At 62.6% G+C, this 88,743-nt stretch carries 76 protein-coding genes, 1 tRNA gene and 3 pseudogenes (1 of these 80 cut by a window edge); 31 read left to right on the forward strand and 49 right to left on the reverse strand.

All coding sequences use genetic code 11. The features are described from left to right. The 9 genes from CEG14_RS20330 to CEG14_RS26100 form a co-directional block, all read left to right on the forward strand. Window positions 1-763: the 3' portion of an ABC transporter ATP-binding protein gene (locus CEG14_RS20330; RefSeq protein WP_256985862.1), read on the forward strand. Its footprint begins 83 nt before the window's first position; 763 of the gene's 846 nt are visible here — the last part of the coding sequence; the start codon falls outside the window, past its left edge; it ends in the stop codon at window positions 761-763. Further along, window positions 760-1,494, forward strand: coding sequence for an ABC transporter ATP-binding protein (locus CEG14_RS20335; RefSeq protein ID WP_094828187.1), 735 nt, complete (start codon window positions 760-762; stop codon window positions 1,492-1,494). The genes CEG14_RS20330 and CEG14_RS20335 overlap by 4 nt, the downstream gene beginning before the upstream one ends. Then, window positions 1,491-2,363, forward strand: coding sequence for a branched-chain amino acid ABC transporter permease (locus CEG14_RS20340; protein ID WP_094828188.1), 873 nt, complete (start codon window positions 1,491-1,493; stop codon window positions 2,361-2,363). Before CEG14_RS20335 ends, CEG14_RS20340 begins: the two co-directional genes overlap by 4 nt. A gap of 1 nt (window position 2,364) precedes the next feature. Next, window positions 2,365-3,330, forward strand: a complete 966-nt coding sequence (locus CEG14_RS20345; protein WP_094828189.1) for a branched-chain amino acid ABC transporter permease — start codon at window positions 2,365-2,367, stop codon at window positions 3,328-3,330. Next, window positions 3,327-4,304: an amidohydrolase family protein gene (locus CEG14_RS20350; protein ID WP_094828190.1), complete on the forward strand. Its 978-nt coding sequence runs from the start codon at window positions 3,327-3,329 to the stop codon at window positions 4,302-4,304. The genes CEG14_RS20345 and CEG14_RS20350 overlap by 4 nt, the downstream gene beginning before the upstream one ends. A 95-nt stretch (window positions 4,305-4,399) precedes the next feature. Then, a complete protein-coding gene (locus CEG14_RS20355) occupies window positions 4,400-5,125 on the forward strand; it encodes an SDR family NAD(P)-dependent oxidoreductase (RefSeq protein ID WP_256985863.1) in 726 nt (241 codons plus the stop codon). A 22-nt stretch (window positions 5,126-5,147) separates the two neighbouring features. After that, window positions 5,148-6,497: an MmgE/PrpD family protein gene (locus tag CEG14_RS20360; protein ID WP_094828192.1), complete on the forward strand. Its 1,350-nt coding sequence runs from the start codon at window positions 5,148-5,150 to the stop codon at window positions 6,495-6,497. 20 nt (window positions 6,498-6,517) lie between these two features. Continuing rightward, window positions 6,518-7,279 (forward strand): IclR family transcriptional regulator, encoded by a 762-nt coding sequence (locus CEG14_RS20365; protein WP_094828193.1) that lies wholly within the window; start codon window positions 6,518-6,520, stop codon window positions 7,277-7,279. 139 nt (window positions 7,280-7,418) lie between these two features. Further along, the gene (locus CEG14_RS26100) at window positions 7,419-7,658 is read left to right on the forward strand and encodes a 3-hydroxyacyl-CoA dehydrogenase NAD-binding domain-containing protein (protein WP_143277250.1); all 240 of its coding nucleotides are present in this window, start codon (window positions 7,419-7,421) and stop codon (window positions 7,656-7,658) included. Window positions 7,659-7,755: 97 nt separating this feature from the next. Here CEG14_RS26100 and CEG14_RS20370 read toward each other — a convergent pair whose 3' ends face one another. Genes CEG14_RS20370 through CEG14_RS20385 form a run of 4 tightly spaced genes read right to left on the reverse strand, consistent with a single transcriptional unit; the run spans window position 7,756 to window position 10,647 of the window. Continuing rightward, window positions 7,756-8,685, reverse strand: a complete 930-nt coding sequence (locus CEG14_RS20370; RefSeq protein ID WP_094828194.1) for a LysR family transcriptional regulator — start codon at window positions 8,683-8,685, stop codon at window positions 7,756-7,758. Window positions 8,686-8,691: 6 nt separating this feature from the next. Next, window positions 8,692-9,090, reverse strand: coding sequence for a PaaI family thioesterase (locus CEG14_RS20375; RefSeq protein WP_094828195.1), 399 nt, complete (start codon window positions 9,088-9,090; stop codon window positions 8,692-8,694). Further along, window positions 9,087-9,539: a VOC family protein gene (locus CEG14_RS20380; RefSeq protein WP_094828196.1), complete on the reverse strand. Its 453-nt coding sequence runs from the start codon at window positions 9,537-9,539 to the stop codon at window positions 9,087-9,089. Before CEG14_RS20380 ends, CEG14_RS20375 begins: the two co-directional genes overlap by 4 nt. Next, entirely contained in the window at window positions 9,529-10,647 is a 1,119-nt protein-coding gene (locus CEG14_RS20385) for a CaiB/BaiF CoA transferase family protein (RefSeq protein ID WP_094828197.1), read from the reverse strand. The genes CEG14_RS20380 and CEG14_RS20385 overlap by 11 nt, the downstream gene beginning before the upstream one ends. Window positions 10,648-10,826: 179 nt before the next feature. Here CEG14_RS20385 and CEG14_RS20390 point away from each other — a divergent pair, with 179 nt between their 5' ends. Further along, window positions 10,827-11,798: a Bug family tripartite tricarboxylate transporter substrate binding protein gene (locus CEG14_RS20390; RefSeq protein WP_094828198.1), complete on the forward strand. Its 972-nt coding sequence runs from the start codon at window positions 10,827-10,829 to the stop codon at window positions 11,796-11,798. Further along, window positions 11,798-12,616: a 2-keto-4-pentenoate hydratase gene (locus CEG14_RS26105; RefSeq protein WP_143277251.1), complete on the forward strand. Its 819-nt coding sequence runs from the start codon at window positions 11,798-11,800 to the stop codon at window positions 12,614-12,616. Before CEG14_RS20390 ends, CEG14_RS26105 begins: the two co-directional genes overlap by 1 nt. Window positions 12,617-13,256: 640 nt before the next feature. Here the strand turns inward: CEG14_RS26105 and CEG14_RS20395 are convergent. From CEG14_RS20395 to CEG14_RS20455, 13 genes are all read right to left on the reverse strand, one after another. Beyond that, on the reverse strand, window positions 13,257-15,734 hold the full coding sequence (locus CEG14_RS20395; RefSeq protein WP_256985864.1) for a TonB-dependent siderophore receptor: 2,478 nt from the start codon (window positions 15,732-15,734) through the stop codon (window positions 13,257-13,259). A 120-nt stretch (window positions 15,735-15,854) separates the two neighbouring features. Next, complete coding sequence (locus CEG14_RS20400; RefSeq protein ID WP_094828200.1) at window positions 15,855-16,820, reverse strand: FecR domain-containing protein; 966 nt, start codon at window positions 16,818-16,820, stop codon at window positions 15,855-15,857. 11 nt (window positions 16,821-16,831) lie between these two features. Continuing rightward, complete coding sequence (locus CEG14_RS20405; protein WP_094828201.1) at window positions 16,832-17,335, reverse strand: sigma-70 family RNA polymerase sigma factor; 504 nt, start codon at window positions 17,333-17,335, stop codon at window positions 16,832-16,834. Between the two features lie 616 nt (window positions 17,336-17,951). Continuing rightward, window positions 17,952-18,881, reverse strand: coding sequence for an NADP-dependent oxidoreductase (locus tag CEG14_RS20410; RefSeq protein ID WP_179280645.1), 930 nt, complete (start codon window positions 18,879-18,881; stop codon window positions 17,952-17,954). A gap of 92 nt (window positions 18,882-18,973) precedes the next feature. Continuing rightward, window positions 18,974-19,840: an aldo/keto reductase gene (locus CEG14_RS20415; protein ID WP_094828308.1), complete on the reverse strand. Its 867-nt coding sequence runs from the start codon at window positions 19,838-19,840 to the stop codon at window positions 18,974-18,976. Window positions 19,841-19,895: 55 nt separating this feature from the next. Continuing rightward, the gene (locus tag CEG14_RS20420; RefSeq protein ID WP_094828203.1) at window positions 19,896-21,140 is read right to left on the reverse strand and encodes an alpha/beta hydrolase family protein; all 1,245 of its coding nucleotides are present in this window, start codon (window positions 21,138-21,140) and stop codon (window positions 19,896-19,898) included. A 148-nt stretch (window positions 21,141-21,288) separates the two neighbouring features. After that, window positions 21,289-22,389, reverse strand: coding sequence for an alpha/beta hydrolase (locus CEG14_RS20425; RefSeq protein ID WP_094828204.1), 1,101 nt, complete (start codon window positions 22,387-22,389; stop codon window positions 21,289-21,291). A gap of 151 nt (window positions 22,390-22,540) precedes the next feature. Then, on the reverse strand, window positions 22,541-23,494 hold the full coding sequence (locus CEG14_RS20430; protein ID WP_094828205.1) for an MBL fold metallo-hydrolase: 954 nt from the start codon (window positions 23,492-23,494) through the stop codon (window positions 22,541-22,543). A gap of 108 nt (window positions 23,495-23,602) precedes the next feature. Then, the gene (locus CEG14_RS20435) at window positions 23,603-24,436 is read right to left on the reverse strand and encodes a MipA/OmpV family protein (RefSeq protein WP_094828206.1); all 834 of its coding nucleotides are present in this window, start codon (window positions 24,434-24,436) and stop codon (window positions 23,603-23,605) included. Between the two features lie 182 nt (window positions 24,437-24,618). Further along, window positions 24,619-27,702 carry an efflux RND transporter permease subunit gene (locus CEG14_RS20440; RefSeq protein WP_094828207.1) on the reverse strand — a complete coding sequence of 1,028 codons (3,084 nt, stop codon included), beginning with the start codon at window positions 27,700-27,702 and terminating at the stop codon, window positions 24,619-24,621. After that, window positions 27,699-28,826, reverse strand: a complete 1,128-nt coding sequence (locus CEG14_RS20445; protein WP_094828208.1) for an efflux RND transporter periplasmic adaptor subunit — start codon at window positions 28,824-28,826, stop codon at window positions 27,699-27,701. The genes CEG14_RS20440 and CEG14_RS20445 overlap by 4 nt, the downstream gene beginning before the upstream one ends. Further along, window positions 28,823-30,325 (reverse strand): efflux transporter outer membrane subunit, encoded by a 1,503-nt coding sequence (locus CEG14_RS20450; protein WP_218831349.1) that lies wholly within the window; start codon window positions 30,323-30,325, stop codon window positions 28,823-28,825. Before CEG14_RS20450 ends, CEG14_RS20445 begins: the two co-directional genes overlap by 4 nt. A 530-nt stretch (window positions 30,326-30,855) precedes the next feature. Continuing rightward, a complete protein-coding gene (locus CEG14_RS20455; RefSeq protein WP_094828210.1) occupies window positions 30,856-31,158 on the reverse strand; it encodes a 4Fe-4S dicluster domain-containing protein in 303 nt (100 codons plus the stop codon). A gap of 126 nt (window positions 31,159-31,284) precedes the next feature. Here CEG14_RS20455 and CEG14_RS20460 point away from each other — a divergent pair, with 126 nt between their 5' ends. Continuing rightward, window positions 31,285-31,875 (forward strand): TetR family transcriptional regulator, encoded by a 591-nt coding sequence (locus CEG14_RS20460; RefSeq protein WP_094828211.1) that lies wholly within the window; start codon window positions 31,285-31,287, stop codon window positions 31,873-31,875. Between the two features lie 96 nt (window positions 31,876-31,971). Here CEG14_RS20460 and CEG14_RS26810 read toward each other — a convergent pair whose 3' ends face one another. Both CEG14_RS26810 and CEG14_RS26815 read right to left on the reverse strand, forming a co-directional pair. Further along, window positions 31,972-32,127, reverse strand: a complete 156-nt coding sequence (locus tag CEG14_RS26810; RefSeq protein ID WP_373454211.1) for an IS3 family transposase — start codon at window positions 32,125-32,127, stop codon at window positions 31,972-31,974. A 2-nt stretch (window positions 32,128-32,129) separates the two neighbouring features. Continuing rightward, window positions 32,130-32,474, reverse strand: a pseudogene (locus CEG14_RS26815) (DDE-type integrase/transposase/recombinase); the annotation flags it as partial. Window positions 32,475-32,602: 128 nt separating this feature from the next. Here CEG14_RS26815 and CEG14_RS20470 point away from each other — a divergent pair. Beyond that, window positions 32,603-33,667, forward strand: a pseudogene (locus tag CEG14_RS20470) (IS3 family transposase); the annotation flags it as partial. Here CEG14_RS20470 and CEG14_RS26690 read toward each other — a convergent pair. The 3 genes and pseudogenes from CEG14_RS26690 to CEG14_RS20485 all read right to left on the reverse strand — a co-directional run. Next, window positions 33,648-33,940, reverse strand: a pseudogene (locus CEG14_RS26690) (MmgE/PrpD family protein); the annotation flags it as partial. The pseudogenes CEG14_RS20470 and CEG14_RS26690 sit on opposite strands and share 20 nt — an antisense overlap. 820 nt (window positions 33,941-34,760) lie before the next feature. Continuing rightward, window positions 34,761-34,976 (reverse strand): hypothetical protein, encoded by a 216-nt coding sequence (locus CEG14_RS20480; protein ID WP_179280646.1) that lies wholly within the window; start codon window positions 34,974-34,976, stop codon window positions 34,761-34,763. A gap of 370 nt (window positions 34,977-35,346) precedes the next feature. Beyond that, window positions 35,347-35,724, reverse strand: a complete 378-nt coding sequence (locus CEG14_RS20485; protein WP_179280647.1) for a response regulator — start codon at window positions 35,722-35,724, stop codon at window positions 35,347-35,349. Between the two features lie 313 nt (window positions 35,725-36,037). Between CEG14_RS20485 and CEG14_RS26820 the strand changes: the two genes are divergently transcribed. Then, window positions 36,038-36,373 (forward strand): VOC family protein, encoded by a 336-nt coding sequence (locus CEG14_RS26820; protein ID WP_373454212.1) that lies wholly within the window; start codon window positions 36,038-36,040, stop codon window positions 36,371-36,373. Window positions 36,374-36,809: 436 nt separating this feature from the next. Here CEG14_RS26820 and CEG14_RS20495 read toward each other — a convergent pair whose 3' ends face one another. Then, a complete protein-coding gene (locus CEG14_RS20495; RefSeq protein ID WP_094828215.1) occupies window positions 36,810-37,832 on the reverse strand; it encodes a MerR family transcriptional regulator in 1,023 nt (340 codons plus the stop codon). 304 nt (window positions 37,833-38,136) lie between these two features. On the opposite strand from CEG14_RS20495, the gene CEG14_RS20500 reads away from it, so the two are divergent. From CEG14_RS20500 to arsH, 7 genes are read left to right on the forward strand one after another with little or no spacing between them, the layout of a single operon-like run. After that, a complete protein-coding gene (locus CEG14_RS20500; protein ID WP_094828216.1) occupies window positions 38,137-38,463 on the forward strand; it encodes an ArsR/SmtB family transcription factor in 327 nt (108 codons plus the stop codon). Window positions 38,464-38,476: 13 nt separating this feature from the next. Continuing rightward, window positions 38,477-38,971, forward strand: coding sequence for an ArsI/CadI family heavy metal resistance metalloenzyme (locus CEG14_RS20505; RefSeq protein ID WP_094828217.1), 495 nt, complete (start codon window positions 38,477-38,479; stop codon window positions 38,969-38,971). Window positions 38,972-38,979: 8 nt separating this feature from the next. Continuing rightward, window positions 38,980-39,480 carry an arsenate reductase ArsC gene (locus CEG14_RS20510; protein WP_094828218.1) on the forward strand — a complete coding sequence of 167 codons (501 nt, stop codon included), beginning with the start codon at window positions 38,980-38,982 and terminating at the stop codon, window positions 39,478-39,480. Between the two features lie 4 nt (window positions 39,481-39,484). Beyond that, entirely contained in the window at window positions 39,485-40,564 is a 1,080-nt protein-coding gene (gene arsB, locus CEG14_RS20515; protein WP_094828219.1) for an ACR3 family arsenite efflux transporter, read from the forward strand. A gap of 3 nt (window positions 40,565-40,567) precedes the next feature. Next, on the forward strand, window positions 40,568-41,758 hold the full coding sequence (locus tag CEG14_RS20520) for an MFS transporter (RefSeq protein WP_094828220.1): 1,191 nt from the start codon (window positions 40,568-40,570) through the stop codon (window positions 41,756-41,758). A gap of 31 nt (window positions 41,759-41,789) precedes the next feature. Continuing rightward, entirely contained in the window at window positions 41,790-42,212 is a 423-nt protein-coding gene (arsC, locus tag CEG14_RS20525) for an arsenate reductase (glutaredoxin) (RefSeq protein WP_094828221.1), read from the forward strand. Further along, entirely contained in the window at window positions 42,205-42,927 is a 723-nt protein-coding gene (arsH, locus tag CEG14_RS20530) for an arsenical resistance protein ArsH (RefSeq protein ID WP_094828222.1), read from the forward strand. Before arsC ends, arsH begins: the two co-directional genes overlap by 8 nt. A gap of 1,179 nt (window positions 42,928-44,106) precedes the next feature. Here the strand turns inward: arsH and CEG14_RS20535 are convergent. From CEG14_RS20535 to ppk1, 7 genes are all read right to left on the reverse strand, one after another. Beyond that, on the reverse strand, window positions 44,107-47,037 hold the full coding sequence (locus CEG14_RS20535; RefSeq protein ID WP_094828223.1) for a DEAD/DEAH box helicase: 2,931 nt from the start codon (window positions 47,035-47,037) through the stop codon (window positions 44,107-44,109). Window positions 47,038-49,237: 2,200 nt separating this feature from the next. Then, a tRNA-Pro gene (locus tag CEG14_RS20540) sits at window positions 49,238-49,314 on the reverse strand. 43 nt (window positions 49,315-49,357) lie between these two features. Then, a complete protein-coding gene (pstB, locus tag CEG14_RS20545; RefSeq protein WP_094828224.1) occupies window positions 49,358-50,134 on the reverse strand; it encodes a phosphate ABC transporter ATP-binding protein PstB in 777 nt (258 codons plus the stop codon). A gap of 57 nt (window positions 50,135-50,191) precedes the next feature. Further along, entirely contained in the window at window positions 50,192-51,046 is an 855-nt protein-coding gene (gene pstA / locus CEG14_RS20550) for a phosphate ABC transporter permease PstA (protein WP_094828225.1), read from the reverse strand. A gap of 26 nt (window positions 51,047-51,072) precedes the next feature. Then, window positions 51,073-52,086 carry a phosphate ABC transporter permease subunit PstC gene (gene pstC / locus CEG14_RS20555; RefSeq protein WP_094828226.1) on the reverse strand — a complete coding sequence of 338 codons (1,014 nt, stop codon included), beginning with the start codon at window positions 52,084-52,086 and terminating at the stop codon, window positions 51,073-51,075. A 148-nt stretch (window positions 52,087-52,234) separates the two neighbouring features. Beyond that, window positions 52,235-53,281, reverse strand: coding sequence for a phosphate ABC transporter substrate-binding protein PstS (gene pstS / locus CEG14_RS20560; protein WP_094828227.1), 1,047 nt, complete (start codon window positions 53,279-53,281; stop codon window positions 52,235-52,237). A gap of 257 nt (window positions 53,282-53,538) precedes the next feature. Continuing rightward, complete coding sequence (ppk1, locus tag CEG14_RS20565; RefSeq protein WP_094828228.1) at window positions 53,539-55,614, reverse strand: polyphosphate kinase 1; 2,076 nt, start codon at window positions 55,612-55,614, stop codon at window positions 53,539-53,541. A gap of 254 nt (window positions 55,615-55,868) precedes the next feature. Between ppk1 and ppx the strand changes: the two genes are divergently transcribed. Beyond that, entirely contained in the window at window positions 55,869-57,350 is a 1,482-nt protein-coding gene (gene ppx / locus CEG14_RS20570) for an exopolyphosphatase (protein WP_094828229.1), read from the forward strand. 65 nt (window positions 57,351-57,415) lie between these two features. Here ppx and CEG14_RS20575 read toward each other — a convergent pair whose 3' ends face one another. From CEG14_RS20575 to CEG14_RS20595, 5 genes are all read right to left on the reverse strand, one after another. Beyond that, complete coding sequence (locus CEG14_RS20575; protein ID WP_094828230.1) at window positions 57,416-58,231, reverse strand: GNAT family N-acetyltransferase; 816 nt, start codon at window positions 58,229-58,231, stop codon at window positions 57,416-57,418. A gap of 243 nt (window positions 58,232-58,474) precedes the next feature. Beyond that, window positions 58,475-59,821, reverse strand: a complete 1,347-nt coding sequence (gene glmM / locus CEG14_RS20580) for a phosphoglucosamine mutase (protein ID WP_094828231.1) — start codon at window positions 59,819-59,821, stop codon at window positions 58,475-58,477. Then, the gene (gene folP / locus CEG14_RS20585; RefSeq protein ID WP_094828232.1) at window positions 59,818-60,660 is read right to left on the reverse strand and encodes a dihydropteroate synthase; all 843 of its coding nucleotides are present in this window, start codon (window positions 60,658-60,660) and stop codon (window positions 59,818-59,820) included. Before folP ends, glmM begins: the two co-directional genes overlap by 4 nt. Window positions 60,661-60,699: 39 nt before the next feature. After that, complete coding sequence (gene ftsH / locus CEG14_RS20590) at window positions 60,700-62,586, reverse strand: ATP-dependent zinc metalloprotease FtsH (protein WP_094828233.1); 1,887 nt, start codon at window positions 62,584-62,586, stop codon at window positions 60,700-60,702. 202 nt (window positions 62,587-62,788) lie between these two features. Then, the gene (locus CEG14_RS20595; protein WP_094828234.1) at window positions 62,789-63,424 is read right to left on the reverse strand and encodes an RlmE family RNA methyltransferase; all 636 of its coding nucleotides are present in this window, start codon (window positions 63,422-63,424) and stop codon (window positions 62,789-62,791) included. An 18-nt stretch (window positions 63,425-63,442) separates the two neighbouring features. Here CEG14_RS20595 and CEG14_RS20600 point away from each other — a divergent pair, with 18 nt between their 5' ends. Continuing rightward, a complete protein-coding gene (locus CEG14_RS20600; protein WP_094828235.1) occupies window positions 63,443-64,069 on the forward strand; it encodes a YhbY family RNA-binding protein in 627 nt (208 codons plus the stop codon). A 407-nt stretch (window positions 64,070-64,476) separates the two neighbouring features. Here CEG14_RS20600 and greA read toward each other — a convergent pair whose 3' ends face one another. Both greA and CEG14_RS20610 read right to left on the reverse strand, forming a co-directional pair. Next, entirely contained in the window at window positions 64,477-64,953 is a 477-nt protein-coding gene (greA, locus tag CEG14_RS20605) for a transcription elongation factor GreA (protein WP_094802723.1), read from the reverse strand. A 506-nt stretch (window positions 64,954-65,459) separates the two neighbouring features. Continuing rightward, on the reverse strand, window positions 65,460-66,785 hold the full coding sequence (locus CEG14_RS20610) for a solute carrier family 23 protein (RefSeq protein WP_094828236.1): 1,326 nt from the start codon (window positions 66,783-66,785) through the stop codon (window positions 65,460-65,462). Window positions 66,786-66,940: 155 nt separating this feature from the next. On the opposite strand from CEG14_RS20610, the gene CEG14_RS20615 reads away from it, so the two are divergent. From CEG14_RS20615 to CEG14_RS20640, 6 genes are all read left to right on the forward strand, one after another. Continuing rightward, entirely contained in the window at window positions 66,941-67,234 is a 294-nt protein-coding gene (locus tag CEG14_RS20615) for a FlxA-like family protein (protein ID WP_094828237.1), read from the forward strand. Window positions 67,235-67,341: 107 nt separating this feature from the next. Continuing rightward, on the forward strand, window positions 67,342-68,664 hold the full coding sequence (locus tag CEG14_RS20620) for an ABC transporter substrate-binding protein (RefSeq protein ID WP_094828238.1): 1,323 nt from the start codon (window positions 67,342-67,344) through the stop codon (window positions 68,662-68,664). Between the two features lie 66 nt (window positions 68,665-68,730). Continuing rightward, window positions 68,731-70,440 (forward strand): ABC transporter permease, encoded by a 1,710-nt coding sequence (locus CEG14_RS20625; RefSeq protein WP_094828239.1) that lies wholly within the window; start codon window positions 68,731-68,733, stop codon window positions 70,438-70,440. After that, window positions 70,437-71,522: an ABC transporter ATP-binding protein gene (locus tag CEG14_RS20630; protein WP_094828240.1), complete on the forward strand. Its 1,086-nt coding sequence runs from the start codon at window positions 70,437-70,439 to the stop codon at window positions 71,520-71,522. Before CEG14_RS20625 ends, CEG14_RS20630 begins: the two co-directional genes overlap by 4 nt. Window positions 71,523-71,596: 74 nt before the next feature. Further along, window positions 71,597-72,514: a LysR family transcriptional regulator gene (locus CEG14_RS20635; protein WP_094828241.1), complete on the forward strand. Its 918-nt coding sequence runs from the start codon at window positions 71,597-71,599 to the stop codon at window positions 72,512-72,514. Next, the gene (locus CEG14_RS20640; RefSeq protein WP_094828242.1) at window positions 72,507-73,148 is read left to right on the forward strand and encodes a histidine phosphatase family protein; all 642 of its coding nucleotides are present in this window, start codon (window positions 72,507-72,509) and stop codon (window positions 73,146-73,148) included. Before CEG14_RS20635 ends, CEG14_RS20640 begins: the two co-directional genes overlap by 8 nt. Window positions 73,149-73,172: 24 nt before the next feature. Here CEG14_RS20640 and CEG14_RS20645 read toward each other — a convergent pair whose 3' ends face one another. The 4 genes from CEG14_RS20645 to carA all read right to left on the reverse strand — a co-directional run bounded on the left by CEG14_RS20645 (window position 73,173) and on the right by carA (window position 79,394). Further along, window positions 73,173-73,940, reverse strand: a complete 768-nt coding sequence (locus CEG14_RS20645) for an SDR family oxidoreductase (protein ID WP_094828309.1) — start codon at window positions 73,938-73,940, stop codon at window positions 73,173-73,175. Window positions 73,941-74,035: 95 nt separating this feature from the next. Next, window positions 74,036-74,932, reverse strand: a complete 897-nt coding sequence (gene lpxO / locus CEG14_RS20650) for a lipid A hydroxylase LpxO (protein WP_094828243.1) — start codon at window positions 74,930-74,932, stop codon at window positions 74,036-74,038. Between the two features lie 63 nt (window positions 74,933-74,995). Beyond that, window positions 74,996-78,229, reverse strand: coding sequence for a carbamoyl-phosphate synthase large subunit (carB, locus tag CEG14_RS20655; protein WP_094828244.1), 3,234 nt, complete (start codon window positions 78,227-78,229; stop codon window positions 74,996-74,998). Between the two features lie 10 nt (window positions 78,230-78,239). Next, on the reverse strand, window positions 78,240-79,394 hold the full coding sequence (gene carA, locus CEG14_RS20660; RefSeq protein ID WP_176461539.1) for a glutamine-hydrolyzing carbamoyl-phosphate synthase small subunit: 1,155 nt from the start codon (window positions 79,392-79,394) through the stop codon (window positions 78,240-78,242). 274 nt (window positions 79,395-79,668) lie between these two features. On the opposite strand from carA, the gene tal reads away from it, so the two are divergent. Next, entirely contained in the window at window positions 79,669-80,628 is a 960-nt protein-coding gene (gene tal, locus CEG14_RS20665; RefSeq protein WP_094828246.1) for a transaldolase, read from the forward strand. Window positions 80,629-80,656: 28 nt separating this feature from the next. Here the strand turns inward: tal and CEG14_RS20670 are convergent, their stop codons facing one another. Then, the gene (locus tag CEG14_RS20670; protein WP_094828247.1) at window positions 80,657-81,184 is read right to left on the reverse strand and encodes a carboxymuconolactone decarboxylase family protein; all 528 of its coding nucleotides are present in this window, start codon (window positions 81,182-81,184) and stop codon (window positions 80,657-80,659) included. 185 nt (window positions 81,185-81,369) lie between these two features. Here CEG14_RS20670 and CEG14_RS20675 point away from each other — a divergent pair, with 185 nt between their 5' ends. Then, on the forward strand, window positions 81,370-82,857 hold the full coding sequence (locus CEG14_RS20675; RefSeq protein ID WP_094828248.1) for an amino acid permease: 1,488 nt from the start codon (window positions 81,370-81,372) through the stop codon (window positions 82,855-82,857). 58 nt (window positions 82,858-82,915) lie between these two features. Here CEG14_RS20675 and CEG14_RS20680 read toward each other — a convergent pair whose 3' ends face one another. The 7 genes from CEG14_RS20680 to CEG14_RS20710 form a co-directional block, all read right to left on the reverse strand. Further along, the gene (locus CEG14_RS20680) at window positions 82,916-83,710 is read right to left on the reverse strand and encodes an ABC transporter permease (protein ID WP_094828249.1); all 795 of its coding nucleotides are present in this window, start codon (window positions 83,708-83,710) and stop codon (window positions 82,916-82,918) included. Between the two features lie 3 nt (window positions 83,711-83,713). Further along, window positions 83,714-84,523, reverse strand: coding sequence for an ABC transporter ATP-binding protein (locus CEG14_RS20685; RefSeq protein WP_094828250.1), 810 nt, complete (start codon window positions 84,521-84,523; stop codon window positions 83,714-83,716). Next, a complete protein-coding gene (locus tag CEG14_RS20690; protein ID WP_094828251.1) occupies window positions 84,516-85,556 on the reverse strand; it encodes an ABC transporter substrate-binding protein in 1,041 nt (346 codons plus the stop codon). Before CEG14_RS20690 ends, CEG14_RS20685 begins: the two co-directional genes overlap by 8 nt. 114 nt (window positions 85,557-85,670) lie before the next feature. Then, window positions 85,671-86,951: a CaiB/BaiF CoA transferase family protein gene (locus tag CEG14_RS20695; RefSeq protein WP_094828252.1), complete on the reverse strand. Its 1,281-nt coding sequence runs from the start codon at window positions 86,949-86,951 to the stop codon at window positions 85,671-85,673. A gap of 264 nt (window positions 86,952-87,215) precedes the next feature. Then, a complete protein-coding gene (gene recR / locus CEG14_RS20700; RefSeq protein ID WP_094828253.1) occupies window positions 87,216-87,830 on the reverse strand; it encodes a recombination mediator RecR in 615 nt (204 codons plus the stop codon). A 64-nt stretch (window positions 87,831-87,894) separates the two neighbouring features. Continuing rightward, entirely contained in the window at window positions 87,895-88,221 is a 327-nt protein-coding gene (locus CEG14_RS20705) for a YbaB/EbfC family nucleoid-associated protein (protein ID WP_094828254.1), read from the reverse strand. Window positions 88,222-88,259: 38 nt separating this feature from the next. Continuing rightward, on the reverse strand, window positions 88,260-88,743 hold a 484-nt coding region (locus CEG14_RS20710), incomplete at its 5' end, for a DNA polymerase III subunit gamma/tau C-terminal domain-containing protein (protein ID WP_306437042.1).

Here is an 88,743-nt window from a genome sequence, read left to right on the forward strand (position 1 = left end):
CATTCCGGCCATTGAGGTTGAAGGCTTGGTCGTTAACTACGGTGCCCTCAAAGCCTTGGACGGCGTCAGTTGGCGCGCGTATCCCGGAGAACTTCTGGGAATCATCGGACCTAATGGCGCAGGAAAGAGCACTTGCTTCGATGCTGTTACGTCGATGGTGCAGCGACGCGGATCCGTGCGACTGGACGGACAGGATATTTCCCACCTTTCGCCCGACCGCTTGGGTGGGGTAGGCGTCAAGCGCGCATTCCAACAGAACGCATTCTTTGATGAGCTGTCCGTTCTGGACAACATGCTTGCTGTGCTCGGCAAGGATGCCCAGCCCGGCCTGCTGCGATCCATCTTCGACCCCTTTTCGACTTCCCGCATGAAGCGCGAAGCAACCCCTAGGGCGTCGGAGACGCTCGAGCGATTCTCAATCCCTCTTGAATTGCACGATCTGAAACCGTCGCAATTGCCTTATGGGACCCAGCGGATGCTGTCCATCGCATTGGCGTATGGGTTGGGCGCCAAGGTTCTGCTGCTTGACGAGCCCGCGGCCGGCCTGGGAGGGAAAGATATGCAGGCGCTCAAGCAATTGATGCGATCTCTCCTTAACGAATCTGTGGCTATCGTGATGATCGAGCACCATATGGAGCTGGTTATGGAAACCGCCACCCGCATCGTGGTGCTGGACCTCGGAACGCAGATTGCGCAAGGTTCCCCATCGGAAATACAGAGGGACCACCGGGTAATCGAGGCATACCTGGGGAAAGCGCAATGAGTCCGTTGCTTCATGTCGATTCGTTATGTGTCTCTTACGTTGGAAATGAAGTCCTGAATATCGCGAACTTCTCCATCGACAGTGGAGAAATCGTCGGGATCGTGGGCGCCAACGGGGCGGGTAAGACCACCTTGGTGAATGCCATTGCGGGCTGGTCTCGCAGTTCGCCCCAAGTAAGGGCGCATATCCAGTTCGCAGGCGCCACCGTCAGCGAACTGGCTGCCCACGAACGTGCACGCCGGGGACTTCTTCTGGTGCCTGAAAGCAAGCTTGTTTACTCCTCTCTTTCAGTACAAGACAACCTGGCCAGCCCTTCTTTCGCCTTATCCACCGAAAACAAAGGCAGACGATACACGCGCGCCGAGGTTTATCAGCTGTTCCCGCGCTTGGAGGAACGGCGGTCGCACCTGGGCTCCGAATTGTCGGGCGGTGAAAGGCAAATGCTGGGAATAGGACGGGCCCTGATGCTCGGGCCACAGCTTCTCGTGGTTGACGAGCCGTCCATAGGGCTGTCGCCATTGCTGACGCAACAGGTCCTGGCAACCATGCGGCAGCTCGCTGACGAAGGGATCGCCGTCCTGGTGGCAGAGCAAAACGTACGCGCAGCGGTGCAAGTCGTGGACCGTATGGTTGTGCTGGAACGGGGCGCCATTGCCCTTCAGGGGCCAACCGAGGTGTTGCGCAACGATCCGCGCGTGGCGCAAGCATATCTTGGAGTCGAAGCGGCATGAACATCACCCAGCAAATAATCAACGGCCTAGTTCTGGGCCATGCCTATGCGTTGATCGCGGTCGGATGGACAGTGCTCGTCGGCGTAGCGCGTTCCGTTAATTTTGCTCATGGCCAAATCTATATGCTCGCCGCGTTCGTCGCGTGGGCGTGCACAGCCATCGTCGGCCTCCCCTACCCGCTCGCCATTCTTGTGTCCATTGTGGCGGGAGCGCTTATCGGGATCGCCATGCAACTGATCATGATGAAAGCCACACTCGAAAAGAATGTCGTTTCAATCATGATCATGACGCTCGGCTTCGGCTATGTTCTGCATGGCGCGGCAGCGCTGTTTTTTGGGTCGACAGCCAAGATGTTCGATACGCCCCTGTCTTTCAGGGATGTGGAGATATCCACCGTTATCCTAACCTGGCAGGACCTGGTTATCGTGATGGCGGCCATAGCCGTTTTCATCGGCCTAAAACTGGTCGTTGATCGCACGGCCCTCGGCCGAATCATCCGCATGGTAGCGGAAGACCCCCCACTAAGCATGCTCGCGGGAATCAACGTTCGTGCAGTCTACCTGCTGATCTTCGCGTTCGAAGGCGCCGCCGTCGCGCTGGCCGCGGGTCTGGTGGCTCCACGCACCCCGATCCTGACCTCCATGGGTTTCGAGGAGGTCATCATGACATTCGTGGTCGTTGTCCTGGGCGGAATGGGAAGCATCGTGGGCGGCTATGTCGCCGGATTGAGCCTTGGACTATTCACGGCTCTATTTGGCGCCTTCATATCTCCGGCCTACACCACCACGGCGGCATTCGTTGTTCTGGTCGCGATTCTGGTTCTGCGTCCAGGCGGCTTGGCCACGCACCAAGCGAAATCGGCTCACTGACATGAAACAACGCCTATCCTTTATCGCTGCTCTAGCAGCCATCGCATTCCTGCCGGGCTTTTTCGGCAGCAGCGATTCCCTCAACGGCACGCTCGTGACGATCGCAATCTTCGCCGTAATGGCGTACGGCCTGGACATGGTCGTTTCCGATCTGGGCGAAGTCAGCCTCGCGCACACGGTATTTTTCGCGGCGGGCGCTTATGCGACGGGCTACTTATCCACGAGCTTCGGCGCAGGTCCATTGACAACACTCGCCGCCGGCATCGCAATCTCCATATCGCTGGCCGCACTGGTCGGCTGGGCCACGTTGCACTTGCGGGAGTTCGTGTTCTCGCTAGTCACCTACGCAATGGCAATTGTCGCGCTGACGGTCGCACAGAACTGGACGTTGCTGGGAGGCTCAGACGGCCTGCGGGGGATTCCACCGCTGCAAGTCTCCCTCGGGGAGTGGTCATGGTCTGCCAGCGGGGACCGTGATCTTTGGCCGATCGCGTTCGGACTACTCGCGCTGACACTGTACGTGATCACCAAGTTTCGGGCCTCCTCGCTGGGGAAAGCGGCATTGATGAGCCACCAGAATCCTCGACTTGCGCTGATGAGCGGCATTCGCCCGGAGCGAGTTCGGATGCAGGTGTTCATTCTTTCCGCGCCAATAACGGCAAGCGCGGGATGGCTGTATGCCTACCAGCGCGCGTACGTCAGCGCAGATGTGCTGGACACCTACTTCCTGATCCTCATGTTGACTGCAGTCATCTTGTTCGGTCGGCGCCAATTGTTGGGGCCATTGATCGCCATTGGACTGATCCTGACGCAGGAGCGGGTGTTTTCCTTGGGCGCCTACTACGACAAGATTCTCCTTGGTGCCGTCATTGTCATCACGCTGGCGTTCTTTCCCGGCGGCATCCTCTCTGCCTTCTCGAAACTCTTTGCACGGCGCTCCCCCGCACCCAAAAGGTCTCTGACATGAATACGGAAGCTCAAGAGGAAATCATCGACCCTTCCAGGGAAATTATTGATTGTCATCATCATCTTTGGGACCGTCCAGGCTCACGGTACATGGTCGATGAATTCCTGGGTGACGCACAAGATGGGCACCGCGTCGTGCAATCCGTTTTTATACAGTGTCGCACGGGTTACAAGCACGGCACCCTGGACTCCCCCGCGCTGGAGACCACGGCCATCGCCCACGCAACGCACGCGAACCAGGGGCAAGCGTCTACCGTCCGGGTCGGCGCGGGCATCGTAGGCTACGCAGACATGCGCGGTGGCGCCGGAATCGCACCCCTGTTGGACGCCCATATCGCATCTGGCTGCGGCCGCTTCAAAGGGGTACGACACATTGTCTCCTGGGCAGACGGACCGGAGTTCCAGGTCGAAGGCTATCCGACCTCTCCCGGCATGATGAGTACCCCGGAGTTCGGAGCGGCGTTGCAACAATTGGCCGTTCGAGACCTGTCCTTTGAAGCCATGGTCTATCACACTCAGCTGGGCGAACTTGCGACGATCGCTAGAACGCATGATGACACGCGCTTTGTCCTGAATCACATCGGCCTTCCGCTGGGAATTGGCGCATTCTCGTCCCTGAAAGATCAGGCGTTCGCTGACTGGCGAGCGGGACTTCAAGCCGTCGCCGGGTGCGAAAACGTCTACATCAAGCTGGGAGGGATGGGCATGCACATGCTTGGCCTGCCGCTTGATTCCGAAACGGGGCCCCTCACATCCCAACGGATAGCAGAGGCGTATCGCCCATACGTTGACGAATGCGTCAGCGCCTTTGGTGCGGATCGCTGCATGTTCGAATCGAACTTTCCGGTCGACCGGCGCCGTTGCGACTATCGCACGCTCTGGAATGCGTTCAAGCGCATCGCTTCGTCCTACACCGAAGATGAGAAGGACATGCTGTTCTCCCAGACCGCTCGGCATTGCTATGGGTTGGAATGACCCGTTTTCGGATCTTGGCGTTTCCCACTGAGCAGATCGTGGCCGCCGTCTAGTACATAAGAGGTGATATCTTGGATTTTGGAATTAACGGACAAGTGGCATTGGTGACCGGTGCAGCCAATGGCATCGGCAAAGCAATTGCACGGGGTTTGGCCCAGGAGGGTTGCAGAGTCGCCGTACTGGACCGCGACGGCGCGTCAGCGGACGTGGCCGCGCTGGAAATTACGGATGGCGGCGGCCAGGCACTCGCCATCGCTGTGGACGTGACAAAGCCGGACAGCGTAGCGAAGTCTGCGGAGATTGCAGCCAGGGAACTCGGCGGCCTCCACATCGTGGTCAATTGCGCGGGATTCTCCAAGGACTCTCCCGTGTCCAGCATGACGGATGATCAATGGCAGAGCGTGCTGGACGTCACACTTAATGGCGCGTTCAACATGATACGTGCCGTCGCACCCATGCTCAGGGAACAGCGGTACGGCCGCATTATCAATATCACTTCACGAGCGCATTTCGGTGATGTCAACAAAGCCAATTACTCCTCCGCAAAGGCCGGACTTATCGGACTGACCAAAGCGCTTTCCCTCGAACTGGCTCCCGAAGGCATAACCGTCAATGCGGTCGCGCCGGGGATCATCGAGACCGAGCGCCTGCGCGCACTGCCCTATTTCAAGGGGATCGAAGAACGATCCAAAGCTGGCATGCCAATCAAGAGGTTCGGGACCGTCGAAGAGGTTGCGGCTTTGGTCGCGTTTCTGGCCTCGGCCCAAGCGGGCTTTATTTCTGGCGAGGTAGTTCATATCAGCGGCGGCCGTTACGGATAAGCCGCGGCTTAGGAATCGGACAATGACTCAACAACACTCGCTGGCCCGTGAGCTCTCCAACTGGGCTATGACACTGCGTTTCGATCAGGCACCCGCGGACACACGGCAGGCGATCGCTAATTGCCTGCTGTATAACCTGACCATGGGCCTTGCGGTGGACGACAGTAATGACCAGCTCGGGATGGTATTGCGCTCCATTGCCCACGCGGACGGTCCCGCGCGTTTATTCAGGGGTCGCGGGACCCGCAGTGCAGCAGATGCCGCCTTCATCAATGCCGGGCTTATCACGGCGCGCGGCCAGAACGACACCCATCCCCAAGTCGTCACGCACATCGGTTGCATCGTCATACCGGCAGTGCTTGCAGTAGCCGACATAGTCAAGGCTCCCCCGCGCCGCATACTAGACGCGGTCCTAGTGGGCTATGAGTCCATCCCCCGAATCGCGCAGGCGTTGTCGGCCGAGACCACTCGTCGAGGATTTCGCGCCTCGTCGCTGTATGGATCGCTGGGCGCCGCGCTGGCCTGTTCCTCGCTCCTCGGATTAACCGCCCGACAAGCACAGGCCTCCGTGTCCATTGCCACCAACATGGCGTCCGGCCTCTTGCAGACATGGATCGATGGTTCTGAGGAGTGGCGGCTGCAGATTGCCAAAACAAGCCGGGACGGCGTGCATGCCGCGTTGCTCGCGATGGAAGGCTTGAGCGGCGCCGAGTTCTGTCTTGAGGGGGCAAGCGGATTCGCCAGGGCCTACGCGGGTGTACCCCCTGCTCTCGACCTCTCCGGCTGGCGCACGCCGGAGATGGTGTTCAAACCCTATCCCGGCTGCGCCTTCAATCAGGCTCCGGTACAGGCACTGCGAGACCTTGTAATGGGCGTGACGATCAAGGTCCAGGACGTCCAACGCTTGGACATCTTCATGAATCCAACTGACGCTGGCTACCCAGGGGTAGCGCTCCACGGTCCGTTCGAAACGTCTGCAGGCGCCATCATGAGCGCACCATTCATGTTGGCTGCAACACTCGTCCACGGCAGACCTCGAATCTCGGACTTTCAGGAGCAGGCCCGGCGCGAAGAACTGCATCAACTTTCGCGCAAAATATGCGTTCGTCCAACGCCATCAATCGCCCCGTGGACGTGCGAGTTGGAGCTGGAGACCAGCGCCGGATACGTTCACCGCCAACGATTCGCGCCGGCGACTCCATTCCGGCTGGATTGGGGCGAAACGTGGCGCCTGACGTCTGAAGTGGCGCAGGAATGGAACTTACCTGCCGCGAATGAGAAGTTCGGCAGACTCGTGGCTTGCACCGAAAATGTCCCATCCGCCCACCTCGATTTGGAATCGCTCATACACGTGCTATATACCGACCATTAAGGTCGCGCAACGGAAATCAGATGAAGGGTCCCCAAACAGTCATTCGTGCTTTGACATTGCTCCGATACATTGCGGGCATTCACCCCCATGGCATAGCTATTGGCGCGCTGGCCGACATGGCGGAATTGGATAGGGCCACCGCGTATCGGCTCGTGTCGAGCCTGGTGGAGTTCGGCCTGGTCACGAGAGACCCGTCGAAGAACTACCGGCTTGGCATCGAGGCCATGCAGCTTGGACTAGCAGCCATGCGATCGGCTCCCATCATTGACCGGGTCAGGCCGGTTATGCAGCGGTTAGCTCGTCGAACGGACGACACGGTCTTTCTGGTTGTCCGAAATGGCGACTACGGCCATTGCGTTCATTGCGAAGAAGGCTCGTATCCCGTCAAGGCACTGGTCCTCCAGGTTGGCGGGATGCGTGTCCTGGGCATTGGAAGCGCGGGCGTAACGTTGCTGTCAACCCTGCCCGACAACGAGGTTGACGCGCTCTACCAGAGGCATCTGGAGGAATTCAAGCCCCGGGGACCTTCCGTTTCGAAATTAAAAAAGTTGCTGGAAGATACCAGGCGGCGTGGATATGCGGATACCAATGATTTGGTTACGGATGGCGTCAGCGGCGTGGGAATGCGCTTCGAGATTGCGACGGGCAGCCAAGCTGCCATCAGCGTTGCTGCGATTAAGGGGCGGATGACTTCCGAAAGGAAAATCTGGATAGCCCAGTTGATCGCAGAGGAGCTACGAGCGAGCGACTTTACCCCTACCCTACCCGCCGATCCAACTTGAATGTTGCCGGTTTTCAAGGGAGCGCCGTCAACCTCGGTGCCACGCGAGATTTGATCTCAGCCGGACACTGGAGGGCGGCCTGCACGTCTGGCTGCTGGAACGCGATGCAGATAACGCCAGTCGGGGTTGAAGGAGCGTCGTGCAAGTGTACGACAGGCTCGTTTCCAAGGCGCGCCTGACGAAGCCGCAAAGCTGGAAATTTTTCAGCGCTTTCCTGATTACTGATTACGCGGCGTTAACCAATGTCGATCTGGTCATCGAAGCGGTTTTCGAAGACATCGCAGAAAAGACGGCACCTGCGGATCTACTGGTCAGACTCGTCGCCCAAGGAAGGGACTTTAGCAACCTGAACTGCACAGCCCCTTATAGCGACGCTTAGGAATTCGGTGGTCCGGGCGCGCCTTTCCAGATCTCGTCCGTACGAAGCGTGTGGTGCATGAAGTCGCTAGTGGCCAGCCGGTGCGTGCGCCGATGCCCTAGACCGTAGCGATCGGCTCCAGGACTTGACCCGGGCTGATGTGCACACGTGCCAACTTCAGCATTTTCTCGCCAAGCTCGACATTGGCAAAGCGTGACATCACGCACTGAACACGCGAGTCGATTTTTGTGTCGATCTCGCGGAACGCAACGCCCTTGATGCCGGTATGCAGCAAACATTCCGGCACGATCGCAACACCCATGCCTATCGATACGCAGGAAACCGCAGTTAGCCATTGACTGACATGATGCTCTATGCGCGGAGAGAATCCGGCCTCTATGCACAGGGAGAGGATCGTATCGAAGTAGTATGGCGACGATTTCCGGTTAAAGATGATGAAATTCTCCTCCTGGAATTGGGCCAGTCGGACCGGACCGGCAGCCGCCCTGCCCTGATCGGGCATACACAGTAAGAATCGCTCCGAAAACAAGGTTGTACAGTGCGAAAGGCGATCATCGTTCGGTACGATGGAATGCGTGAATCCCACATCGATATCACCGCGCTGGATCGCGGCCAACTGATCCATTGAGGACATTTCGTGCAGCGACACACGCACATCCGGGTGAGCCTGACGGAACGCCGATACGAGGTTCCCCAGACCGCGGTAGATCATCGAGGCGTGAAAGCCAACGTTCAGTCGCGACCGGATTCGACTATCGTACGCGCGGATGTCGTCGATTGACTGGGCGGCTTGGCTGACCAAGACCAGGGCCCGGCGATAAAACTCCCTTCCCACTTCGGAGAGCTCGACACTGCGACTATTGCGCAGCACGAGCTGAAGTCCGAGAGCGGCTTCTAGTTGCTGAATCGCGACACTGAATGGAGGTTGGGACACATGGCAACGTGCTGCCGCCTTACCAAAGCTCAGTTCTTCAGCCAGCGCCACAAAATATCGAAGATGCCGCAGCTCGATCGCATCCTTGTGCATGATTCCTCATATCTTTGCCAGCTTGAATGACCCAGTCGCGATCGCCACCTTGATCCCCTGAGCATCGTAGACCACGCCGCTCGCGAAGGCCAGCGTTCGGCCCCTTGATTCACAGCGGCATTCGGCCATCAGTTGGCCGATGGCGGGTTTGAGAAATTTGATGGCCAAGTCTATCGTCCAAGCACGCAGGACTAGTGGATCGTGAGCGCGCACGGCAGCGGCAAGCGTGAAGTCCAGCAGCGCCATTACAGCAGGGCCGCTAATGGTGCCATGCGCGTTCAGGTTGGCCGGGGCCTCTGGAAGGATTGCGCACGCGGTATCGTCCACGAGAGAGTGCGGACGCAGCCCAAAATGCTCGATCACCGGCGCGCGAATTCCAAAGAAGGTGCCATCCTCCAAGTTCATCGTGCGGCAAGTCCGTAGTACGAGAGAATTTCGGCCGGCCTTTCGGGGCCGGGTTCAAATACCTCCAAGAGAACCCTGTCGGGGGCCTCCACCATGAAGTATCCTCCGCCGTCTGACGCACGTATCCCGTTCGGGATATGAAGGCCTGCAGCGCTCATACGTCCGTGAAGCTCTTCCAGGCCAACGACCTGAATTCCCAAGTGATGCACTGCATTGCGAGGGCTCGGATCGATAGCCTTTTCGTACATGTGAACCGCGCCAAGTCCTATCTTCAGAAAAACGTTTCGCGTTCCAGCATACAAACCATCCCAGATGACTTCGGCCTCAAACCAACGAGTATAGAAATCAACTGCGTGCGCAATGTCTCCACAGATCAGGTGCGGATGATGCATGTGGTAGCGCTTGTCCGAGCCGTATGGGTAGCGCGCGGTAGAGGGATCAAAGTCCATGTGCGCTCCCTGCGCGAAGTTCAGGCGGAGCAAGGCGATAACTGGCCGGGGTATCGCTCAAGCGAATCGGGGATGCAACTCCCCGATAGCCGCCAGGCAGGGTCACCTCCAGCCCCATGTGCGATGTATGTGGGTGGCCGAGCACCTCCGCGACGGAGCAGATCGGCGCGCAGGGGACGCCGAGTTTGACGAGGTCCTGAGCCAATTCGCGGCCGTCCGCCGGCGATAGCGCCTGTTCGAGAATTTCGCGCAGCGCCTGCCGATTTACGGAGCGAGAAGGGTTTGCGGAAAATCGTGGATCAAGCGCCACTGTTCCGATACCGAGTCGCTCGCAAAGCGCCACGAACTGGGTATCGTTTCCGACTGCAAGATAAATTGTGCCGTTCGCGGTCTGAAAGCTGTCATACGGATAGATGTTCGGGTGCGCGTTTCCTGTCCTTTCCGGATTCTTGCCGGTCGCATAATAGTTGCTGGCATGCGGATGCAGCAATGACACGGCATTCGCATACAGCGTGGTTTCCACCATCTGACCGCGCCCGGTGCGGTGGCGTGCCTGCAAAGCCAGCAGTACCGCGATGACGGCATTCAGCCCCGTGGTCATGTCAACAACGGGCAGCCCTACGCGTGTCGCATCCGCGCCGCCATTGACGCTCATCAGGCCGCATAGCGCCTGAACGGCAGTGTCATACGCCGGCAGTCCTCCGTAAGGTCCGTCCGAGCCAAAGCCCGAAACGCGACAATGAATAAGGCGTGGATTGACTTCGACGAAGCTATTTAGATTCCACCCCCATTTGCTCAAAGTGGACAGTTTGAAGTTCTCGATCAGCACATCAGCCTGGGCCACCTGCTCCATCAATGTCGCACGCCCTGACTCGGTACCAAGATTCAGCATGCGGCTGCGCTTGTTGCGGTTCGCTCCAGAAAAGTACGCCGACGTCTGTCCGAGATATGGCGGCCCCCAACTCCGCGTATCGTCGCCGTCCGGCCCCTCGATCTTGAGTACGTCGGCCCCATGGTCGCCCAAAACCTGACCGGCATATGGGCCGCCCAGTACCCGTGACACATCGAGCACCCGTACGCCTGCCAACGCTCCTTCGCTTGCTTCCATCGTTCGTATCCTGTCTGCGGCCCCCGGCTAGTCGGAAAGGGCATCGAGCAACAGCATATCGTTTAGCAATGAGGCATCTATTCGAAACGAGTATGGACGGATACTGAAATCCAATCGCCGCGCGATGTGGTGCTCCTAGAATTTGCCTCAAACAACAATTGCGACGAGGAGACAACCCCATGCATCGTGCCTTCAAGACAACCCTATTTGCAGTCAGCCTTTTGGCCAGCGCCGGTGCGAGCGCTAAGGAAAACTGGCCGCAGCGGCCAATCACGTTCGTGGTCCCTTACCCGCCGGGCGGCCCTGCAGATCTGATTGCCCGCAGCGTGGCAAGGAAAATGAGCGACTTTGCCAAGCAAAGCATCATCGTCGAAAACAAGGCCGGCGCCAGCGGCAACATTGCCGGCGAGTACATAGCGCGCGCGCCGAAGGATGGCTATACGCTACTTTTTGGGTCATCGCCAGTACTGGTGATTAATCCCGGGTTGTACCCGAAGCTCGGCTTTGATCCATTGCGCGATTTCCAGCCAATAGCGGATTTCGGCAGCCTGCCCAACGCGGTTCTGGTCAATGCCGCGCTTCCCGTTTCCTCAGTCCAAGACCTGATCGCGTATGCTCGTCGAGAGCCCGCTACGTTCGCGTCGGCAGGCAGCGGCGGCACCACGCATCTTGCCGGGTTGCTCTTTGCCCAGGCTGCGGGGCTCAAGGACGTGACGCACGTACCGTACAAGGGTTCGGCGCCGGCGCTGCAATCTCTGCTTGCCAACCAGGTGACAATGACCTTCACAGACGTATACACCGCCTATCCATTCCTGACTTCCGGAAAATTGAAGGTGCTGGGAATCACCTCGGCCCAGCGCTCTGCGCTGTTGCCAGACGTTCAGACCTTGCAACAACAGGGAATGCCCGGAATCGACGTCAGTGTTTTCTTTGCATTGTTGGGCCCGGCCGGCATGCCGCCATCTGTTGTCCAGCGCTTGAGCGCGCTTTCCCAGCAAGTACTGCAGGATCCTGAGATCCGAAGTCAGTTCAAAGAGCGTGGATTGGAGCTGCCAGCTGATGAAAGTCCGGACGCACTGCGCTCCCGCATGGAGCGAGAAACGGAGACGTGGGGACAGCTAATCAAATCGACGGGCGCGGCGGTCGACTGATGGAGACCAGTGCCAGCACACACCAACGCCTGGTCAACGCGTTGGTCGCCGCGCGGCGGGACGGGCATCAGATCGAAGACGTGACGCAGCTTGAACGAGTTGAGACCGAAGACGACGCCTACTCCGTAATGCTGCAGGTGGCGAAAACGTTAGGCTGGGCAACTGCCGGTTGGAAGATCGCCGCCACAAATGCCGACTTACAGCGACGGTTGCGAACTACTCAACCAGTCTGCGGTATCACGTATCTGCGCGACGTTCGCGAACACCCTGCCACGCTTTGCCACGATGAGTTGCTGGACCCCATTATCGAATGCGAGATTCTATTCATCCTTGGGAAATCCCTACCTCCGCGGACCGAATCGTATAGTGAAGACGAGGTAGCGATGGCCATAAGTAGTGCGCACATTGGAATTGAGGTAGCTCAGTGCCGCTTTCCTCGAAAGCGTCTGCCCGACCCACTCTACATACAGGCAGACGGCTTCGCCTCGGGCCACTACATACGCGGCGCGTCTATTCCAGATTGGCGAAGATCAATGCTCAACGGCATTGGCGTCGTATTGGAGCGGAATGGCGACTCAATTGCTCGAGGCTCGACGAATGACGTGATGGGTAACCCATTGCACGCAATAACTTGGCTGTCCAGGAGATTGAATCAACTTAAGCAAGGGCTGCGAGCAGGCGATCTTGTGGCTTCGGGCTCATGCAATATCTTAGTCCCAGGACTAGCTGGCGATGCATTCTGTGCTCGCTTTCACGGCGTTGGAGAGGTGAGGGTTAACTTGACTGGCATTCAACATCCCGCCAAGAAAGCCGTTTAGCCCAGTGCTTGAGCACCTCTAGGACTGTGACATTGAGGCGCTGGACCACGCAGCCGCAAGAGTCTGCCTGACGCCCCGGCGTGCGACGCATAACTTAAGTCTAGCTAGCCCGCGTTGGACGACGCAAATTGGTCTGAATGCAAATTACCGTAAAGTATTTACGCCCCAAACAGAGGGGGATACTGCGCCCAGCTCAACTTTTCTCATGCTGCTTCATGGGCGCGTCGGCTGCTTCCGAATACGAGGCTGGATGCTCATAGGTTATGAGCTTGCTCGCTGATGAAATACGTGCGTGAGTTTGAACTCTTCGTGATCACGCGGGCCGGGGCATTGAGTTCGTCTTAGAGCAGCGAACGGACCGCGTAGGCCAAACTCAGGCCGGCTATTCCTGCCTTGGCAATACGGCTACCTGTTTACCTGAGACTATGGCTCACTGTCGCGCAGCCTACATGACTACACTCGCACTGCGCGTGGCAGACTGGAGCAGCCAGATTACCGTCGCCTGGAGAATGAGCCTCGACATACCTCGTTGGCGAGGCCTCGCAGCGTGTTCAAGCCAGAAACAGCCGTTCGATGCACCTAGCGCGCTGAAGCATCGGCCGGCCGAGTTCCTTGTTCTCCGGCACGCGGTTCGGTGACATCACCAGCTATAGCTCAATGTCCCCACCACGGCGCGCCGGTTGCCGTAAAACACGGACTGATCGTAGAAGCCCGGGGTGAAATAGCGCTTATCAAAGAGGTTGGTCGCACTAATCGAAGCGCGCAAGCCCTTAAGATCTTGGCTCAACTGACCCAGGTCATATCGCACCACCGCATCAACCAGGGTGTACCCGCCGATCTTGATCGTATTGGCCGCGTTGTAGGACGATCCAACATACCGGACGCCGCTGCCCAGGCCCAGCCCGGCGAGCGGCCCGGTGCGCACGGTGTAGTCGACAAACAGGCCCGCCATGTGACGCGGCACCGACGCTGGGCGTAGGCCCTTCTTGCTAACGCCGGTGACGAGATTGGCATTGTCCTTGGTGATCTCGGCATCCAGATAGGTGTACGACGCCGCCACGTTTAGGCCAGCGGCCAGCGAGGTCTTCGCCTCCAACTCCAGGCCGCGCGAGCGCACCTCGCCGTCCTGCACCGAGTAGCCGGAGTAAACAGGGTCCGCGGTGGTGACGTTTTGCTGCGTCAACTGGAACAGGGACGCCGTGATCATGCTGTCGGAGCCCGGAGGCTGGTACTTGATGCCGACTTCGTACTGCTTGCCCTTGGTCGGATCGAAATTGCCGCCACCCCGTGCCGGCGCCAGCGTGCCCGAGGCGGGCTGGAACGACGTGGAGTAGCTGACGTACGGTGCGACGCCGTTGTCGAAAAGATAGGTTAGTCCGCTACGGCCAGTGAAGGCCTCAGCATTGACCTTGCTGGACGCATCGGACAGATAGTCGGATTCCTTGTTGGTGGCCCAGTCGTAGCGGCCGCCCAGCGTCAGGATCCAGCGCTCATAGCGCAGTTGGTCCTGCGCATACAACCCGGTCTGATAGACCTGGCTCTTGCCGTCCACCGATTTGAAGCTGTTCCACGTGGTGGTATTGGTGTAGACGGGATTGAAGATGTCCACCGTGCCGTTGGTGCCCCCGGTGCGGGACTCGCGGCCGGAATAGTACCCGTAGTCCAGGCCAGCCAAAACGGTGTGCTGCACGGCACCCGTCGAAACGCGGCCTTCGACATTGGTGTCGACCAGGAAGGTGTCGGTGCTTTTCGGGCGGTCCTGCATGCCGAACGTGTAGTAGCGTCCGTCGGTCAGTTGCGCGCTGTTGCGTGCGCCGCTGGACACGTAATCCACGTTGGCGTGCGTGTAGCGGGCTTTTTGACGCACGGTCCAGTTTTCCGTGGCGGCATGTTCGACTTCATAGCCGACCGAGGTGTTCTCGACCGTGTAGTGCGTCAGGTCGGGTTGCCCCAGAAAGACGTCCGACGGGAAGCGGCCGGCCGGGTTGTCAATGACTGTGCCGGTCAGTGGCAGGCTTTGTTCCGAACCGCCGCGCTTGGATTTCTGGTAGCTCGCGTAGACGGTGACGTTGGTCCGGTCGGTGGGACGCCATGTCAGCGACGGCGCCAGATAGAACCGGTCGTCGGGCGAATGGTCGACTTGGGTGCCACTGTCGCGCGCCACGCCGGTGATGCGGTAAAGCCACTTGCCCTCCTGGTCCATCGGACCTGCGAAGTCGAACGCAGCCTGTCGGCGGTCAAAATTCCCGCCCTGCAATTCGATTTCATGCAGCGGCGTTTCGGTCGGGCGCTTAGTCGTCATGTCGACCAGCCCGCCCGGGGCGATTTGCCCGTACAGCACGGACGACGGCCCCTTGATAACGTCGATCCGTTCCAGCCCGTAGGTCTCGATATCGATGTCGTACTGGTTAAACCCCGCGCGCAGGCCGTCCCGGAACGTCGAAAACAGGTTGAAGGCGCGGAAACCTCGAAGGTAGATGTCGGGCGCGCCTTGCCCGCCGGGGTAGTCGATGGCGCGAATGCCGGGTGTGTACGCCACTGCGGAATTGAAATTCTGCACGCCACGCTGATCCATCTCTTCGCGACTGACGACGCTGATAGCTTGGGGAATCTCGATTAGGGGCGTATTGGTCTTGGTGCCTGCCGACGAACGCAGCGCTACGAAGCCGTCGTCGGCTGGCCGCTCGGAAGAGGCGGTCACGGCGATGCTGGGGAGGGTGACCACGGATCCCGCTGCGGGCAAAGCCTGCAGCGTGTAAGCGCCCTGCGCGCCGCGGACGGCCTGCAATCCACTACCCGCCAGTGCAACCGCGAAGCCCGCATCCACCCCATACGCGCCATGCACGCCGGCAGAGGTCAAGCCGCGCGTTTGCGCGGCATCGAACGAGATGGCCACGCCGGCTGCGCTTGCATACTGGCTGATCACTTGGGCCAGCGGCCCGCCAGGGATGTCGAAGCGGCGGACGGTGGACTCGGAGGCCATGACGGCGCCTTGCGCATGCAGCATCGGCGAGGCAAGCAGGGCCGACGCCATGAACAATAGCGCCAAATGGGAAGGCAAGGCGCGCAGGCGCATGCCGCGGACGGAAATCGAGTGAACAGAGGGGTTGTACGACATGAAGTCTCTCAGGAAGGCGTGAAATAAAGGTTCTGCCTGAGAGGACGAACGAAACGGCCCGAAGACGCAAATTCTTCAAAAATAAATTTGGACGGTTCCTGAGCTCGGCGTCCGCACGCTTCAACGCGCGACAAGCCGGGTCCAATAGCCCAGCACCCGCTCGGTCTTGACCGGAAAGCCCTGCGTCAACGCGGCCAGGCCCTGATCGGTGTTGTCCAGCGGAAAAGAGCCCGACACCAGCAGTTGGGCAACATCGGCGTCGCACCCAAGACCGCCGCGCCGATATCTGCCCAGCTCGGCCGCCAGTTGGCCCAGCGGCATGTCCAACGCGACGAGGTTGCCACTAGTCCATGACGCAGTAGTGATGTCGTTTGGCTTGGCGGGTTCGACGGTGTCTCGGCTGAACCGCGCTTGCTGGCCAGCTTGCAGGACGACGGCCCCCTGCCCCTGTACGGGTTCAATGCGAACCGACTTTTCCAGGACGGCCACGCGCGTCCAGCCACCTTCGGTCTTGACCATGAAACGCGTGCCGAGCGCGGTGGCCGTGCCCTGGCGCGTTCGCACGAGGAAGGGGCGCGGCGTGGCGGCGGGGTCGGGATGCGTGGAGACCAGAATGGCGCCCGATCGCAGGTCCAGGATGCGGGCTTGCTCGTCGAACGAGACGTCGACGGCGGTATCCGTGTCCATCAGCATGGACGAGCCGTCGGCTAGCTGCATGTTGCGCCGTTCGCCGACGGCGCTGCGGTAGTCGGCAGTCCAGCTTTCCAAGGTCAGTGTGCGCCAACCCAGCCAGGAGGCGGCGCCGGCGCCCGCCACGAGGCCGAAACCACGTAGCACAGCGCGGCGCGACGCCTTGTCCGGCGCCAACGCGGGGCGGGCGATGCTGCCTGGCAGGCGGCCCATCTGGCGGCAGACCTGCTCGACCTTGCCCCACGCGGCGCGGTGGGCGGCGTCGCTGGCAAGCCAGTGGTTCCAGGCGTTGCGATCGTTGGCGGTGGCGGCTTCCGAATTCAGGCGCGCGTACCAGGTGGCGGCCTCCTTGACGGCGCGCAGGTCCCGCGCGCTGGGCGTCGTGTCTGTAGGCATCGGCGTGCCGCTCACGGCAAGAGCAAGCAGCAATGCGCCATGGCGCGCGCCAGATAATTATCCACGCTGCGACGCGATACCCCCAGACGGCGGGCAATCTCGCCATAGGGCAGGTCTTCGCACTGCGCCATCAAGAAGGCCTGCTTGACCTTCAATCCAAGCCCCTCGAGCATGGCGTCGATCTCGATCAAGGCGCTACGCAACACGGCCTGCGCTTCGAGCGAAGGCACCTCCTGCGGCGGGAGTGTGGCCAAGACCTCGAGATAGGTTCGCTCCAGCGTTTGGCGCCGGAAAAAATCGATCATCAGGCTTTTGGCGATGGTCGCCAGGTAAGCGCGCGGTTCCCGAATCTCAGCGACGGGGTCGGCGCTGGCTGCGCCGCATCGACCGGTATGCGTCTTCAACACCCTGACGAAGGTGTCCTGCATCAGATCCGCCGCGTCGAACGGATCGCCCACGCGACGGCGCAACCACCCCAACAGCCATCCATGGTTGTCGCTGTAAAGCGTATGCATCGCTGATACGGCATCGGGAGAAATGCTGGACACAAGGCGCTCCGGACTGAAAAATTAGTAATGAGAATTACTATCAATTTTCCTTCAAACCTGCAGATTTTGGCAAGCCGCGCCTAAGGGGCCTGTGTCGGCAGTTTTTGTCCGCTAACGGTCTCGGCTCAACCTTCTTGGTGGTGCAATTTGTCGTCCAACCGGTTCCGCTTTCGAAGAGACGTCGATAGTGACGACTGTCTGCGCACTTCCGGCGCACATCTCCACAACTAGCGGCGTGCCATGCCCCTTTTGATGTGAACCAGTTGGCTGTGACCCAATCTCCACCCCAGCTCTGGCCCGGTGACATTATGAGATTGAGGCGTCGCACGAGAACCCCGCTCAAACCTTTCACGCAAATCCCGGCGCGGCGCGCCAGCGCCTCAAAGTTAGGCAAGCGTTGAGTTGGAGCTCCCGTTAACCATCTATCGGAGCGCCTCTTCCCAAAGGGCATGCTTCGCAACCTGTGGCATTGGCAAACAGGGACGAAAGGTCTTGCGGTACCTAGTCCGTAAAACAGTCCTCGGAACGTCGACCTCAGTGGTTTGGCAAGACAGACCGAAGTACATACCCTTTTGCGTCTTTTTTATATGAGCAGCACAATCCGGCCGGGCGGGCGCCGGCCGAATTCTGCGTCCTCGATCAGGGACAGCGCGTCGGAAAACGGTGCTTCCAGGCCAATGAGCGGATGCAGCTTTCCGTCACCTGCCAACTTGGCGATATCATCTAGGTTTTTGAATCCACCAGTCGAAAACGCCATCCGGTAGCGCCCTGAAAACAGGCCGTGCAGCATCCGGGCCGGCGTTGGATTGATGTCGATAAGGCGGCCCTTGGGCTTGAGCAGCGCCAGCCCATCGGCCACGTCCAGCGTGCCAAGCGTGTCGAACACCGCGTCGTAGCGACCATCGGATGCGAACAATGCTTTGTCCGAGTACGAGAACGCCTGATTGACGCCGGCAGCCTTCGCGGCAGCGATCGAGGCATCACCGCACGCGCCGCAGACTTGCGCCCCATGCGCCCGCGCGAGCTGGACCGCGTAACTGCCAACCGCGCCACTGCAGCCGTGGATTAATATCCGCGAACCGCGGCCCGCGCGCGCGACGCCGACGATAGCCGCCCAGGCGGTCGCTGCCGGGATCGGAAGGCACGCGGCTTCGCTGAATGTAAGCGTGGCGGGTTTATGGGCAATGAGTTTGGCGCTCGCATCGACGACCTCCGCAAACGCCCCTTGCCTCCTGATCTCGGCCGTGCCGAGCACTTCGTCGCCCACGCGGAAATTGATGACATCGGCACCGATCTCTTCCACGACCCCAGCGAAGTCGGAGCCCATGCCCAGGGGAAACTTCCACCCGGTGACAAACTTCATGACACCGCGGCGCAATTTCCAATCCAGCGGATTAATCGCTGCTGCCTTTACGCGCACGCGCACCCGCTGGGTTTCAAGCGGGGGTAGCGTATGTTCCGCGAACGCCATCGCTTCGGGACCGCCGTAGTTGCTGAACTGCACTCTTTTCATGAGATTCTCTGGCTTTCGCCATTTTCTTGGGATGCCAATTGATACCCGCACGGTAAGCTCGGGCGGGCCGCGAGCTTACCGTGCGGCCGGATTCATGCCAGCTCGGTATAGTCGTCCACGGTGAGAGCAATGGCGCCTGCTGCGACGTTCTCCTGAAGGTGCTCAACGGTACCTGTGCCTGGGATCGCTAGCATCACCGGAGAGGATGCCAACAACCAGGCCAGCGCAATCTGGGATGGCGTAGCACCGTGCCGTCGAGCGACACGGGCCAAACGCCCATCCTCGATTTCCCTACCGCCGCCGAGCGGGAAGAAGGGGCAGAACGCGGTACCGGCATCCTCGCAAGCCTTCAGAAGACTCAGGTCTTCGCGCTTGGCGATATGGAAGTTGTTCTGGACAGCCGCGATCGGGGCGATGGCTCGGGCCTCGTTCAGGTGCCCGATATCGACGTTGCTGATTCCCAGATGCCGAATTAGGCCTTCTGCGCGCAGTGCGGCCAACGCTTCGAAGCGTTCGGCCAGCGACTCGCCGTGCGGCACCGTCATCTCGCCGATACGCAGGTACACCAGATCAAGACGATCCAGGCACAGGCTGGAGAGGTTATCTTCGACGAGCTTGCGCATGTCAGCGCCCGTGGCGTGTCGGTGGCTGCCATCCTCGTTAAAAACAACCCCGACCTTGGTCGCTATCACCAGGTTGGAGCGATAGGGATGAAGCGCCTCGCGGATCAGAGCATTGGCGCGCACAGAACCATCGGTGCTCTGATAGAACGCGGCCGTGTCGATGTGGTTGACGCCGAGTTCAACCGCCTGGCGTAGTACGGCTCGCCCGGTCTCCGGATCGCGCGGCGGGCCGCGAAAGCCGTTGCAAGGTAAACGCATGGCGCCGAAGCCAAGCCGCTTGATGAGCAGGTCTCCGCCCAGAAGAAACTCGTTCATATTTGAAAGCGAAGAACTCATGTCTTGCTCCTGTTGGAAATTGTGCAAGGTCGCAACGTCGAACGAGAAGCGCAGATCACGCGCATCCAAGCCGTTCGGCGATCCGGTCAAAGATGTATTCGGAGGCCGTCGCGTAGCCACCGATCTGGCAGTGAGACTGCGCCGTCGTGGTCTCGTCGAACAGCAGGTACTCTTTGGGCCCTTGCAAGGCGTCGTAGAATGGCTTGGCCCCGCGAAAAACCTCGCCCGTGCCATCTAGTACGAGCGTCTCGCAGGTCACTTTGTCCAAAATGGCCGAGTTGTCGTAACGATGGAGGGCGTGCACCACATCGTTGATCGTGGACGGCACGCCGTGCTTCCAGGCGTAGTCGCGCACCAGGTTGCGCATCTGCTCTGGAATCTCGTCCAGTGAATAGTCCGAAAAACGTTCTAGTTGCGCGACGATTTGGCGTCCCCAACTGATGTTGCCTGGATCGGTGATGCAGAGCTTGATACGTTTGTCGAACGCGGCCACACGCGGTACCAGATAGCCACCGAAGCTCAGGCCCATCAGTGCGACATTGGAAGCGTCGATCTCCGAGTATTTTTCCAGCGCGAAGTCGATCAGCGGGCTGACCACTCTCTCCCAATCCGGACGGAAGGTGAGATTGTTCAGCCGCAGCGCCAATCCCTGGCCCGGACCATCGTATGTCAGGCAGTGGATGCCTCTTTGCAGCGCGCCTTCGCAAACCCAACGGGTGTCTTCGGCCCACGTGTCCCGGCCAGGCGTGACGATGAGCAGCGGTGCCTTTGCGCTCGCATGCGGCGATCGGTAGAAATAGCCGGGAAGAAAGCCGTGCTCGTATGGAATATCGATGCGCTCACCGGGGTAGCCCGACAGCTTGATATAGCGCTCGTAGCATGAGGCGCTGGCGACTGCGTACTCCCTCATGCGCTTGTCGCCGAAATCGCTGAAGTACAGGAGCGCGCAACGCCAGTACGTAGAGGCTCGGAGATAGGCGCTGGACGCGGTGACGCGCTTGGAACTGCGGTCCGCCGCTTCTGCTCGGTCTTGCAGCCGGCTAGCCAATCGGGCCCACGCATCGACCCATGCTTCTTCATCGCTGCCATCAAGTTGGTGCACCACGTCCATGACCTCGCCAAAGTCGGTCATCCCGTAGGGCATGAGACTCAATATGTGCTTTAGGAGCGCATCGATCAGTAAATTGTCATTGAAGAATTTGGGTTGCGCCCAATGCACTCTCCACAACGAGCTAGTCGTCTGGTCGCCAACCTTGCCGCCCGCGAGATTGCGATATTCCTGCTCTTTCTGTCCACCCATTCTGTTCACACCTTTTCCTTGCATTGTTGATGGATTTGCCTCGCTCCCCGAGACTTCCTACCTATTTAGACCGAAGATGAGACAAGCACTTAGAACTGAGTAAAAAGGGCGCTGCCCCCGGGCAGGCCGTAAACCGCAGTTCGACACTTCACTCGGAAAAAACTGACATCATGACTTTCGTCTGCCACCTAAAATACGGGTTGAACGTCAGTCGCGCGTGTACTTTGCCCTCCTCGCTATATCCCCAGTCCGAGAACCAGGTCTCTGCTCCTCGCTCGCACGCCTCTCGCGCCTTTCGGTCCATACCATTCAAACAGATGCGAAGAGCTCCCTCGGCTCCGTAAAGCGGATTGCTCGGAGAGAACAACACGCCCATATGAGAAAACTGGCTAATTCGGAGATCAGGGAAGCGGTCCTGCCGTACTAGAATCCGCGCATCGGTAGCCAATTCATCTGAAGTAGTTCCGTACCAGATCAAGCGGCTTTGCGGATTGGTAAAGCGAGACTTGAAGACCTCAAGCAGGTAATCTGTATCCAGAACTGAATCGTGCTCAGCGACGACCATAAAAACGGGCTTGCTGTAGGGGCGCTCGAGTAGGCGCCTAGCAGTCACGCTGGTTCTATAGAACTGAGCGTAGCCGTTTAGCGGGACATTCATATAACGCACAGGGGTCTGCATAATCACACCTTCCCCCGGCGCGATAACCCACTGGCGCAACCTCGACGCAAGCGGCGCGAGCCAGTCCAAAGACATGCTTTTGAATCCAGGCGAAAACAACATGAGGCCCGCCACTTCTGAGTGGTGATAGGCATAGTCGAGCGCTAGGTTGGCTCCGGTGGAGAACCCCCCCAAGTAGATCGGACCATCTACATCCTGTTGCAATGTATGCGCTTGTTCGTAAACGACTCGTTGCCAGTCTTCCGCTGTGATATCCAACATGTCCGCAGGATCGGTTCCATGTCCCGGAAGCAGCACTGTGCGGACCAGATATCCGCGTGCAGCAAGTTCTGGCGCTACGTCATGAAAAGACCACGGGGAGTCGCCAAGTCCATGGATCAGAAGGACTCCCCTAGCAGGCTTTGCGTCCAGGGCGACACTCGAGGGGCGCCATTCCTGCGGCGAGTTCCAAAGCAATTCCGCCCGTTCATCAGTGAGTTGGAACTTGCGCTTGGCTTCGATTTTTTGAATCATCTCCCCGCGATAATCGGCAAAGACGACCGAGCGGATCGGCGCTTCGATCCGCTCCATCGGTGCACATCCTCCTAGCAACCCTCCGGCTAGCGACGCTACAAGGACGGCAGATAACAAGCAGGCTAGACTGCCAACCACCCGCCGCCCCAACGTCCGGCGATGTCCGCTGCACGGAAGACTAGGCGGGCCAACTAAGGACTCACTCATCCTATCCGCGCCTCACGACGGCACTTTCCCCTACAGCCAAAATGCGCTTTCTCAGCCTCGGAAGACCTAGGCGCTTCCATTCGGCCGTCAATCGAACCGGTGGTTCGTCCAGCGCTTCGTACGTCAGTTTGAAGGTGCCCCAGTGCATGGCAAAGAATTGCTTCGCGCCCAGGTCGATATAGGCATGCACCGCCTGTTCCGGATTCATATGCTGCCTGTTCATGAACCACTCTGGTTCATACGCACCTATTGGCAGGAGAGCAGCATCGATTTCCGGAAAGCGATAACCGATTTCCTTGAACCCTGCAAAGTATCCAGTGTCACCGGAGTGATAGACGCACGCCGATGGCCCCTCGACAACAAAGCCTCCCCAAAGTGTCTGGTTGCCGTCGGTGAGGCTTCGGCGGCTGTAATGTTGAGCGGGCACGAATGTCAGCTTGATCGGCCCCAGTTGCACTGATTTCCACCAGCCCAGTTCGCTAGCGTGCATTCCCCGCTTGGCGAAGTACGCCTTCAATCCCAACCCAGCAACGACGGGCGCACCTACGCGCTCTAGCGACGGGAGATCAAGGTGATCGTAATGGTTATGCGTGATGAGCACGGCGTCAATAGGGGGCAGGTGTTCGGGCAGTAGCCCGGGAGGCACATTACGCACTTTCGGACCTAGTCCAAGTTCGCCAAAAATTGGATCAATAAGAAGCGACTTTCCTTCCAGCTGCACAAGCCAGCTTGCGTGGCCGATCCAGGTGAGGCGCGCACCTTCGCCGGGCGCCGGTGGGGTCCCAATAGTTGCAAGATCGGGCAGGACGGTCGGCACGAAAGCGCGCCTGGATACGCCGCGTCCGCGTCCGGCCAGACCATCAACGACTAGCATTCGAAAGGCAGGCACGACCGTGCCCGGCGCTGTACTGCCATCAAGGTTCTTGAAGCGTCTCCGCCTTGCGAGAAGAGCCATAATTACTTCTTCCAAAAAATTGTTGCGGTGCGCCGGCGCAGTGTCCTGAGCGCCCCACCATTTGTGCATAGCGCACGCGCCCTTTCGCAGCAGACATGCGCTCAGAACTTAAAAGCGATACAGGTACCCCAGGCCGAAGCCCCACTGAGTGCTCTCGTCCACCAACGGACTGTTTCGAATAGCTGAACCCATTCGCGTTGCGCCCGCGTCAAGGTAAAGATTGTGTTGACGCACGGGCTCCCAGTCGATGCGAAGTCCAACCTCCGTATTGATTGCGGAGCCGGGGCTATATGCGGGCCGCCAACTGCGCGCCTCGCTTGGCCGGACACCGTAGTAGTAATCAACATAGTTGCCGTCTACCCATTCAGCGGCCAGCCGGGGCGTAAATCCGAATGCGCCTGCCGCAAACCGACGGTCGATTTGAAACTTGGCTCGTCTGCCGTCGCTATTGCTCATCACGTCAGTCAGTACTTCAGCCGAGAGGTTCACTAGGGCGGTGCGCCAAGTTACGATGCCTCCCACCCAGAAGCTCGAATTCCGATCCTGCATGCCAGAGAGGTATGGCGAGTCGCCGGAGTCGTAGTCTTCGCCGATGTATCGCCCGCGCAATCTGAAAGATACTGGCCCCAACGAAGGCAATTTGACGTCTAGACCCAAACCTATCAGCTGCACGTAGTCGTTCTCGAACGTCAGCAGGGGAAGCGCACGTACTCGGTCGTCAAAATCGCGGTACACGCGATAGTTGATTCCGGCTCCAATGCCGATCCCCCATTTTGAGTCTTCACGTTCCAGCGCCGTCGCTTGTCCGGGAGCGCTGGATATTGGGTCGAGGGATTGTGCAAAGGCTCGGGTTAGCGGAATTGAGACCGAAACGGCTAATGCCAGTGCGAGGGCACGCGGTTTGAGATCAGCCGTTATGGAGTATCGAAAAGGTGATGACATTGAGATCCCCAAATGAAAGTTGTGGTTGCCCCCCACGGGGTGCGCTTGATTACTGACCGCCGTCTAACTAAATGGACCTAGCGGTCTTCGACAGCAAGGGGCTAAATCTATGCTATTAGCGGTCCAGCTCTCCCATGTGGACGCGGTACTTCGATGTCCGCTTGGATCGCCTGACTTCCGCGTCATGACTCTTGCGCTGCATCAGATCCTCGAAAGAGAGGTTGCAGAATCCCCATGGACACAAGCCACGCCTCAAATCGATGGACGTAAAGGAACACCGTCGGCACGACGAGCAGGCTTAGCGCTGTAGAAGTGATCAAACCGCCAATAACGGCCATGGCCATCGGACGACGAAAGCTCGAATCCGCGCCCAGACCCAAGGCGATTGGCAACATTCCCGCAATCATTGCGACAGTAGTCATCACAATTGGGCGAGCGCGCTTGTGGCACGCATCCAGCAACGCATCATGTGCAGAGAGGCCTCGTGCGCGCATTCCCAGGACTGCGTATTCGACAAGCAGGATCGAATTCTTAGTTACGATCCCCATCAGCATCACAAGCCCAATCATTGAGGGAACGCTCAGCTCGCTGTCGGTCACCAGAAGCGCGAGAAACGCGCCGCCAATAGAAAGCGGGATAGCAGATAGAATCGTGATGGGCTGCAGAAAATCTCTAAACAACAGTACCAACACGCAGTAGATGCAAAGAACTCCGACAACTAGCGCCATACCAAACCCGGCGCCTAATTCGGCAATAATTTCAGCGTCGCCGGCTTGGACTACTTTGACGCCTGAGGGAAGATTCCTCATCGATGGCAGATTCGCGGCTGCCGCCTGCGCGGTTCCGAGCGCGGTGCCCCCCAGGTCGGCCGAGATGGTGACATTTCGGAGCCGGTCGTACCGATCGATCTGCAATGGGCCGCTCTCTACGCTAATGCTCGCGATGCTTCCCAACGGGACGGACCCTTGGCTGCCGGGTACGCGCATGTTGCGGATAGTTCCGATGTCTTGCCTGTCAGTGTCCGAGAGCCGCGCGCGGATGTAGACTTGTCGATTATCAAGATTCAGTCGCGCGACCTGAGAGTCAAAGTCCCCACTAGTCGCAATACGCACGATGTCTCCGATTGCATCGGCTGTCACGCCGCGCTCTGCAGCACGCTCCGCATCAGGGCGTATGATGATTTCTGGCCGCTCCAGACTCGCGGTAGAAGCGATGTTAAAGAGGCCCTTGACATCTCTTAGCTGTGACTCGACGGCGTTTGCGCTTGCCTTTAGTGCGTCAATGTTGTCGCCAGCCAGAATGATTGTGAGCTTTCCCCCCGGGCCACTCCCCCCCACCGCGAACCGAGCTCCCGGCACGTGACCCAAGCTTTCGCGGACCGAGTTTTCGATATCTTGTTGAGTCGGACGCTCGCCACGTGGCGAAAGAGTCAACGTGAGGGTCGCTCGGCGCACTTCGCCGGTCTTCGCCCCACCGGGACCGGAGCGCTGAGCATTGCCGACGGTGGTGAAGACATGCGCCACCCCGTGCACGGTGCGGATTGCCTCACGCGCAGACTCGGAAATCGCGAGCGTATCGTCGAGAGAGCTTGCTGGAGGTAGCTCAATGCTCACAGTCGTAGTTCCACTGTCGGAAGCCGGAATGAAGCCAGTTTCGATGAAGGGGACGAGCGCTAGCGACGCGGCGAGGAAAGCCACTGATCCCCCCAAGGTCGTCTTACGGTGCTTTAGACACCACCGCACCAACGTCATATACGTGCCCATGACCCTGCCGTCTTCTGGCTCGGGGATAGGCTCTGGCTTGAGAATGTAGGCGGCCATCATGGGCGTAAGAAGCCGGGCGACAAGCAGCGAGGCGAGTACGGCAATGACGGCGGTCCAGCCGAACTGTTTGAATACCATTCCACCGATCCCACTCATCATGGCCGTCGGCAGAAACACCACAACCAAGCTCATGGTGGTCGCCATGACCGCTAAGGCAATCTCTGATACGGCGTCCTCTGCTGCTTGTCGTATTGATTTACCCATGTGCCGATGTCGTTCGATATTCTCGATCTCGACGATTGCGTCGTCGACAAGAATTCCCACGACCACTGCCAACGCAAGCAAGGTAACCGTGTTGAGCGTGAAGCCCAACCATGCCATCGCGGCGAACGCCGGAAGGATGGACAAGGGCAAGGCCGTCGAGGCGATCAGCGTGGCGCGCCAGTCACGCAAGAAGACCCAGACGACGACCATCGCTAGAATGGCTCCCTCGTAGAGCATTGCCATCGAGCCGTCATATTGCTCGAGGGTCTGTCCGATAGATCCCGATATTTCCGTGAACGTGAGTTTGGGATCATCTTCTTGAAGCAGCCTCACGGCTTCTCGCACCCCTTGTGCGAGACGAACCTCGTCGTAGCCCCGAGCGCGGTATACGCTGAATCCGACAACGTGCTGACCGTCAAGCAGAGCGGCTTGGGACGCGTCGGTTTGGCCGTCAACAATCGACGCGATCTGACTTAGCCTGAAGTGGCTGCCATCTGGCAGAGCAACACGAAGATCCGCGAGCTCCGATGCCGTTCGAACCGTAGCAATCGTTCGGATGGACTGCTCTTTGCCGCCGAGTTGGCCGCGTCCTCCGGATGACTCCTGCTGTATCTGCCTGAACGCCCTCGAAACATCGGCAGCGGTCACCCCGAGGGCAGTCATGCGCAGCGGATCAACTTCAATTCTGACTTCGCGCTCAACCCCTCCTAGTCTCTCAAATCGGCCAACTCCGCGAACCCCTAGGACGGCCTTGCCAACGACATCATCGACGAACCACGAAAGCTGCTCCTCGTTAAGGCGACTGGACGCTATTGCGTACGTGAGAACAGCCGCTCCAACGCTGGACGATGCACTCACATTGGGTTGAAGCAGATCCGGCGGTAAATCTGAGCGAATGCTATCTACCGCATTCTTCGTCTCTATCAATGCGTCCGAGAGGTGCTTCTCCAGCACGAACTCGACTTGAATTGACACGACGCCGTCCGTGACAGACGTTCGCAGGTGGTTCAAGCCGCTTAGCGTCGCTAACGCGTTCTCGACCTTTCGCGCCACTTCGGTCTCAAGCTGAGCTGGCGCCGCACCCGGTTGCGTCAGTGTCACGGTGACCATTGGCAGCTCTAAGTCAGGAAGATCCTGTGTAGGAAGCTTTTGAAATCCCCATAGGCCCGCGAGCGTGAGCAACGCGAAAAGAAGAATCGACGGGATTGGATTACGGATCGACCAGGTGGCGAAATTCATGGCCGACCGCCCCTCTCGGGGATATCGTTTGCGAGCCGGACGACATCTCGATCCTTCAAGAAGCCTGCGCCTTGAACGACGACATGCTCTGCCTTTCGCAACCCTTGAATTATCTCTATCGCCCTTTCGTTCCTGCGACCAAGCGTCACGCCGCGCAGGGATACGTGGGGTGTCGGGCCTTCATCCGAAGGCGTAAAGACATAGCTTCGACCGTCTCGGATAACGACGCTTTCGGCGGGCACGACTAGGGCTTGACTCTGGCCCAGCGCGATCGCGCCAGGGGCGTACATGCCAGCCCGAGCGGAGCTGCCCTGCTTGATGTCCGCATAGATAATCCCTAGGCGGGACGCGTTATCGAGAGTTGGCGACGTTTGTCTAACCGTGGCCGTGGCGCTGCTGCCGTCGGGGAGGCTCAATACGACCTCCTGTCCCAACCTCACATGTGAGAGCTGCTCTGCCGTGAGCTCTCCCCGCCACTCCAAGCGACCCTGACGGATTATGCGAAACAGCTCTTGGCCAACGGGCACAACGGCACCCAGCGTCGCAGATCGAGCGCTGACGACACCATCGTCAGGCGCCCTGACTTCCGTATAGCGAAGACGCAGTTCATTCGCCGCAAGCGCGGCATTCGCAGTTTTGGACCGGGTTACAAACTGGAGTACATCCTGATCGCTCATCGCCCTGCTGCGCTGAAGGGACATCGCCCGGCTTCGATTTGCTGTAGCCTCGTCGGCGGTCGCCTTTAGCTGCGCATGCTCAGCCTGCAAAAGATCGGCGTCGAACTCGGCGATGACCTGCCCCTTTCGAACCACGTCGCCAACGTTAACAAACACCTGCACGAGCTGATATCCACCGATTTGGGCGCCGATAATTGCCTCCTCCCAAGGCGCAACAGATCCACTAGCCTTCAACTCGACAGGCCATAGAATCTCGCGAGAAGCCGCGCTGGTTACTGTGAGGGCCGGTGTGATGGCTCGGGCGGGTTCGTCCTGGACCGGTGGGCGACGCGTTTTTAGAAGGAGCACTACCGCGAAGATGAGTGCAAGCACGGCCACCACGTACAGAATGCGGCGCTTCCGTGAGCGGTCTGGAGCTGAGACGAAATTTTCGTGTTGTTTTGTCATTGGACACTGCGATCGCTGCGAAAATCGGTACTGACGGCCTTTGCGTCCCCCGACTGACCGGAGGGGTATGCATACATCGCTGGATTACCCGCGGCACGCACAAGCGAAATCCATGATCGAGCGCGGTCGGACGCAGCGGTTATTGCACTTTCCCTCGCGGCGTTGAGTCTTCGTCGAGAGCCTTCCAACTCAAACAGGCTGACTGCGCCGGCTCGATAGCTAGCCTCGTTTGCGTGAAATGCAACGAGCGCTGCGTCAACGGCTTTCGTTGACGTGTCGGCTCGTTGCTGTGAGGAAGAGAGCGCTGCGAGGGAGTCTTCAACGTCCCGCGTGGCCGTACGCAAGATTGCCTCGAGGTTTGCCAATGAAGCGCGGTAGCGTGCTTCCGCCGCTTCCACATTGGCGGATCCTAAGCCTCCGTCAAATATCGGTACGGCGAGAGCACCACCAATAGACCAGGTGTCGGAATGCGTCGTGGAACCCCATGCTCGAATCCACTGACCAGTTAGAAGCGCGGAGAGATCCACGCGCGGTAGCCGGTCGGCCCGAGCCACGCCGATTTCGGCGTAGCTCGCTGCAAGCTCGCGCTCTGCTGCTCTTACAGAAGGATGCTGGCGGAGCACCGTGGCGGGCATATCCAATAGAAAGGAAGGCGGGCTGGGGACTACGCTTGCAAAAGCGTTAATTCCACTGTCTTCGCTGGTAACGCCATTCCCGGCGTCCAGCAAAAATCGTGATGGCTGGGGTACGAGGCTTCGGATCGAATTTGCCTCTCGCCCACTAAGCGCGACAAGTGAATCAACCAACTCGGTGCAGAACTGTTCCTGACTCGAGCGATTCGTTTGCGCGATAAACAGATCGCTCGAAGCGCTAGCTTCGTCAACCGGTGATACGTTCCCGACGGAGAGACGTTGACGAATGAGCGACAGCTCAATTTCGCGCGAAGCGATGTCTTTGCTACGGACGGCGAGGGAATAGTTGCATGCTCGTAAGGCGACGACACTGTCGGCGATCTGCGCAATCAATGACAGCCGAGCATCTTCGGCATCAGCGCCTCGCGCATCGAGTCGACTGCGAGCAGCATCTTCGCTTGCGCGGGCTCGTCCCCAAAGATCCAGCTCCCACGACAAACTTGGCGCCAGTGAGGCCGAGGTTGCAATGACAGCAGCCGCGCTTCCTGACTGAGCTTGGGAAGCGCCACGCGACATAGATCCATTGGCGTTCAAGTGGGGTGCGCGTCGGGCTCGGCTGACGCCGACGGCGGCCCGCGCTTCATCGACTCGCGCGGCCGCTTGGGAAAGTGTCGGGTTGTCGAGTAATGCCGACTCGACGAGAGAATCAATGGCCGGATCATCAAATCGTGTCCACCAATCTTCTTGTCGCGCCATTGCCCCCCCAGATGCGCTTTCTGGAATGTTGCTCCACGCCCCTGGCATAGCGACCTCGGGAGTTTCGTAGCGCGGTTGGATTGCGCAGCCACTCAGCCAAAGGAACGTCATCAACAGCCCTCCGCCGCGCAGTCTTGTGGGAATTCTCAAAGGGCGAGTCGGACTAGACATGGCTGTGAGACCCTTCGCGACAGCATGCTGCTCTCAACCCGACGCCGCCGCATGGCCCGAGCGGGATGCCCCGGGCGGCGCCGCATCCCGCGCAGATGCCCATGGCCGCAGGCAAACGAAAATAGGTCTCAGTCATGCGCACATTTTGCCATAAGTGACACTAGGTGCCAATAGGGCATTTTATGCCACTTGGCGTTTAGTGACTGTAGGCGCGACTAGGCGATAGCGGCGAGAAGTACGCCGGGAATGCCTTAAACACGGGAGCAAGGGGGCTACTGAGCCCCCCTACCGGCTGGTGCAGGCCCCTAATCGGAAGAACACGAACCGGAAGTGGAGATACACCCCGGGCATGGCGACGCTCGCCCCGTTCACAACTGCGAATTCACCCGGCACAGGCAATGGAACAGACCGGTTGACACAGAACCGCTGCGCCCAGGCTGCGGAGATTTATTGAGCAACAACTCCTTGCATCACGACCGCGCCAGTGTAATTGCACGTTCGGGGCAAGCGGTTACGCATAGCCCACAGGCTTCACAGGCATCTGCGTTGGGAACGAAGGCTTGCTTCCACCCGTGCGCGAATCCCTTCACTTTACCTAGCCAAGTCAGGCCGACCCGCTCCTCGGCAGGAAGTACACCTGTTTCGAAGACGTTGTGAGGACAAACGGTGACGCAAGCACCTTTGCCCTCACAGCGGTTGCGATTGATCCGGGGCACAAATTTGCCCGGTGGATGCTTACACGAGGCGCCGGACTGCTCGACTGAATCATTCATGGGGCACCAGTAAATCCTGGCCTCCTACAGGAGGCGAAAGTGGCAACGCGGAAAATTATGGCACAACGTGCCATTTGTCTCAATGTGCTATCTTGTCACTTTTGAGAATTAGTCGCGGCGTCACAGATGATCGATAAGACTTCCACCCTCCGTGAAAGACAAAAGCACAGCACTAAGTCGGAACTGTCTAGGCTTGGGCTCGAACTCTTCCTGAAGCAAGGGTTCGCGAACACCACAATTGACCAGATCGTCGAGCCTCTGGGCATCGCCAGGCGCACCTTCTTCCGCTACTTCGCTACCAAAGAGGAGTTGGTGTTCGCTTGGCACGCTGACAAGACCGCCCAGCTAGTCGAGGAGCTGCGAGGACGGCCGTCCGAAGAGGGGCCGATTGATGCCGTCTGTGAAACGCTGGGCTCGACTCTGAACCTTTACGACGCGATGCCAGATATGGCCTTTGCTCTCGTACGCCTTTTAAAGGAGACCCCACCTCTACTTGCGAAGGAATGCGAGAAGCGGATGGAGCGAGAGAGAGCACTGTCCGAGGTTCTTGTTGAGCGATATGGTGCTAACGAGCTCAGTCTTCTCAAAGCGCGGATCATTGTGGGGGCCGTCACATCGGCCTGGACCGCTGGCTTGGACGAGTGGTACGGAGAGGGTGACCAAGCAGATTTGCGGCCAATCATGGCCAGAGCGTTCGCCGCGGTGCGCGACTTGTAGAAGCAGCCGCTCTTCAATTTTGAACTATCCAATTTGCGGGTGTTGTTTTGCACTGAAAGCTGACCCAGCAGAGGTGCGGACGTTTTCTTAGACTGGTTATGTTGCGATTTCCAGATGCTGCCGGTATTCCAAGGGACTCATGCCACCGAGTGAGATTTTGATCCGATGCCGGTTATACCTGTGGATATAGGAGTCCACCTGCCGCATGAAGCCCTCAAGCGTCGTATTGATCCAGTCGCGATGGTAATACATCTCGTTTTCAACCTTCCGAAGAAGCCCTCGCAGGCGGCGTTATCCGGTGAACACCCTTTGCGTGACATGGAACGCGCGCGGTGCGCCTTGTGCATTCGCGAGAGCCACCCAGGCCAGCGGTAATGGGCACCGCGGTCGAAGTGCACAATCGGTCGATCCGGACTGTCTGCGACTATTTCGATGGCAGCATCCAACATGGTGTTTACAAGCTCGGCGTCCGGACGCGTGCCCACGAACCAACTGACCACAAGCCCGTCGAAGCAGTCGATCATGGGCGACAGATATACCTTGCCCGCCGGCAAGTGGAATTCTGTGATATCGGTGAGCCATTTCTTGTTTGGCGCCACGGCCTGGAAATCACGATTGACCAAGTTCTCCGGAGCGACGTCCTGTGACGTGCCCCCGGAATGTCCGTACAGGTCAAAACTAGAGGTAAGGTTGCTTCTCAGCGCCCCGCGCGGGGCGAGGATGAGCCATGAAACGGTCGAGATTTACCGAAGAGCAAATCGCCTACGCGCTGCGACTGGCAGAGAGCGGTATGCCGGTGGTCGACGTATGTCGGCAGTTGGGCGTGTCGGAGGCGACTTTCTACACGTGGAAGAAGAAGTACGCCGATTTCGGGGTGAGTGAGCTGAGTAAGCTTCAGCAGCTGGAGGATGAGAACGCACGCCTGCGGCGCATCGTCGCTGATCTGACGCTGGACAAGCAGATCCTGCAGGAGGTGGTGCGAAAAAAATGTCTGAAGGCCGCCAAACGGCGCGAGCTGGCGGCATGGATTCACGAGCGCTTCCAGATCAGCGTACATCGCGCTTGCGCACTGGCGCTGCTGCAACGGTCGACCTGGTACGCCAAGAGCCATGCGCGAGACCAAAGCGCGCTGCGCCAGCGCATTCGCGACATCGCCCTGAGTCGTCCAAGGTTCGGCTACCGGCGTGTGTTAGTGACGCTGCAACGCGAGGGCTGAAACGTAGGCAAGAAACGCGTCTATCGTCTCTATAGCCTGGAAGGCCTGCAATTGCGGATGAAGGTCAAGCGTCGCAAACGCATTGCTCTATCGCGAGGCAAGCCGCCAGTGCCGACCGGGCCGAACCAGCACTGGAGCATGGACTTCGTTCATGGTCAGTTGCTAGACGGACGCAGCGTTCGCATCTCGACCGTCATTGATCAATGGAGTTGCGAGAGTGTCTGCCTAGAGGCCATCTTTCGGCAGACTGGCCGGGGCGTCGGTCAGGCGCTGGACCGGTCGGCGGTCCAGCGAGGCTTGCCCAGGGCGATCACCGTGGATGACGGAACGGAATTTACGTCTCGGGCGTTGGACGACTGGGCATACCGCCGCGGCATCAAACTTGATTACACACGCCCAGGCAAGCCGACGGATAATGGGCTGATCGAGTCGTTTAACGGGCGACTGCGTGATGAATTCCTTAACGTACATGAATTCATCACGTTGCACGATCTGCAGCAAAAACTGAGAGCTTGGCAGGACGATTACAACCATCATCGTCTCCACGGCTCACTCGGTCATCTGACCCCGCGTGAGCTTGGCCCAGCCCCCCTTTTCCGTCCAGCATGTCCCAAGCCCCCGTCAGCCCCCGCCACGCGGCCTTCGATGCGAGCACGCCGGCTTCTGCCGCCCGCGCAGCATGCAGAGGTTTTACATGGAGTCGGTGCGAAAAGCTTGCTGCAAACCCGCCGAAAAGGTGGCGGCGGTGCCAAGGGCATGGGCAAATTGCGCTTGACTTCAACCGTAGGCGGAACCGGCAGCAGCGGCTGCGCCAAACGCGCCCACAGTACCGGTGCTATGCCAGTACCGCTTAAAGAATTAAACCTAGTTCGCGTGTTGCCTGGTTGGGAGCTACCGCGTGCAATGTTGTATGCCCTGTTTGAGAGTCGAGTGCTATCCGCGCGTGCTATTGCATTCATCGATGTCTTCAAAGCGCACCTTCACGCGCACATGGGTGCTTCGGAGGCCGTATGCGATGGCAAGCCTACTGGGTCGGCTCCCATGATCGGCTGAAAAACATAGTAACCAGACTCCAACAAAGCGGGCAGATGATATCGTCTCCCTCGCGGAATGTTTCCAGAGCAGGCAACCATCTGCTAGTTCCTGAATAAGCAAGGGCCGCATCCGCGGCTCTTGAGATGCCTGGCACGTTCGATGGTCTCGAGCTACCTCGGCGGATAGTGGCAGGAATGCCAGAGATTGCGGTGCTGCTGACATCCGGACGCTATCTGCCGGTAACGGAGACACTGCCACCTTCGACGAGGTTCATGCCGAAGCCCTGGCAAGCCGGAGAAATCCTTCGGCATGTAGAAATCTTGTTCGCTTCATCGTAAATTGCGCCCGGGATCGCCACAAACTCCGAGGCCGAACGCCGCTCACAAAATAACCTTGGGGAAAATAGGGTGAATGTCGTGCCCTTGTTGGGAGCACTGGTCACATCGAGATAGCCGCCCGACTGGTTAACGTACCCGAACACCTGACTGAGTCCGAGGCCCGCCCCCTTGCCGGGGCGCTGTCGAGGTGGATGTCACAAAGCGAAAGGAAGACCGACAACCGGGCCGTCCGGCAATTCGAGCACGGTTACATGGTCGTGCCGCCCAGGAAGCGCTAGGGGCGCGCCCGTCGCCGCTCAATCCCCCGATGCCGAAATCGACCGAATGACATCACCAAGCCACCGCACGGTCGGATCGTTGTCGCGGCTTTGGTAACTGACCATCACGACCTGGTTCGCTGGCAGGGCGATCGGCAGCTCCAGCGCTGCCAGACCGTGCTCGCGGCGCCATGAATAGGCCAGCACCTTGGGCACGGTGGCGACCGCCGACATCGCTTTCAATACGGGAGGCACGGAGGCAAAGCTGGGCACGGTGCAGACAATTTGCAACAGCTTGGTTAAATCGCTCGGCCGGCGGCTATTGCTAGATGCTTGAACGAGCGTCCACGAAAGACTCTGGGCTCGGTTAAATCCACAGCCAAAAAGCTGACGGTCAAGGGTTCTGCAAGATCGGCCCGATCTGCCCGAGCGCCGGCTTCCTTTCTACCCGCCCTGCTTCGCACCGACTCGGTAAAAATTAGCCGACCTCGGCTCCAGAAACCCCCAAAATTCCCCCATGTTGGGGCCTCTCCCCGGGCGTCCAGCCACTGGCCCAATAGCACCACGAGCGCGCCTTCACAGCCGGGCCACGTGCCGCATAGCGAATGCGGCTCCCGCCTCGCGCTCACCACGGCCTGCTACGTGCCCCCATCGGGCGAAAGATGCAATCCAGCAACTGGTCGAGGTGCGCTGGCTTCGTTAGCCAGGCGTCAACTCCCGCCGGCAAGAAATTCGGCTCGGCTTCTGGGACGCTGCCGCTGAAGATGATGACGCGAGGCGTGCATTCGCGACAGGCGACCTTCAACTGAGGCGCTAGCTCGAGGCCGGAGATGTCCGGCAGTTCGACATCCAAGAGAATCACGTCCGGCGTGAACTCGGACACCACGCGCATAGCGGAGGCGCCGTCCCCGACGGTCCGAACTGAAACGCTCGAATCCATCGTCAAGCATTCGGCGGTCAGTTCGGCCGTCATGGCATCGTCGTCGACGATAAGAACTCGCATTGCCCGGGATCCATTACACGGCTGAAATATACCGGAACGGCGCATCAGTCAATGAACGCCGTTGCTGAGGTTTCGAGCTTTGAACTGTGCAATAGATGCGTCATGCGGTCAACTCGTGCGGTCTCCGCACTGCACCTATACTGGTGCCCCGCTGGACGCATCGATGTGTATACCAAACGCTGAAAGATGCTGAGCTGCCGCTGAAGAAGTTTGGAGTGACCAGGCCAGAAGCAGGCCCAGAAGGAGGCATTATGATCTCCCACGTTTTTTCAGCGATGTCGATTTCGACCGGTCGCTGGCTTTTCACCGCGCTGTGTTCGACTGCATAGGTATCGAACTGCGTTTCTGCAATCGCGATAGGCCTTGGGCGGCATGGCACACCGGCGACCGCCAACGGCCCTGTTTCGTAATTTGTCGACCATACACCGGTCAGCCGCATGACCCTGGTAACGGCAAGATGGTCGCTTTCATCGCACGAACCAGGGAATCTGTGCACCAAGCTCATCAGGCCGCCCTGGACAACGGAGGCGCTTGCGAGGGTCGCCCAGCACTGCACCCTCACTACCACGAGCATTACTACGGCGCATACTTTCGGGATTTCGACGGAAACAAGCTATGCGTCGCCTGCCACGCCCCGCCCAGTCAGTGACTCTAGTCCGCAGCTCACCGCGTCATGTCCGACCCGCAGCGAGTGCGATTCGCCTCGCATTCTGAGCGTCGACGGACCCGGATTGCACAAGGCCTACGCTTGCAGGCCAGAGCTGAACGGCCGCAACGGGTCGAAAGCTGCCGGGTCGCACCGATGGCCGCCCTTGCGGATTCGAACGCGCGGCCCCGCCGTGCGTCCAAAGCAATGGCCGCCTAGTGCGGCCTTTTGCTTTGGCGGATGTTGCAGGGTCAGTGAACGTCGGCAGCCCCTCATCGCCCACCACGAAAGACCGCTCCCCAGCAACGAACGGAATCTCACATGACCGATGCCACAAAGGTGCTCTGGCATCAAAGCTGTCGTATTGCGGCGGCAATGAGTTTCGTCACTTGTCCATTCACCTGGCCCGCCGGCTGGTGCCGGGAAGTCAGGGGGCTGGCTACTTCGCCAGCGTCCCCATCGCCTGCCGGACAAACGCCAGCATCGCGTCGTCCGCCCATGTGCCAGCGGTCAAGTCGGGCTCTGTCATCAGTGCCTGCCGGAACTTGGCGTGGGTGGCCGGGTTCTTGCCCGCATACGAACTGAACAGTTCCAACCACTGCCGCGCCAGCGCCCGACCGGTTTCCGAGTCGGGCGCCGCGCCCGCATCAATAGCGTTCCGGACCTCTGCGATTAACAGTGGCCACTCCGTGATCCTGTCGCAGTAATGCTCGCGCATGAACCGTGCTTCGTCCGGCGTCAGATATTTTTCGTAGATAAGCAGCTTGCTTTCCGAGAAGGCGCGCAGCACATAATCGCGCATGGCTTTGGAAATGCCGACGTGCGTCTGCATGTCGGGCTCCTGCTCGTGCATTTGGTTCAGCTTCACCAACAAGCGCGGATCGCCGTTGGTATCGCGCAGCAGCAGTTCCATCCAGCGATGGGCAAGTTGGCGCGGTTTAGTCTCCTCGGGCGCCACGCCCTGCTCCATCAGCTGCTCCACTTCGTGGACCAACGCAAGCCAGTCCGGGTCGCCGTCCGGCCCACGGGTGTACAGGGGCAAACGCGCCAGTTCTTCTCGCGAAAAATATTTATCATACATAGTCATCATCTCCAAAGCTTTCAGCCAATCGGCCAGCTCAGGCTCCGTGCCGTCCGCCAGCTGCTCGTGCAGTTGCGCCAAGCGTTCGCGCAGGTGCGCGGCCTGCTGTATCTGGCGGTCCAGCATGGCAAGCTGCCGGGAGATCACGTCCGCCAAGCGCGCGCCGGGCTGGTCCAGGTAAGCGCCAATTTCCGCCAACGCCAATCCGAAACGACTCAATGCCTGGATCTGATGCAGACGGGCAATCTCGTCGCGACCGTACAGGCGATAGCCGTTTTCGGCGCGCGCTGAAGGCGTCAACAAACCAATCGCGTGGTAGTGGTGAAGCGTGCGGACGGTCAGCCCGGTACGCTTTGCCAGTTCTCCTACGGTCAGTTGCATGTTTCCTCCTTCGAATACGCAGGCCAAACTTTGGGCCATCACGTTACGTGAGGGTCAAGCGGTGCTGCAAGTCCTGTGGGCATTGGGTGTCGGCTGCCGCAGCAGGCCGGAGGTGGCACACGTAGGTCGACCGCGCAACGGTACCGGGCGATGTCACGGCCGCCCGACTGTTTCGGGTCGCCATCGGCCGATCATCAAGGGCGGTCCGCGGCCAAAAGCTGCCATTCGCCTTCCCGGTGAACACTTGTGGGTGCACTGATCGCCTAATGGAGCTTTTATTCAACATTTGTTGTATGATTGAATCATGAATGAAGATCAAGCCATTTCCGCCCTCGCAGGCCTTGCCCATCCTCAGCGGCTACGAACGTTCCGCGCCCTTGTTGTGGCCGGGCCTCTCGGCCTCACACCCAGCGTGCTTGCGGACCAGCTCGGCGTTGCGAGGAATGCGTTGTCCTTTCACCTGAAGGAGCTAGCCCATGCCGGCTTGGTGAGCGTCGAGCAACAGGGCCGCAACCTAATCTATCGCGCCGACTTTTCCCAAATGAATGGGTTGGTCGGCTACCTCACCGAGCACTGTTGCGAAGGTGCGCCCTGCGAGGCTTCCGCCAACGCCAGCTGCACGACCTGCTAATCGGGAGTTTCCCATGAAGCGCTTTCATGTCCATTTGCATGTCGACGACTTGGCCAAAAACATCGGCTTCTACTCCCAGTTGTTCGCCCAGGAGCCGGCCCGCGTCGAATCGGATTACGCAAAGTGGATGCTTGACGACCCTCCCGTGAATTTCGCGATATCAACGCGCGGCGCTGGGCGAGGCTTAGACCATTTCGGGATTCAAGCCGATAGCGCCGAGGAACTGGAGGCGCTGAAGGCCAGCGCTGAGGCTGCCCGCCTGGTCCTCGAAGATCAGGGAGAAACATCCTGCTGCTACGCCCGCAGCGAGAAATACTGGATCACAGATCCACAAGGTTTGGCGTGGGAACACTTCTACACGCTCGGCACCATACCGACCTATGGCGGGTCGCATGGCTCGCCAGCCGGCCAACCCACCGCACCGACTTGCGGTGCACCGCCGGTGAAAGCGCCGGCGCCCACTAGTTGCTGCACCCCGAAAGCAAACACCTCCACTCGCTGCTGCTAGGAATTTCCATGTCGCACACCCCTTTCAACGTGCTGTTTCTTTGCACGGGCAATTCCGCGCGTTCAATTCTGGCCGAAGGGCTGCTCAACGGACTCGGTTCTGATCGTTTCCGGGCGTATTCCGCCGGCAGTACACCCAAGGGCGAAGTCCATCCCCTGGCACTGAACACCCTCAAATCGTATTCGCTGCGGATAGACGGCTACCGCAGCAAGAGCTGGGATGAGTTCGCCGCCCCAGACGCCCCAATGATGGACTTCATCATCACGGTGTGCGACAACGCAGCGGGTGAAGTTTGCCCCGTGTGGCCCGGCCATCCGATGACTGCGCATTGGGGCGTGCCGGACCCTGCCGCGCATGAGGGAAGCGAAGAAGAGCGCATCAAGGCCTTCCACGACACAGCGCGCATGCTCAAGCGTCGTATCGAACTATTCCTGTCTTTGCCGCTTGACCGCCTTGACGCCATGTCACTCCAGACCGAGCTGCGTGGTATCGGTCAGTCGCGGGAGTAGGTCGATGTCGTCCAGTACACAAGCGGCCCCCGCTCAGCGCCAACACCCTGGAATGAGTGTTTTCGAGCGCTATCTCACGCTTTGGGTCTTCCTCTGCATCGTGTTGGGTGTGGCCTTGGGCCAACTCATGCCGGCGCTGTTCCAGACGATTGGTCGCCTAGAAATCGCCCAGGTCAACCTGCCGGTTGGGGTCCTGATCTGGGTGATGATCATTCCGATGCTGCTCAAGGTGGACTTCGGTGCACTAGGCCAGGTCAAGCAGCATTGGCGCGGCATCGGCGTGACGCTCTTCATCAATTGGGCAGTCAAGCCTTTCTCGATGGCATTCCTGGGGTGGCTTTTCATCCGCCAGATTTTCTTCCCTTGGTTGCCCGCCGACCAACTGGATAGCTACATCGCCGGCCTGATCCTCCTGGCCGCGGCGCCGTGTACTGCCATGGTTTTCGTCTGGAGCCGGTTAACCGGTGGCGATCCGGTCTTCACGCTGTCCCAGGTGGCGCTTAACGACTCAATCATGGTATTCGCCTTCGCGCCGATGGTTGGACTATTGCTTGGTCTATCGGCGATCACCGTACCGTGGGACACGCTCTTGGTGTCGGTTGGGCTGTACATCGTGATTCCGGTCATTCTCGCCCAGCTCTGGCGCCACGCACTGCTTCGCCGCGGCCAGATGGCGTTTGAAGCAGCGTTGGAGCGAATCGGGCCGTTTTCGATGGCGGCGCTGCTCCTGACGCTGGTATTGCTGTTCGCATTTCAGGGCGAAGCCATCATCGGCCAGCCTCTGGTGATCGCAATGCTGGCCGTGCCGATCCTCATCCAAGTGTTCTTCAACTCGGGCTTGGCGTACTGGCTCAATCGCCGCGTTGGAGAGAAGCACAACATTGCGTGCCCCTCTGCGCTGATCGGCGCATCCAACTTCTTTGAGCTTGCCGTCGCCGCCGCGATCAGCCTGTTCGGATTCCAGTCTGGCGCTGCCTTGGCTACTGTCGTGGGCGTGCTTATTGAGGTGCCTGTGATGTTGCTGGTCGTGCGGATCGTCAATCAGAGCAAAGGCTGGTACGACGCCGGCGCCAAGCGGTACTGATTCGTGCCCGGCGCCCCTATTCGAGTAGTCGGCACGCTGGGCACCGCTCAGACCCTGGCCTGGGCGTCCTCATACTACTTGCCCGCGATGTTGGCAGATCCGATAGCCCGTGACCTGGGTGTATCCGCGCCCACGGTATACGCGGCCTTTTCGATCGCCATGGTCGTATCAGCGTTGGTCGGTCCCGGGGCAGGACAAGCGATCGATCGTCGCGGCGGACGAATCGTCCTGGTCAGCACGAGTTTGCTGTTTGCGTCGGGGCTGGGGATGCTAGCCAGTGCTCAAGGGTTGTGGACGTTGGTTGTCGCCTGGCTCGTTATCGGGTTAGCGATGGGCTCCGGACTCTACGAAGCGGCCTTCTCCAGCCTGGTGCGCCTTTACGGCCATCATGCCCGAGGGGCAATCACCGGGATTACGCTGATTGCCGGGTTCGCCAGCACTGTCGGATGGCCGCTTTCCGCCTGGATGGAAGCGCAGTTCGGTTGGCGCGGCGCTTGCCTGGGTTGGGCAGGTTTGCATCTATTGGTCGGTCTGCCGCTAAATGCCTGGCTGCCGAAGGCGACTGCTGTCTCGAAGGCTGAAGCCCCAATTGCCTCCAATAGCGCGCATGTCGAATCGCCCTCTCCTGCTCCGGCGCCGCAACAACAGAGGTACGCTACGGCCCTTCTTGCCTTCGTCTTCGCGGCAACGTGGTTCATCAGCACGGCAATGGCAACGCATTTGCCGCGAATGCTGGAAGCCACAGGCGCGACGCTCACAGCTGCGGTGGCGGTAGGCGCGCTAATCGGTCCCGCACAGGTGGCTGGTCGCCTTCTTGAGTTTGGATTCCTCCGCCAGGTTCATCCGTTGTTGTCGGCACGGCTGGCGGCGCTTGCGCATCCGGCCGGCGTTGCGGTGCTGCTGACCGGCGGCCCAGCGATGGCCCCGTTATTCGCCATTCTGCACGGGGCGGGCAATGGCATTCTGACTATCGCCAAAGGCACTTTGCCCCTGGCGTTGTTCGGCCCTCAGGGCTATGGCACTCGCCAGGGCTGGTTGATGATGCCGGCGCGGGTCGCGCAAGCCGCTGCCCCATTTCTCTTCGGCCTTGCCTTGGACTCCTGGGGAGCAAACGCGCTGTGGCTATCCGGTGGCATTGGCTTGGCAGCATTCGGCGCGCTTGTGGTGTTGAGAGCGCGGCCCACGGCCAATTGAAATCCTAGTTTTGTATCAATAGAGAAATGTCATGAGTTCCATCACGATCTATCACAACCCTGCCTGCGGGACATCTCGCAATGTCCTCGGGTTGATCCGAAATAGCGGCGAAGAGCCGACAATCATCGAGTATCTGAAAACTCCACCCAACGCTGAAACGCTACTGAAGCTGATTTCCGCTATGGGTATACCAGCGCGCGACGTGCTGCGACAAAAGGGAACGCCCTACGATGAACTGGGATTGTCGGATCCGAAATGGACTGAGGAACAGTTGATCGACTTTATGCTCCAGTATCCGATCCTGATCAATCGCCCTATTGTGGTGACGCCGCTGGGCACTCGGCTGTGCCGGCCGTCGGAAGCAGTCCTGGACATCCTGCCCCAGGCCCAACGTGGTGCCTTCAACAAGGAAGACGGCGAGCCTCTGATCGACTCGGAGGGCAATCGTGTCTAAGGTTCTCGCCGATTTGCCGAACGTTGACCCGTCACTGTTCGCAAAACCGAGCACGGCCGAGCTGTTCTCGCCCGCGCGAGCTACCCATGCGCCTCGCTTCCTGCTGCTGTACGGGTCCTTGCGCGAGCGTTCCTACAGCCGCTTGGTCGCCGAGGAGGCCGCGCGCCTGCTCCAGGCCCTAGGTGGCGAAACCCGGATGTTCAACCCCTCCGGACTACCGCTGGTCGATGACGCCAGCGAAGACCATCCAAAGGTCCGAGAGCTTCACGAGCTGGTCCAATGGGCGGAAGGCATGTTGTGGAGCTCACCAGAGCGGCACGGCGCCATGACTGGATTGATGAAGACGCAGATCGACTGGATCCCGCTGTCAGTTGGCGCCGTGCGCCCGACCCAAGGCAAGACGCTGGCGGTCACGCAGGTGTCAGGCGGATCGCAGTCATTCAACGCAGTGAACCAAATGCGAGTGCTGGGTCGTTGGATGCGCATGCTGACCATCCCGAATCAGTCATCGGTCGCCAAGGCTTATCAAGAGTTCGACGAAGCCGGTCGGATGAAGCCCTCGCCCTATTATGACCGCCTCGTCGACGTCGTTGAGGAGCTCATGAAGTTCACTCTGCTCACACGCGATATCGCGCCATACTTGGTCGACCGCTACAGCGAACGCAAAGAATCTGCCGCGGCTTTGTCTGCACGGACGAGACAGCAATCGATATAGCCCTTGAGGCTCGACCGCTCAAAATTGCGCTGTCTCGCAGGCTGGGGGAAAGGCCGTTTTGGGTCGAAATCGGCCTGTCGTCAACGCAGTTCAAGCCCGGGGAGGCCATGCAGCCAGGCGTATCGGGCGTGCATGGCCGATACCAGATCACGCCAGCCGTGTGCCGGACAAGCTCAGATCGCCTGCCACGAGCAAGGGCTCCATGCCGAACAAATAGCGGCCCCGTTTGAAGTTGAGACACAAAATCAAACCTCCACAGGCAGAACGCCTGCGATAGGCCACGCGGGGAATGAAGCAAGTCACCAGACAGCGGATCGAGGCCAGTTTTACTTGCGCTCACCCCTGAAGTTCCGAAATTCTCACAGAAAATCAACTACATACGCGGACTGTTGCCATCGCAAGCTGTGATCCCTCCGTACCGTACCTACATGAAGGAATGTACGGTACGCAACTTTCCCAGGTACGACCGTACCTCGCTCGGAGCCGAGGCCACCGACATCAGGTGAAAGTTCGGGCTGGTGAATTCCGCCTGGCAAGAGATAAGGTAGTCCCTGCCAAAGCCGAGATTGCTCCTCCCCTCTACTGCGCGCTAACCTCGTCGCGCCCCTATATCTCATGCGAGCGCCCCCCGTGAAAAGTCCTGCCGACCATAAAGCCGATTTTGCAGAAAATGACGAACGATTTTTTCGGCTCGTTCCTACAACAGCGGACGAACTCACAGTAATACTGAAAGGGCACCTCCTGGTCGAGGAGCAACTGCGATCCATTACCCGTTCGTCAGTCGCCAATCCTCGCTACTTTGACGAAGCGAAGCTCACATTCTCTAATGCCTTGTGCCTGGCAAGAGCAGTCGCCGGACACTTTAATGAGGGCGCATGCTGGGTTGCTGCGGAGCAACTCAATACGGTACGGAATAAGATCGCCCACAGAGCCGAACCTGGACCAGCCGCCGCACTCCTCGACAGGTTTTATTCAGTGTGCGAAGCGGAGAGCCGCTGGTCCGCCCGGTCATCGGCACCGCGAAGCACGGCAAAGCTATCCCAGTACATTTGTTGCATCTGGGCCACCTTCGACGCGTTGCGAGCAGTTGTCCAAGTTTGTTCAGAAACCACTTCAGTGTTGCGCCCACGCCCTTAAGTCTCCCGTGACAAAGGCGGCCCCACCTGATGGAAGTCTCGGCTATGCATTCACCAACCACTTCCCAACGGCCGCGCCCCCTCTTTTCACGTAGTCAATACTGAAGGCCATAAGATCAGCGAGGTGGGCATCAATCTGTCCTTTCGAAATCCCCGGCTGCACGCCATAGATGGCGAAACTAACTTTGTCCGCGCTCCGGTTCAGCAAGATCTCTTGCAACATTGCAAGATTGCCGACCTTGAAGACTGACGGACGCCTATGCCGCCTTTCATTTATCCGATGCTCCACATGCTCGACCAACACACGGGATTCGCAATAAACAACTGACTTTAGTAGCTGGCAGGTGACTTCGTAGACGTCGTCAACACGGGCACCATTTGGTTCGCCCCCAGCTCCCTTGCAGTGATACAGACTCACGAGGACTCTGTCGTCTTCTTCTCGTGTGACCGCGATGTAGTCGGCGGCCTCCCCAGTCCTGTGGTCATAAACGAGGACCTCGAGATTTTCCTTCGCCCTGATCCACAATTCCAAATGTCTGTGGACAGTCATTCGTTCGGGATTATCGGCGTCAAACTCTCTACCGATCTCACAGCCATCCCACCCAGGGTTCTCGACGTCCTCATCAAGAAGCCGATTGCTGGCCAGCTTCGGAGGCGGGTAGCAGTTCATCCCTTCGAACGATGACTTGTCGGCTGCGTAAAAGATTGGAGGGTGCATAGAAAGCCACTGGTCAAAATCCAACCAGTCATCGTGCGTGCTAGATATTTCGACTTCCCAACCAGCGCCGTGCTGTCGAAACAATGCGCCCCCGGCTAAAGACATGCGGTAGGGCACCGCATCTGAGTCCGAGACGATTTCGAAATCCAGGCCATCAGGTCCTGAGGCGAATGACGAGAGCTCTAGATCAGTGATTTGGCGATAGAGCCACTGCTGCAGCCCAACACGTCGATATCTCAACCGATGCGCCTGCTTGTAGGCATTGCGCGACCAACTTCCACCAATAACAACATCTGGGATTCGCCGCAACGTCCGCGAATGCTGGACGAGATCTAGCTGAGACTCTGCTAGCGTTTCGTCGCCATTCAGGCGATTGTTCAGCTTCGATATCCACTCGAGGTATTGCGATACGGAGAGACGTTGATTGCTCCATATACGCGAGTTACTGCTTGCTCCGATGGTTTCACGCTCGCCATCTTCCAATCCACTCCCAAAGTAATGTCCTTGTACGTAGGCGCGCCCATCGCCCGGCGTGACCGCTCGCTCAGCACGAGGTCCAGTTAGCATGCGATAGGATTCTGCTTGCGAATTTACGGCCGTGTTACGCAAGCCAACAGCGTAGAAGCGCATATCCGTGAGGCCGGCGCGCGCACGGATGGTCTCCTCGAAGCTCAAAGGCCTATGGTGATCCTTGGCCACGACCTGCATTAGTGCGATATATAAGCGATCTGTTCTACGAGTGGAGCCAATGAAGCACAATCGCGTAGCAGCGTTGTAGGCCAGCAGGAAAACGTCGTGTCGTACATTTACAAGTACGTCAGCAGTCGCCCAGTTCGGCGGCTCATTGTCGACGGTCAAAAGCAGTGTGATCAATCCATCATCCGAGATCCACTGCTTAGCCAAGTGAAGCCGTCGCCCTATCAATGCCTCAAACAAAGTGAAGTCCGGGGCCTCGTCGCACTGAAAGATTCGAGCATGGGCATATAGCTCAAACGACATTGGCGACACGGCATCGTAGTCAGAGACTGTCTGGCTCTTCGGCTTCAAGATCTCCAAGATCGATTCATCGGCAGCCCCTTCGGCGAGCTGTCGCCTCGCCTCTTCGTCGATAAGGGAAGCGATGTCCACTCCCTCTTGAAAGAGCCGTGCAGTGGCATCCTGCAGACGACTCACAGTCGACACCAAAGTAGCGTTTCCCGTGCGTTCATCGTTTGTTCGCGCGAACCGCCCTATGAACTGTATCGTTGGAACCAGGGAGCGGTGCGGCGCATGGAGTGCTGCGATCTTCAGCTTTGGAAAGTCATAGCCCTCCCCGAACATGTCAACGCAGACTATTCCCTCCAGCTCCCCCTGGAGCAAGGAGACCTCCAGTTGCTCCTGCCTCCGTTTGGAAATTCCGCTGTCGATCGCTTCTACCCTCGCCCCCAGCCCGGCGTAAATCCCCGTCAGCTTCCTAGCAGCGGATATCGAGGATGCTCGCGCAAACAGTCGATGGTCGAATCCTTGCGCCTGATCTTCCCGCAACTGTGCAATCGCCACCCGTGCGATGGCAAGATCCACCTCGTCCTCATCGTGATCGTTATGCACAGGCGCTGGACGAAAGGAGACGCTCCCAAACGCTTGTTCGCGAGACGCCTTGGAAACTGGATAGCTATATGCCAGACGACCCGGAATTGCCTTTTTATCGCGCCTGAATGGAGTAGCCGTCAAGAAGACAAACTTGGCGCGGGAGTAGTGACCGAGATACGCACTCCAAGTGTCTGCTGGAGCATGGTGCGCCTCGTCAAAGATAATCAAATCGAATAGATCTGCGGGACTTACGGGCTCCAGGACCGGCGAGGTGCTCGCTGGCGTGGACACGACCACATCGAAAGTTTTAAAGGCAAGCCATTCATCGGCGCTCAATGGCCTGCCCTTCTGTGGATGTACATGAGGATTTCCTGCCTCCGCCGGTAAGACCTTGAGCTTGCGTAGCGTCGACAGTTCACCGAAGTGGGCCGAGGTCTGTCGTCTCAGCACATCCGTGGGTTCCACCACCAGCACACGGTTTGAGCCCAACAAAAAAGGAAGCGCCATGATCACGGCAGTCTTCCCATATCCAGTCGGCAAAGACACTATGGCCGGCTCGTCGTAGACCGAAAAGTGGGCCGCCACAGAATGAAGAGCGCCCAACTGGCCTGGCCTAAAACCCGAGTTCGGACTGCTAATGGGTTTCAAAGCCAGCATGTGGCTATGTTCAATGAAGAAATCGGCCACGTCCCCCTCCCGGAATGAACTGGATGACCAATTGTTACTTCAAAGAACATAACAAGCCAGCCTAATTTTTGAGACCTACTCCGAATTATTGCCGCTTCAGGTCTGATGGTCTTCTTTGTTGCGCCCTTCGGAACGAGCGATGTTATTCGCGACCCAAAGGCCGAATGCGATAACAGCTACAAGTACTCCGAGCATCACCGTAGTACCCAAGTCCATACGCTTTTCTCCACAAACACAGCCCTATCGGTACGCCTGATGATAGCAATCACCGCCGGATATGAACTGAGAATCCGCAGCGCAACGCAACATCGTTCGTAACAGGAAACCCGTTGGGATCCTGCTGGGTTCCTACTTGGTTAACCGCCGGTTCCCACATCAAAACCTATAGCGGCACTCGACCAATTTGGTTCTGAATCACGGCGTAAAGGAGCGCGCTGTGCCCCAGCACAGTTGCTCAGATCTTGAGGTCCATGAGCGCCGCTGACACAGCATCCATGGCCATCCTCATAGGAGAAATACCCACGAAGCGAGGGAAACTGGGGGCCTGTAGCGGAAACCCAGCAGGTTATGGCCAGGTTTTACTTTCGAACCCAGTGCAAACCGGATGCAAAGCTACCAATCCCAATCCCATTCCCAATCCCAAATCTTTTACTGGCTACGCCAGTGTCAACAGCGTCTGCGCCGCTGTCTGACCTGATAAGCCACAACAGGCCGGACCAATTCCAGATGGGACGCCCTCGTAGATGCAGTGATGGTGCTTAGACGCGTCCACAGCCCGCATGAGCGGTCGAAACACCTCGGGTGACGGGGTAGCAGCCACTTTAGAGTCATTGCAGCCCAGAGCGCGTTCTGCGCGGTCTCGCGCTCTGTTTCTGAAACGCGAGTCGAATCTCCGAATTTTTGCCTTGCAGGGTCTAGAAGACGGTTGGCGCCGTGCAAAAGAAAGTGGGCAAGTCGGAGGGTGTGGCCAGAGTCCTGTATTGCACAATCCAACGACTCCGCTCGCTACAACATGAGACCGCCGAGGCAGCCTTCCTTTTGTCCCTGGCAAGAATCGATGCCCACCGGAGCGCCAAGCTTCCCCGCACATTGGGAACATTTGATAGGGGATTTTGATAAGGTGTTTGAAAAGGGCTTTGACAGATGACGTCGGCACTTGATCTCTACGCCAGCTAAGCACTCCGGGTCTGTTCGATGGTCCACAACGGGACAGCCGCCCCGCTCCCCGCCCACCGTCAGTGAAGGTGGAACAATCAACGGTTCATGATGTTCCAGACGTACGTGACCGAGGCGGCAACTGTCCGGCGCCGGCGTCTCAAGGTGGGAGTTATTTTGCAACGCCACGAGCCGGACGGTTGCGGCGGCGTGAAATCTACGGACCTGCCGACAAGTTTCAGCGCCTCATACGCGGGATCGCGGCCCGCGGCCAGCCCGGTGTCGACTCAGCGAAATAATCTGTTAGCCGTCTGAAAGACTCTGTGTCCCTATCGCAGCCACTCAAACATTGCGCTGGCAACTCCTACCTCCATTGTCGAAAAGGCCCCCCTCGTATCAGTACTAGGTTAAAGGATGCCCTATCCCCTCATTCCCGTACTAGGCCGAGTCTCCGCGGTTCGGGTCGGACAGACCGTCGACTTTGATTTCTCTCAGCGCAGCTCAGAGCGCATTTGACACTGAGGTGTGCAGTATGGTCTCAGTGCAATGCACACAGCACATGCAGAGTACAGGCCGCTACGCATTAAAAGTGCAACCGCGAAAGACCGGTCCACAGCACAGCTCGGCATTTGCTCCGCTAACGAATAACGCCGCGAGGATGGAAGGGCCGAGGGGTCGTAACGATTCAACTGTTGCGTGGTGCCGCCGATGCTCTGCGACCCTGGGCTCGGAACTCTCGCTTTGCTGCCCCAGCACACACAGCCTAAGATGAAGGGGTTTGGCCTGCCCCAAGCGCAACAGTCCCCAGAGCCCACCCAATTGGCCTGATGAGCCTAAAGTGCGGCGAGCTGCCCGCCCCCCCCAATCAAGCAGAGACCCGGCAAGTGCCGAAATGCGCTATTGCCACCGAGTGCACATCCTTGCCTTGATGCCGCCTGAACTTGCTCACCGCCAACTACAAGTTCGTTGTCCCATATGTTGTCCCATATGCCCAGCAAACAAAAAGGGTTAGCTCAACAACATTGAGCTAACCCTTTGATTTTATTGGTCGGGGCGGTGGGATTCGAACTCACGACCCTCTGCTCCCAAAGCAGATGCGCTACCAGGCTGCGCTACGCCCCGAAGGACCGAAACTATACCAGAATCGGCCTCGGGAACCGGGCGGTCAGCCGAAGCGGCCGGTGATGTAGTCTTCGGTTTCCTTGCGGGCCGGCTTGACGAAGATCTGGTCGGTGGCGCCGAATTCCATCAGCTCGCCCAGGTACATGTAGGCGGTGTAGTCGGAGCAGCGGGCCGCCTGTTGCATGTTGTGGGTCACGATGACCACCGTGTACTCGTGCTTGAGTTCGGCGATCAGCTCTTCGATCTTGGCGGTCGAGATCGGGTCCAGGGCCGAGCAGGGCTCGTCGAGCAGCAGCACCTCGGGCTTGATGGCCACGCCGCGCGCGATGCACAGGCGCTGTTGCTGGCCGCCCGACAGGCTGTTGCCGTTCTGGTGCAGCTTGTCCTTCACTTCGTTCCAGAGCGCGGCCTTCGACAGGGCCCATTCCACGCGCTCGTCCATCTCGCCCTTGCTCAGGCGCTCGAACAGACGCACGCCGAAGGCGATGTTGTCGTAGATGCTCATCGGGAACGGCGTGGGCTTCTGGAACACCATGCCGACCTTGGCGCGAATCAGCGAAATGTCGGTCTTCGAGGTGAGCAGGTTCTCGCCGTCGAGCAGGATTTCGCCCTCGGCGCGCTGGCCGGGGTAGAGCTCGAACATGCGGTTGAACGTGCGCAGCAGGGTCGACTTGCCGCAGCCCGACGGGCCGATGAAGGCCGTGACCTTGTTTTCGCGGATCGACATGTTCACGTTGCGGATCGCGTGGAACTTGCCGTAGTAGAAGTTGAGGTTCTTGACCTCGAGCTTGGATTTGGCGGCAGTGAGGGTGTTGTCCATTTGACTTTCCTTGGTGCCGGCGGCGGGCGCATGCCCCCGCCGGCGGGCGTCGATGAATTACTTGCGGAACAGGTTGCGGGCGAGGATGTTGATGCCGAGCACGAGCAGCGTGATCAGGGTGGCACCGGCCCAGGCCAGGTTGTTCCAGTCTTTGAACGGGCTGGCTGCGTATTGGTAGATCACCACCGGCAGGTTGGCCATCGGCGCGTTCATGTTCCAGGACATGAACTGGTTCGACAGCGCCGTGAACAGCAGCGGCGCGGTCTCGCCCGAGATGCGGGCCACCGCCAGCAGCACGCCGGTGATGATGCCGGTGCGGGCGGCGCGGTAGCAGACCAGCGTGATCATGCGGTACTTGGGGCAGCCCAGCGCGGCGGTGGCCTCGCGCAGGCTGTTGGGCACCAGCAGCAGCATGTTGTCGGTGGTGCGCACCACCACCGGGATCACCAGGATCGAGAGCGCCAGCGCGCCGGCCCAACCCGAGTAGTGACCCACCTGCGCCACGTACACGGCGTAGATGAACAGACCGATGATGATCGACGGGGCCGACAGCAGCACGTCGTTGAGGAAGCGGGTCGCCGGGGCGAGCCAGCCACGCTGGCCATACTCGGCCAGGTAGGTGCCGGCCAGGATCCCGACCGGCGTGCCGATCAGCGTGCCGATGCCGGCCATCATCAGGCTGCCCACCACCGCGTTCAACAGCCCGCCGGGCTGGCCCGGCGGCGGCGTGATTTCGGTGAACAGGGCGAGCGACAGCGCGGGCGCGCCCTTGAACAGCAGCGTGAGGATGATCCAGAACAGCCAGAACAGGCCGAACAGCAGCGCCGATACCGAGATCGTCAGCATCACGCGGTTGATGATGCGACGGCGCTGGTAGACGCCGTTGGACATGGAGATAGCCGTTTGAGCCATGAGTCGTCTTCTTTATGCGTGGGGCGTCAGGTCTTGGTGCCTTCGCTGGCCGACAGGCGGACCAGCATCACCTTGGCGATCGCCAGCACGACGGTCGTGATCAGGAACAGGATCAGGCCGAGCTCGAGCAACGCCGACTTCTGCAGGCCGCCGGCCTCGTTGAATTCGTTGGCCAGCGCCGAGGCGATCGAGTTGCCCGGCGAGAACAGCGATTCGGAGTAGCGGAAGGCGTTGCCGATCACGAAAGTCACGGCCATGGTTTCGCCGAGCGCGCGGCCCAGGCCCAGCATGATGCCGCCGATCACACCCGAACGCGTGAACGGCAGCACGACGCGCCACATCACTTCCCAGGTGGTGCTGCCCAGGCCATAGGCCGATTCCTTCAGGAGCGGCGGCACCAGCTCGAACACGTCGCGCATCACCGCGGCGATGAACGGGATGATCATGATCGACAGGATCAGGCCGGCGGTGAAGATGCCGATGCCGAAGGGCGGGCCGGCGAACAGCCCGCCGATCACCGGCACGCTGCCCAGCGTGGCGATCAGGAACGGCTGCACGTACACCTGGAACACCGGCACGAACACGAACAGGCCCCACATGCCGTAGATGATCGAGGGAATGGCGGCCAGCATTTCGACGGCGGTGCCCAGCGGGCGGCGCAGCCAGGTCGGCGAGAGCTCGGTGAGGAAGATGGCGATGCCGAACGACACCGGCACGGCGATGATCAGCGCGATGGCCGAGGTCAGCAGCGTGCCGATGATGGGCACGACGGCGCCGTAGCTCTGGTTGACGGGATCCCAGTCGTTGATCCACAGGAACGACAGGCCGTACTTGGCCAGCGACTCGCGGCTGCCGTAGATCAGGGAGATCATGATCGCCGCCAGCAGAATGAACACCAGGAAGGCGAACAGGCGGGTCAGATTCTTGAAAAGCGCATCCATCAGCGCATTATTGCTAGGCTTCATAGGGGAAGGCGTACCGGTGGTCGACTCCGCCCGGTCGGACGGCAGCGGCACACTATTATCCATTACCGCGCTCATGGAAGGGCTTTCCTTTAGTTGCTGCGGGGGGTGCTGCGGAGGGGTGAAGCGCTGCGGAAGATCCGCAGGGCACGCCGGCCGGAGGTTCGTGAGAGCCGCCCGGCCGGCGTTTCGGGAAGGCCGCCCGAAGGCGACCCTCACGCTGCGATTACTTCGCGGTGTAGACCGGCTTGCCGTCGGCGCCCTTGACATCCTGCCAGGCGGCGCGGATTTCCTTGGTCACGGCTTCCGGCAGCGGCACGTAGTCGAGCGCTTCGGCCGACTTGGCGCCGTTCTTGAAGGCCCAGTCGAAGAACTCGAGCACGGCCTTGCCTTGCGCCGGCTTGTCCTGGTTCTTGTGGACCAGGATGAAGGTGGCGGCGGTGACGGGCCACGAATCGGCACCCGGCTCGTTGGTCAGGACCACGCCCATGCCGGGCGCGCTCTTCCAGTCGGCGTTGGCGGCAGCGGCGGCGAAGGCCTTCTGTTCCGGCTGCACGAACTTGCCATCGGCGTTCTGCAGTTGGGTCCAGGCCAGCTTGTTCTGCTTGGCGTAGGCGTACTCGACGTAGCCGATCGAGTTCTTCAGCTGGCCGACGTAGGCGGCGACGCCTTCGTTGCCCTTGCCACCCTGGCCGGTGGGCCACTTGACGGCCTTGCCTTCACCGACCTGCGACTTCCAGTCGGGCGAGACTTTCGACAGGTAGTTGGTCCAGCCGAAGGTCGTGCCCGAGCCGTCCGAGCGGTGCACCACGACGATGTCGGTCGAGGGCAGCTTCAGGTCGCCGTTGAGCGACTTGATGGCGGCGTCGTCCCACTTCTTGATCTTGCCGAGGTAGATGTCGGCGAGGACCTTGCCCGACAGCTTCAGCTGGCCGGGAGCGATGCCGTCGACGTTGACCACGGCAACGGTGCCGCCGATCACGGCCGGGAATTGCAGCAGACCGCTCTTCTCCAGGTCTTCAGCCTTGAGGGGGTCATCCGAGGCGCCGAAGTCGACGGTCTTGGCCTTGATCTGTTGCTGACCGCCACCCGAGCCGATCGACTGGTAGTTGACGGCGTTGTTGGTGGCCGCCTTGTAGTCGGACGCCCACTTGGCGTAGACCGGGTACGGGAACGAAGCGCCGGCGCCGGTGATGTCGGCGGCGTGCACGGCGAAAACAGCGGCGCTCAGGGCGACGCCGATGGAAACTTGCTTGAAGACACGGTTGAACATTAGGGTTCCTTCACTGTGCTCGTTTAAAGAGGTCCCGCAGGCTTTCTTTGCTTGCCTGTCTGGCACGGAACGAATGGTAGAGCCTCAATATGACGAGATAGTGACAGTCATAAATGCGCAACCGGCAAGCGCGATTTCGGCCCATTTCCCCTATGAAGACGTAACGCCGTCGGCCTTTCCGCCCGGGCGCGGGATCCGGCCCTGAAATAAAACGGGGACCGTTCTCACGGCCCCCGTCTGCCCTGCCCTGCCCGGCGTCAGGCGCCGAGCCGGTGCATCAGGTGGTCGTGCAGGTCGAACGCGTCGCGGCGGCTGCGCACGCGCACGTAGCTGCCGTCGGGCTGCTGCTGCCACGACAGCTGGTTGTCGCGCAGCGCCAGCGTGAAGGCCTCGTCGATCACGCGCTTCTTGAGCACCTTGTCGTAGATCGGGAACGCCACCTCGACGCGGCGGAAGAAGTTGCGGTCCATCCAGTCGGCCGACGACAGGTACACCGTCTCGGCGCCGTCGGCGTAGAAGTAGAACACCCGCGAGTGCTCCAGGAAGCGGCCCACGATGGAGCGCACCCGGATGTTTTCCGACAGGCCCGGCACGCCGGCGCGCAGCGCGCACACGCCGCGCACGATCAGGTCGATCTTCACGCCGGCCTGGCTGGCCTTGTAGAGCTCCTCGATCACCTGCTCCTCGAGCAGCGAGTTCATCTTGGCCATGATGCGGGCACGCTTGCCCGCCCGGGCGGCGCGCACCTCGGCGCGGATCAGGTGCACCATGCCCTCGTGCAGCGAGAACGGCGACTGCAGCAGCGACTTGAGCTGGCGGCGCGCGCCCAGCCCGGTGAGCTGGCCGAACACCTTGTCCATGTCCTCGCAGAGGCGCGGATCGGCGGTCAGCAGGCCGAAGTCGGTGTAGAGACGCGCGGTGCGCGGGTGGTAGTTGCCGGTGCCGAGGTGGGCATAGCGGCGCAGGCGGCCGCCCTCGCGGCGCAGCACCAGGGCCATCTTGGCGTGGGTCTTGTGCGCCACCACGCCGTACACCACGTGCGCGCCCACCTCTTCCAGGCGCGAGGCCCAGTTGATGTTGGTCTGCTCGTCGAAGCGGGCCATCAGCTCCACCACCACCGTCACTTCCTTGCCGGCGCGCGCGGCGGCCAGCAGGATCTGCATCAGCTCCGAGTCTTCGCCGGTGCGGTAGATGGTCTGCTTGATCGCCATCACGTCGGGATCCAGGGCCGCGGCCGTGAGGAACGAGATCACGGGCTGGAACGACTGGTACGGGTGGTGCAGCAGGCGGTCGCGCTCGGCCACGGCGGCAAACAGCTCGGCCGGCTTGTCGGCCACCTGGTCGAACGGGGCCGGCACCGGCGCGTGATAGGCCGGGAACAGCAGGTCGGGCCGCGTGTTGGTATTGCAGATCTGCATCAGGCGCGAGAGGTTGACCGGACCGTTCACGCGGTAGGTGTCTTCGGGCTTGAGCGAGAACTCGCGCTGCAGGTAGGCCTCGAGATCGGGCGGCGTGAGCTTGTCGATCTCCAGGCGCACCGCCGCGCCGAAATTGCGCTGCGACAGTTCGCCCTGCAGCGCGTGGCGCAGGTTGGTGACTTCTTCCTCGTCGACGAACAGGTCGCTGTTGCGGGTGACGCGCCACTGATAGCAGCCCAGCATCTCGAGGCCGGGGAACAGCTCGCCCACGAAGGCGCGCAGCAGCGAGGTGAGCAGGATGTAGCCGTCGGGATGGCCGGAGATCTCCGGCGGCATCTTGATCAGGCGCGGCAGCGCGCGCGGCGCCTGCACGACGGCGATCGAGGCCTGGCGGCCGAACGCGTCGGCGCCCGACAGCGCCACGATGAAGTTCAGGCTCTTGTTGTAGACGCGCGGAAACGGGTGCGCCGGGTCGAGCCCGATCGGCGTGAGCAGCGGCATCACGTCGCGGTTGAACACCTCCAGCGCCCAGGCCGACTGCGCCTCGTTCCACTCCGAGGCGTGGTGCAGCACGATGCCCTCGGCCTGCAGGCGCGGCAGGATCTGGTCGTTGAGCAGGTCGTACTGGCGCGCCACCAGCGCGTGCACCGCGGCCTGCACCTCATGGAAGGCCTCGGCGGCGGTGTGCCCGTCCACGCCGAGCACGTTGGGATTCTGGCGCTGCTGCTCCTTCAGGCTGGAAATCCGGATCTCGAAGAATTCGTCCAGATTCGAGCTGACGATACATACGTAGCGCAGGCGCTCGAGCAATGGCGTCCGGGTGTTCTCGGCCATGGCCAGCACACGTTCGTTGAATTTCAACAGCGACAGTTCACGATTGAGCAGCAGCGGCTCGGTGGACGAACGAGTGGACATACCGGATTCCATGAAAAAAAAGCAGCTTCGGGTTTTACTGCAAATTCGTGACGGTTCTATGACGCTCGGACGCCGCGCTGTGTGGCGAGGGCCTTCTGCGTCATGATATGCCTGCACGAGAAGCGTACGTCAAAAGCGGGACATATGACAGTTACGCTTTTCTGTCATGAAAAATGCAGGGTTTGCCGGTGCTGTCATATGGGGTCCTTATAATGGCCGACACATCAAGTCCAAAAGCATCACTCACTCGCCGCATGGATCATCTACTGGCCGCCGTGGACCTCGGGTCCAATAGCTTTCGCCTGTCCATCGGCCGCGTCGTTCTCGAGAACGGCGTGGCCCAGATCTACCAGATCGACCGTCTCAAAGAAACCGTACGCCTGGCCGCGGGCCTGTCGAGCGACCGCCGCCTCGATGACGACGCCATCGACCGCGCCGTGTCGGTGCTCGAACGCTTCGGCGAACGGCTGCGCAGCTTTCATCCGAATCGCGTGCGCGCCGTCGCCACCAACACGTTCCGCGTGGCGCGCAACACCCCCGAATTCCTGCCGCGCGCCGAAGCCGCGCTGGGCTTCCCGATCGAGGTGATCGCGGGCCGCGAAGAGGCCCGCCTGATCTTCTCGGGCGTGGCGCACAGCCTGCCGCCCTCGCCCAACAAGCGCCTGGTGATCGACATCGGCGGCGGCTCGACGGAAGTCATCATCGGCAAGGGCTTCGACCCCGGCCTGATGTCCTCGCTCTACATGGGTTGCGTCAGCTACAGCCGCCAGTTCTTCGGCGACGGCGTGGTCGATGCCTACCAGATGAAGCTGGCCGAGCTCGCGGCGCGCCGCGAGATCGAGGTGATCGCCAAGCAATACCGCAAGATGGGCTGGAAGGAAGCCTACGGCTCCTCCGGCACGGCCAAGGCGCTGTACGCCATCCTGACCGAATGCGGCTTCTCCGATCGCGGCATCACCCGCGCGGGGCTGGCCAAGCTCAAGGAGCGCATCATCCGTTCGGGCCGCGTCGTGCCGAGCGAGCTGCCCGGCATCAAGCTGGAGCGCGCCGACGTGCTGCCCGGCGGCCTGGCCATCATGAGCGCGCTGTTCGACGAGCTCAACATCGACACGATGCACACCGGTGACGGCGCGCTGCGCCTGGGCGTGCTCTACGACCTGCTGGGCCGCGACGACGAACACGACAAGCGCATCGAGTCGGTGCGCCAGTTCATGAAGCGCTATCACGTCGACGCCAACCAGGCGCGCCGCGTGCGCCAGACGGCGCTGGCGCTGTTCGACGAGCTCATGCCCGACGCCGCCGAGCGCACCGAGCTGCGCAACGCGATCGGCTGGACGGCGGACCTGCACGAGGTCGGCCTGTCGATCGCGCACAACGCTTATCACAAGCACACGGCCTACGTGCTCGAAAACGCCGACATGCCGGGCTTCTCGCGCGCCGAGCAGCAGCTGATGGCGCTGCTCGCCATGACGCATCAGGGCAAGCTGGGCAAGGTCGAGGTGCGCAGCCGCGAAAAGTGGATTGCGATCCTGTGCCTGCGGCTGGCCGCGCTGCTGTTGCGCCGTCGCGAAGACGTCTCGCCGCTGCCGATCAAGGTGTCGGTCAAGGGCACGTCGATCGTGGTCCAGGCCGAGCGCGCCTGGCTCGACAGCCACCCGCTCTCCGACTTCACCCTGCGGGGCGAAGAGTCAGAATGGAGCAAGGTCGGTTTCTCGTTCGAGCTGCTTGAGCTCTAGGCGAAATTGCCGGGTTACGCGCCGCACGAAACGAACTTTCATTCGGCGCAGTAACCGGCGCATGATCAGCGGGTCCCGGTGGCCAGCGCCGGCGCGGCGGGCTCGTCGAGGCCGAAGTGCCGGCGGTAGCGCTCATCCATGGCTTCCATGTCCATGAGCACGGGGAAATCGGCTGCGTTGAAGTCGGGATCCCAGGCCGGTTCGCCACAGATGGTGGCGCCCAGCTTCAGATAGCCCTTGATCAGCGGCGGCACGCGGGCCGGCAGCGTGCTGTCGAGCTTCTCGACCGGATAGCGGTGCAGCGGCGTGACCCGCGGCTGGCCGGCGGCGGGCAGCTGGCGCGCCACGGTGCGCCACACCTCGGCGGCGGTCACGCCGTCGTCGCGCAGGCTGACGCTGGCGCAACCCAGGGCGTAGCGGTAACCATGGCGGCGCAGGTATTCGGCGATGCCGGACCACAGCAGCATGATTACGGCGCCACCGCGGTAGTCGGCATGGGTGCAGGAGCGGCCGAGCTCGACGACCTGGTCGCGCAGCGCGCCCAGGCCGGACAGATCGAATTCGGATTCCGAGTAGTAGCCGCCCGCCTCGAGCGCCTTTTCGGGCGTCAGGATGCGGTAGGTGCCGACCACCCGGCCGGTATCCAGTTCGCGCACCATCAGATGCTCGCACCATTGGTCGAAGCGATCCTGCTCGATGCCGTCGTGGGCATCGGGGAACACGGCGCCCATGTCTTCGGTGAAGACCTGGTAGCGCAGGCGCTGGATCTGCTCGACCTCTTCGGCCGTTCGCGCCAGACCCACGGCCAGCGCACGCTGGTTGGCACCCGGCCAGTTCACCGAGCTATTGCCATTGGAATCAATACGAACTAGTTCGAGCATTGCGCGAAACTCCTAAGACGTGGCGCCAGTGTGGCGCAGCGTCATGTCAGTAATCTGACTGATATGTTACGTGACTATGAAGTTTACGCCGAGGGTTCTCCCTAGGGTATTGCTGCGGCGCAAAAAAACGCCGCCTGCACACAACTTCACAATTCCAGGAATGCCGAAGGCCCGCGCATGGCGGGCCTCCGGGGCTTGCGGCCGGCAAGACCGGCTTAAACAGGGACGGTTATACGGGCCGCATCAGGCCAGGCTATCCGCCAGTTTTTGTGCGCAGGATTGGGCCAAAGCCTCATCCTCGGCCTCGACCATCAGGCGCAGCTTGGGCTCCGTGCCGGAGGCCCGGATCAGCACCCGGCCGCGGCCGGCCAGCTCTGCCTCGACGGCCTTGCGGGCGTCGGCCAGGCCTTGATGCGACTTCCAGTCCTGGCCCGGCTTGAGCGGCACGTTGATCATGACCTGCGGGTAGAGACGCAGCTCGGCGACCCACTGGGCCAGCGTGCGGCCGCTCTTGCGCAGGCCGGCCAGCACCTGCAGCGCGGCGATGATGCCGTCGCCGGTGGTGTGGCAGTCCAGGCAGAGCAGGTGGCCGGAGCTTTCGCCGCCGAACATCCAGCCGCGCGCCTGCAGTTGCTCCAGCACGTAGCGGTCGCCCACGTTGGCGCGCTCGAAGCCCACGCCGAGCTCTTCCATGGCGCGCTCGAAACCGTAGTTGGTCATGAGCGTGCCCACCACGCCCTCGACCTTGGTGCGCTGCATGCGCTCGCGCACGATGGCATAGAGAAGCTCGTCGCCGTTGTAGATGCGGCCGGTGTTGTCGACCATCTGCAGCCGGTCGGCGTCGCCGTCGAGCGCGATGCCCAGCTGCGCGCCGCGCGCCTGGACCTCGGCGGCCAGCGCCTCGGGATGCAGCGCGCCCACGCCCTTGTTGATGTTGAAGCCGTCGGGCGACACGCCGATGGCGTGCACCTCGGCGCCGAGCTCGCGGAACACGTTGGCGACGATGTGATAGGCGGCGCCGTTGGCGGCGTCCACGACCAGACGGAAGCCGTCGAGGTCGAGCGTGTGCGGCACCGTGCTCTTGCAGAACTCGATGTAGCGGCCCTGGGCGTCGGACATGCGGCGGGCGCGGCCGAGATGCTCGGACGTGACACAACCGATCTCGCCTTCCAGCGCGGCCTCGATCTCCGCCTCGACGTCGTCGGGCAGCTTGGTGCCCTCGGCCGAGAAGAACTTGATGCCGTTGTCCTGGTAGGGATTGTGCGAAGCGCTGATGACGATGCCCGCCACCAGGCGCAGCGCGCGCGTGAGGTAGGCCACGCCCGGCGTCGGGATCGGGCCGGCCAGCAAGACGTCGATCCCCGCGGCCGACAGCCCTGCTTCCAGCGCCGATTCCAGCATGTAGCCGGAAATGCGCGTGTCCTTGCCGATCACGACGGTCGGGCGGCCGGTGGTGCTCCTGCCCGCGTGCCGCTTGGCCAGCACCCGGCCCGCGGCATAGCCCAGGCGCAGTGCGAAGGCGGCATTGATCACCGGGCCTCCGACCTCGCCGCGCACGCCATCGGTGCCGAAATACTTGCGTTGACTCATAAAGGTAGTCCTCCTTGTTCGGCCGCTTGCCACACTTTCAGGGCATCGACCGTGGCCGCCACGTCGTGCACACGCACGATCGCGGCACCCCGAGCCACGGATGCCAGGGCAGCGGCAATACTTCCCGCCAGGCGTTCCTCCACCGGGCGGCCGGTTGCCGCCCCGATCATGGATTTACGTGAAACGCCGATCAACAGCGGATAACCGGATGCGCGCAGGCTGGGCAGCCTGCGCAGCAGTTCGAAATTCTGGGCCTGCGTCTTGCCGAAACCGAAGCCGGGATCGAGCACGATGCGGCGCGGGTCGACCCACGCGGCGCGCAGGCGCTGGGCGCGCGAGCCGAGGAACACGCCGATCTCGCCGATCAGGTCGGTGTACTCGGGCGCCTCCTGCATGGTGCGCGGCTCGCCCTTCATGTGCATGACGCACAGGCCGACGCGCGACTGCGCCACGGCCTCGATGGCGCCGGGCTGCCGGAAGCCATAGATGTCGTTGATCATGTCGGCGCCGGCATCGATGACGGCGCGCATGACCTCGGGCTTGAAGGTGTCGACCGACAGCGGCACGCCGCAGTCGCGCATGGCCTCGATCACGGGCAGCAGGCGCCGCAGCTCCTCGTCGGCCGACACGGGCTCGGCGCCCGGGCGGGTGGACTCGCCACCGAGATCGAGAATGTGGGCGCCCTCGCCGGCGAGCTGGCGCGCGCGGGCGATGGCGGCATCGGCATCAGGCTGCTGGCCGGCATCGGAAAACGAGTCCGGCGTGCAATTGACGATGCCCATGACAAGCGGGCGTTCGAGATCCAACTCGAAACGCCCGCACAGGAGGTTACTGGCCATGGAACAGCAAGGCGGGCCGCGTCGCGGGCCTGATCGGAATCAGACCGCAGCGGCCGTGTTGCCGCCGGGCGCCACGCCCGAAGCGGGCGAATCCGGCGTATCCGACGGGCCTTGCGGCGTCTTGGGCGGACGCGGCGGACGGCCCTGGATGATGTCTTCGATCTGGTCGGCGTCGATGGTTTCCCACTCGAGCAGCGCGCTGGTCATGACTTCGACCTTGTCGCGGTTGTCTTCGAGGATCTTGCGCGCCACGCCGTACTGCTCGTCGATGATGTGGCGGATGGCGCCGTCGACCTTCTGCATGGTGGCTTCGGAAACGTGGGTCGTCTTGGTGACGCTGCGGCCCAGGAACACTTCGCCTTCGTTCTCGGCATAGACCATCGGGCCCAACTCGTCGGTCATGCCGTAGCGGGTGACGATGTCGCGGGCGATGGCGGTGGCGCGTTCGAAGTCGTTCGAGGCGCCCGTCGTCATCTGGTCCATGAAGATTTCTTCGGCGATACGGCCACCGAACAGCACCGCGATGGTGTTGAGCAGACGGCCCTTGTCCATGCTGTAGCGATCCGATTCCGGCAGCTGCATGGTCACGCCCAGCGCGCGGCCGCGCGGGATGATGGTGACCTTGTGCACCGGGTCGGTCTTGGGCAGCATGCGCGCCACGATGGCATGGCCGGACTCGTGGTAGGCGGTGTTCTTGCGCTCTTCCTCGGGCATCACGATGGAGCGGCGTTCCGCGCCCATGATGATCTTGTCCTTGGCCTTTTCGAAGTCGGACATGTCGACCGTGCGGCCGTTGCGGCGGGCGGCGAACAGGGCGGCTTCGTTGACCAGGTTGGCCAGGTCAGCGCCGGAGAAGCCCGGGGTGCCGCGTGCGAGGATGGTGGCGTCGACGTTGGGCGACAGCGGCACCTTGCGCATGTGGACCTTCAGGATCTGCTCGCGGCCACGGATGTCGGGCAGCGGCACCACGACCTGGCGGTCGAAGCGGCCCGGACGCAGCAGCGCCGGATCCAGCACGTCGGGACGGTTGGTGGCTGCGATCACGATCACGCCCTGGCCCGACTCGAAGCCGTCCATCTCGACCAGCATCTGGTTCAGCGTCTGTTCGCGTTCGTCGTTGCCGCCGCCCAGGCCGGCGCCACGCTGGCGGCCGACCGCGTCGATTTCATCGATGAAGATGATGCAGGGCGCGTGCTTCTTGGCGTTTTCGAACATGTCGCGCACGCGGGCCGCGCCCACGCCGACGAACATTTCGACGAAGTCGGAACCCGAGATGCTGAAGAACGGCACCTTGGCTTCGCCGGCGATGGCCTTGGCCAGCAGCGTCTTGCCGGTGCCGGGCGAGCCGACCATCAGCACGCCGCGCGGAATGCGGCCGCCGAGCTTCTGGAACTTGCTGGGGTCGCGCAGGAAATCGACCAGCTCTTGAACGTCTTCCTTGGCTTCGTCGCAACCGGCGACGTCGGCGAAGGTGATCTGGTTGGTGTTTTCGTCGAGCATGCGCGCACGGGACTTGCCGAACGAGAACGCACCACCGCGCCCGCCGCCCTGCATCTGTCGCATGAAGAATATCCACACGCCGATCAGCAGCAGCATCGGGAACCACGACACGAAGATGCTCATCAGCAGCGACGGCTCTTCGCGCGCCTTGCCCGAGACCTGCACGCCGTACTTCAGCAGATCGGAGACCATCCACAGGTCGCCCGGCGAGGTGAGCGTGTACGAACGGCCGGAATCGGGCGTCACGTAGAGCACGTCGCCCTGCACATCGACCTTGCGGATGCGACCCGCCTTGGCGTCGTCCATGAACTGGGTGTAGGTGACACCGTCCTGGCTCTGAGCACGTCCATCGAACTGCTTGAATACCGTGAACAGGACCAGTGCGATCACCATCCAGACCGCGACTTTAGAAAACGAATTGTTCAAGGTCGATCTCCTGCTATCGATTCCGACCGGTGGCTGCCTCCCCGCGAGAAAACGCAGCCAACAAATTTGTCAATGGCCCATTCTACCCTGTCGGGGCGGATCGCGTTGGCCGCCGCCCGGCACCGGGCGGTTTCGTTTGGTTTAAGGCTTTGCCAGGTGCGTGCGCCGGTAACAACTGGCCGGCACGCCCGCCTGGCGGGTCTTACTGTTTCAGGTCGCGCGCGACCAGGAAGGTCTCGGACGACTTGTCTCGCGAAGCCTTCGGCTTGCGCTCGACGACCCGTTTGAATACCTGCTTGTACGACTGGACGATCTGGGAAAAGCCACTGCCGTGGAAGGCCTTGACGATGAGCGCGCCGTTCGGCTTCAGATGTGCTCGGGAAAATTCCAGGGCCAGATCACAACAATGCTGAATGCGGGCCGCATCGGCGACACCTACCCCCGACAAGTTGGGGGCCATATCCGACATTACAAGGTCCACGACCTGGTTGCCGACGCGATTTTCGAGTTCCTGGAGGATTTCGTCTTCGCGAAAGTCGCCCTGGAAGAACTCGACGCCCGCAATGGGCTCCATCGGCAGCATGTCGAGGGCGATGATGCGCCCGTCGACCACGCCGCCGGGGCCGGCGAGACGCTCGCGCGCCACCTGCGACCAGCTGCCCGGGGCGGAGCCCAGGTCGACCACGACGTCGCCGCGCCGCATCAGCTTTTCGGTATCGAGGATCTCGATCAGCTTGAATGCGGCCCGTGCCCGATAACCCTTCTGTTGCGCCAGCTTCACATAAGGGTCGTTGATGTGCTGGTGAATCCAGTCTTTCGAGAATTTATTCTTGGCCATTACCGTACAATTCCACGCATGCCTATATTAGAACTCACCTCTCGCGAGCGCAGCGACCTGCGGTCAGCCGCGCATTCGCTGCGCCCGGTCGTTTTGATCGGTGACAACGGCCTGACCGAGGCCGTTCTCAAGGAAATCGACCGCGCCCTCAATGCCCACGAACTGATCAAGGTCCGTGCGGGCGGCGACGACCGCGAGGCCCGCGAGGCCATGCTCGCCTCCATCTGCGACACGCTGTCGTGCGCCCCGGTGCATCACCTGGGCAAGCTCTTCATCCTGTATCGCCACGATACCCGCACGCAGTCCGACAGCGACGAAGCCCCCAGCACCAAGCGCCGCGCCTCCGAGCCGCATACGCCCAAGAAGCTCGCCGCCGAAGGCAAGACGCTCACCAAGGCCCGGCCGACCCGCAAGCCCGCCGCCGCCACCGTGCCCGACAAACTCGGTCACTCGAGCGCCCGCGACATTCTGAACGAAAACGGCCGTCCTGCGCGTCCTTCCAATCGCAAATCGCCTGCCAAACCCGGCCACGGCGTGCCGCGCCGCTCGGGCAGCGCCCTGAGCCTGCGTGCCGGCGCCCGTTCGGGCGTTGGCGTGCGCAGCGGCATGCGCAGCGGCGTGCGCAAGACCTCGCGCAGCAAGTAAGCGCTTCAAACCTGCCGGCCGCGCCTCGGGCGCCGCCGGCAGTTTCTTTTCTTTCCCCTGCCCTGCCTGCATCCTGCCGCGATCCGTAGCGCCGGCGGCTCGCCCGTGCGCGTGATCCGCGCGCGGCGCCCGACCGCGAAAGCGGCTCGCTATGCAACAGAGGGGGTTACTGCTCCCGGGCCTGCCGGGATAAAAACCGCGCCCCCGACAGCCTGGACAGGGCGGCCGGCACGAGGCCGGACTCGCCTGGGCTGGAACCCGGTTCCACGCGTTCCGGCCTGCCTGTCCGCGCGAGTCGGGACGGTTCGGGCCGGCACGGCGGGTGTGCCGTGTTGCCGGGGCGAGATGCCTGCCGGCGCGTGGCGCGCAAAGGATTGCGGCCGGGTTCCGCGGGGGCGGAATCGACGTTACAGGTAACGAACGCCGAGGACTTCGTACTCACGCACGCCCGAGGGCGCCTGCACTTCAACCACATCGCCTTCGCTCTTGCCGATCAGCGCACGCGCGACCGGGCTCGACACGGAGATGAGGTTCGACTTGATGTCGGCCTCGACGTCGCCGACGATCTGGTAGGTCAGGCGGTCGCCCGAATCCAGGTCTTCGATGTCGACGGTGGCGCCAAACACGGCGCGGCCTTCGGCGTCCAGCGCCGTCGGGTCGATCAGGTGGGCATTGGAGAGCGTGCCCTCGAGTTCGGCGATCCGGCCTTCGATGAAGCCCTGGCGTTCACGGGCGGCATCGTATTCGGCGTTTTCCGACAGATCACCCTGCGCACGCGCTTCGGCGATCGCATTGATCACGGAAGGACGTTCGATGGTTTTCAAGCGGTGCAACTCGGCCTGCAAGCGCTCGGCCCCGCGCACTGTCAACGGAATGGCAGACATGTCGTTTCCCAAACAAAAAAAATTAAACGCTCCGAGGAGCGCTTCGGTGAAGGTCTGAGCCAAGCTGCGCCCCCGCACCGCGGCACGGCTGGGCGTAAGTGAGCAAGGTGGACCCGGGAGCGATGCAGGGCCTGAGCCCGCGCTCCCCTATTTGTCTCCAGGGCCGGCGATACCGTTGTGGCGCGGCATGGCTTCGACCAAAACAAAACCCCGGCTCGGGTCGGAACCGGGGCAATCAAGTCATCATTGTGGTCAATGCCGCCGGAAATTGCAAGTGGCCGCATCCGGCGCCGATTTTGCTGCCATTTCGGCGCCATTTCGGCACCATTTCGCCGCCGTTCGACACCTGTAACCGAAAAATGCCAGCACGGTCGTACGCCCTGCCCGCTCCACGGGGGCCGGCGCTCAGGGCAAACCCGGAGCCGGCGCGACGGGCAGGCCGTGACGAAGCGGGCGCCTGGCCCGGCGCGGCCGTGGGCCGGGCAGCCGCCCGGCCGCGCCGGCGTTCAGCGGGCCGGCTTGCGCTGCATCCAGCCGAGCACGGCGTAGAGCAGGATGGCGCCGAAGGTGGCGGTGCCGATGCCGCCCAGCACGAAATTGCCGAGCTTCAGGGTGAAGTCGCCCGCGCCCATGACCAGGGTCACGGCGGCGACGATGAGGTTGCGGTTGTCGGCGAAGTCGACCTGGTTCACGACCCAGATGCGGGCGCCGGCGATCGCGATCAGGCCGAACACGACCACCGACATGCCGCCCAGCACCGGGCCGGGGATGGTCTGGATCAGCGCGCCGAACTTGGGCGAGAAGCCCAGCACGATGGCGATCAGGGCGGCCACCACGAACACCAGCGTGGAATAGATCCGGGTGACGGCCATCACGCCGATGTTCTCGGCGTAGGTGGTGACGCCGGTGCCGCCCACGGCGCCGGACACCATCGTGGCCATGCCGTCGCCCACGAAGGCGCGGCCGAGGTAGCGGTCCATGTCGCGGCCGGTCATGGCGCTCACCGCCTTCACGTGACCGAGGTTCTCGGCCACCAGGATGACGGCGACCGGCACGATCAGGCCCATCGCCTCGGCCTGGAACACCGGCGCGGTGAAGTGCGGCAGGCCGAGCCAGGCGGCCGCGGCCACGCCGGAGAAGTCGATCGGCTTGCCCAGGCCCAGGCCATTGGCGCAGATCGCATAGATCACGCAGGCCAGGATCAGGCCCACCAGGATCAGCAGGCGCTGCACCATGCCGCGCGTGGCGACCGCGATGCCGCCCACGCACAGCATGGTGACGATGGCCATCACGGCATCGAAGGTGGAGCCGCCCATGGCGCCCTTGGCCGCGATCGGCGCGAGATTCAGGCCGATCACGGCGACGACCGCGCCGGTCACAACCGGCGGCATCAGGACCTCGATCCAGCCCGCGCCACCGCCCCGGCGGTCGCCCACCGCCCAGACGATCAGGCCGATCAGGGTGTAGGCCAGGCCGCAGGCGATGATGGCGCCCAGCGCCACGCCGATGTTGGCGTTGGGGCCGGCGCCGGCGTAGCCGGTGACCGCCACCACCCCGCCGATGAAGGCGAAGCTCGAGCCCAGGTAGCTCGGCACCCGGCCGCCCACGAACAGGAAGAAGATCAGCGTGCCGATGCCCGACATCAGGATGGCGACGTTCGGATCGAAGCCCATCAGCAGCGGCGCCAGCACGGTGGAGCCGAACATGGCGACCACGTGCTGCGCGCCCATGGCGACGTTCTTGGGCCAGGACAGGCGCTCGTCGGGCGCGATGATGGCGCCGGGCACGTTGTCGTCGACCTGACGCCAGCGCGGGAAGTAGGAGTTGGCCATGGAGGTTCCGCTCAGGAAAGGGTTGGGCGGGCGCAAGTTTAAGGGGCAGCGCAAATCCGCGGCAATGGATTTAAGTCTGCCGCGGGACTGCCGTATTAGGGCTATCCCCAGGCCGATCTCGCGGCCCGCCTCAACCCCACCCGGGAGCACCCCGCATGTCGATCTCGTCCGTCAGCAGTTCCAGCGCGATTGCCAACTTCCTGTCGCGTGGCAGCGCCGCCGAAAGCAGCAAGAGCGTCGAGGAGGATCCCACGTCGGTGCGCGCGCAACTGCGACAGTTGCAGAAGCAACTGAGCGAGATCATGCGCCAGGTCGCCAAGGTGCGCGAGAGCAATGCCACCGACGAGCAGAAGAACCGGCAGATCCAGGCCCTGAACACCCAGGCAACGCAGATCCAGGCCCAGATCCAGAAGCTGTTGAACGAGCAGACGCAGCAGGCCCAGGGCTGAGCCGCGGCGCGCCCATTGATCGGGCGCATCAGAAATTGTGATTGGACGCTGCCGCGAGGCAGGGTCTATGGTCTGTCGCACAAATCCAATACAAGAGGAGACAGACCATGCGCATCCTGCGTCCCACGCTGGCGGCCGCGTTGCTCGCCACCTGCCTGCCCGCACTGGCCGGCACCGTGACCGTGATCACGTCGTTCCCGAAGGACCTGACCCAGGCCTACAAGACGGCCTTCGAGAAGGCCAATCCGGGCATCACGCTGGAAATCCTGAACAAGAACACCGTGGCCGGCATCGCCTTCGTGCGCGAGACGCCGGCCGGGCAGCGTCCCGAGGTGTTCTGGGCCAGCGCGCCCGACGCCTTCGAGGTGCTGGCGCGCGACAAGCTGCTGGTGAAGGCGCCGGACGCGCTCAACAAGAACGTGCCCGACAAGATCGGCAGCTACCCGATCAACGATCCTTCGGGCCTGTACATGGGCCAGGCCCTGGCCGGCTACGGCATCATGTACAACACCCGCTACCTCAAGGCGCACAAGCTCGCCGCGCCGGTGGAATGGAAGGACCTGCTGGCGCCGCAGTGGTTCGGCCACGTCGGCATCACCGCGCCGTCGCGCTCGGGCACCATGCACCTGACGGTGGAGACCATCCTGCAGGGCGAGGGCTGGGACGACGGCTGGCAGACGCTGCTGCGCATGTCGGGCAACGCCAGCGCGGTCACCGAACGCTCGTTCGGCGTGCCCGATGGCGTCAACAACGGCCAGTTCGCCGCCGGCCCGGTGATCGACTTCTTCGGCCTGTCGAGCAAGTATTCCAAGTTCCCGGTGGAGTTCGTCTATCCCTCGGAAACCGCGATCGTGCCGGCCAACATCGCGCTCATCGACGGCGCCAAGAACAGCGACGAGGGCAAGAAGTTCATCGCCTTCACGCTGAGCGAGGCCGGCCAGAAGCTGCTGCTCGAGCCCAAGATCTCGCGCCTGCCCGTGCTGCCCTATGACCAGCTCAAGGGCAGCATCCCCGAGGGCTATCCGAACCCGGCCGACATCGCCAAGCGCAGCAAGGTCCACTTCGACGCGGACCTGTCGCAGTCGCGCTACTACGTGGTGCAGAGCCTCTACGACCAGACCATCACCTTCCGCCTGAAGGAGCTGCAGGCCGCGACCCGCGCCATCTACGAGGCCGAGGCCAAGCTGGGCGACAAGGCCAGGAGCGGCAAGGCCGCCGAGCTGCTGGCACAGGCGCGCAAGCTGGCCTGGGCGCCGCTGGTCGACGGCAAGCGCGCCGCCGACCCCGAGTTCCTCAAGATCTTCGCCGGCAACAAGAAGGATGCCGCGGTGAACCAGCAGATCACCAAGCTGGAAGGCGAGTGGAACGGCACGGCCCGCGCCAACTACGAAGAAGCGGTGAAGCTGGCGCGCCAGGCGGCCGCCCTCTGATCCGGCGCCGGCCGCGGCGCTCGCGCCCGGCCGGCCGCCCTTCCCTGACTCCCTGCCTGGATGTCCATGATGCTATCGGGCTCTTCCCGCTTGCCCGCCGGTCCCCTGTTCGCCGCGTTGCTGGTGCTCGGGTTTCTCGGCCTGTTCCTGGTGTTCCCCGTGGGCACCGTTTTCTACAGCGCGTTCGTCAACGCGGACGGCAGCTTCACGCTGGGCCACTTCGGCGCGTTCGCCGGCCAGCCCCTCATGCGCGAGGCCTTCTTCAACAGCCTGTACGTGGCCGGCTGGTCGGCGCTGCTGGCCTCGGTGATCGCGGTGCCGCTGGCGTACTTCACGGTGCGCTTCGACTTCCGCGGCGCCCTGCTGATCCAGACGCTGGGCGTGCTGCCGCTCATCATGCCGCCCTTCGTGGGCGCGGTAGCGATGCAGCTGCTGTTCGGCCGCTCCGGCAGCGTCAACCTGCTGCTCGACGACTGGTTCGGCTTCACCATTCCGTTCATGGAGGGCCTGAACGGCGTGATCTTCGTCGAGGCGCTGCACTACTTCCCGTTCATCCTGATGAACCTGGTGGTGGCGCTGCGCAACATCGACGGCTCCATGGAGGAGGCGGCGTTCAACCTGGGCTCGCGCGGCTTCCGCCTGTTCCGCCGGGTGATCTTCCCGCTGGCGCTGCCCGGCTACGTGGCGGGCACCTCGCTGGTGTTCGTGAAGGTGTTCGACGACCTGGGCACGCCGCTCGTGCTGGGCACCACCAACATGCTGGCGCCGCAGGCCTATCTGCGCATCACGCAGGTCGGGCTCGAGGATCCGCTGGGCTACGTCATCAGCGTCATCATGATCGCCTTCTCGATCCTGGCGCTGTGGCTGTCGGCACGGGTGCTGCGCGGCAAGGACTACTCCACGCTGCAGAAAGGCGGCTCGTCGATCCAGAAGCGCAAGCTGCGCCCCACCGAATCGGTGCTGGCCTACGGCTGGATCGCGCTGGTGCTGCTGCTGGTGCTGTCGCCGCACCTGGGCGTGCTGCTGCTTTCGCTCGCCAGCGTGTGGAGCTTCGCGCCCCTGCCCGACGGCTACACGCTGGCGCACTACAGCGCGGTGTTCAGCGAATCGCAGGGCATGATCGCCAACACGCTGCTGTACTGCGGCCTGGCCGCAGGCATCGACGTGATCCTGGGCACGGCCATCGCCTACCTGATGCTGCGCACGCGGCTGCCGGCCAGGCAGTGGCTGGATTTCCTCGCCTCGGCCGCGCTGGCGATCCCGGGCATCGTGCTGGCGATCGGCTTTCTGCGCACCTTCCGCGGCGTGGAGATCCCGGGCACCGGCACGCTGCTGACCTCGTCGTGGATCGTCATCATGATCGCCTACTCGGTGCGGCGCCTGCCCTATGCGCTGCGCTCCTGCGTGGCGGCGCTGCAGCAGATCAACGTGTCGCTCGAGGAGGCGGCCGAATCGCTCGGCGCCAGCCGCATGAGCACGATCCGCCGCGTGGTGGTGCCGCTCATGGCCGGCGGCATGCTGGCCGGCTTCGTCACCAGCTTCGTCACGGCCGCGGTCGAGCTCTCGGCCACCATCATGCTGGTGACGCGCGACAGCCAGGCCCCGATGAGCTACGGCATCTATCTCTACATGCAAAGCGCCGCCGGCCGCGGGCCGGGCGCCGCGCTGGGCGTGCTCGCCGTGGTCGCGGTGGGCATCGGCACCTATGTCTCGCATCTCCTGGTCGAACGCGCCTCCGCACGGCAGCGTCCCGCACGCAACGAGGAATCCGCATGAAAAAAGTCAGCGTCCATTGCCGCAACATCCGGCTCTCGTACGGCAAGAACGAGGTCCTGAAGGACGTCAACATCGACGTCGAACCGGGCGAGTTCTTTGCCCTGCTCGGCCCCTCGGGCTCGGGCAAGTCGACCCTGCTGCGCCTGATCGCCGGCTTCAACCAGCACAGCCACGGCCAGCTGCTGATCGACGGCCAGGATGTGTCGGGCACGCCGCCCTGGAAACGCAACATCGGCATGGTGTTCCAGAACTATGCCCTGTGGCCCCACATGACGGTGTGGGACAACGTGGCCTTCGGCCTGGTCGAACGCAAGCTGCCGCGCGAGGAGATCCGCGCCAAGGTGCAGGCGGCGCTCGACCTGGTGGGCCTGTCGCAATACGGCAAGCGCCGGCCCAACCAGCTCTCGGGCGGGCAGCAGCAGCGCGTGGCGCTGGCCCGCACCATCGTGATCGAGCCGCAGGTGCTGCTGCTCGACGAGCCGCTCTCCAACCTCGACAAGAAGCTGCGCGTGCAGATGCGCCAGGACCTGCTGTCGCTGCAGCGCCGGCTCGGCATCACCACCATCTTCGTCACGCACGACCAGGAAGAGGCGATGACGACGGCCGACCGCATGGCGGTGCTGGACCACGGCGTGGTGCAGCAGATCGGTTCGCCGACCACGCTGTTCGATTACCCGGTCAACCGCTTCGTGGCCAACTTCGTCGGCACGATGAATGTGCTGGAAGGCGCGGTGCGCGAGCGCGACCGCGCCAGCGTGACCCTGGCGGTGGACGGCGTGGGCGAGCTGCAGCTGCCGGTGACGGGCGAGATCCCGGACGCGCCGCGCCTGGCGGCGAGCTTCCGGCCGCACACCGTGCAGATCGACATGGCCGATGGCCTGGGCGACGCCCGCTACGTCTGGCTGCCGGGGGTGGTCGAGGCCAGCGAGTTCCTGGGCGAGTTCACGCGCTACCAGGTGCAGGTGGGCGACCAGCGCATCACCGCCGACCAGACCCACCTGGCCGGGCTCTCGCCCTTCCCGGTGGGCGCGCCCGTGTCGGTGGGGCTGGAGCCCACGCAGATCCGGCTGCTGGCGGCCTGAGCGCGTGCGCGGCACGGGTTTGCCCTGAGGGCAAATCCGTTGCGCGCGCAACGGCCAGTCCCTACCCTTACGCCATGGAAATCTATCAGATCCGGGCCTTCGTCACGGTCGCGCGGCTGGGCAATCTCACGCGCGCGGCCGAGGCCCTGTCGCTGACCCAGCCCGCGGTCACGGCGCAGATCAAGGCCCTGGAGCAAAGCCTGGGCGTGGCGCTGTTCGAGCGCGGCGCCGGCCGCATGACGCTGTCGAAGTCGGGCGAGGCCCTGCTGCCCACCGCCGAAGCGCTGCTGGTGCTGGGCGTGCAGCTCAAGTCGGAGGCACAGCAGATGCAGGGCGCGCTGCAGGGCGCGGTCGACCTCGGCGTGCCGAGCGAGCAGCCCGACTTCCTGCGGCTGGGCGAGCTGGCGGCGGCGCTCACGCAGCGGCTGCCGCTGGTGGAGCTCAAGACCCACGTACAGCCGGCCGCGCAGCTGCTGGAACAGGTCGGCACCGGCAAGCTGGCGGCCGCGTTCGCCATCATGGCCAATCCGCCGCGCGGCGTGCAGTGGCTGGCGCTGCGCAGCGTGCGCTACCGCATCGCGCTGCCCCGCTCGCTGGGCGACACGCTCAAGCGCGCCGGCTGGCGCGACATCGCGCAATTGCCCTGGCTCGACGGCCCGGCCGGCAGCCATACCCACCTGCTGCTGCGCGACATGTTCGAGCGCCACGGCCTCGCGCCGCGGGTCGTGATGCAGAACGACGACCAGGCCAACCTCGATGCGCTGGTGCGCGCCGGCGCCGGCTGCGCGCTGCTGCGCGAGGAAACCGCGCTGGCGGGCGCCGCCTCGCAGGACTTCATCGTGTGGGGCCAGGCGCGCGCGGACGCCACGCTGGGCTTCTTCGTGCAGCCCGAGCGCGCTGGCGAAGCGCTCATGGTGGCGTTAAGCTCCATGATTCGGAAAATCTGGAAGCCGGGACCGGCTTCCGCACTGGCGCTCGCTTCACATGACTGAAATCTGGTTCATCCGCCACGGCGAAACCGACTGGAACGTTGCCCGCCGCCTGCAAGGCTGGCAGGACATCCCCCTGAATCAATCCGGCCGCAACCAGGCCGGGCTGCTGGCGCAGCGCATGCGCCAGCTCGAAGACACGCGGTTCGCGGCGCTCTACAGCAGCGACCTGCAGCGTGCGCTGCACACGGCCGAGCCGGTGGGCGAGGTGCTGGGCCTGCGGGTGCGCACCGAACCCGGCCTGCGCGAACGCGGCTTCGGCGTGCTCGAGGGCCTCGACTACGACTCGCTCGACACCAAGGCGCCCGAGGCCGCGGCGGCGTGGAAGAGCCGCGATCCGCTGCGCGCGCTCGAGGGCGGCGAAACGCTGGGGCAGTTCCAGGCGCGCATCGTGGCCACGGTCGAGGACATCGCGGCCCGCCACGAGGGCGAGCGGGTGCTGGCCTTCACGCACGGCGGCGTGCTCGACATCATCTGGCGCCAGGCCAGCGGCGTGCCGCTGAACGGCCCGCGCGATGCGGCGCTGCTCAACGTGAGCATCAACAAGGTCAGCGTGGCGCCGCGCCAGTGGCGCCTGCTCGACTGGGGCGACGTCAGCCACGTGGCCGACGAGGTCGGCGACGACGTCACGCCCTGACGGCGCCGCGGCGCCGCGGCGCGCCTACTTCGCGCCGATGCGCGGCTTGCGCGGCGCATTGCGCGCCAGGCGGTCGTAGAGGGCGTTGGGCAGCAGCCGCATGAGCTTGGCCACGATGCCCATCTGCCACGGAATCACCGTGTACGACACGCCCTGCGCGATGGCCTCGTAGGCCCGCTCGGCAAAGCGCTCGGCCGGCATCAGGAACGGCATGCGGTAGGGATTCTTCGCGGTCATCGCGGTGCGGATGTAGCCGGGCGCGATCGTGACCACCTCCACGCCCGTGCCCGACAGCTCCAGCCGCAGGCTCTCGCAATAGCTCACCACCGCCGACTTGGACGCGCTGTAGCCGCCCGCGCCCGGCAGGCCGCGAATGCCGGCCACGCTGGCAATCCCCACCAGCCGGCCGGCGCCGAGCGCGCGCATGGGCTCGATGAAGGGCTCGAAGGTGGCCACCATCGCGAGCACGTTGGTGTCGAAGATGGCCTTGAACACGGCGTAGTCATCCGACTCGCCGGTGACCGTGCCGGCGCTGATCCCGGCGCTGGCGATCACCACGTCGACCCGCCCGTCGCAGACGCCGATGAAATCGTGCGCGGCCGCGTGCAGGGCATCGCGCTCGCGCACGTCGAGCGCATAGCAGCGGTGCTCGCCGGGCAGGCGGTCGGCGAGTTCGCGCAACGCCTCGCCGCGGCGCCCGACCAGGCCCAGCCGCGCGCCGGCCGCCGCATAGCGTTCGGCCAGCGCCACGCCCAGGCCGCTGCTGGCGCCGGTGATGAAAACGTTCTGCACGGGGTGCGGCATGGGCCGGGCTCTCTCGGTGGATGGATCGACGGGTGGCGGACTTCGGAGCGGTGCGCCCGCCCGCCTCCGGACCGGCGCGGCGATCAGAGAAAGATCAGGGCGAAGAGGGCGATGACCAGCGACCACTTGAGCGCATAGTACAGCGGCTTGCTCTTCTTCTTGATGCGCTTGCCGAGGCGGCGCACGGCATAGACGCCGCCGAAGATGCGGTTGATGCCGCCGGTGCGGTCGCCCTCCTGGTTGGGCGAGGCAGCCGCCTTGAGCAGCAGCGTGCCGAAGAAGCGGTTCACGGCCTGGGCCCAGCGATACTTCATCGGCCGCTCGATGTCGGCGAACAGGATGATGCGGTTCTGCTGCGTGGTGTTCTCGGCGTAGTGGATGTAGGTCTCGTCGAACATCACCGGCTCGCCGTCGCGCCAGTAGTAGTCCTGGCCATCGACGTTGATGTAGCACTGCGGGCTGTTGGGCGTCATCAGGCCCAGGTGGTAGCGCAGGGATCCGGCGTAGGGATCGCGGTGGCGCGGCAGGCGGCTGCCCGGCGGCAGGGCGGCGAACATCGCGGCCTTGATGCCCGGGATCTGGCTGACCAGCGCGGTGGTGCGCGGACACAGCGCGAGCGCGGACGGATGGGCGGTGTCGTACCAGGTCAGGTAGAAACGCTTCCAGCCGCTCTTGAAAAAGGAATTGAAGCCGGCGTCGTCGTAGTTGCCGGAGGCCTTGATGTGGCCTTCGCCGAACAGCTGCTCGGCCTCGGCACGTATCTCCTCCCAACGATCCTGCAGCACCTTGAGCTGCGGAAACGCGGCGAGATCGAGATAAGGCTGGTTGGGCACGCCCGAGAAGGCGTACATGAAGACGTTGAGCGGGGCGGTGAACGAGGAATGATCCAGCACCTGGCGCGACAACCGATGCCGCACCCGGCCACGCAGATGCACCACCATTGCGGTGGCGATGAAGATCGCGAGTATGACCCACTTCATGGCAGCTCCTGATACCGTCCCGGGCACCTGGCCCGGGACGGCTTCAGCAATTACCGTACCGCGTCACAGCGCTGCGTGCAGCTCCTGCAGCGGGTACACCTGCAGGCCGAGGCCCTGGCGCAGGTATTGCATGCCCTCGACCGCGGCGCGGGCGCCGGCGATCGTGGTGAAGAACGTGACGCGGTTGTTGAGCGCCTGGGTGCGGATGGTGCGCGAGTCGGCGATCGCATTGCGGCGCTCTTCGACCGTGTTGATGACCAGCGACACTTCGCCGTTCTTGACCATGTCGACGATGTGCGGACGGCCTTCGGTGACCTTGTTCACCACCTGCACGGGGATGCCGGCAGCCTGGATCTCGGCCGCGGTGCCGCGCGTGGCGACCAGCGAGAAGCCCAGGTTGAACAGGCCGCGCGCCACTTCGACGGCGCGGGGCTTGTCCTGGTTTTTCACGCTGATGAACACGGTGCCGCCTTCGGGCAGGCGCACGCCGGCCGCGAGCTGCGACTTCACGAAGGCCTCGCCGAAGCTCTGGCCCACGCCCATGACCTCACCGGTCGACTTCATCTCGGGGCCGAGAATGGTGTCGACGCCCGGGAACTTCACGAACGGGAACACGGCTTCCTTGACCGAGAAGTACGACGGCACGACTTCTTCGGTGACGCCCTGGTCGGCCAGGGTGCGGCCGGCCATCGCGCGCGCGGCGATCTTGGCGAGCTGCAGGCCGGTGGCCTTGGACACGTAGGGCACCGTGCGCGAGGCGCGCGGGTTCACTTCGAGCACGTAGACGTCGCCGCCCTGGATCGCGAACTGCACGTTCATCAGGCCCGAGACGTTGAGCGCCTTGGCCATGGTGGCGGTCTGGCGCTTGATCTCGGCGATGACTTCGGCCGACAGCGAGTACGGCGGCAGGCTGCATGCGGAGTCGCCCGAGTGCACGCCGGCCTGTTCGATGTGTTCCATGACGCCGCCGATGAAGACGGTTTCGCCATCGGACAGGCAGTCGACGTCGACTTCGGTCGCGTCGTTGAGGAAGCGGTCGAGCAGCACCGGCGAGTCGTTGCTCACCTTGACCGCCTCACGCATGTAGCGTTCGAGGTCTTGCTGCTCGTGCACGATTTCCATGGCACGGCCGCCCAGCACGTAGCTGGGACGCACGACCAGCGGATAGCCGATTTCCGCGGCGTGCGCCAGGGCTTCGCCCTCGGTGCGCGCGGTGCGGTTGGGCGGCTGGCGCAGGCCGAGCTTGTTGAGCAGCTTCTGGAAGCGCTCGCGGTCTTCGGCCACGTCGATCGATTCGGGGCTGGTGCCGATGATGGGCACGCCGTTGGCCTCGAGCGCACGCGCCAGCTTCAGCGGGGTCTGGCCGCCGTACTGGACGATCATGCCGACCGGGTTTTCCTTGTGGACGATCTCCAGCACGTCTTCGAGCGTCAGCGGCTCGAAGTACAGACGGTCGGAGGTGTCGTAGTCGGTCGAGACGGTCTCGGGATTGCAGTTGACCATGATGGTTTCGTAACCATCTTCGCGCAGCGCCAGCGCGGCGTGCACGCAGCAGTAGTCGAACTCGATGCCCTGGCCGATGCGGTTCGGGCCACCGCCCAGCACGACGATCTTCTTGCGATCGGTCGGCTGCGACTCGCACTCTTCCTCGTACGTGGAGTACATGTAGGCGGTGCGGGTGGCGAACTCGGCAGCGCAGGTGTCGACGCGCTTGTAGACCGGGCGCACGTTGAGCTGGTGACGCAGCTTGCGCACTTCGGATTCCGAGGAATCCAGCAGGAACGCGAGGCGGCGGTCGGAGAAGCCGCGGCGCTTGAGTTCGAACAGCGTGGCGAAGTCGAGATCGGCCAGCGTCTTCTGCTCGAGCGCGAGCTCGATGTCGACGATTTCCTTGATCTGGGCCAGGAACCACGGGTCGATGTGGGTGATGTTGTGCACTTCGTCGAGCGTGAAGCCCTGGGCGAAGGCGTCGCCCACGTACCAGATGCGCTCGGGACCGGGCTCGCCCAGCTCGACCTGCAGCTTCTCGCGATCGGTGGTCTTCTGGTTGAGACCGTCGACACCGACTTCGAGGCCGCGCAGGGCCTTCTGGAACGATTCCTGGAAGGTGCGGCCGATGGCCATCACTTCGCCCACCGACTTCATCTGGGTGGTCAGGCGCGCGTCGGCCTGCGGGAATTTCTCGAACGCGAAACGCGGCACCTTTGTGACGACGTAGTCGATCGTGGGCTCGAACGAGGCCGGGGTCGCGCCGCCGGTGATTTCGTTCTTCAGCTCGTCGAGCGTGTAGCCCACGGCCAGGCGCGCCGCGACCTTGGCGATCGGGAAGCCGGTGGCCTTGGAGGCCAGGGCCGACGAACGCGAGACGCGCGGGTTCATTTCGATGACGATCATGCGGCCGTTCTGCGGGTTGACCGCGAACTGCACGTTCGAGCCCCCCGTGTCGACGCCGATCTCGCGCAGCACCGCGATGGATGCGTCGCGCATGATCTGGTATTCCTTGTCGGTCAGCGTCTGCGCCGGCGCCACGGTGATCGAGTCACCGGTGTGCACGCCCATCGGATCGAGGTTTTCGATCGAGCAGACGATGATGCAGTTGTCCGCCTTGTCGCGGACCACTTCCATCTCGAATTCCTTCCAGCCCAGCAGCGATTCCTCGATCAGCAGCTCGCTGGTGGGCGAGGCTTCGAGGCCGCGGCGGCAGATGGTTTCGAATTCCTCGGCGTTGTAGGCGATGCCGCCGCCCGAACCGCCCATCGTGAAGCTGGGGCGGATCACGGCGGGGAAGCCGGAGGTGCCGACGTCGGCCGCGATGCGGCGCTGCACTTCCCAGGCCTCGTCCATGCTGTGGGCGACGCCCGACTTGGCCGATTCGAGGCCGATGTCGGTCATGGCCTGCTTGAACTTCTGGCGGTCTTCGGCCTTCTCGATGGCGTGTTCGTTGGCGCCGATCAGCTCGACGTTGTGCTTGGCCAGCACGCCGTTGTGCGCCAGGTCGAGCGCGCAGTTCAGCGCGGTCTGGCCGCCCATGGTGGGCAGCAGCGCATCGGGCTTCTCGCGCTCGATGATCTTCTCGACGGCCTGCCAGGTGATCGGTTCGATGTAGGTCACATCGGCCGTCTCCGGGTCGGTCATGATGGTCGCAGGGTTGCTGTTGACCAGGATGGTGCGGTAGCCCTCTGCCTTCAGTGCCTTGCAAGCCTGCGCGCCCGAATAGTCGAACTCGCAAGCCTGCCCGATGATGATCGGGCCGGCGCCGATGATGAGGATGCTCTTTATGTCTGTACGCTTGGGCATGGTGGAATCTTTATTTCTGGCCGGCCATCAGGCTGATGAACTTGTCGAACAGCACGATGATGTCGTGCGGTCCGGGACTGGCTTCGGGGTGACCCTGGAAGCAGAACGCCGGACGATCGGTGAGCTCGAAGCCCTGCAGGGTGCCGTCGAACAGCGACACGTGCGTGACGCGCGCGTTGGCGGGCAGGCTGGCGGCGTCGACCGCGAAGCCGTGGTTCTGGCTGGTGATGAACACGCGCTTGGATTGCATGTCCTGCACCGGATGGTTGGCGCCGTGGTGGCCGGTCTTCATCTTGACGGTCTTGCCGCCGACGGCCAGGCCCATGATCTGGTGGCCCAGGCAGATGCCGAACACCGGCAGCTTGCGCTCCAGGAACGTCTTGGTGGCGGCGATGGCGTAGTCGCAGGGCTCGGGGTCGCCGGGGCCGTTGGACAGGAACACGCCGTCGGGATTGTGCTTGAGCACGTCTTCGGCCGAGGTTTCGGCCGGCACCAGCGTGATGCGGCAGCCGCGGTCGGCCAGCAGGCGCAGGATGTTCTGCTTCACGCCGAAGTCGTAGGCCACCACATGGAACTGGTCCTGGGCGGGCGCGGAGAAGCCCTCGCCCAGCTGCCAGGTGCCCTGGGTCCAGGAAGTGGTGTCTTTCTGCGACACGACCTTGGCCAGGTCCTGGCCGGCCATGCCGGGGAAGCTGCGCGCCAGTTCGACGGCGCGGTCGGCATCTTCACCCACGAAGATACATGCGCCCTGGGCGCCCTTGTCGCGCAGGATGCGGGTGAGCTTGCGTGTGTCGATCCCGGCAATGGCGACCACGCCCTGCGCCGCCAGGTATTCGGGCAGCGATTGGGTGGCTCGGAAATTGGACACTCGCGCGGGGCAGTCGCGCACCACCAGACCGGCGGCGTACACACGATTGGCTTCGACGTCTTCGGTATTGACGCCGGTGTTGCCAATGTGGGGATAGGTCAGCGTGACGATCTGTTCGCTGTAGCTCGGGTCCGTGAGGATTTCCTGGTAGCCCGTCATGGAGGTGTTGAACACCACTTCGGCCACGGTATGACCCGGCGCGCCTATCGATACGCCCCGAAAAATGGTACCGTCCGCCAAAGCCAGAATTGCAGGAGGGAAGCGGTTGATCCCCTCGGGAAAAAGTTGCGGCAGCACAGTAAACCCCGGTTTCTGAATCGATAATCAAACTTTCAGATTATACCTCGGACCGTCATTTTCCCGTAAAAACCGCGCCAGATAAGGCCCTGCGGGCCGTTTTCAGCCTCGGACGAGCGCTCGTCCGTCATGCGTTTCGCCCCCCCCCCCGCCTCACACTTTGTCCCTATTTTGTTGCGCCCGGTAGCGGGCCGCGGCGCCCGGCTGTCACCGCGCCGGTGATACGCTTGGGGGATCCCTGATCCCAACCCTTGAAGGCACCGCCGTACCGCTTATGACCAGTCAGCTCGATGCCCTGCGCCGCCACACCACCGTCGTCGCCGATACCGGCGACTTCGAGACCATGCGGGCGCTGCGCCCCACCGACGCCACCACCAATCCCTCGCTGATCCTGAAGGCCGTCCAGAAAGACGCCTACCGGCCGCTGCTCGAGCGCACCGCGCGCGACCACCGCGGCGCCAGCCTGGCCGAACGCACCGACCGCCTGCTGGTGGCTTTCGGCCGCGAGATCCTCGACATCGTGCCGGGCCGGGTCTCGACCGAGGTCGACGCACGCCTGTCGTTCGACACCCGCGCCACCGTCGAGCGGGCGCGCGGCCTGATCGCGCTGTATGCCGCGGCCGGCGTGCCGCGCGAGCGCGTGCTGATCAAGATCGCCTCCACCTGGGAAGGCATCGAGGCCGCGCGCGTGCTGCAGCAGGAAGGCATCCGCTGCAACCTCACGCTGCTGTTCTCGCTGCCGCAGGCCGTGGCGTGCGCGCAGGCCGGCGTGCAGCTGATCTCGCCGTTCGTGGGCCGCATCTACGACTGGTACAAGAAGAGCGCCGGCGCGGCCTGGGACGAGGCCGCCAGCAGCGGCGCGCAGGACCCCGGCGTGCTGTCGGTCACGCGCATCTACCGCTATTACAAGTCGCACGGCATCGCCACCGAGATCATGGGCGCCAGCTTCCGCAACAGCGGCCAGATCCTGGCGCTGTCGGGCTGCGACCTGCTCACCATCAGCCCCGAGCTGCTGACCGAGCTGTCGCAGGCCGAGGGCGACGCGCCGGCCAGGCTCGACGCCGGCCAGGCCGCGCAGGATGCGCCCGAGACCCTCGCGGTCGACGAAGTGGCGTTCCGCACGCTGCTCAACGACGATGCGATGGCCAGCGACAAGCTGGCCGAAGGCATCCGCGCCTTCGTGGCCGACGGGCGCAAGCTCGACGCGCTGATCGAGGCGCAGGCGGCCCGCTGACGCGGCCCGCCCGCCAGCCGCGGCGCGCTCAGCGCGCGTCGTGGCTGTGCACCTGCAGCGCTTCGAGAAAGCGCGACACCATGTTGTAGGCCGCCACCGTGGCGGTCAGCTCGATCATGAGCCGGTCCGTGCCGACCGCCTCGCGCGCCGCCGCGAAGACGGCGTCGGGCACCTGCACCTGGCGCGTCATCGCATCCGTGTAGGCCAGCACCGCGCGCTCGCGCGCCGCGAACAGATCGCTGGCCTCCCAGGCCGGCAAGGCGTCGAGCTGCGCCTGCGACAGGCCCTCTTTCAGGGCGATCGGCGCGTGCTGGTCGGCCTCGTAGGGCGCGCCGTTGAGCGCCGCCACCCGCATGATGACGAGCTCGCGCAGGTCGCCGGGCAAGGTGCTGAGCTGGCGGATCGAGGTGAGGTAGTTGAGCCAGCCGGCCGCCACGGGCGGGCTGTGCAGCAGCATCTGGTAGAGATGCAGCACGCTGCCGCGCTCGGCGACGATGCGATCGACCAGCGGCCGGGCTTCGGGGTGTTCGAGGTCGGCGTACGAAAGACGGGCCATGCACGGACTCCAGGTAAGGAAACGCGATCGGTGTGAGGGCGGGCGCGGGGCACGGCGCATGCGGGACGGGCCGGCGCGTGCAGGCCATGGCCCCGTTTTCGCCGCGGGCCCGCGCAGACCTTACACTTGCGCCTCGGCGCGGACCCCGCGTTCGCCGCCGCTGCAATCGTAACAAGGAGATCCCCATGGCCGAACCCGGCAGCCCCACCGAGGGCGCCCCCGGCTTGCGCCGCGTGCTCAAGACGCGCCACCTCAACATGATCGCCATCGGCGGCGCCATCGGCACCGGCCTGTTCGTGGCCTCCGGCTCGGCGATCGCGCAGGCCGGCCCCGGCGGCGCCCTGCTCACCTATCTGGTGATCGGGTTGATGGTGTACTTCATCATGACCAGCCTGGGCGAACTGGCGGCCTTCATGCCGGTGGCCGGCTCGTTCTCGACCTATGCCTCGCGCTACGTCGACCGCGGCTTCGGCTTCGCGCTGGGCTGGAACTTCTGGTTCAGCTGGGCCATCGTGGTGGCAGTCGACCTGGTGGCCGCGCAGATCGTGATGGCGTACTGGCTGCCGGACGTGCCGGGCATTCTGTGGAGCGGGCTGTTCCTGCTGCTGATGATCGGCCTGAATGCGTTCTCGGCGCGCGGCTTCGCGGAATCCGAATACTGGTTTTCGCTCATCAAGGTGATCGCGGTCGTGTGCTTCCTGATCACCGGCCTGGGCATCATCACCGGCATCATCCACACGGGCTTCGTGCCGGGCTTCGAGAACTGGACCGTCGGCGACGCGCCGATCGTGGGCAACTTCGCCACGCTGGTCGGCGTGGCCATGATCGTGGCCTATTCGTTCCAGGGCTCCGAGCTGGTCGGCGTGGCCGCCGGCGAGTCCGAGAATCCGCGCCGCGACGTGCCGCGCGCGATCCGCCAGGTGTTCTGGCGCATCCTGCTGTTCTATGTGCTGGCCATCGTGGTGATCGGCTTCCTGATCCCCTACACCGATCCGCAGCTGCTGCGCAGCGAGGTGAGCGACATCGCGGTCAGTCCGTTCACGCTGGTGTTCCAGCATGCGGGCCTGCTGGCGGCCGCCTCGGTGATGAACGCGGTGATCCTGACCTCGGTGCTGTCGGCCGGCAATTCCGGCATGTATGCGGCCACGCGGATGCTCTACAACATGGCCACCGAGGGCCAGGCGCCGCGCTGCTTCGCGCGCCTGACGCGTTCGGGCGTGCCGCTGTGGGCGCTGATGGGCACCACCGCCCTGGCCTGCCTGTGCCTGGCCAGCGCCGTCTACAGCCCCACGGCGGTGTATATCTGGCTGCTCAACCTCGCCGGCATGACGGAGTTCATCGTGTGGCTGAGCATCGTGGTGAGCCACTACCGATTCCGGCGCGGCTACGTGCGCCACGGCCACGACCTCGGCCGGCTGCCGTACCTGGCCTCGGCGTTTCCGGTGGCGCCGATCCTGGCCTTCATCCTGTGCCTGGTGGTGACGCTGGGGCAGAACTACGAGGCCTTCACGCAGGATCGCATCGACTGGATCGGCGCCACCGCCACCTACATCGGCATCCCGCTGTTCCTGCTGATGTGGCTGGGCTACCGGCTGGTGCACGGACCGACCTGGGTGCCCTACGACCGGATGCGCTTCGAGCCCACCGAGATCCGGCCCGGCACGCCCGACTGATGCGCGCGCAACGAAAAAGACCAGCCGAGGCTGGTCTTTTTCGTTGGCACGGCGCCGCTCAGAGCTTTTCGGTTTCGCCCGAGCTCGGCTGCCACTTCATCAGGCGCTTCTCGCCCAGGCCCACGACGTAGTCGAGCACCAGCGCGAACGCGGTGAGGACCACGATGCCGGCGAACACGGTGTTGACGTCGAACGTGCCCTCGGCCTGCAGGATCAGGTAGCCCACGCCGCTGGCCGAGCCGAGATACTCGCCCACGACCGCGCCCACGAAGGCCAGGCCCACCGAGGTGTGCAGGCTGGAGAACACCCAGCTGGTGGCCGACGGCAGGTAGACGTGGCGCAGCAGCTGGCGCTTGCGCGCCCCCAGCATGCGGGCGTTGTCGAGCAGCGTGGGGCTGACCTCGCGCACGCCCTGGTAGACGTTGAAGAACACGATGAAGAACACCAGCGTGACGGCGAGCGCCACCTTGGACCAGATGCCCAGGCCGAACCACATGCCGAAGATCGGCGCGAGGATCACGCGCGGCATCGAGTTGGCGGCCTTGATGTAGGGATCGAGGATCGCGCTGGCCGAGGGCGACAGGCCCAGCCACAGGCCGAAACCCAGCCCGGCGACGGTGCCGATGACGAAGGCCAGCACGGTTTCGGAGAGCGTGACGCCCAGGTGGCCGTAGATATCGCCGTTGGTGACGAACCACGCCCAGATGCGGCCCGCCACCTTGAGCGGCTCGCCGAAGAAGAACGCGATCTTGGGATCACGGGTGGCCAGGTGCCAGACACCCAGGATGACGACGAGCAGCAGCAACTGCCACATGCGCAGGCTCGCGGAGCCCGGTTTGATCAGCTTCGACATGGTTCAGGCTCGCTTCTGCTGGGCATAGCCCTTCAAGACTTCTTCGCGCAGCACGCCCCAGATCGCGGCATGCAGCTCGACGAAACGCGGGTGCACGCGCACTTCGGCCACATCGCGCGGACGCGGCAGGTCGATGGCGAATTCACCGATGGGATGAGTGCCGGGGCCGGCCGACAGCACCACCACGCGGTCGCTCATGGCGATGGCTTCGTCGAGATCGTGCGTGATGAACAGCACGGCCTTGCGCTTGGCCATCCACAGCTCGAGCACCTCGTTTTCCATCAGCTGGCGGGTCTGGATGTCGAGCGCGGAAAACGGCTCGTCCATCAGGATGATGTCGGGGTCGCGGATCAGCGTCTGCGCCAGCATGACGCGCTTGCGCATGCCGCCCGACATCTGGTGCGGGTAGCGCTCCTCGAAGCCGCCCAGCCCGACGCGGCGCATCCAGTCGCGCGCGGCCGCCTCGCGCTCGGGGCGCGCCACGCCGGCGAACTCGAGGCCGGCCATCACGTTTTCGAGCGCGCTGCGCCAGGGCAGCAGCGCCTCGCCCTGGAACATGTAGCCGGCGCGGGCGTTGATGCCGTTGAGCGGCTGGCCGAACACTTTCACCTGCCCCGACGACGGCGCCAGCAGGCCGGCGCCGACGTTGAGCAGCGTGGACTTGCCGCAGCCGGTCGGGCCGACGACGGACACGAACTCGCCCGGCGCGACCGACAGCGTGGTGTCCTGCACGGCCGTGTAGCGCTTGCTGCGATCATCGCGCGCCACGAACGTGCAGGTAATGCTTTCCAGCGAGAGTGCAGCTTCAGACATTGGGATACTTCTCGTTGGCGCGGCGCGCAAAGTCGTTGGTCCAGACCTTGGCCGGGTCGATCTTGGCCGCGTCGAAATCGGCCGAGAATGCCGCCAGGGCCTTGAGCGCGGTGGCGGCGCCGTCTTCGGGGATCAGGCCGTCGGGCGACAGGCCTTCCATGCTCTTGGCGATGGCGGCCTTGTAGACGGTGGGATCGCCCAGCAGATACGACTCGGGCACGACCTTGGCGATCTCGTCGGCGCCGGCCTTCTGGATCCACTTGTCGGCGCGCACCATGGCGTTGGTGAGGGCCTGCACGGTGTTGGGATTCTTCTCGACGAACTCGGTGGGCGCGTAGAGGCAGCCGGCCGGCATGTTGCCGCCGAAGATGTCGAGCGTGTCCTTCAAGGTGCGGGTGTCGACGATGGTCTGGATGTCGCCCGCCAGCTCCAGCATGGACACCACCGGATCGGTGTTGGAGATCGCGTCGATCTGGCCGCTGCGCAGCGCCGTGACGGCACCCGCGCCGGCGCCCACGCCGATGATGGAGACGTCGGAAGCCTTCAGGCCATGCTTGGCCAGGAAGAAGTTGACCACCATGTTGGTGGACGAGCCGGGCGCGGTCACGCCGATCTTCTTGCCCTTGAGGTCCTGCGGGCCCTTGTAGTTGGGCATGTTTTTCTTGGACACGCCCACGCCGATCATCGGCGCGCGGCCCTGCAGCACGAAGGCGCGGTACATCTGGCCCTTGGCCTGCATGGCGAGGGTGTGCTCGAAGGCGCCCGACACCACGTCGGCGCTGCCGCCGACCACGGCCTGCAGGGCCTTGGAGCCGCCGGCGAAGTCGGCGATGGTGACGTCGAGGCCTTCATCCTTGAAGTAGCCCTTCACCTCGGCGATGGTGAGCGGCAGGTAGTAGACCAGCGCCTTGCCGCCCACGGCGATCTGGACCTTGGCGCGCTCGAGCTTCTGGGCCCGCACGATGGCGGGCGCCAGCGACATGGCACCGGCTGCGCCGGCAAACTTGAGCAAATCACGACGCGTGACTGACATGAGTGTTGTCTCCTCAGGTGCCGCCTCTGTGGCGGCCGGTGTGCCGCGCGGCCCGGTGGGCCCCGCTGGCGAATCGGGCTCCGTGTGCTGCCTGGCGCGCCATGCGGCGGCCGCTCAGGTGCAGGACGGAGATGCTGGTGTGATCCCCAGACTGATCGCGCCGGTCTGTGCCAGCTCGGCGATCGCCGCTGCATCATACCCCAGCGATTTCAGGACTTCCTCGGTATGTTCCCCAAGGCGCGGACCCAGCCAGCGCGTGCCGCCAGGGGTCTCGGAAAGCTTGGGCACGACCGCCGGCAGCTTGACGCCGCGGCCATCCGGGAAGGTGTGCTGCTCGATCATGTTGCGGGCCAGGAACTGCGGATCGGTGAACATGTCGGCCACGCTGTAGATCTTGCCCACCGGCACGTCGGCGGCGCGCAGCACCGCCAGCGCCTCGTCGATGCCGCGCCCGTCGCACCAGGCCTGGATCGCGCCGTCGATCTCGGCGGCGCGGCGCGCGCGGCCGTCGTTGCGCACCAGGTCGGGGTCGTGCGCGAGGTCGTCGCGGCCCATGGCCAGCATCAGGCGGTGGAAGATCGCGTCGCCGTTGCCGGCGATCACGATGTTCTGGCCATCGGCGGTGGTGTAGGTGTTGGACGGCACGATGCCGGGCAAGGCCCCGCCGGTGCGCTCGCGCACCACGCCGGCCACGTCGTACTCCGGCACCAGGCTCTCCATCACGTTGAACACCGATTCGTACAGCGCCACGTCGACCATCTGGCCCTGGCCGGCGACGCAGTCGGCGCCGGTCTTGCCGTTCCAGCGGCCGCCGGTCGCGTCGCGGTGGCGCAGTGCCATCAGCGCGCCGATCACGCCGTGCAGGGCCGCGAGCGAATCGCCGATCGAGATGCCGACCCGCAGCGGCGGGCGGTCGGGATGGCCGGAGACGTAGCGCAGCCCGCCCATCGACTCGCCGATGGCGCCGAAGCCGGGCTGGTCGCGCATCGGGCCGGTCTGGCCGTAGCCGGACAGCCGCACCATGATGAGCGCGGGATTGATGGCGCGCAGCTCCTCGAAGCCCAGGCCCCACTTCTCGAGCACGCCGGGCCGGTAGTTCTCGACCACGACGTCGGCCTCGAGCGCGAGCCGGCGCGCGATCTCGCGGCCGCGCGGATGCTTCAGGTTGAGCGCGATGGATTGCTTGTTGCGGGCCTGCACCGTCCACCACAGCGAGTTGCCCTCGTGCAGGTGGCGCCAGCTCCGGATCGGGTCGCCGCCGCCCGTGCCGTCGGGGCCGTGGGGCGTTTCGACCTTGATCACGTGCGCGCCGAACTCGCCGAACATGCGGGCCGCGAACGGCCCGGCGATCAGCGTGCCGAGCTCCAGCACTTTCAGTCCGTTCAGGGCTGACATGCGCAGTCTTCCTCCAGATTCTTGTTTTGACGCGCGCGGCGCGGGGCCTCGAGACCCGGTCGGTTGCGCTGCGCGTGTGCCCGGCTCGCGCCAGGACCCGTCAGGCTACGCCTTTTCCCGGCGCGCATCCAGGCGGGCGACGACAGTGTGGACACGGGCCGGCGGTTGCGGCCGCAACCGGCCGGCGCCGGCGGCGCAAACGACAACGGCGCACCCGAGGGTGCGCCGTGGCAGGCGGTGGCCGCCGTGCGGCCCGCGATGGGCCTAGCTGCCGGCGCTGCGCCGCTCCATCAGGGCCCAGGCGATGGTGCCGGCATCGACGTACTCGAGTTCGCTGCCGGCCGGCACGCCGCGCGCCAGGCGCGTGACCTTCAGGCCGCGCTCGGACAGCGCCTCGCCGAGGAAGTGGGCGGTGGTCTCGCCCTCGGCGGTGAAGTTGGTGGCGAGGATGACCTCCTGCACCAGGCCGTCGCCCGCCCGCGCCAGCACGCGCGTGAAATCCAGCTCGCGCGGCCCCACGCCTTCGAGCGGCGCGAGCCGGCCCATCAGCACGTAATAGAGGCCGCGATAGCCGTGGCTGGACTCGATCACGTTCTGGTCGGCCGGGGTCTCGACGATGCAGAGCACCGACGGGTCGCGCTTGGGATTGGCACAGACCTGGCAGATCTCTTCTTCGGTGAAGCTGTTGCAGCGGGCGCAGTGCTGGAGATTCTGCAGCGCGCCGGTGAGCGCGCGGCCGAGCATGTCGGCGCCCTGCAGGTCGTGCTGCAGCAGGTGATACGCCATGCGGCGTGCCGAGCGCACGCCCACGCCGGGCAGGCGCCGCAGCGCCTCGATCAGCGTGACCAGGGGTTCGGGTTCGGGAAGCGAGTTGTCCATCGGGTCCAGGCGCCGCGCGCGGCGCGGCTACCGGCCGCGGGAAGCAGCCGGCAGACGGGGAATATCAGAACGGCAGCTTCATGCCCGGGGGCAGCGGCATGCCGGCGGTGACGCCAGCCATCTTTTCCTGCGAGGTGGCTTCGGCCTTGCGCAGCGCATCGTTGAAGGCGGCCGCGACCAGGTCTTCGAGCATGTCCTTGTCGTCTTCGAGCAGGCTGGGATCGATGGCGACGCGCTTGACGTCGTTGCGGCAGGTCATGGTGACCTTGACCAGGCCGCCGCCGGAGGCGCCTTCGACCAGGATTTCGGCCAGGGCGTCCTGGGCCTTCTTCATGTTTTCCTGCATCTGCTGCGCCTGGCGCATCAGGCCGGCCAATTGACCTTTCATCATGATGGAGCTTCCTGTGTTTCGGATGAGGGGCCGGCGCCTCAGGCAGCCGGCGGATTGTCGACATGGCGCACCGAACCGGGCACCACCTTGCCGCCGAAGTCGGCGACAAGGGCTTGAACGAAGGGATCGACCTGGACCGCCTCTTCGGCGGCCAGCTGGCGCGCTTCGCGCTCGATGCGGGCGACGGCGTGGGCGGTGGCGTCGCCGGTGGCGCCGACTTCAATCTCGAGCCGCAGGCCCTGGCCGAAGTGCTCGCACAGCACGGTCTGCAGGCGCACGCGGCTTTCGCTCTCGGCCAGCGTGCGCACGGCCACGCGCAGCACGACGGCGTCGCCCTGCATGCCGGCCCATTCGCTCTGGCGCGCCAGCTCGGCGGCCAGGCCGGTGACCGGCAGCTTGGCCGCCAGCTCGGGCCAGGACTCGGGCGACATGTCGTTGACCCGGGCGCGGCTGGCGCCACGGGCACGGCGCGGCGCCGGGGCGGCCGCGGGCGCGCGCGGCGCGGGCGCCGGGCTGGCGCCG

The organism is Bordetella genomosp. 1 (assembly GCF_002261335.1).
Taxonomy (GTDB): domain Bacteria; phylum Pseudomonadota; class Gammaproteobacteria; order Burkholderiales; family Burkholderiaceae_B; genus Bordetella.

Excerpts from the sequence above, each read along its gene's own strand:
- CEG14_RS20335 (WP_094828187.1), top strand. The coding sequence starts at position 760 with ATGAGTCCGTTGCTTCATGTCGATTCGTTATGTGTCTCTTACGTTGGA.
- CEG14_RS20340 (WP_094828188.1), top strand. The coding sequence starts at position 1,491 with ATGAACATCACCCAGCAAATAATCAACGGCCTAGTTCTGGGCCATGCC.
- CEG14_RS20345 (WP_094828189.1), top strand. The coding sequence starts at position 2,365 with ATGAAACAACGCCTATCCTTTATCGCTGCTCTAGCAGCCATCGCATTC.
- CEG14_RS20350 (WP_094828190.1), top strand. The coding sequence starts at position 3,327 with ATGAATACGGAAGCTCAAGAGGAAATCATCGACCCTTCCAGGGAAATT.
- CEG14_RS20360 (WP_094828192.1), top strand. The coding sequence starts at position 5,148 with ATGACTCAACAACACTCGCTGGCCCGTGAGCTCTCCAACTGGGCTATG.
- CEG14_RS20365 (WP_094828193.1), top strand. The coding sequence starts at position 6,518 with ATGAAGGGTCCCCAAACAGTCATTCGTGCTTTGACATTGCTCCGATAC.
- CEG14_RS20370 (WP_094828194.1), bottom strand. The coding sequence starts at position 8,685 with ATGCACAAGGATGCGATCGAGCTGCGGCATCTTCGATATTTTGTGGCG.
- CEG14_RS20375 (WP_094828195.1), bottom strand. The coding sequence starts at position 9,090 with ATGAACTTGGAGGATGGCACCTTCTTTGGAATTCGCGCGCCGGTGATC.
- CEG14_RS20380 (WP_094828196.1), bottom strand. The coding sequence starts at position 9,539 with ATGGACTTTGATCCCTCTACCGCGCGCTACCCATACGGCTCGGACAAG.
- CEG14_RS20385 (WP_094828197.1), bottom strand. The coding sequence starts at position 10,647 with ATGGAAGCAAGCGAAGGAGCGTTGGCAGGCGTACGGGTGCTCGATGTG.
- CEG14_RS20390 (WP_094828198.1), top strand. The coding sequence starts at position 10,827 with ATGCATCGTGCCTTCAAGACAACCCTATTTGCAGTCAGCCTTTTGGCC.
- CEG14_RS26105 (WP_143277251.1), top strand. The coding sequence starts at position 11,798 with ATGGAGACCAGTGCCAGCACACACCAACGCCTGGTCAACGCGTTGGTC.
- CEG14_RS20395 (WP_256985864.1), bottom strand. The coding sequence starts at position 15,734 with ATGTCGTACAACCCCTCTGTTCACTCGATTTCCGTCCGCGGCATGCGC.
- CEG14_RS20400 (WP_094828200.1), bottom strand. The coding sequence starts at position 16,820 with ATGCCTACAGACACGACGCCCAGCGCGCGGGACCTGCGCGCCGTCAAG.
- CEG14_RS20405 (WP_094828201.1), bottom strand. The coding sequence starts at position 17,335 with ATGCATACGCTTTACAGCGACAACCATGGATGGCTGTTGGGGTGGTTG.
- CEG14_RS20410 (WP_179280645.1), bottom strand. The coding sequence starts at position 18,881 with ATGAAAAGAGTGCAGTTCAGCAACTACGGCGGTCCCGAAGCGATGGCG.
- CEG14_RS20415 (WP_094828308.1), bottom strand. The coding sequence starts at position 19,840 with ATGAGTTCTTCGCTTTCAAATATGAACGAGTTTCTTCTGGGCGGAGAC.
- CEG14_RS20420 (WP_094828203.1), bottom strand. The coding sequence starts at position 21,140 with ATGGGTGGACAGAAAGAGCAGGAATATCGCAATCTCGCGGGCGGCAAG.
- CEG14_RS20425 (WP_094828204.1), bottom strand. The coding sequence starts at position 22,389 with ATGGAGCGGATCGAAGCGCCGATCCGCTCGGTCGTCTTTGCCGATTAT.
- CEG14_RS20430 (WP_094828205.1), bottom strand. The coding sequence starts at position 23,494 with ATGGCTCTTCTCGCAAGGCGGAGACGCTTCAAGAACCTTGATGGCAGT.
- CEG14_RS20435 (WP_094828206.1), bottom strand. The coding sequence starts at position 24,436 with ATGTCATCACCTTTTCGATACTCCATAACGGCTGATCTCAAACCGCGT.
- CEG14_RS20440 (WP_094828207.1), bottom strand. The coding sequence starts at position 27,702 with ATGAATTTCGCCACCTGGTCGATCCGTAATCCAATCCCGTCGATTCTT.
- CEG14_RS20445 (WP_094828208.1), bottom strand. The coding sequence starts at position 28,826 with ATGACAAAACAACACGAAAATTTCGTCTCAGCTCCAGACCGCTCACGG.
- CEG14_RS20450 (WP_218831349.1), bottom strand. The coding sequence starts at position 30,325 with ATGACGTTCCTTTGGCTGAGTGGCTGCGCAATCCAACCGCGCTACGAA.
- CEG14_RS20455 (WP_094828210.1), bottom strand. The coding sequence starts at position 31,158 with ATGAATGATTCAGTCGAGCAGTCCGGCGCCTCGTGTAAGCATCCACCG.
- CEG14_RS20460 (WP_094828211.1), top strand. The coding sequence starts at position 31,285 with ATGATCGATAAGACTTCCACCCTCCGTGAAAGACAAAAGCACAGCACT.
- CEG14_RS26810 (WP_373454211.1), bottom strand. The coding sequence starts at position 32,127 with ATGTATTACCATCGCGACTGGATCAATACGACGCTTGAGGGCTTCATG.
- CEG14_RS20485 (WP_179280647.1), bottom strand. The coding sequence starts at position 35,724 with ATGCGAGTTCTTATCGTCGACGACGATGCCATGACGGCCGAACTGACC.
- CEG14_RS20495 (WP_094828215.1), bottom strand. The coding sequence starts at position 37,832 with ATGCAACTGACCGTAGGAGAACTGGCAAAGCGTACCGGGCTGACCGTC.
- CEG14_RS20500 (WP_094828216.1), top strand. The coding sequence starts at position 38,137 with ATGAATGAAGATCAAGCCATTTCCGCCCTCGCAGGCCTTGCCCATCCT.
- CEG14_RS20505 (WP_094828217.1), top strand. The coding sequence starts at position 38,477 with ATGAAGCGCTTTCATGTCCATTTGCATGTCGACGACTTGGCCAAAAAC.
- CEG14_RS20510 (WP_094828218.1), top strand. The coding sequence starts at position 38,980 with ATGTCGCACACCCCTTTCAACGTGCTGTTTCTTTGCACGGGCAATTCC.
- arsB (WP_094828219.1), top strand. The coding sequence starts at position 39,485 with ATGTCGTCCAGTACACAAGCGGCCCCCGCTCAGCGCCAACACCCTGGA.
- arsC (WP_094828221.1), top strand. The coding sequence starts at position 41,790 with ATGAGTTCCATCACGATCTATCACAACCCTGCCTGCGGGACATCTCGC.
- pstB (WP_094828224.1), bottom strand. The coding sequence starts at position 50,134 with ATGGACAACACCCTCACTGCCGCCAAATCCAAGCTCGAGGTCAAGAAC.
- pstA (WP_094828225.1), bottom strand. The coding sequence starts at position 51,046 with ATGGCTCAAACGGCTATCTCCATGTCCAACGGCGTCTACCAGCGCCGT.
- pstC (WP_094828226.1), bottom strand. The coding sequence starts at position 52,086 with ATGAGCGCGGTAATGGATAATAGTGTGCCGCTGCCGTCCGACCGGGCG.
- pstS (WP_094828227.1), bottom strand. The coding sequence starts at position 53,281 with ATGTTCAACCGTGTCTTCAAGCAAGTTTCCATCGGCGTCGCCCTGAGC.
- ppk1 (WP_094828228.1), bottom strand. The coding sequence starts at position 55,614 with ATGTCCACTCGTTCGTCCACCGAGCCGCTGCTGCTCAATCGTGAACTG.
- ppx (WP_094828229.1), top strand. The coding sequence starts at position 55,869 with ATGGATCATCTACTGGCCGCCGTGGACCTCGGGTCCAATAGCTTTCGC.
- CEG14_RS20575 (WP_094828230.1), bottom strand. The coding sequence starts at position 58,231 with ATGCTCGAACTAGTTCGTATTGATTCCAATGGCAATAGCTCGGTGAAC.
- glmM (WP_094828231.1), bottom strand. The coding sequence starts at position 59,821 with ATGAGTCAACGCAAGTATTTCGGCACCGATGGCGTGCGCGGCGAGGTC.
- folP (WP_094828232.1), bottom strand. The coding sequence starts at position 60,660 with ATGGCCAGTAACCTCCTGTGCGGGCGTTTCGAGTTGGATCTCGAACGC.
- CEG14_RS20595 (WP_094828234.1), bottom strand. The coding sequence starts at position 63,424 with ATGGCCAAGAATAAATTCTCGAAAGACTGGATTCACCAGCACATCAAC.
- CEG14_RS20600 (WP_094828235.1), top strand. The coding sequence starts at position 63,443 with ATGCCTATATTAGAACTCACCTCTCGCGAGCGCAGCGACCTGCGGTCA.
- greA (WP_094802723.1), bottom strand. The coding sequence starts at position 64,953 with ATGTCTGCCATTCCGTTGACAGTGCGCGGGGCCGAGCGCTTGCAGGCC.
- CEG14_RS20610 (WP_094828236.1), bottom strand. The coding sequence starts at position 66,785 with ATGGCCAACTCCTACTTCCCGCGCTGGCGTCAGGTCGACGACAACGTG.
- CEG14_RS20615 (WP_094828237.1), top strand. The coding sequence starts at position 66,941 with ATGTCGATCTCGTCCGTCAGCAGTTCCAGCGCGATTGCCAACTTCCTG.
- CEG14_RS20620 (WP_094828238.1), top strand. The coding sequence starts at position 67,342 with ATGCGCATCCTGCGTCCCACGCTGGCGGCCGCGTTGCTCGCCACCTGC.
- CEG14_RS20625 (WP_094828239.1), top strand. The coding sequence starts at position 68,731 with ATGATGCTATCGGGCTCTTCCCGCTTGCCCGCCGGTCCCCTGTTCGCC.
- CEG14_RS20630 (WP_094828240.1), top strand. The coding sequence starts at position 70,437 with ATGAAAAAAGTCAGCGTCCATTGCCGCAACATCCGGCTCTCGTACGGC.
- CEG14_RS20635 (WP_094828241.1), top strand. The coding sequence starts at position 71,597 with ATGGAAATCTATCAGATCCGGGCCTTCGTCACGGTCGCGCGGCTGGGC.
- CEG14_RS20640 (WP_094828242.1), top strand. The coding sequence starts at position 72,507 with ATGACTGAAATCTGGTTCATCCGCCACGGCGAAACCGACTGGAACGTT.
- lpxO (WP_094828243.1), bottom strand. The coding sequence starts at position 74,932 with ATGAAGTGGGTCATACTCGCGATCTTCATCGCCACCGCAATGGTGGTG.
- carB (WP_094828244.1), bottom strand. The coding sequence starts at position 78,229 with ATGCCCAAGCGTACAGACATAAAGAGCATCCTCATCATCGGCGCCGGC.
- tal (WP_094828246.1), top strand. The coding sequence starts at position 79,669 with ATGACCAGTCAGCTCGATGCCCTGCGCCGCCACACCACCGTCGTCGCC.
- CEG14_RS20670 (WP_094828247.1), bottom strand. The coding sequence starts at position 81,184 with ATGGCCCGTCTTTCGTACGCCGACCTCGAACACCCCGAAGCCCGGCCG.
- CEG14_RS20675 (WP_094828248.1), top strand. The coding sequence starts at position 81,370 with ATGGCCGAACCCGGCAGCCCCACCGAGGGCGCCCCCGGCTTGCGCCGC.
- CEG14_RS20680 (WP_094828249.1), bottom strand. The coding sequence starts at position 83,710 with ATGTCGAAGCTGATCAAACCGGGCTCCGCGAGCCTGCGCATGTGGCAG.
- CEG14_RS20685 (WP_094828250.1), bottom strand. The coding sequence starts at position 84,523 with ATGTCTGAAGCTGCACTCTCGCTGGAAAGCATTACCTGCACGTTCGTG.
- CEG14_RS20690 (WP_094828251.1), bottom strand. The coding sequence starts at position 85,556 with ATGTCAGTCACGCGTCGTGATTTGCTCAAGTTTGCCGGCGCAGCCGGT.
- CEG14_RS20695 (WP_094828252.1), bottom strand. The coding sequence starts at position 86,951 with ATGTCAGCCCTGAACGGACTGAAAGTGCTGGAGCTCGGCACGCTGATC.
- recR (WP_094828253.1), bottom strand. The coding sequence starts at position 87,830 with ATGGACAACTCGCTTCCCGAACCCGAACCCCTGGTCACGCTGATCGAG.
- CEG14_RS20705 (WP_094828254.1), bottom strand. The coding sequence starts at position 88,221 with ATGATGAAAGGTCAATTGGCCGGCCTGATGCGCCAGGCGCAGCAGATG.